Below are 115,343 nucleotides of genomic sequence, written 5' to 3'. Positions count from 1 at the left end.
CTGGGAGGCATCAACTCCCTGTGGCCTTTATTCGGTATTGCCAACCAAATGCTGGCAGGTGTCGCCCTCATCATGTGCTCTGTCGTACTTGTGAAGATGAAACGCGAACGCTATGTATGGGTACCGTTGATACCTTCGGTATTGGTTCTGTTCGTAACCTGTTATGCCGGTTTGCAAAAATTGTTCCACAGCGATCCGAGAATCAGCTTCTTGGCACATGCTGCAAAATTTAATGATGCGGCTGCACGCGGAGAAATCTTGGCTCCGGCAAAAGATTTGGAGCAAATGGGACGTATTGTATTCAACGACTACGTTAACTCCAGCCTAACCGTACTGTTCCTCTCAATTGTGGTTATCGTTGCCGTATACGGCTTGCGCGTTGCACTGAAAGCCCGTAAAGTTGCATGGCCGACTGCAAAAGAAGTTCCGGCAGTTTACCGTAACGAGGTTCAACAGAATGAGTCATAAAATCCTGCATCGCATCAAACGCGTATGGAAAACGGCACGCTTAACCGCCAATCTGATGGTGGGCGTGCCCGATTATGAAAATTACGTTGCACGCCAACGTAAACATAATCCGAATGCTCCGGTGATGACGAAGTTGCAGTTTCAGGATTACTGTAGCAAACGCCGCAGTGGCAGCAATGGCGGACGCTGCTGTTAGATGCTTATCCTGAAAAAAGCCCTCTGCATTTTTTGCAGAGGGCTTTTTTCAGACGGCCTCAAACGCTTTCGCAATAATCCGCCGGTATTTCGATCAAGCATTTTCAACCCAGCTTTTCCTTTTGATCGCAACAACCGTAATATCCGATTATTTGCGAACTTTGCCAAATTTTCATTAGCAGTATATTTCCGCATTGTGCCACCCCGCTTACTTAGTGATAGATAATTTTTGTATCTGCAATTAAGCTGAATTGCACGTTTTCAGCAATTCGACAGATTTACCAATCGGCTGCCAGCACCACAGCACGGCTGACTTCGCTCACATTTCAAACTAAATTAATTTATAATTCAGAATATTACAAATTTATTAATTTTCTTCCCCAAATAACCATTGACACATTTTCAAACAACGCTATAATGTACGCTTCTTCCCCGATAGCTCAGTCGGTAGAGCGACGGACTGTTAATCCGCAGGTCCCTGGTTCGAGCCCAGGTCGGGGAGCCAAATTCAAAAGCCTGAACAAATTGTTCAGGCTTTTTTCTATAAACTAAAATCAAATATCTCTTCTATCGTCATTACTTCCTGCCGCTGCTTTCAAAATCAGAAAGATTCAACCTCAGGATAAAGTGAATTGCCATCAGCTCCAAAGCAAAGGCTTCCTTTAGCTGAAATACGAAAACTTCGGCATGCTGCATTCCTTTCCAACTTGCCTCCGTTTCATCAGTTATGCAATCTGCAATGTAAATATCTCTAAATTTTGATAACCATTTATGCCGCTATACAATACGTTAATCTCCTACCGGTACCTTAATCCCCCAAGGCCGTCTGAAAACAATCTCCGAATAAAATTGAACTTTTCAGACGGCCTCCCAGCCTATGGATAATATGCTTATGCCCACTCCGTCGCGATGGCTGCCGATGCTGTTGGCGATTGCCATTTTCATGCAAATGCTTGATGCCACGATACTGAATACCGCCCTGCCTAAAATGGCGGTTGATCTGAATGAATCGCCGTTAAACATGCAGTCTGCGATTATTGCTTATGTACTGACATTGGCTTTGCTGATTCCATTGAGCGGCTATTTGGTTGACCGGTTCGGCACGCGCAATGTGTTTGTGGCGGCGATAGGTTTGTTTATGACTGGTTCGCTGCTCTGTGCCGCCGCCCCCAATCTGACCATGTTGGTTATTGCCCGCATTGTGCAAGGATTAGGAGGTTCGATGCTGGCCCCTGTGCCCCGCCTTACTTTGATGAAGGTGTACGACAAATCACAGCTTTTAAATGCGATTAACTATGCAGTTATGCCCGCCCTCATCGGACCGGTAATCGGGCCGCTGGTCGGCGGTTATTTGGTAGAATATGCAAGCTGGCATTGGATTTTCCTGCTCAACCTGCCCATCGGTGCATTGGGTATTTGGATAGCTATGAAAATCATGCCGAACATCAAAGGCGAAAGAGGCCGTTTCGATATGCTCGGCTTTCTGCTGTTTTCCGTGGCAGTCTGCTTTTTGAGTTTGTCGGTAGAATTGGTTACGCATCCCAATGCTTTATTGTTTTCCACTTTAACGGCCATCATCGGCATAGCGGCTTTGTGGCTATACCGCGAGCATGCCAAACGTGATGAAGATCCGCTGTATGCCGCACATTTATTTCAGGTGCGTACGTTCCGGCTCGGCCTTATCGGAAACCTAGCCAGCCGCTTAGGTATCAGCTCCATACCGTTTCTGCTGCCGCTCCTTTTTCAGGTGGCCTTCGGCTTTAGTGCCAGCTTGTCAGGTTGGCTGGTTGCCCTGGTTGCGTTGGCATCGCTGCTGGTCAAGCCGGTAATTAAACCGATCATGGCCCGTTTCGGCTACCGTAACGTATTGGTGGCCAACACCCGCATACTCGGTTTACTGATTATGGCGGTTGCTTTGCCGGTTGCAGAAACACCTTTGTGGCTATGGGTTGTATTGCTGCTGGCGGTGGGGGTGTGCAATTCCATCCAGTTTTCCGCCATGAATACCTTGACCATCGCCGATTTACGCCCTTATCAAACGGGTAGCGGCAACAGCCTAATGGCTGTCAACCAACAGCTTGCCATGAGCTTCGGTATTGCCTTAGGTGCATTGATGCTGCAATGGTGGAGCCAAAGCGGCATCATCGGGCAAAATCTGCATACCGCCTTCCGTTGCACCTTTATCGGCACCGGCATCATCACGCTGTTTTCCAGTCTGATATTTACCCGTTTGCACCACTCGGACGGCAGCAACCTGACAAGCGTCAAAAAAGAGTAAAATACATAACGTTTGCAACCTGTTTCAGAAGCCGTCTGAAACACCTTTTTAAACAGATGAAATTTACATTTACCTGCCTGATGATATCTGCTTTACTTTCCGGCTGCATGAGTTTGCCCACCTTGGAGAACCGTACCGTTACGCAATATCTCGACGTACCGCCTTCTCCGCGCCTGAAATCCGCCTTGAAGCCGACCCGAGGAAAAGATACCGGTATCGAAGCCGGCACTTCCGGCATCTATATTTTGGATGATGCCCACGATGCATTCGTTGCCCGTGCGACATTGATCGAATCGGCCGACCACACGCTCGATATCCAATACTACATTTGGCACAACGATGTTTCGGGCAAGCTGCTGTTCAATATGCTGCACCGCGCGGCCGAGCGCGGCGTGCGTGTGCGTCTGCTGCTCGACGACAACAACACCAACGGTTTGGACAACGTATTAACCGCACTCAACAGCCATCCGAACATCGAAATCCGCCTGTTCAATCCTTTCCTTTCCCGCAAATGGCGTGCGCTCGGCTATCTTACCGATTTTCCCCGCCTCAACCGCCGCATGCACAACAAATCGCTTACCGCCGACAACCATGCCACCATCGTGGGCGGCCGTAATATCGGCGACGAATATTTCAACATCAGCAACGACACCGTATTTGCCGATTTAGACATTCTTGCCACCGGCCATGTAGTTACCGAAGTTTCCGAAGATTTCGACCGCTATTGGGCAAGCAACTCTTCCTACCCGCTCGAACGTATCATCAAGCGTGCCGATGCTTCTGAAGGCTTCCGCGAGCTTGCCCACAGCGACAGCGACAAAAACAACATCCTTGTCGGCTACCACCGCGATCTGGAAAACTCCCGTCTGTTTGAAGCCATTAAAAACAACCAAATCGCATGGAGGCACGCCAAAACTAAATTGATTAGCGACGATCCTTCCAAAGGCCTCAACCGCGACCGCAGCAAACCGCTCATCAGCGAAAAATTGGATGAAGCCTTAGGTTCGCCCGAAAAAGAAATTTATCTGGTGTCGCCCTATTTCGTGCCGACCAAAGCCGGCAGCCGCGCCATTTCCGAGCTCATCAAACAAGGGGTCGGCGTTACCGTGCTGACCAATTCCCTTCAGGCAACCGACGTGGCGGCCGTGCATTCCGGCTACGCCAAATACCGCAAGCCACTACTGAAATCGGGCGTGGAACTTTACGAACTGAAACCCAGCTATGCCGTGCCGAAAAGCAAAGACCGCGGCCTCACCGGTAGCTCGGCCACCAGCCTGCATGCCAAAACTTTCATCATCGACCAACAACGCGTGTTTATCGGTTCGTTCAACCTCGACCCCCGCTCCGCCCGCCTGAACACCGAAATGGGCGTGGTCATCGAAAGCCCCGAATTGGCTCAAAACATGCAGCGTACACTGGTCAACACCACGCCTTCTTACGCCTATAAAGTAACCTTAAACCGACACAACAAACTGCAATGGCAAGACCCGGAAGACCGCCTTATCCACCCCAAAGAGCCGGAAGCGGGCTTCTGGAAACGGATAACGGTAAAAATACTGTCGATATTGCCGATTGAAGGGCTGCTTTAAACAGCGGATAAAAAGAGGCCGTCTGAAAACCAACTCGGGTGTTTTCAGACGGCCTCTTTATCGAATAGCTTATTTCAGCATATTCTTAATTACGCCCATCACGCTGCGTGAAATGGCACGGGTAACTTGCTTGTTGATCTGGTCGCCCACGCTATCGGCCAAATCATACGCCACGCCTTGATTGGCTTTTTTGCGGCTGCCGAACAAACCGCCCAAGAAGCCGCCGACTACGCCGTCTTTCTGCGGCTGTGCGGCGGCTGCTTTCTCCGCTTTGGCCTGCTCTTTCGCCGCTGCTTCGGCCTGCTTCGCTTCAGCTTGCTGCTGCTCCAATTCCGCCAATGCTTCGTAGGCCGAGTAGTTGTCGACCATATCTTTGTAGTGGCGGTAGAGAATATCTTTTTGGAACTTCCCGTCGCGTTCGGCGGCGGCCAGTGGGGTCAGGTTGGATTGCGGCGGCAACACCAATGCACGCTCCACCGGCATCGGCATGCCTTTTTCATCCAAGAACGACACCAGCGCCTCGCCTACGCCGAGTTCGGCAATCGCTTCCACCACGTTTACATTCGGATTGGTGCGGAAAGTTTCGGCGGCGGCTTTCACGGCTTTTTGGTCGCGCGGCGTGAACGCCCGCAAAGCGTGCTGCACGCGGTTGCCGAGCTGCCCCAAAATCGTGTCGGGCAGGTCGAGCGGGTTTTGGGTAACGAAATACACGCCCACGCCTTTCGAGCGAATCAGGCGCACCACTTGTTCGATTTGCTCCACCAGCGCGGCGGGGGCGTTGTCGAACAGCAAATGCGCTTCGTCAAAAAACATCACGAATTTCGGCTTGTCCAAATCGCCCACTTCGGGCAGGGTTTCAAACAATTCGGCCAACATCCACAGCAGAAACGCGCTATACATGCGCGGCGAACGCATCAATTTTTCGGAATTCAGAATATTGATCACGCCTTTGCTGCCTTCGGTCTGCATCCAGTCTTCCAGATTCAACGCAGGTTCCCCGAACAGGTTTGCCGCTCCTTCGTTTTCGAGCGTCAGCAATTGCCGCTGCACCGCGCCGACGCTGGCCGGCGATACGTTGCCGTATTGGCTGCGGTATTCGGCGGCATGGTCTGCAACGTGTTTGAGCATACCACGCAAGTCTTTCAAATCAATCAGATGCCAACCGTTATCGTCGGCCACGCGGAACACCAGATTGAGCAAACCTTCCTGCGTGTCATTCAGGTTCATCAGCCGCGCCAGCAGCATTGGCCCCATCTCGGAAATGGTTACGCGCACGGGCACGCCGGTTTCGCCGAACACATCCCAAAAGCGCACGGGAAAACCTTGCAGCCAGCCGCTGCCCAAACCGAATTCGGCAATGCGCTCGGCCACTTTGCCGCTGTCGCTGCCCGCGTTCACGATGCCCGACAAATCGCCTTTCACATCGGCCAAAAACACGGGAATGCCCGCTTCGCTGAAGGCTTCGGCCATACGGCGCAGGGTAACGGTTTTACCCGTGCCGGTCGCGCCGGCAATCAGGCCATGGCGGTTAGCCATTTTGCCTTGTATTTCCAACGTGTTGCCGTCTGAACGGGCGATGGGGAACGTAGTCATTTCAGCTTCCTTGAGCGTCGGGTTTCAGATGTGGTATTGTCTTATGATTTCTGGCAGCTTGCAAATCACAAAAATTACAAGAGGCCGTCTGAAAATGTTTCAGACGGCCTCTTGTAATTTACCTATACTACATTTCTCCGTAGTTAGGCCCGCTTGCCCCTTCGGGGCAAATCCAGATGATATTCTGGGTCGGGTCTTTGATGTCGCAGGTTTTGCAATGCACGCAGTTTTGGGCGTTGATTTGCAGTTGCGGTTTGCCGCCCTCTTCCACGATTTCATACACGCCGGCCGGGCAATAGCGGGTTTCGGGGCTGGCGTATTCCTGCACATTCACATCAAGCATGGTTTGCGGATTTTTCAGCGTGAGGTGCGACGGTTGATTTTCTTCATGGCTGATGTTGGCCAAAAACACGCTGCTCAGGCGGTCGAATGTTAATACATTATCGGGTTTCGGATAATCGATCGGGCGGCAAGCCGCGGCTTTTTTCAGCGAACCGTGGTCGGTGCCGTGGTGTTTGATCGTCCACGGCGTTCTACCTTTGAATACATATTGTTCCAAACCGGTATAAGCCATGGCGGGGAACAAGCCCCATTTGAACGACGGGCGGATATTGCGTGCGGCGTGAAGCTCGCGGTATGCCCAGCTTTGTTTGAACAAATCTTCGTAAGCAACGGCTTCTTTGCCGTGTTCAAACGATTCGACCTCTTCTAAATTTTCCAAAATCGGAAACACAGCCTCGGCGGCCAGCATCGCCGATTTAATGGCGGTGTGGATGCCTTTGATACGCGGCACGTTCAAGAAGCCTGCCGCATCGCCTACCAGCACGCCGCCTTTAAACGAGAGCTTGGGCAGGCTTTGCAGACCGCCCTCGCTGAGCGCACGCGCGCCATAAGCGATGCGGCGGCCGCCTTCAAAAGTTTTGCGGATTTCGGGGTGGGTTTTGAAACGTTGGAATTCTTCAAACGGCGAAAGATAGGGGTTTTGATAATCCAAACCGACCACGAAGCCGACGGCCACCTGATTATTGTCGAGATGGTAGATAAACGAGCCGCCGTAGGTTTTGCTATCCAGCGGCCAACCCGTGCTGTGCACCACCAAACCGGGTTGGCAGCGGCCTTCGGGCACTTCCCAGATTTCTTTGATGCCGATGCCGTAGGTTTGCGGCTGGCAATCGCGGTCGAGTGCGTATTTTTGAATAAGTTGTCGGGTGAGCGAGCCGCGGCAGCCTTCGGCGAAAATGGTTTGCTGCGCCCACAATTCCATGCCGGGCTGGAAATTGTCGGTCGGTTCGCCGTCTTTGCCCACACCCATATTGCCGGTGGCGATGCCTTTTACCGAGCCGTCGTGATGATACAGCACTTCCGATGCGGCAAAGCCCGGGTAAATCTCAACACCGAGATTTTCCGCCTGCTCCGCCAGCCAGCGGCACAACGCGCCGAGGCTGATGATATAGTTGCCGTGGTTGTCGAAATTAGGGGTAACAGGCAGCTTGACGGCTTTGTTTTTGGTAAGAAACAGCACTTGGTCGGCGGTAACGCTGCGGGTAAGCGGCGCGCCCAACTCTTTCCAATCGGGCAGCAGTTCAGTTAACGCAACCGGATCAATAACCGCACCCGATAAAATATGCGCCCCTACTTCCGAACCTTTTTCCACCACGCAGATGCTGATTTCACGCCCCGACTGTTCCGCCATCTGCTTGAGCCGTATGGCGGCAGACAAACCTGCGGGGCCCGCGCCGACAATCACAACATCGTATTGCATGCTGTCGCGTTCTATGGTTTCGGTCATGGTTGGTGTTCCTGTGCTGTTTTGTTTAACGGCCGTCCGGTTGGAAATGTGTTTTCAGACGGCCTGTATATTCGGCTTGCAATCAAACGTGTAATTATACAACACCGCAAATCTGCGAAGAAAGCATACTGCCATTGTATTGAGCGAGATTAAAAAAAGCCGGAACCTTATCCGGCATCGCGGTAAGGTTTCCAGCCGTTTGAAAACACTTTTGCTTTAAGAAAACGCCGCTGCACCTTTGTTTGCCAACGCATCAGCACGTTCGTTTTCGGTATACCCCGCATGGCCTTTCACCCAAGCCCATGTTACGTCATGTTTCCTTACCAGCGTATCCAGTTCGCGCCATAAGTCTTCATTTTTAACCGGCTGTTTCGACGCGGTTTTCCAGCCGTTTTTCTTCCAGCCGTGTATCCAGCTTTCCATACCGTTTTTCACATATTGCGAATCAGTACAGATTTGCACGCTGCAACGGCGTTTCAAAACTTTCAACCCTTCGATAACGGCAGTCAGTTCCATGCGGTTGTTGGTGGTTTCGGCCTCGCCGCCGAACAATTCTTTTTCGTGCGTGCCGTAGCGCATCAGCACGCCCCAGCCACCTGCGCCGGGATTGCCTTTGCACGCACCGTCGGTGTATAAGTAAACGGTTTTTTCCATATCAATCTGCTTGATTCGTCACGGGCGCATCATATCACAGGCCGTCTGAAAAACCTTTTCAGACGGCCTCCCTGCCGGTTTAAACACCTTCGCCGCCCTTCACCCGGCGTTTCTCCGCTATAATCCTTCCCTTCAACAGCACACCCCACACCATATGAACGCCCGCAAAACCTATCTGCTCGGCATCGCCTTTTTTACGCTTTTATTCATGGCTTTAGTATTGCTCGGAAGTTGGCTGCTTTCTATCGGAAGCAAACAGTTTGCCGTCGCCGGCTTTTTATTCGCCTTTGCCGCCGTGTTCGGCCAGATTGCCTGTCTCGCCCTCTATATCCGCCAAGTGGCACGGAATAAAGCCGTTCAAGCTGCGCGCATGCAGGCAGAACAACAGGAAAACAAACATGTTTAAGCAAATCGTTTTGGCCAGCGGCAATGCCGGCAAACTCAAAGAATTCACCCGTTGGTTTGCAAGCCGCCATATCGAAGTGCTGCCGCAATCTGCACTCAATGTACCCGAATGCCCCGAACCGCACGTTACCTTTATCGAAAACGCCATCGCCAAAGCCCGCCATGCCAGCAAACACAGCGGCAAACCGGCATTGGCCGACGACAGCGGCATCTGTGCGCCCGCTCTGGGCGGCGCACCCGGCATTTATTCGGCACGCTTTGCCGGCGAAAACCCGAAATCCGATGCCGCCAACAATGCCAAACTATCCGCCGAACTCGCCGGCAAAGCCGATCAAAGCTGTTATTACGTTTGCGTGCTGGTTTTGGTGCGCCATGAAAACGATCCGCAGCCGATTATCGCCGAAGGCATCTGGCGCGGCGTTTGGCAGCAGCAGGCGGCGGGGGAAAACGGCTTCGGCTACGACCCGCATTTTTACCTGCCTGAATTAGGCTGCACCGCCGCCGAACTTGACCCCGATACCAAAAACCGCATCAGCCACCGCGGGTTGGCATTAGTTGAATTGAAAAAGAAAATCGATTTGCTGTATCCGCAATAAAACCCGCACAGGCCGTCTGAAAACCATCGTACAGCCGATAAACTTATTTTTGATACCAAGCGGCAAGCCGCTGCCAGTGTAAAGAACACGGAACCGATTCCGGCCGCTTGCGGCGGTCTGCAACATCATTCTCTTCGAGCCAAAGCACCGCAGCAGAAGCAAAGTTTATTTGCCGCAAACTTTCAGACGGCCTCTCCTTAACCCTTTCGCTCTCCTTTTGAGGCCGTCTGAAAACGCCTACCGCCTTATATCCGACCATGACCGAACTCAGCTTCACCCGCGCAGGCCACCTTACCGCCCTGCCCCCCTTATCGCTCTACATCCACATCCCGTGGTGCGTGCGCAAGTGTCCGTATTGCGACTTCAACTCGCATCAAGCCAAAAGCGATTTGGCCGAACAAACCTATATTGATGCGCTGCTGGCCGACCTGCAAACCGAGCTGCCCAATGTGTGGGGGCGGCCCGTCGAAACGGTTTTTATCGGCGGCGGCACCCCCAGCCTGTTTCAGGCGGCCTCGATAGACCGTCTGCTCGGCGGCATCCGCTCGCTTGTCAGGCTGCAACCGCAAGCCGAAATCACGCTCGAAGCTAACCCCGGCACGTTTGAAAAAGAAAAATTTCAGGGGTTTAAAGACGCAGGCATCACGCGGCTTTCTATCGGTGTACAGAGTTTCAACGATGCCGCACTCACCGCATTGGGGCGCATCCACAACCGCAGCGAAGCCCTGAATGCCATCGAAACCGCTCTCGGCCTGTTCGACAAAGTCAACGTCGATATCATGTATGCACTGCCGAACCAAACCGTTCAGACGGCCTTATCCGACATCCAAACCGCCATCGCCACCGGCGCAAGCCACATCAGTGCCTACCATTTGACGATGGAACCGAACACACCCTTCGGCCACACACCGCCCAAAGGCCTGCCGCAAGACGAAGCGGCGCAAGATATCGAAGATGCCGTTCACGCCGAGCTTTTAAGCGCAGGTTTCGAGCATTACGAAACATCCGCCTTCGCCCGCCCCGGGCAACAATGCCGCCATAACCTCAATTATTGGCAGTTCGGCGACTACATCGGCATCGGCGCGGGCGCGCACGGCAAAATTTCCTACCCCACCCATATCGAGCGCACCACCCGCAAACGCCACCCCAACGGTTATCTCGCCGCCATGCACGGCAACCCGGCCGATGCCATCGAACGCAAAACCGTGGCCGCCGAAGATTTGCCGTTTGAATTCATGATGAACGCCCTGCGCCTCACCGACGGCGTGCCTGCTGCGTGGCTGCAAGAGCGCACCGGCATCTCGCCCGCACACATCGCCGCACAAATCCGCACCGCGCAGCAGCAAGGTCTGCTGGATACCGACCCGCAATTTTTCAGGCCGACCGAACTGGGGCGGCGGTTTCTCAACGACTTGCTGCAATGTTTTTTATGAGGCTTACAATAAGCCCAAATAAAACATATGGATAAAAACCGTCAGGCCGTCTGAAAAACAAGTTGTTCTTTTCAGACGGCCTTTTTGTTTTGACATTCATTTTCCCAAGCATTATCCTGCCAGCCGTTTATTCAATCTTTCCGATTTTCCACATGAGCACTCCCTCTCTGCGCCGTGCCGTTTATGCCGGTAGCTTCGATCCGCCCACCAACGGCCATTTATGGATGATCAGCCGCGCACAGGCCATGTTCGACGAACTGATTATCGCCATCGGTGCCAATCCTGAAAAACGCAGCACCTACACCGCCGAAGAGCGCCGCGAAATGCTGGAAGCGATTACGCAGGAATTCCCCAACGTGAAAGTAACCATCTTCGGCAACCGCTTTTTGGTGGACTACGCTTACAGCATCGGTGCGCGTTTTGTGGTTCGGGGCATCCGCACCGCTTCCGACTACGAATACGAACGCTCGATGCGCTACATCAACAGCGATTTGCAGCCCGACATCACCACCGTTATCCTGATGCCGCCGCGCGAATTCGCCGAAGTGTCGTCCACTATGGTCAAAGGCATGGTCGGCCCCGAAGGATGGCGCGAGATGATTCGCCGCTACCTGCCCGAAGCGGTGTACCAAAAAATCCTGAAAGACCATGAAAACTCGGATTAACGCGCCCCGAAGTTAGAAAAAGGCCGTCTGAAAGCGAACCTTGTGAGCTTTCAGACGGCCTTTGCCTTTGTGATTTGATAAATCTACCTATCCGTACCTTCCGTGCAAATCGCTTCACGCGGCACGTTCCGCATATCCCAATGCGCCGCAACCCATGCCAGCAGCTCTTGCGGTTTGTCCACTTCCGGCGCATCGGGCAGATTCAGGTATGCCGTTACCTGTCGCAGCAGCCGTTCCCGCGCGTTTAAGTCCAATGCCGGAGCCAGCGTCTGTTTCGACCATTTCTGCCCTTGCGCATTAACCAGCAACGGCAGGTGTGCATAGTGCGGCGCGGCATAGTCCAAGCAACGTTGAAGCCAAATCTGGCGCGGCGCGGACACCAGCAAATCCTGCCCGCGCACGATATGCGTGATGCCCTGATCGGCATCATCCGCTACCACCGCAAGCTGATACGCCCAAAAACCGTCCGCCCGAAGCAGCACAAAATCGCCGATGTCGCGGGCGAGATTCTGCTCATAATGCCCGACGATTTCGTCGTCGAAGCCCACCACTTCGTCGGGCACGCGCAGCCTCCATGCCGGCGTTTTGGCCGAATCGTTTTCAGACGGCCTGTAATCGGGCTTGCCGCACTTGCCGTTATACACGAAACCGTCCGCCCCCAACTGCGCCGCCGCCTGCCAGTCTTTACGGCTGCAATAGCAGGGATACACCAGCCCTTTGTCTTTCAGACGGCCTAAAGCGTCTTCATAAAGAGCATAACGGCGGCTTTGATATACCACTTCGCCGTCCCACTCAAAACCGAATGCTTCGAGCGTACGCAAAATATCGTCCGCCGCCCCCACCATTTCACGCGGCGGGTCGAGGTCTTCCATCCGCACCAGCCATCTGCCGCCGTGCGCTTTGGCATCGGCGTAAGAAGCCACGGCGGTAAGCAGCGAACCGATATGCAGCAAACCGGTGGGACTGGGCGCGAAACGTCCGGTGTACATCATTTTTGAACTCATCACCTTGCGGATAAAAAACAAAACCGCATGAAACGACTGCTTCATGCGGTTGGGTATTTTGGTGGGTCCGGTGGGGTTCGAACCCACGACCAAGGGATTATGAGTCCCCTGCTCTAACCCCTGAGCTACAGACCCGGGTTATGAAAGGCAGCTATTGTACCACATTTTACCGCTGAAACAAGGCCGTCTGAAAACATCTTTTCAGACGGCCTCTGCGCTTACAACCCCAGCTCGCTCCACATCGCATCCACTTTCGCCACGGTGGCTTTGTCACGCTCAATCACGCGCCCCCATTCGCGGTCGGTTTCGCCCGGCCATTTGTTGGTGGCATCCAAGCCCATTTTGCCGCCCAAGCCTGAAACGGGGCTGGCAAAGTCGAGATAATCGATCGGCGTGTTTTCCACCAACACCGTATCGCGCACGGGATCCATGCGGGTGGTGATCGCCCAAATCACTTCTTTCCAGTCGCGGCAGTCCACATCGTCGTCCACCACCACAATGAATTTGGTGTACATAAACTGGCGCAGAAAGCTCCAGCAGCCCATCATCACCCGCTTGGCATGCCCCGCATATTGCTTTTTGATGCTGACCACGGCCATGCGGTACGAACAGCCTTCGGGCGGCAGATAGAAATCGACGATTTCGGGAAACTGCTTTTGCAACAGCGGCACGAACACTTCGTTCAATGCCACGCCCAACACGGCAGGTTCGTCGGGCGGTTTGCCGGTATAAGTGCTGTGGTAAATCGGATTTTCGCGCATGGTGATGCGTTCCACCGTAAACACGGGGAACCAATCCTGCTCGTTGTAATAGCCGGTGTGGTCGCCGTAAGGCCCTTCCAGCGCGGTTTCATCGGGGTGGATAACGCCTTCGAGCACAATTTCGGCACGCGCAGGCACTTGCAAATCATTGCCGATACATTTCACCAATTCGGTACGCGAACCGCGCAGCAAACCGGCAAACTGATATTCGCTCAAGGTATCCGGCACCGGCGTTACCGCGCCTAAAATGGTGGCCGGATCACACCCCAGTACCACCGCCACCGGATACGGCACGCCGGGGTGGGCTTTTTTGTGCGCCTGAAAATCCAACGCGCCGCCGCGGTGTGCCAGCCAGCGCATAATCAGCTTGTTTTTGCCGATAAGCTGTTGGCGGTAAATGCCTAAATTCTGGCGTTTTTTATGCGGGCCGCGGGTAACGGTAAGCCCCCATGTTACCAACGGTGCAACGTCTTCCGGCCAACAATGCTGAATCGGCAGCTTGCTTAAATCGACATCGTCGCCTTCAATCACGATTTCTTGGCACGGAGCTTTTTTCACCACATTCGGTGCCATGCTCCAAATATCTTTCAGCAGTGGCAGTTTGGAAAACGCGTCTTTAATGCCTTTGGGCGGCTCCGGTTCTTTCAGATAAGCCAGCGTTTTGCCGATTTCGCGCAATTGCGACACATCCGCCGCACCCATGCCCATCGCCACCCGTTCGGGTGTGCCGAACAGATTGGCCAGCACGGGAAAATCATAACGCGAAGCGTCTTGCCGCACCGGATTTTCAAACAACAGCGCCGGCCCGCCGGCACGCAACACGCGGTCGGCAATTTCGGTCATTTCCAAATGGGGAGAAACCGGCAAACCGATGCGCTTGAGTTTGTTTTCCTGCTCAAGCTTTTGGATAAAATCACGCAGATCGTTGTATTTCATCAGATTACTTTCGAGGCCGTCTGAAAAGCTGTTTTCAGACGGCCTGTTGATAAGAAACAGATAAGAACAGCGGATTATAGCAGAAGGCCGCTTCATGATTCAGGAGGCCGTCTGAAATACTCTTGCAACCGTTCCTCCGCTATAATCACGTTTTTACCTTACGAACGGAAACCCCATGTTCGCCGAAGCCGCCAAACAACTTTCCACCGTGCGCGACCTTTTGCGCTTTGCCGTCAGCCGCTTTAACGATGCCGGGCTGCATTTCGGCCACGGCAGCGACAATGCCCACGACGAAGCCGCCTACCTGATTCTGCATACCCTCAATCTGCCGCTCGACATTCTCGACCCGTATCTCGATGCCAAATTACTGCAAAGCGAAATCGTAGAAGTGTTGGAATTAATCGAACGGCGCGTTACCGACCGCGTACCGGTTGCCTACCTCACCAATCAGGCTTGGCAGGGCGATTTCGACTTTTATGTCGACGAGCGCGTGATTGTGCCGCGTTCGTTTATTTACGAGCTGCTGGGAGAACCGCTGCAACCGTGGATAGAACACGAAGAACTGGTTCACCGCGCTTTGGATTTATGCACCGGTAGCGGCTGTTTGGCGGTTCAGATGGCACACCACTACCCTGCCGCCGAAATCGATGCCGTCGATTTAAGTTTGGACGCATTAGAAGTAGCCGCCATCAACGTTGAAAACTACGGCCTGCAAGACCGCATCAACCTGATACACACCGATTTGTTCGAAGGCTTGGAAGGCACATACGATTTAATCGTTTCCAACCCGCCCTATGTGGATGCCGAATCGGTTGACGAACTGCCGCCCGAATATTTGCACGAGCCGGAGCTCGCCCTCGGCAGCGGTTCGGACGGCCTCGATGCCACCCGCGAAATCATCTTGCAGGCAGCGAAGTTCCTCAACCCCAAAGGCGTGCTGCTGGTGGAAATCGGCCATAACCGCGACGTGCTCGAAGCCGCCTACCCCGAACTCCCTTTCACTTGGCTGGAGACCAGCGGCGGCGACGGCTTCGTATTCCTGCTGACACGCGAACAATTGCTGGGCGAAGAATAACCCTGCCACTCCATACCAAAAGGCCGTCTGAAAACTTTTCAGACGGCCTCAAATATTTCAACTACCTATTTCCAAACCAGCAACGCATGATTGCGTTTGCCGCGGCGGATAATCGTGTATTTGCCGAAGCGTTTGTATTCGTCGGTAATCAGGTAAGCATCATCGGGTTTTTCGGCGGCGTGTTCGGGGTTGTTGAACACGGCTGTTTCACCGTTGAGCAAAACCGCTTTGTTCTTCACAAACTCGCGCGCTTCTTTGTTTGACTTAGCCAAACCCGCAGTAATCAAGGCTTCCACCACGTTCAGACGGCCTGATACTTCAAACGCGGGCAAGCCGTCTAAAGCGAGCTGTGCGTAGTCGCTTTCGGTCAGGCTGCTTTCGTCGCCGGAAAACAGACTGGCAGAAATGCGTTGCGCCGCTTCCAAAGCCGCTTCACCGTGAATCAAGCGGGTCATTTCTTCCGCTAAAATACGCTGTGCTTCCGGTTTTACGCCGCTGGCTTTGTCTTTCGTTTCGATGGCATCAATTTCTTCAACCGATAAAAACGTGAAGTATTTCAGGAATTTATACACATCCGCATCGGCTACTTTCAACCAAAATTGGTAAAACTGGTAAGGCGAAGTTTTTTGCGCATCCAACCATACCGCACCGCCTTCGGTTTTGCCGAATTTCGTGCCGTCCGATTTGGTTACCAGCGGCAAAGTCAGGCCGTAAACGGTGGCTTTGTTTAAACGACGGCACAAGTCGATACCGCCGGTGATGTTGCCCCATTGGTCGGAACCGCCGATTTGCAACACCGTGCCGTAACGTTTGTTCAATTCGGCAAAGTCATAACCTTGCAGCAGCGCGTAAGCAAATTCGGTAAACGAAATGCCCACGTCGTCGCGCTCGATACGCTGCTTCACCGATTCTTTGTTCAACATCGCATTCACAGAAAAATGCTTGCCGATGTCGCGTAGGAAATCCAAGCAGTTCATGCCGCCGAACCAATCGTAGTTGTTCGCCATAATCGCGGCATTTTCGCCCTCAAAACTCAAAAACGGTTTGAGCTGGTTGCGGATTTTCTCCACCCAGCCCGCCACGGTTTCCGCCGTATTCAAGCTGCGCTCAACCGCCTTAAAGCTCGGATCGCCGATCATGCCTGTCGCACCGCCCACCAAAGCCACCGGCGTATGCCCGGCCTGTTGGAAACGGCGTAAAGCCAGCACCGGCAGCAAATGGCCGATATGCAGGCTGTCGGCGGTGGGGTCGAAACCGCAATATAAAGCGATTTTTTGTTCGTTTAATAAAGCGTCTAAGGCTTCAGCATCAGTGGTTTGCACGATTAAGCCGCGCGATCGGAGGTCTTGGATAATTGATTTCATTATAGTTCCACTGTTAATAGAATTAGGATTCAGCATGGATATGACAAAGAGAATTTATTCTTCTCTTTCATGAGTAATTTCATTGTTGATTTCTGAAGTTTCTATATTATTTAAGGATCTACTTCGGTTATTTTTATAACTTTTCTCTACATTTTGCTTGGTAACTTTCGTCTTTTCTTTTAAAAATTTTTGTAGAATTTCTTCCCAAGGAGTATTGTGAGGATCATCATCCACCAATCTAATTGGAGACTCTTCTAACCTAGTAAGAGCGGCGTTAAATAATCTTTGTGCGGTTTCATTATCAAACTGTGATGCTTCTCTACTATACCCTTCATATGCTGTTGCAGCAGCAGCTTTAAAACTGTAATCTTGTTGCAGTTTAAAACGTTGTTTGATTTGTTTAGTGGCAATCCACGCAAACCAAACTGGCCCACTAATTAAGAGAAAAGTAACACTAGCTTGTATCCATAATAATGACCATTTAATTTCATATTTATTGTCTTTTAATAACAGGGAAAGATCACTTGCTCTCCATACTGCTATTATGAGAATAAGTAATAATGCAAGAGCTAGAAATGCGGTCCACCATCTAATTGAATTCTTTAAATTTATCTCTTGTTCTGTAAATGATTTAGCTAACGCAACTGATGTAGAGCCTTTTAAAGCCAAATCAGCTCTTTGAATTAAGTCTTGAGCATCAATTTTAAGTTTTTCAATTTCAGAAATATATGTTTCACTTTGCAAGAAAAGATTTTTGGTATCAGTGGAAGCTTTTTCCGCCTCTTGTGAAAAAGTTTTTATAATATTTTGAGCTTCTTTTAACTCATCTAAAACGATTGGTAATTTTTCAGCGGAGTCTCTTGCATCACGTATTACATCAATCTTATTCTTAAGATCTTCATAATCAGGAGTAATTTTTTCAATTTGAGCATTAATTGACTTTAATCGAGTTTTAATAGAACGAGGGACGAGACTTTGGTTCTCATCTAATGAGCACCAACCAAATAAGTTAGATAATTCAAAATCTATTGAAGAAAGTGTAGCTAAGTATATATAAATAGCATGCGTATAACCATCATGGTAACTAGAAGTGAACATATTTGGTAATATATCTTCAATACAATGGTTCAGACTAGTTAAAATATTTTCTAAAGCCCCATTACATTGCTCATCTAATACTCGTGTGTCCGCACAGTTTATTTTTCGCTTTAAAACTCTTGGTATGTTGGACAACATTCCGACTGTAATTATAGGAAGGCTTTGTGAATAATTATCATCGATCCATTGTTCAACATCAGTCTCAGATATATATTTTTCAATCTCAGTTAACTTCTCAATTATAGAATTAATTAACTCATTCATTTTTTATATTGATTTATATTGAACTTATAATTTCAAATTAATGACTTAATTTCAGGCGATCTCTTAATAAAAATAAGATAAAAGATTGCCTGAAATTTATTTTTACGTATTAAATATTCTTACACATTAAACAAGAAATTAATCACATCGCCGTCTTGCACCACATATTCCTTACCTTCGGCACGCATTTTGCCGGCTTCTTTGGCTTTGGCTTCTCCGCCTAAGGTAACGAAATCGTCGTAAGCAATCACTTGGGCGCGGATGAAGCCGCGTTCGAAATCGGTGTGGATCACACCGGCGGCTTGCGGGGCGGTGTCGCCTTTGTGGATAGTCCAAGCGCGGACTTCTTTTACGCCGGCGGTGAAGTAGGTTTGCAGGCCGAGCAGGTCGTAGCCGGCGCGGATCAGGCGGTTGAGGCCGGGTTCTTCCAAGCCCATTTCGGCGAGGAATTCGGCTTTTTCTTCGTCTTCGAGTTCGGCAATTTCGCTTTCCAATGCGGCGCACACGGCAACTACGGGCGCGTTTTCTTTGGCGGCCAATTCTTTCAGGCGGTCTAAGTGCGGGTTGTTTTCAAAACCGTCTTCCGCGACGTTGCCCACATACATGGCGGGTTTGGCGGTGAGCAGAAACAGGGGGCGCAGCATGGCGAGTTCTTCGGCATCGAGGCCGAACGAGCGCACGGGTTTGCCTTCGTTGAGATGGGGCAGCAGTTTTTCGCACAAGGCAACGAGTTTTTGCGCGTCTTTATCGCCTGATTTGGCGCGTTTGCCTTCGCGGGTAATGGCTTTTTCTACGCTGGCAAGGTCAGCCAATGCCAGCTCGGTGCCGATAGTTTCGATGTCGGCAATCGGATCGACTTTGCCGGAAACATGTACGATATTGTCGTCGTCGAAGCAGCGCACGACGTTCACAATGGCATCGGTTTCGCGGATGTTGGCGAGAAACTGGTTGCCCAAGCCTTCGCCTTTGCTCGCGCCTGCTACCAAGCCTGCGATGTCGACAAACTCGACAATGGCGGGCTGCATTTTTTGCGGGTTAACGATTTTAGCCAACTCGGCCATGCGCGAATCGGGCACTTCGACGATGCCGACGTTGGGCTCAATCGTGCAGAAAGGGTAGTTGGCCGCTTCGATACCGGATTGGGTTAAGGCGTTGAACAAGGTGGATTTGCCGACGTTGGGCAGGCCGACGATGCCGCATTTTAAGCTCATGTTTGTTCCTGAAATTCAGTAAAAATTAACGTGAAATTGTAGCATATTTCAGACGGCCTTTGGCTTACGGAAGGCCGTCTGAAAAAGCAAAGCCAAACACGCTCGCAAAGACAATAAACCGGTAATCACTCGCCGTTGTCGGGTATAATGTGCGCCTGAAAATAAGTTTACTTTGATTTATGCAAGCCGACTTTTCCCGTCCTGCTCTCGCCATTGATACCAGCACATCGTTTCTGTCGCTGGCATTGCGTGTAGGAGACAAAACCGTTAGCCGCCATGCAGAGGCAGGCAATAAGCAGTCCGATTTAATTCTCCCTCAAGTTACTGAATTATTTGATGAATGTAATATCCGATCGGCAGATTTAGGAATAATCGTCTATGCGCAAGGGCCTGGAGCATTTACCGGCCTTCGCATAGGCATAGGCGTAGCCCAAGGTTTGGCTGCGCCGTTTGCCACACCGCTTGTCGGCATACCCTGCTTAGATGCGGTAGCCTACCAATTGCCTGATTTACCATGCGTGCTGGCGGCAACGGATGCACGCATGGGTGAAGTGTTCTACACTTGGTTGGACACTAAAAACCACCGGCATCTAAGCGATTATTCAGTTGGAAAAGCTGTTGAAATCACACCGCCTGAATATGCCGAAAACCCGATAGGCATCGGCAATGCCTTTGCTCTGGTTGATAAACCGCCATTCGAAGGCACGGAAAAAATGCCCACAGCCGTGGATTATCTCAATCTGGCACTAACAGGCCATTACCCTGCCACTGATGCCGCACATGCCGAATTGCTGTATGTTCGCAATAAAATTGCCTTAACTGCTAAAGAGCAGGCAGAACGGAAGGCAACTTCATGTTAATACGCCCGGCTACTTCCCAAGACTGCTTCCATTTGGCAGAATTGGATGCGCAATGCAATCCATCACCATGGTCTGCCAATCAGTTTCAGACGGCCTTAAATAATCGTTTCAATACTGTTTTGGTGATCGAACAAGATAAAAAACTGAGTGCCTTCGCTGTATGGCAAACCATTTGTGGAGAATCAGAATTACACCTGATTGCTACTGCTCCTGAATACCGACGAATCGGTTTGGCTTCCCATTTGTTGTCTATCTGGTTCCAATCAGTCTTAGAACATAAAGTAGAGCGCTTATTTTTAGAAGCGAGGGAAAGCAATATTGCCGCTCAATCGCTTTACCGAAAACTCGGTTTTAGCGAATATGGTCGCCGGAAATTATATTACACCTTGTCTGAAAATATGCGCGAAGATGCTGTTTTAATGGAGAAATTATGTTAAGCAGCCGCTATCTGCACCTGCATGAAGCACTTGGCCTCGGCCCGATGTGGCTGAGACAAGGTGCAAAAGTGCTGCCTGCCGTTTCCAGTCAACAACTTACTGAGAATACCGAACAGCCATCAGTTTTCCCGCAAAAGCCTGCTATACAAGCACCATCTTCTGCTGCGAAACCAAATCAGGCACGTTTAGCCGCCATCACCGCCGCTAAAGTATCTGTAAGCAATTCCCAAATAACTTCAGACGGTTATCCCGTATCAGATAGGCCGTCTGAAAAAATTACTCCTCAATCAAAAAGCATAGCCGCTTTACCTCCTAAAAATGAGATTACCCCATCAACACGATCATTAATCGATAAAATCCAACCTGCAACGGTTATGATTATTAGTGTTTGTCCCTCTTTAGAAGACAATATATCAGGACAATTTTTCAGCGGAGACGCAGGAACTCTACTGGACAATATGCTTATTACAATCGGCTTAAACCCAACAGATACTCATAAAACCTGTTGGATAAAAGAGGCCACCTTTGATTACAACCCACCTATTGAATACATTCGAACTGAACTTCCTCAAATTCACGCAGAACTTTCAGCCTCACAAGCAAAAGCCGTTGTGTTTTTAGGACAATTTTTTGAACAATCCGAGCCAGCCCATATCATTACTGAGTTATGCCTTGAACTTCCTTATTTCAGCATTCCTCACCCTGCCCGCTTATTGCGTCAGCCACAATTGAAAGCACAAGCTTGGATAGAGTTAAAAAAATTATGGCAAGTACTTCAAAATTAAATCCACGAATAAACAAACTGTCGCCCTCCCGCGACAACACCCACGTCCCTCCCCTCCAAGTAAAAACCCCCGATACTTCTCAGTATCAGGGGTTAGCAATGAGTGTCTGGCAGTGACCTACTTTCACATGGGTATCCACACTATCATCGGCGCTGAGTCGTTTCACGGTCCTGTTCGGGATGGGAAGGCGTGGGACCAACTCGCTATGGCCGCCAGACGTAAACTGTACAAATCGGGAAAGCCGTCAGGGAAATGCATCCCTTCTCTTTATTCTTCAATCAACGGTGATGGGTATCGTCTTCAAGACTGATATAAGCTTTATTTTCGAAGCCTCAACACCCACTACGGTGCAAAAGTCCTTCAAATGATAGAGTCAAGCCTCACGAGCAATTAGTATCGGTTAGCTTCACGCATTGCTGCGCTTCCACACCCGACCTATCAACGTCCTGGTCTCGAACGACTCTTTAGTGCGGTTAAACCGCAAGGGAAGTCTCATCTTCAGGCGAGTTTCGCGCTTAGATGCTTTCAGCGCTTATCTCTTCCGAACTTAGCTACCCGGCGATGCGACTGGCGTCACAACCGGTACACCAGAGGTTCGTCCACTCCGGTCCTCTCGTACTAGGAGCAGCCCCCGTCAAACTTCCAACGCCCACTGCAGATAGGGACCAAACTGTCTCACGACGTTTTAAACCCAGCTCACGTACCACTTTAAATGGCGAACAGCCATACCCTTGGGACCGACTACAGCCCCAGGATGTGATGAGCCGACATCGAGGTGCCAAACTCCGCCGTCGATATGAACTCTTGGGCGGAATCAGCCTGTTATCCCCGGAGTACCTTTTATCCGTTGAGCGATGGCCCTTCCATACAGAACCACCGGATCACTATGTCCTGCTTTCGCACCTGCTCGACTTGTCGGTCTCGCAGTTAAGCTACCTTTTGCCATTGCACTATCAGTCCGATTTCCGACCGGACCTAGGTAACCTTCGAACTCCTCCGTTACTCTTTGGGAGGAGACCGCCCCAGTCAAACTGCCTACCATGCACGGTCCCCGATCCGGATCACGGACCTGGGTTAGAACCTCAAAGCCACCAGGGTGGTATTTCAAGGACGGCTCCACAGAAACTGGCGTCTCTGCTTCTAAGCCTCCCACCTATCCTACACAAGTGACTTCAAAGTCCAATGCAAAGCTACAGTAAAGGTTCACGGGGTCTTTCCGTCTAGCAGCGGGGAGATTGCATCTTCACAACCATTTCAACTTCGCTGAGTCTCGGGAGGAGACAGTGTGGCCATCGTTACGCCATTCGTGCGGGTCGGAACTTACCCGACAAGGAATTTCGCTACCTTAGGACCGTTATAGTTACGGCCGCCGTTTACTGGGGCTTCGATCCAATGCTCTCACATCTTCAATTAACCTTCCAGCACCGGGCAGGCGTCACACCCTATACGTCCACTTTCGTGTTAGCAGAGTGCTGTGTTTTTAATAAACAGTCGCAGCCACCGATTCTCTGCGACCCTCCAATGCTTACAGAGCAAGTCTTTCACATCGAAGGGCATACCTTCTCCCGAAGTTACGGTATCAATTTGCCGAGTTCCTTCTCCCGAGTTCTCTCAAGCGCCTTAGAATTCTCATCCTGCCCACCTGTGTCGGTTTGCGGTACGGTTCTGATTTAGCTGAAGCTTAGTGGCTTTTCCTGGAAGCGTGGTATCTGTCACTTCTTGTCCGTAGACAATCGTTATCACTTCTCGGTGTATAAACATCCGGATTTGCCTAAATGTTCCACCTACCGGCTTGAACGACCTATTCCAACAGGCCGCTGACATAACCTTCTCCGTCCCCACATCGCACTAAATCAAAGTACGGGAATATTAACCCGTTTCCCATCGACTACGCATTTCTGCCTCGCCTTAGGGGCCGACTCACCCTACGCCGATGAACGTTGCGTAGGAAACCTTGGGCTTTCGGCGAGCGGGCTTTTCACCCGCTTTATCGCTACTCATGTCAACATTCGCACTTCTGATACCTCCAGCAACCTTCTCAAGTCACCTTCATCGGCCTACAGAACGCTCCCCTACCATGCACTAGGTGCATCCGCAGCTTCGGTTATAGATTTGAGCCCCGTTACATCTTCCGCGCAGGACGACTCGACCAGTGAGCTATTACGCTTTCTTTAAATGATGGCTGCTTCTAAGCCAACATCCTGGCTGTCTGGGCCTTCCCACTTCGTTTACCACTTAATCTATCATTTGGGACCTTAGCTGGCGGTCTGGGTTGTTTCCCTTTCGACAACGGACGTTAGCACCCGCTGTCTGTCTCCCATGATTGCACTTTCCGGTATTCTTAGTTTGCCATGGGTTGGTAAGTCGCAATGACCCCCTAGCCATAACAGTGCTTTACCCCCGGAAGTGATACATGAGGCACTACCTAAATAGTTTTCGGGGAGAACCAGCTATCTCCGAGTTTGTTTAGCCTTTCACCCCTATCCACAGCTCATCCCCGCATTTTGCAACATGCGTGGGTTCGGACCTCCAGTACCTGTTACGGCACCTTCATCCTGGCCATGGATAGATCACTCGGTTTCGGGTCTACACCCAGCAACTCATCGCCCTATTAAGACTCGGTTTCCCTACGCCTCCCCTATCCGGTTAAGCTCGCTACTGAATGTAAGTCGTTGACCCATTATACAAAAGGTACGCAGTCACCTAATTAATAGGCTCCCACTGTTTGTATGCATCAGGTTTCAGGTTCTATTTCACTCCCCTCCCGGGGTTCTTTTCGCCTTTCCCTCACGGTACTGGTTCACTATCGGTCGATGATGAGTATTTAGCCTTGGAGGATGGTCCCCCCATATTCAGACAGGATTCCACGTGTCCCGCCCTACTTGTCGTATACCTAGTACCACTGATGAAATTTCGAATACGGGGCTATCACCCACTATGGCCAAGCTTCCCAGCTTGTTCTCCTATCTCAACAGCTATCATATACAGGCTCCTCCACGTTCGCTCGCCACTACTTGCGGAATCTCGGTTGATTTCTTTTCCTCCGGATACTTAGATGGTTCAGTTCTCCGGGTTCGCTTCGCTTATCCTATGTATTCAGATAAGGATACCGTACAAAATACGGTGGGTTTCCCCATTCGGACATCACCGGATCATAGCTTTATTGCCAGCTCCCCGATGCTTTTCGCAGGCTTACACGTCCTTCGTCGCCTATCATCGCCAAGGCATCCACCTGATGCACTTATTCACTTGACTCTATCATTTGAAGTACCTTTTTGACTTCGTTGCTACAGTGTTGACTACCTTCGCAACTTAAAGGCCTCTACTTTGATAAAACTTACTGCTTGTTGTGTACCGAACTGTGCCTTTTGTCTTTCACAGCCCGGTCGATACAATCATCACCCAAATACTGCGGCTTACCTGTTACGGCAAGCCGACATTGTCTTTGTTTGTTGATTTCGGCTTTCCAATTTGTTAAAGATCGATGCGCTTCTTAAAAAAAGGAATAAGTAAACTTTTCCTTCTCTAACCTACACAAATTAAAATATTCTTTACTTCATCTTTATCTATTCAGATGCCAAACATCTAAAGACTAAAGACAAACAAAAATACTTTGATTTGCAAAGTATTTGGTGGAGGCAAACGGGATCGAACCGATGACCCCCTGCTTGCAAAGCAGGTGCTCTACCAACTGAGCTATGCCCCCCAATCTCTTGGTGGGTCTGGGAGGACTTGAACCTCCGACCCCACGCTTATCAAGCGTGTGCTCTAACCAGCTGAGCTACAAACCCAGATTACTCCAACTTCGTCGGGATTCTCCCAACCAGTCTTGCATCTTTAATACACAGTTTACCGATAAGTGTGAATGCGACCAAACCTCTTTTTTCTCTAGAAAGGAGGTGATCCAGCCGCAGGTTCCCCTACGGCTACCTTGTTACGACTTCACCCCAGTCATGAAGCATACCGTGGTAAGCGGGCTCCTTACGGTTACCCTACCTACTTCTGGTATCCCCCACTCCCATGGTGTGACGGGCGGTGTGTACAAGACCCGGGAACGTATTCACCGCAGTATGCTGACCTGCGATTACTAGCGATTCCGACTTCATGCACTCGAGTTGCAGAGTGCAATCCGGACTACGATCGGTTTTCTGGGATTGGCTCCACCTCGCGGCTTGGCTACCCTCTGTACCGACCATTGTATGACGTGTGAAGCCCTGGTCATAAGGGCCATGAGGACTTGACGTCATCCCCACCTTCCTCCGGCTTGTCACCGGCAGTCTCATTAGAGTGCCCAACTTAATGATGGCAACTAATGACAAGGGTTGCGCTCGTTGCGGGACTTAACCCAACATCTCACGACACGAGCTGACGACAGCCATGCAGCACCTGTGTTACGGCTCCCGAAGGCACTCCTCCGTCTCTGGAGGATTCCGTACATGTCAAGACCAGGTAAGGTTCTTCGCGTTGCATCGAATTAATCCACATCATCCACCGCTTGTGCGGGTCCCCGTCAATTCCTTTGAGTTTTAATCTTGCGACCGTACTCCCCAGGCGGTCAATTTCACGCGTTAGCTACGCTACTAAGGCATCAAGTACCCCAACAGCTAATTGACATCGTTTAGGGCGTGGACTACCAGGGTATCTAATCCTGTTTGCTACCCACGCTTTCGGGCATGAACGTCAGTATTATCCCAGGGGGCTGCCTTCGCCATCGGTATTCCTCCACATCTCTACGCATTTCACTGCTACACGTGGAATTCTACCCCCCTCTGACATACTCTAGTCACCCAGTTTCAAACGCAGTTCCCAGGTTGAGCCCGGGGATTTCACATCTGACTTAAGTAACCGTCTGCGCCCGCTTTACGCCCAGTAATTCCGATTAACGCTCGCACCCTACGTATTACCGCGGCTGCTGGCACGTAGTTAGCCGGTGCTTATTCTTCAGGTACCGTCATCACCCAAGGGTATTAACCTCAAGCTTTTCTTCCCTGACAAAAGTCCTTTACAACCCGAAGGCCTTCTTCAGACACGCGGCATGGCTGGATCAGGGTTCCCCCCATTGTCCAAAATTCCCCACTGCTGCCTCCCGTAGGAGTCTGGGCCGTGTCTCAGTCCCAGTGTGGCGGATCATCCTCTCAGACCCGCTACTGATCGTCGCCTTGGTAGGCCTTTACCCCACCAACTAGCTAATCAGACATCGGCCGCTCAAATAGCGCAAGGCCCGAAGGTCCCCTGCTTTCCTCCTCAGAGAATATGCGGTATTAGCCATCCTTTCGGACAGTTATCCCCCACTACTCGGTACGTTCCGATGTATTACTCACCCGTTCGCCACTCGCCACCAAAAGAGCAAGCTCTTCCGTGCTGCCGTTCGACTTGCATGTGTAAAGCATGCCGCCAGCGTTCAATCTGAGCCAGGATCAAACTCTTATGTTCAATCTCTAACTTTAACTTCTGGTCTGCTTCAAAGAAACCGACAAAGATATTTATCTTGTCTGTTTTTGTCGCAGTGTGAGGCCCAATCGCACTCACACTTATCGGTAATCTGTTCTGTTAAAGAGCGTCCCGAACATCATCACAACCAATACTGCCTAACGCAAAATCTGTTATAATGAATATTCGCTTTCAAACACCGCCGAAGCAGCGAAGAACCGAACTATACCCGCCCTCCCCCAATAACGTCAACTCTCTGGTGAAAAAATTTTAAATAAAAATTACTATATACATGTTTTTATTTAAAATTTAATTACACTTCGTTTGCTGTATTTACTGCTTTTCAGCTCCTGCTATTATTCTCAATTATTCTTTCAATTAAATTTACCACTCTCTGCTCAAATATATTTACCAACAATCCGCGCATATTGTTTGATATGATGCGGTTTAATTTTTTTACAGTAATCTTAATATTATGTCTGTTTATACCAGTATTTCTAATGATGAACTGCATCAGTTTCTAATGGAATACGACTTAGGCAATTTTGTTTCTCTACAAGGCATTGCACAAGGAATTACCAATAGTAACTACTTTTTAACTACAACCGCAGGGCGTTTTGTTTTAACTGTTTTTGAAGTATTGAAACAAGAAGAACTGGCTTTCTTTTTACTGCTGAAACAACACTTAAGCGACAACGGTGTAGCCTGCCCCTCCCCCGTTTCCCGCAAAGACGGCCGCTTTGATTCAACACTGGCAGGGAAGCCTGCATGTATCGTAACCCGCTTGAAAGGTTCTGACACCAGCTGGCCGACTGAAAACCAATGTTTCCATACAGGGGGGATGCTGGCCAAAATGCATCTGGCTGGACAAAGTTTCCCTCTGCAAATGGACAATCCCCGTTATAGTAAATGGTGGCATGAGGCTTACGTTAAGCTATTGCCGTTACTTGATAAAGATGATGCTATTCTACTGGAAAATGAAATTGCTTATCTGGATAATAATCCTGATGATCATTTGCCTTCCGGTATCATACATGCTGATTTATTTAAAGATAATGTGTTATTGGACGGAGACCAAGTAGCCGGCTTTATCGATTTTTATTATGCTTGCAACGGTAACTTTATGTATGACTTAGCTATTGCTGTCAACGATTGGGCTAGAACTGCTGATAATAAATTGGATCCAATTTTGGAAAAATCATTTATCGCAGGCTATGAAAGTGTGCGCCCTTTGAGTAATGATGAAAAAGACTACTATCCAATTGCCCAACGTGCGGGTTGCATACGTTTTTGGGTATCTCGTCTATTGGATTTTCACTTTCCTCAAAAAGGTGAAATAACCTTTATTAAAGACCCAAATACATTCCGCAATTTACTTTTAAGTTTGCGCTGAAGAAGCAGGCTGGTAAAAGCAGCACAAAGGCCGTCTGAAAACATTTCAGACGGCCTTTGTGCTGACTTGAACCATACTCAGCCTTTAACAAACAATTACAAGCTATCAAAATTTAAGGAGATTCGGTTAACATTAATTAAAATAACCGTTTCCATACCAGAAAGCTTCTACAGATAGCAGGGATTTTCCCAGTAAAAAACCACTTCTGTGAAAGTCTGTATGAAAGCAATGAAGTCAAAACGATTAGATATGGTACACACCTGCCTTTTGCTCTGAGATTAACTATCGAAATATTCAGACGGCCTTCAAAATCAATGAAGGCCGTCTGAATATTTAGCGGCGTGCCAAAATAGCATTATTGAGATAGGTTTTGACACCATTCGCAATGGCTTGCGCACTTTTTTGGCGGAACGATGAGCTGGCAAGCAACCGTTCCTCAGTAGGATTCGATAAGAAGGCGGTTTCAACCAAAATCGACGGAATATCAGGTGCTTTTAAAACAGCAAAATTGGCCTGATCAACACGGCCTTTATGCAATTTATTCAGCTTACCCAGCTCATTCAATACATGGCCGCCTAACACCATACTGTCTTTAATAGTGGCGGTTTGGGTCATGTCAAGGATGGCATTATCCACCGTACGGTTACCGACTTTCTGTACTCCGCCAATTGAATCGGCACTATTCTGAGTTTGAGCCAAAAATTTGGCTGCCGCACTGGTAGCTCCGCGTGTACTCAACGCATATACACCTGTACCGCGTGCAGTAGGGTTGGTAAAAGAGTCTGCATGAATAGAAATGAACAAATCGGCCTTGAGCGAACGGGCCTTGGCAACGCGCACACCCAGAGGGATGAATACGTCTTCATTACGGGTCATATAAGTTTTATAGCCCATTGCATCAAGGCGTTTTTTGGCCTCACGTGCGATAGACAATACTACGTCTTTTTCGCGTATCCCCCGAGGGCTGATAGCACCGGGGTCTTCCCCGCCATGACCGGGGTCCAGCACAATAATCGGGCGGCGGTCTTGACGGCGCGGCGATGAAGGAAGCGGAGTATCGTCGATAATAGTCGGTTTGCGCTCACGCACAGGAGGAGTAGAACTGCTGCCAGTACCATCGCTGCGGATTTTGCCTTTGGAGTAGTCGTTCAGCAATGCCATCAGAGGGTCATCCGATTCGGCAGCCAACGCCGTGGCAGCCGAAGGGTAAAGATCCATAACCAAACGGTGTCGGAAATTAGCCACAGGAGCAAGAGTGAAAACTTGCGGATTGGCAGATTGCTTTAAATCGATAACCACGCGCACAGTGGTAGAAGTATTCTGACCGACACGAATGGCACGTATATAAGGGTCATTGCGCTGAACTTTCCCCGTCATACTTTGCAAAACGCTATTAAGCGTAGCACCTTCAATATCCACCACCAACCGTGAGGGATTTTCAAGTGCAAAATGTTTGTATTTCAGGGCTTGGGAGGATTCCAACGTGATACGGGTATAGGCATTGGCGGGCCAGATACGTACGGCAACGAATTGGGGGAAGGCAGCAACTTTAGCGAGCACGCTGATGGGCGTCAAAGTGAATAACAAACCTGCTGCACGGCGGACAATTTGGCGACGTGTTAATTTAACCATGTTTCTAAACTTTTTCTGCCCCTGTCTGTATGGGCGGTAAGAGTACACATACGGCCTGATTCGGCATTTTCGAGTTTAACGGTAAGGTCAGCCGGCGGCACAAAAGTTCCGCCTTGTTGGGGCCATTCGATCAAACATAGGCAGTTGCCGGCAAAAAGATCATCCAAACCGGCATCTTCCCATTCTTCAGGCGTAGCAAAACGATAGAGGTCAAAATGATGCAGTAAGGTAAATTTGGGCAACGGATAAGATTCGACGATAGTATAAGTCGGGCTCTTTACGGCACCTTTATAACCCATACCTTGCAATAATCCGCGAGTAAACGTCGTTTTCCCTGCTCCTAAATCACCTTGCAGATAAATTACCAAAGGTGCCATGATAGTACCTGCCCAACTACTGCCTAATCGCAGGGTAGTCTCTTCGTCGGGCAAAAAACGTGTTAGCTGGGTATTTTGGGTCATATACAGCCCCTTAGAATGATAATCAAATTTGAATTATGCGGCAATTATCTTGCTTTGCAAACCTTATCTGCTGATAAATCGCATGAAATTTGATACATGCTATAACTTAGCTTTACCGAAACACCGTCGTTGCAGAACTCAAATCCAAATCTTTGCTCTTAAGTGCGAATTAAGTCAAAGATACAACGAATACAGGCATCTCTAGGCCGTCTGAAACGGTGTACAATATCGGTTTTCTTCGAATATATGCCGTCTGAAATCTTTTCAGGCGGCCTCAATTTCAAAATGACTATGAACGACACCAAACAGCGCCCCATCGGGGTTTTTGACTCCGGCGTAGGCGGCTTGACTAATGTACGCGCCCTAATGGAACGCCTGCCGATGGAAAACATTGTTTATTTCGGCGACACCGCCCGCGTACCGTATGGTGTAAAATCCCGTGCAACCATTGAGACTTTCACCTCTCAAATTGTTGATTTTATGCTACAAAATGATGTTAAAGCGCTGATAATTGCCTGCAATACCATCGCGGCGGTAGCCGGCCATAAAGTGCGGACAATAGCGGGCAACATGCCGGTACTTGATGTGATTACCGCCGGTGCCGAAGCCGCATTACAAACCACACGAAACGGCCATATCGGCATTATTGCTACCAGCACTACGGTTAACAGCAATGCTTATGCCCGTGCCATCCACAGCCGCAACCCTAATGCTCGGGTACAGTCGCAAGCCTGCCCTTTGTTGGTACCCTTGGTGGAAGAAGGTTGGCTTGACCATGAAGTAACCCGCTTGACTGCCCGTGAATATCTCAAACCGCTGCTGGCCGATGATATTGATACGTTGGTCTTAGGATGTACGCATTACCCGTTGCTAAAACCTTTATTCCGCGAAGAGGCTCCAGGCGTGGCATTGGTGGATTCCGCAATCACAACCGCAGAGGCCACGGCGAACGCTTTGGCCGAAGCCGATTTGTTGAATACCGACAATGCCTCTGCCGATTATCGCTTTTATGTGAGCGATATTCCTTTGCGATTCCGCACCATCGGCGAGCGTTTTCTGGGCCGCAGTATGGAACAGATTGAAATGTTGTCTCTGGGCTAACAACATTTGTTCTTTCGTTTTTTTATCGAACAAATAAATTGGATCTACCGGATATAGAACCTTAAAGCTGCTTGTGGTGTTTGAAAAGCAAGACCGTAAGCAGTTTCAAAATCCCATAAATATGCTATAAAATTTTTAAGGTTTTCTTTTCAAATTTTTTAGATGACTTTCAGACGGTCAAAAGAAAGCTGCCCGTTATTGATTAACGGGCAGCCGTTCGGTCTTGGCTCATTTGTTTTTCGCTTCGGCTTTGGCTTCTTTTTTCAAAGAGGCATATAAATCCGGCTGGCGGCTTTTCAGCAGCGAAGCAATCGCGAGGTCGTCGCGGTTTACCTTTGCCAAGTCAATTTTCTCGATATGTACCAAACGGAGCAATTCGCGTACCGGCTTGGGCATGTTGCGGCCTGACTCGTAACGTGAACCACCTGATTGGGTAACACCGATACGGCTCCAAAAGTCCATTTGGTTTAAACCGAGTTTTTTGCGGATATCGCGGATATTTTCGATTTTCTCGAACGACTTCATGAAATTCCCTTCTCTGTTTTAAAGCTCAATCTGGCAAATCACTTATCCGAACATAATATTACTCCGAAATAATACCCACAGTGAGAATATTATGAACAAATAAGCATAATCGCTTAGACAGCAGAATCAGGATAAGTTTTATTTTATTTTCCATCAAGCGGTCAATTATTCCGATAAACGTAACATCCTATTTATATAATCATTAAAAAACAATCAGTTATTTTTTAAAGCAAAGATTCTAGTTGAAAAATTTTTACATAAAAAAACGTAACAAAATCAGGGTTTACCTGTTTCAGGGCTAATTGTAAGAATTTCATAGCCTGTTTCGGTAACCAAAACTTCATGTTCCCATTGGGCAGATAAAGAGCGATCTTTAGTAACTACCGTCCATCCATCAGCCAAAATACGCAGATGACGTTTACCTTGGTTGATCATGGGTTCTACTGTAAAAATCATACCCGGCTTCAATACTAACCCTTGTCCTTTTTTGCCATAATGCAACACTTGCGGCTCTTCATGGAAATCATGACCGATGCCGTGCCCACAGAATTCCTGTACTACCGAATAACCCGCATTTTCAGCAACCTGCTGACAGGCATAACCTACATCCCCCAAGGTTGCACCGGGCTTCACTGCTTCTATACCGGCCATCATGGAAGCATGGGTAACATCTATTAAGCGTTGTGCCTGCGGGCTGATTTGCCCTACTGCAAACATTCGGCTTGAATCACCGTGAAAACCGTCTTTCTTAATGGTAACGTCAATATTGATGATGTCACCGTTTTTCAACGGTTTGTCATCCGGAATACCGTGACAAATAACATGGTTGACGGAGGTGCAGCACGATTTGGGATAAGGAGGGTTGCCATAATGCAACGGAGCCGGATAGCCGCCTTGAACGTCGATATGATAATCGTGGATTAATTTGTCCAACTCATTGGTAGTAACACCGGGTTTAACGAATTGGCCGATATAATCCAATGCTTCGGCTGCCAAGCGGCCCAGCTCGCGCATTTTTTCGATTTCTTCGGGGGTTTTGATGATAACTGCCATAAATATCCTTCGATTCGTGTCGGTGCGTTCAGACGGCCTTTCGCATTTTTTCCGAAAGGCCGTCTGAAACGGTATAAAGAGTTAAGATGATTTAAGTCAAGATAGCGATGCAAAGCCGTTAAAACAAGTTGTCTATCACTTCTTTCGGTTTGGATTTTGATTTCGGCTGTGTGTTGTGCGAACGCTGCTCTTCCGTGGATTTTGGAAGTATCGGTGTTTCTGTATTTGCTGCGGCTTCAGCTGCCGAAGCCGCAGCTATCGTAAGATTAGTTTCACCGGTTTCATCTTCATTTTGAGAAGCCGCTTGAGCTTCCGAAGCAGCCACCTCCTCCGGCGCGGATGCTTGGGCAACTACGACCTGCTGCGATACCGCAGCTATAGTAGACGATGCACCGCGGGGAGACCATACTTCCACTGTATTTTCTACTTGTGGTGCCGGAGCGGAAACCGATGCCTCTGCGGGTTTTTTCATAGTTTGGAGAATACCTACAATCAAGCTGCCTACGGCGACAGCCGTCAATACAAATACCGCCATTAGCAAGTGCTTGGGTTTGAGGTTGAAACCTTTTTTGGCAGGCATATTGTTATCATCCATATGGTTTTGTCGAAATTCCTAAGGCCGTCTGAAAACGATACAAACTGTGTTTTCAGACGGCCCATTTGTACTTAGTTATTGTAGTTTTGGTAAAGGGTAACAACTTTTTTGACACCTGACGTGGTGCTGACACGCTCGGTAATGGCAGCTTGCTCCGCCGGAGAAAGAATCCCCATTACATAGGTTACGCCGTCATAAGTAACGATTTTCACACGGCTGGGAATCACACCCTGAACGCCCAGAAGGGTAGTTCGCACTTTGGAAGTGCTCCAAGTATCATCGGTAACATTGCCGAATGTACGCTGTTGAGTGCCTACATTGATGTAATTGTAAACTTCTTGTGCCGACTGCTCTGAACGGGCCACTTGTTCGACAAACGCTTTTTCTCCTTCAGTAGCCACATGGCCCAAAAGCAGGATATGGCGGTTATAGCTGACCACGGCCAATTTCGGCTCGAAACCTGTAGCTTTACTGTTTTGGCGAAGATAACTCAAAGCCGTATGTTTGATACGGACTTCCATTACATTATCATCAGCCTGTGCGCCTGCACTGCGACGGTCAATCGCGGCCGCCCCGCCTACAGCCGCACCACCCAAAATTGCGCCCACACAACCGCTTAATGTCGTAGCAAGAATACCGGCAGCAATCAGGGTTTTAGCGTATTGTTTGATGTTCATAAAACGTCCTTTCGATGTATGTTGCGGACGGCCGTTAGCATGGTAGAGGCCGTCTGAAAAGCGCGTATAAATACCGCGAACACATTATGTCATAAGTATTTTCAAGTATGCATACCGCTTGATTATTGGCTGATACCAGCAACTCAAAGGTTACATGCCTTCGAGCAACATGGAATCAATGCAATCGCACAATGCATGAATCAACAAAATATGGACTTCCTGAATACGGGCAGTACGTCGATGCGGCACATTCAATAAAATATCGCTGTCTTTCAGCAGAGCAGCGATTTTTCCACCGTCGCGACCGGTCAGTGCAATCACATGCATATCGCGTTCGTGAGCAGCATGAATGGCCTCGATAACATTGGCCGAATTGCCCGAAGTGGAAATACCGATCAATATATCGCCCGCTCGCCCCAACGCCCGCACCTGCTTGCTGAATACATGATCGAAACCGTAGTCGTTACCGATGGCGGTAAGTGCGGAAGTATCGGTGGTTAAAGCCACCGCAGCTAATTCCATGCGTTCTTTTTCAAACCGGCCGGTCATCTCTGCGGCAAAGTGTTGCGCATCGGCAGCCGAACCACCGTTACCACAAGCTAAAATTTTACCGTCGTTCATCAGGCATTGCAGCATCAGCTCGGCAGCTTGCGCGGTGGGTTCATTTAGAATATCGGCAGCTTGTTGTTTGGCTTCAATGCTTTGAGTGAAATGTGCAGCTACGCGCTCTTGTAAAGTTGTCATGTGAGGTTACCCTGTGATGTTCTGCACCCAATATGGGGCTTCTTTTCCCTGAATCAGCACAGCATCTAAACGGCAGGGAACGTGATTCAGACTGTTTTGTTGCAAATAATGTTCCGCACTTCTTTTCAGCTTTAAAAGTTTGGACGGCGTGATACCGTATACTGCGCCTCCGAAGCTGCCGTGCCGACGGTATTTTACTTCAACAAACAGAATCATGCTGCCATTTTTGACTATCAAATCAATTTCACCGTACGGACAATGCCAATTACGTGCCAGCAGTTTGCAGCCTTGTTTTTGCAGGAATACCAGTGCGGCATCTTCTCCTGCCGCACCGCTGCCGTGGTTTAAGCGCATATTATCTAACCCCGTTATAATGCCGTTTTAAATTTATCCATCCGCCGTTTTCAGACGGCCCGAATGATTTTTATGATGCAAAAACATTATCAAAAAGCCTGCGACAGTATCGCGGCGCAAACATTATACGTTGTAGCCACACCCATCGGCAATTTGGCCGACATTACCCTTCGTGCATTAGCCGTATTGCACCGTGCCGACATCATTTGTGCGGAAGACACCCGCGTAACCGCCCAATTACTGAGCGCATACGGCATACAGGCCAAGCTGGTGAGCGTACGCGAGCACAACGAGCAGCAAATGGCGGGCAAAATCATTGGTGCGCTTTCAGACGGCCTGATTGTCGCCCAAGTATCCGATGCCGGCACGCCCGCCGTATGCGATCCCGGTGCGAAACTCGCCGCCCGTGTGCGGGAAGCCGGATTCCGTGTGGTTCCCGTAGTCGGAGCCAGCGCAGTAATAGGAGCCTTAAGCGTGGCAGGCGTTACCGAACCCAACTTCTACTTCAATGGCTTCCTGCCGGCAAAAGCAGGCGAACGGCAAAAATTGCTGGCCTCATGGGCAGATGCCGATTTCCCAGTGGTAATGTTTGAAACGCCTCACCGCATTGAAGCCACACTTTTCGACATGGCTTCGCTCTTTCCTGAACGCCGGTTGATACTGGCACGGGAAATTTCCAAGACTTTCGAAACTTTTCTAACCGGTAGCGTTGTTGACATTCAGACGGCCTTAAAAAACGACAGCAACCAAAGCCGCGGCGAGATGGTTTTAGTGCTGCATCCAGCCATTCGCGAAAAACACAGCGAACTGCCCGATTCGGCACAAAAGGTAATGAAAGTGCTGGCGGCGGACCTGCCGACCAAACAAGCGGCGGATTTAGCGGCAAAGATTACCGGAGAAAGTAAAAAGGCTTTATATGACTTGGCGTTAACTTGGAAATAAGCAAAAGCATATTTCATGTTTTCAAACCGGCAGGCTGTCTGAAAACATTAAGCTGCATCCTAATTAAGCTGCACCCTAAAAGTTAAGCACTCTACCCTCAACTTAATAAGAGTGTGATTTGAAATTGGAAAGACCGGGCTCCGTAACTTACAGAGCTCGGTCTTTTATAACTGCTCGAATAATTCAACCGTATTCAAAATTTAAAAAGCCGGTTCAAAGATTCAAACGGCCTGTATTGGCATAAGCAATCGAATCGGCGCACCCTATTTTTAATGCAAAGTAAAATCCGCTTTTAAATCAAATCGGGGAATAGGCACACAAAAACGGTCGCCATAGCTGTCTTCAAACTCATAACTGCCTTCCATACAGCCCCACGGAGTGGCCAGATGTGCCCCGCTGCTGTAATGATAATGTTCACCCGGATACAGTACTGGCTGCTCACCAACCACGCCGACACCTGATACCTTTTCCACTTCCCCATGCGCATCGGTAATTTCCCAATGACGGTTCCGCAAAGTAACAACATCATCACTATGGTTATGAATGGTAATATCATAGCTGAACACGTAACGGTCTTTAGCAACATTACTTTGCTCTGCTAAAAAACACGGTTCTACAATAATTTCGATTTCTTCCATTACTCTTTCCCTATCGATTCAGACGGCCTATATCAATAACCCAATTATCTTCAAGACCGCCAGTGTAAACAAGGCAGCAATCACATCATCCAACATAATGCCCAAACCACCGTGCACACGCAAATCAAACCATTTAATCGGCCAAGGCTTCAATGCATCAAACAGCCTGAACAGAACAAAGGCCGCCAACCACCAGCCCCACTTGAAAGGCACAAAAGCCAACACAAACAGCATGGCGACAATCTCATCCCATACGATGCCGCCGTAATCCTGAATACCCAGCTCATGTTCGGTATAGCTGCAAATTCTCACACCCCATACAAACAATATTACACACAAAGCAGCCAACCACCAGCCGGAAATACCGGCCAGATACAATACAAACGCCATCGGCAAAGCAGGCAGCGTACCAAATGTACCCGGTGCTACCGGAGCCAGCCCGCAGCCAAAACCAAAACCGAGCATGCACAAAGGCCGCTGTTTCAGCCATGAAAAAGTTGGTTTAAAGTCAGCCAAAATGATCGAAACCTAAAGAATTTAAATGTAATTCTGAACTATCTGCCAAAGTCATTTTCAGACGGCCCGAACGATTAATTTTACCGATACGGCAAACAGGCGTATTACTTATTTTGCCGGCTTTCATTACCGCCTCACGTTGGCTTTCCGGTACAGTAAACACCAGTTCATAATCATCTCCACCCGCCAGCAGACAATCGTATAGTTGTTTTTCAGGCAATATCCCACGCAATTGCGGCAAGGTAGGCAGTTGCTCCACAAAAATTTCCGCCCCCATAGCCGAAGCCTTCAAAATATGCCCTAAATCTTGAGCCAGGCCATCTGAAATATCTTGCGCAGCGTGGGCAAACGGCAACAATAACTGCCCTAAAGCAACCCGAGGCTTCGGACGCAGGCGAGCTTGTTCACAAATTTCCAGTATATCGGAAGGCAATTTTAAAAGCTGCCAATGATGGTTTAACGCTGCTGCTGCCAACCCTACTTGCCCGGAAACCCATATATCGTCGCCGTCTCGTGCAGCATCACGCCGTAAAGCCTTTCCCTGAGGCAATTCACCGATGATCGTTATATTAAAAACCATATCGCCTTTGGTTGTATCCCCGCCAATCAGCGTAATGCCAAATCGCCGTGCCAGAGAAAACAAACTGGTACAGAAATCCTCCAACCAATTTTCCTGCAAATCAGGCAAGCCGGCACTTAATAATATCCAACGAGGTTTGGCTCCCATTGCTGCCATATCGGAAATATTAACGGCCAATACCTTGTATGCCAAGTCAGCGGGGTGGACATTTTCAAAAAAATGCCTATTTTTCAGAAACATATCACTACTGAAACATAAATCAAACCCTGCTCTGGGGCGGATAACAGCTGCATCATCGCCGATACCCAGCAACACTTCCGAATCAGATTGCTGCTTTTGTAAATAACGGCGGATAAAATCAAATTCAGTCATCAGAGGCCGTTTGGAAAAAGAGAGGCACACATTATATAGCGAAATCATCCAAATGACCTGAGAGAAGAGAATATCGCGCCATATTGCGTAGCCTATTATATTTTCACAACAACACCGGATTATCTAGTGTGTTATTTCAAACCTTATCTTGCTTACTAAAACCATGCTGATGCTGTATATATTGCCATTCGACTTCATCTCTAACCGTCGAAAAGTAATCTTAATGTCGAAAAAACAATAAAAACCCCGCTATCAAGCGGGGTTTTCAAATCCAAATAATCTGTTGATTAAGGACGGGTATAACCGTGAATTTGAGAAGCCGGACCTGGAATCCAACCTTCATCAACAGCAGGGCGCTCACCTTCAACATGACCAGGAGCAATTTGTTTGGTTACTAAAGTACGAATCTTAACATCTACACGACGATCAGGTTCGATACATGCGATCAGAGCTGCGCGTTTCTTAGCTTTAGAAACTTTTTTACCCAAATTGGCTACTTCAGCTTCACAAGTGGCAGTCATACGAGCTTGAGACTCACCCAAACCGGCAGCAGAAATCTTGTTAGAAGCAACACCTTGGCCAACCAAGTAGTTAGCTACAGTATTTGCGCGACGCTCAGACAAAGCTTGGTTGTATTCTTCTGAACCCATGAAGTCGGTATGACCTTCAACACGTACACCGTCTACATTAGTGTTGCTCAAACGTTGAGCCAAGGCATTCAGAGTTTCGGCACCTTCAGGACGCAGATTATCCTTATCGAAACCAAATAAAGTCTTAGCAGACAGAGAAACGGTTTCTTCAGCAAATTGAGGAGCAGTTTCCACCGCCACAGCATCACCACACTCAATACGGCCCTGAGTGGCTTTGTCGAAATAAGTATTTTTCCAGCACTCACCATAGTTGTTGCGAACAACTGTTTGTGACTTGCTGCTAACGGTGTAACCGTGTTTAGTATGCGGTTCGCTGGCCATTGCAGTGCCTGAAGCTACTAAGGCAACAAACAAGGCGCTTAATTTCAGCTGTTTGGTCATTTTATTCCCTCATCAAAGATTGTTATGCAACGGGCACCAAGAGCGCAACCGCCACAAATCACCAAATATACAGGCCACTATTGTAAAACGGCGGCAAGTAGGATATTTCAGGTTTGCACTATAAAGAAGCCAAGGGCAAACTGTCAATAGCACACTACCCGCACACAACGGATAAACGGCCCGCTTCCTAATTACGAATCATGCCGAAAAATCAATCCTGTGTCATTTATTTACAAGCAAAACCCACTTCCTATTACATGGTCGTTGTACAAAAGCAACAACAACTTTTTACAGCATTCAATGCTTTGTTAATACTTCACAAAGATAGTTCCTGAAAAAACAAATGTTTTCTTGGGGCAAATTTGCAAATAAGGCTTTTTTTTTCAATCTATGCTACATTTAAAAAAGACTTGTCGTACAGAATACACACCACTTCCCGTTCTTATCATATGAAATTACAACAACTACGCTACGCCCTTGAAGTATACCGCCAAAACCTAAATGTATCGGAAGCTGCCGAAGCGCTGTTTACTTCCCAACCGGGCATTTCAAAACAAATCCGGCTTTTGGAAGAAGAATTAGGTATACAGATATTTATCCGTAGCGGCAAACGTGTAGTTTCGGTTTCACAGCCTGGTAAAGCAGTATTGGAACTTGCTGAACGGATTCTACGCGATGTGCAGAATATCAAAAATATAGGTAGCGAATTTACCGGTCAAGACAGCGGTTCGCTTACTATTGCGACTACACACACACAAGCCCGCTATGCTTTGCCGAAAATTGTAGCGGAATTTGTGAAGCGCTATCCGAAAGTACAATTAAGTATTAAGGAAGGCAGCACACACACCATCGCACAAATGATCAGCAACGGAGACGCGGATTTTGCCATTGCTACCATCCCTCTGGATGACTATTCGGACTTACGCAAACTGCCTTGTTCCGAATGGACTCATGCGATTCTCGTCCCACATACCCATCCCCTACTAGATTGCCGGCATCCTTTGAGTATTAATGATTTAGCCGCCTATCCTTTAGTAACTTATGAATTTGCCTTGAACAGCAACAGTAATATTTTTCGCGCTTTTCAAAAAGCCCATTTGAAACTCCCTAAAATAGCGCTTTCGTCTGCGGATACCGATGTCTTGAAAACCTATGTGAGATTAGGGTTGGGTGTGGGACTGATGGCGAAACTGGCATACGACCCTCAAACTGATCATGATTTACAACTGATTGATGCGGCCCACTTATTTGGAACTTCTTCTACTTACATCGCCTTACGCTCCGATACATACCTCCGCGGTTATATTTATGATTTCATCAGCCTGTTTGCACCTCAGTTGACACGTGAACGGATCGATCAGATGCTTTACGCGCCTATTGAAGAAGATTTCTCTATCTAATTCGGTATTTCAAAAATTGAGGCCGTCTGAATTTCTTTCAGACGGCCTCAACATCTTTCAGCAACATTTAAACGGCATGCTCACAACCGGAAACCATTTTCTTCAATGCTTGCGGTTCAAGAATCTTGATATGTTTATGTTCTACCGAAATCAAGCCTTCATGGTGGAATTTGGACAACGTACGGCTAACTGTTTCCAGTTTCAAACCTAAATAACTTCCTATTTCTTCACGCGACATGCGCAAAATAAAATCATTGGCGGCAAACCCGCGCGAATAGAGACGGTTGGACAAATTCAACAAAAACGCCGCCAGCCTCTCTTCTGCACGCATATTTCCCAATAACAGCATTACTCCCTGATCACGCACGATTTCACGGCTCATTAAACGGAAAAAGTGGGTTTGCAGGCTGGGAATGTTCTGCCCCAATTGTTCCATATGTGAAAACGGCAGCTCGCACACTTCGCTGTCTTCCAAAGCGACCGCATCACAACTGTGCGTATGTGCACAAATACCGTCCATGCCGATCAGTTCTCCCGACATGAAAAATCCGGTTACTTGATCACGTCCGTCTTGACTGGCCACAGTAGTTTTGAAAAAACCGGTACGTATGGCAAACAGCGATGCAAACGGATCTCCCGCCCGGAACAAATACTCACCTTTTTTCAAGCGGCGGCTTTGGCGGATAACAGCGTCTAATTGCGCAAACTCTGTCGGCATCAAACCCACCGGCAGGCATAATTCACGTAATGAACAATTTGAACACAACGTTTTCATCTGATGTTGTGGTGTGTGTGCAGACATAAGATTAAGCACCTTTAATTATAATTAGCAACTTTTATACTTAGACCCTGCGTATTGAGTATTGACCAACATCAAGGCGGGATGATCGTAATATCGCTATTCTACCAAACTTACGGCAAATTTGCCTATTTCATTACAGAACAAACAAAACATCATGAAAATCATTACCATACAAAATGACACACAACCTGAATTTGACCGAAAACTGATTGCTTCCCTGCCCTCCAGCGGCCCCCGTTATACTTCGTATCCGACTGCCGATCGTTTTCATAACGGCTTCACCGAAGCCAATTATATTCATGCTTTGAAATTACGCAGGATGGGGGCACTCAATAAACCGCTCTCTCTTTACGTCCATATTCCTTTTTGTAACACTATTTGCTACTACTGCGGTTGCAACAAAATCATTACAAAAGACAAATTACGTGCTGACGCTTATATAGAATATCTCGACAAAGAAATGGCACTGCTCGCTCCTCATTTGAACAGCATCCACCAACTTGCCCAGATCCATTTCGGCGGCGGCACACCTACGTTTTTAAACGACAACCAAATCGAACGTGTCTTTGCCTTGATACGTCAACATTTTCAGTTGATTCCAAACGGCGAGTATTCGATTGAAATTGATCCTCGCAAGGTCAGCCGGGAAACCGTGCTGCATTTGGGTAAGCTGGGTTTCAACCGTATGAGTGTCGGAATACAAGACTTCGATCCTAAAGTACAGAAAGCAGTAAACCGTGTCCAAACTGTTGAAGAAACCCGCGAAGTGATCGATGCAGCAAGGGAAGCAGGGTTCAAATCCGTAAGTGTCGATTTGATTTACGGCCTACCCCATCAATCTTTGGAAAGTATCAAACCGACCATTGAAACCGTACTCTCACTCGATCCCGACCGCCTTGCGCTGTATCACTACGCCCATCTGCCGCATATTTTCAAACCTCAACGCCGCATTGATACGGCAACTGTTCCGGATAGCGAAGAAAAGCTCGATATTCTGCAATATGCGGTGCAAACCCTCACGGAACGCGGCTACGTATTCATCGGCATGGATCATTTTGCCAAACCGGACGATGAGCTTGCTCTGGCTCTGAAAGAAGGATGGTTGCAACGTAATTTCCAAGGCTATTCGACCTATGCCGACTGCGATTTGATTTCCATCGGCGTTTCCAGTATCGGTAAAATCGGCACAACTTACGTTCAGAACGAACGCGATATCGATGCTTATTACGCCGCCATCGATGCCGGGCATTTGCCGATAATGCGCGGCTACCAATTGAATCGTGACGACTTGCTGCGCCGCAATATTATTCAAGATTTGATGTGCCGTTTCTCATTGGATTTTCAAGTGTATGAAAGCGTATTCGGCATTCCGTTTGCTCGTTACTTCGAAACCGAATTGGCCGATTTGCAAAAACTGGCCGAACTTGGTCTGCTGCACCTAACTTCGAAAAGATTACGGGTAACTCCAAAAGGCCGCTTCCTTATCCGTAACATTGCAATGGTATTCGACTACCATCTGCGGCATAAAGAAACTACGGCGCAATATTCGAAAACCGTATAATGAAACAGCCCTCAGCAAGCAGGCCGTCTGAAAACAAAGCACTACTATTTTCAGACGGCCTCAGTATATTATGTGTAGGCGAAACACCTCCTGCTCGTTGAAAACATTTACCTTTTCAAGCACAATGCAACGGTTGTGACAGCCGGCTACGTAATATTGCCTTCACGTAAAAAAACCTCTCATTTATCAGCCTATAACCGCACATGGAACAACTTGAATTCTTCGCCATTCCCAGCCCCTGTATCGGCGTTTGCGAAGCCAACAGCAAAGGTTTTTGCAAGGGTTGTTTACGCAGCCGAGAAGAGCGGCTTTATTGGTTGAATATGACCGACACGCAAAAGCACCATGTTATGCACCTGATAAGAATGAGGCGGCACAAACTTGAAAAACTCGCTTGGGAGAAAAAACAACCAGTTATAGAGCTGCCGGACCAAATGGGATTCGAATTTGAGACGGAGCATGGTGAAGAATCCTGATAGTCCTCCGATACGAACTACCTTGTATACACAGGCCGTCTGAAATATTTTCAGACGGCCTGTTTGCTTATCCAATATTCCCTCGTAACGCAGAAATATATCGTAAACGGTATTGTCGCCACGGTTTCGGGCCATTTCGGATTTATTGGTAGATTAATCCGCCCTTGTCCGACATACCATATGCCGTCTGAAACTTATTCGTTGGAATACTTTGTTTTACGTTACAATGCAGCTTCTTTTAATAATGATTTTCAAAAACATGCTGTATCAATTATTGCGTGATATGTGGGACATATTACGTTTACGCTATAGATCTCCCGCCGAATATCTCTATACTCTGCCTGTATTATCGGCCGTATTGCTGCTTATCGGCCTAGTTAATGCTGCCGGAATGTCGCAACTGTTCGGCAAAAGCACGGCGGCAATCGTATTTTCCGTATTACTGAGTATTTTTAAATGGCTGCTGCTTAGCCGCGTGATGAGCGGAGTGCTCCACTATTACGGCTCCCCCAAACTGCCATTTTGGGGATTTGTGTTGGCAACGGAAGCACTGGTTATTCCTGCGCTGCTCGTGTTTTATATACCCGCTCTCGGTTCAATCGGTATTTTTTGGCAAGTATGGACTTTTTGGGTGCAGGCCATCGGTTTCATGAAGATGGGACGACAATCCGCTTGGAAAGTATTACTGGGTTATATTGTTTATCTGATTGCTTTGATGTTTTTCGGATCTTTATTGATATTCTTGTTCACTCAGATAGGTTGGATGGATTTACAGAATATTAATGAACAGGCTAACGCCATTTGGGGATCATCAACAAAGACTCCTTAAAAAATTAGAAATTGAGGTCAATCGACAACCATATCAAACTACTTTGGTCTTTTGATATATTATTTTTTCTTGTTGAAAAGCCGACATATTTTTATATGTCGGCTTTTCCGTTTTAAATTTTTTATTTCAAAAAATACAAGCTATTCCTATCATACATCTGATTAAATACTCTTTACAATTCAATTTGGTATTCTTGAATTTTATACATCAAAGCCCGTTTACTGATACCCAAAGCTTTAGCCGTACGTTCCCGATTACCATTATGTTTTTTCAAAGCCTCGCGAACCATGCTGCATTCATAATTTTTCATCGACTCCCGTAATGTCTTTTGGTTTACTCCCTCTTCATCCATAGGATCTGGCTCTGAAAAAAGGCGTTTACTTTCCCCCAATACAATCGGAGGCAAATCATCCGGATAAATAGACAGCCCCGTCGACATGATTACTGCATGTTCGATTGTGTTGGAAAGCTCGCGAACATTCCCCGGCCAAGTATAAGATTTTAAAACTTTTATTGTACTTTCATCCAATTCTAAAAAATTATGTTGGTGCTCGACACAAAATTTCTGCACAAAATGCCGGGCCAATAATGTGATATCTTCAGGTCTCTCACGTAGCGGCGGTAACACCAGCGGCATAACATTTAAACGATAAAATAAATCCAAACGAAATTTATTTTCTTCGACAAGCTCTGCCAAATTACGATTTGTCGCCGCAATAAGGCGAAAATCCGTTTTGATGGTTTTACTGCTTCCAATCGGCTCAAATTCTTTTTCTTGCAAAACACGCAGTAACTTCACCTGCAGATTAGTGGACATTTCACCTACTTCATCCAAAAACAAGGTTCCGTTGTGAGCCCTTTCAAATAATCCCTGCTGGCGGCTTTGCGCTCCCGTAAAAGCACCTTTTTCATGCCCGAACAAGGTGCTTTCAAGCAGGCTTTCCGGCAATGCACCACAATTGATTTTAATGAAAGGCCCTGCCGCCCGCTCACTGTAATGGTAAATTGCTTTTGCTACCAATTCCTTACCGGTTCCACTCTCCCCTGTAATTAAAACAGTTGCATTGGTCTGGGAAACTTTAGCAATCTGTCGGCACAACTCCATCATTACCGGACTACTGGTCAAGATTCTCTGGGGATTTCCTTCTTCGTCATAGAGTTCCAATTTATCAATAATAAAATTTTCCTCTTGAGACGACTTTTTATATTGCAGAGCTTTTGCAACCAGTGCTTGTATTTCATCTAAATCAAACGGCTTAATAATATAGTCAAATGCACCGGATTTAAGTGCCGTAACAGCTGTATCTACACCTGCATAAGCAGTCATCAAAATGACAGGAACATCCGGCCTTGCATTTTTCAAATGCTGCAATACCTGTAGGCCATCCATTTCTGGCATTCGGATATCCAACAAAACCAAATCAATAGTTTCATCAAATTTATCAACGGCCTCTTTACCGCCTTTTGCCAATTCTATTTGATGGCCACTCTCTTCCAATACGATGGAAAGTAATTTTCTGACATTCTCTTCGTCATCAGCTATCAATATCTTCATATATTATTTTCAAAATTTTTATTGTCAAAGAGAAGGAAGGCTAACCGTAGCAACGGCTCCTCTATTACTATTATTCTTAATCTGGATTGTCCCTTGGTGTGAAGTAACAATCTTTTCCACCATCGCCAACCCTAACCCTGTACCTGAAGGTTTTGTAGTAAAAAAAGGGGTAAACAGATGATCTTTGAGATCTTCATTAATACCACACCCTGTATCAATAATCTCGATATATTGGCAATGGCTGTCTTCAGAAAGGTATGTTTTAATCGTTATAGTACCCTCTCCCGAAATAGCTTGAATCGCATTAATAATTAAATTTAACAACATCTGTTTAATCATCGCTGCATCCAAATAAACCGGCGGTAACGAATCATCCAATATTAATTCAAAATGAATAACCGGAGAATATTTAGATGTATTTACCACAATCAAAGTGTCTTTAATCACCTGATTAAGAGAAGCAGGAGAAAAATAGTTTTTATGTGGTTTTGATAAATCCAATAACTGACGGATAACCTCATTGATTGAATCTACCTCTTTCAGAATAATATCAATATATTCTTTACGATGTTTTTCAGATATATCGTTTTTCTGTAAATACTGCACAAATCCCCGGATAGCAGTTAATGGATTGCGGATTTCATGTGCAACTCCGGCCATTAATTCGCCAATTGCTACTAATCTTTCAGTTTGCTGAATAATCCGTTGCATTTCTTGCTGTTCGGATAAATCCTTAAATACCAGCACTGCACCGATGATTTTTCCATTATGGTTTTTCAAATGACTGGTACTTAAACTGAGATGAAGAACTCTTCCTGAAACCGGAAAGTCCATTTCAATACCTAAATGATTTGTACCATTATGTAATGTATCTAAAAGGGGGCTTTGATAATTTTGATCATCAATAATCGAATGGTAAGGTTTACCAATAACATCACCGCGTTTATACCTAAAAATTTTTTCAGCTGCTGGGTTCAACATGGTAACCAGACCATTATTATCTACGGTAACAACACCATCTATGATGCTATCCAGAATCATTTCATTTGTTGATTTACTTTCATTAAGAGCTAGCGCAAGTTGGTTTATTCCTTCTACAATAGCATTCATTTCCCCTTTAATGTTTGGCAAAGGGATATGCAAATCTAAAGGAAGTTTCTTTAATCCTTGCCTGATGATATCTATATCAGTATTCATCCGATGAGAAAGCACCCATGCCAGAACGATACTGGAAATCAACCCAAGCGAACATATCAATACGATACGTTTCTCCAAGCCCATTGCTTGAAGACTGATATCCTCTGCTAATTCATTAGTCCAAATATATCCTTGTATTTTTTCGCTACGGATAATCGGCACCATAGCGTTCATAATATTACCGCGCACCTGAGGGCCTTGCCACACAAGCGGTTTTCCAGAAGACATAACCATTCGCCCAGGATGGTCATTTGAAATTTTGATTCCGACTTTATCCCCATATTTAATATGCGGGCCATACACAACTACCGCATCAAGTTCGCGATGGTAATACCCAGCGGCTATTTTGGGATTATTTTGTAAAATTTTTTCTAAATAAGGGGAAAGCTTATTATTTAATTGTTTGATTTGCTCATCTCGTGGCAATTTAGAATCAATTTGCTCGAAAGTTTCTCCCAATTCCAAATCCAATACATACGCAATGGTAAATAATTTTTGTTCTTTCTCTTGTAACAAGAGAGCAATACCTTCTCTTTCAACCAGATAGGCAATAGAAAAAATTGAAATACAAGTCAAGAATATGCTGAGGAACATAATTCTGATGCGTAATTTTTCCGGATATAGCTTCTCTCCAAAACGAAGCATCACCTCCTTTAAGTAGGATTTTTTGAAAGTCATTGCAGGTGCAAATCTCCATGTTTTTCATAAAACAGGCTTATACCTGATTCAAATCAGGTATAAGCCATTATTATGACAATAAAAAGTAGTTAAACACGTTCAATAATCATGGCAATACCTTGACCACCTCCGATACAGAGAGTCGCTAAACCAAGATTAACATCGCGTTCAATCATACCATATAACAAAGTCACTAAAATACGGGCACCGCTGGCACCTACAGGATGGCCTAAAGCAATGGCACCGCCATTCACATTAGTCTTATCTAAATCAAAGTTCAACTCACGCCCTACCCCGAGAAATTGAGCAGCAAAAGCTTCATTGGCTTCAATTAAATCGATATCTTGTAAAGTTAATCGGGCTTTTTCCAATGCTTTCCTAGTAGCAGGTACCGGGCCTAAACCCATCACAGAAGGATCAACTCCTGCACTAGCATAACTACGAATCCGGGCCAATGGTTTCAATCCCAATGCTTTGGCTTTACTTTCTTTCATAACGAGCAACGCTGCTGCTCCATCATTAATACCGGAAGCATTTCCAGCCGTTACCGTACCGTCTTTCTTAAAAGCAGGTTTTAGTTTAGCCAACCCTTCCGCAGTACAATCTAACTTTGGATATTCATCTTTTGAAACAATGAGCTCGCCTTTTCGAGTTTTCACCACCACGGGAGTAATTTCTTTTTCAAAGGCTCCATTCTGTAGAGCCTTCGCCGCCAATGTTTGTGAACGCAAAGCAAATTCATCTTGCTCTTGACGACTGATACCATATCGTTCAGCGATATTTTCTGCTGTTATTCCCATATGGTAATGGTTTATCGCACAAGTCAATCCATCTTCAATTAACGAATCACGAAGCTGTTGATTGCCCATACGGCATCCTAAGCGAACATTACTATCCAATAAGAAAGGAGCTTGACTCATATTTTCCATGCCGCCGGCTACAATAATTTCAGCATCACCATTGGCAATCGCCTGTGCAGCCAACACTACACTTTTCATGCCTGAACCACAGGCCTTATTAATAGTAAAAGAAGAAATATGCTCTTCAATACCTGCTTTTAACGCTGCTTGACGCGCAGGGTTCTGACCAATTCCAGCTTGCAGGATATTTCCCATAATTACTTCATCAACAGCAGTTTTATCCACCTCTGCTCTTTTCAAAACATCTTCAATTACTACCGCACCAAGATCTACCGCGCCAACGCCCGCAAATGATCCATTAAAACTTCCCAGAGGGGTTCTGGCTGCACTTACAATAACAATATTTTCCATTTTTCAAATCCTTATATAGATCACAAGAAATATAAACCAATCACAAAAATCGGAGCAGTAAAGATCAATGCTGTCATGCAATAACCCATCACATCACGCACACCCAAACCGGCGATACCGAGAGCAGGCAGTGCCCAGAAAGGTTGTGCCATATTCATCCACTGCTCACCGTAAGCAATAGCCATGGTTGATTTACCAAGATCTGCACCAAGTGCTTGAGCAGCAGGAATAACGAACGGACCTTGGATAACCCAGTGGCCACCACCAGAAGGGACAGCAAAGTTAATTAAAGCCGAACTGAAGAAAGTGAGTACCGGGAAAGTATCTTTAGTGGCAATGTTGATGAAAAATTCAGTAATCAACCCACCGAGACCGGAATGCTCCATCATCAGCTGAATACCGGCATAAAAAGGGAATTGAATGAGAATACCCGAAGTGCTTTTTGTCGCATTAACAATGGCACGCATATAAGCCATCGGAGTGCCGTGTAACAATATTCCTGTAATCAGAAAAATAAGGTTGACATTGTTAATGGTCAAATTGAAGCCGTTTTTGTAGAAATACATCCCCAAGTAGCTATATCCCAATGCACCGATAGCATAAGCAAGCAGGCGGCTTTCTTCCATACGCTCGGCTAAAGTAGCATCAGGGCCAAGCTGTTTGGTAAACACCGGATCAGGAGCCAACAATGCAGGGTCTATACTTCTTACTTCACCTTCTTTGGGCATCATCATGCGAGTGATGAAAGGCAAACACAGAACCAGCAAACCGATAATGAAGAGGTTGTAGCCGGAAAAGAGTGTGGAGGAAGCCGGAATAATGCCTTGCGGATTACTTTCCGTAATCATGAGATGGGCAACCGGATTACCGGGAGTGGCGGCCAGCAACGGCATAGAACCGGAAAAACCGCCTCCCCAAGTCATGAAACCTATATAGGCACAGGCAATCAGAAGAGCATAATCGGTACCCTTGATACGTCTTGCTACTTCTTTGGCAAACATCGCGCCTACTACCAGGCCAAACCCCCAATTGATGATGCTGGCAATCGCTCCCATGAAGGTAACGAGCATGACACCTTGTGCGGGTGTTTGTGCTATTGAAGCCGTACGCCCCAAAAACGACTTAACCAGCGGAGATGTGGCAAGGGCATTGCCCGTTACCACAATCAGTGCCATTTGCATACCGAAACCGAGTAGGTTCCAGAACCCATCACCCCACATATTGACGAGATCAACAGGGGTACTGTCAGTTAATCCCCAAGCACACAGAAAAGTGACAAAGGAGAGAAGGACGGCAAAGATCAGCGGGTCAGGCAAGTATTTGCTGACCAGTGTCGTCATCACGCGGGAGACTTTGCTGATCATGATTCCAATCCTTTCCGACTAATGCACATTTCTTTAAAATCATCGCAAACGACAAAGTCAGCGTCGGTATTGGCTTTAATAGTTTCGAGGTCTACGCCCGGTGCATGCTCGGTGAGAACCAACTTGCCATCGATGAATTTGAATACCGCCAACTCAGTAACAATAATGTGCACTTTTTTTCTTGCAGTAAGTGGCAGGGTGCATTGTTTGAGGATTTTTGAGCTACCGGATTTAGAACAGTGTTCCATGCCGATAATTACTTTGCGGGCACCGGTAACCAAGTCCATAGCACCTCCCATACCGGGCACCATCTTGCCGGGCACCATCCAGTTAGCCAAATTACCTTCCTGATCGACTTCCAATCCACCCAATACGCAGGCATCCACATGGCCGCCGCGGATCAGAGCAAAAGAAAATGCGCTGTCAAACGTACAACCGCCTTTCTTAATACCGCAAGGTTGGCCGCCGGCATTTACCATGTTTGGATTTGCGTTTTCTGGATCAAAAGCAGCTAACCCTAAGAAACCATTTTCGGACTGTAAAGTAATTTCCACATCATCCGGTAAGTAATTTACAACTTGCGTCGGCAGTCCGATACCCAAGTTCACTACATCACCGTTTTTCAATTCCATTGCAATTCTGCGGGCAATCAATTCTTTAGCATTCATAATTATCTCCTTATTCCGGATAAACAATGTAGTCAACAAGTGCAGCAGGAGTAACCACTTCATCTGGTGAAATTTCACCAACGCTTACAACTTCTTCTGCTTCGACGATTACTGTTTTCGCAGCCAATGCAACTAACGGGTTAAAATTCTGTGCGGCCAATTCATAAACGAGATTACCTTCCTCGTCGGCTTTTTTTGCTTGCACGATTGCCAAATCTGCTTTAAGCGGAAGTTCCAACAGATAATCGATTCCATTCACTTCAATCTTTTGTTTTCCTTCCTCCACAACAGTACCAATACCGGTTGGTGTTAAGAAACCACCCAAACCAGCCCCCCCCGTACGAATGCGTTCAGCCAGAGTTCCTTGCGGAACCAATTCCACTTCCATTTCCCCTGCAATCATTTTCTTACCTGTTTCAGGATTGGTGCCTATGTGGGACGCAATAACTTTTTTTACTCGGTTATTTGCAATCAATGGACCCACACCGGTATCAACCAAAGCTGTATCGTTACCAATTAATGTCAAATCTTTAACGCCTGAGTCCAAAATTGCTTGAACCAATTTGGCAGGAGTACCAATACCTATGAATCCGCCGAACATAATCGACATACCATCAGATAAGTGATTTTGTATTTCGGATATTTTGATTCTCTTTGTTGCCATAACAGACCTCCAAAACATTTAATTAAACAATTGCACAGCAAGTGCTGTTATTAAATTTTAAGCAATCCATATGCCAAAATAAAATTTATACAAAATATCAACACAACTTATTAATATTTATATATTTATTTTTCAAATTCAATAATGCCTTCAGCATTTTATTTATCGATGTCTATGCAAATTTTTGCACTTGGTATGCAAAATTTTTCTCCTTATTTTGCTTTAAAGAAGAAAAATTTTGCACAAATTGAAACGGAACCTTTGAAAATTTACTTTTCATTTTTGCGGATAAAATACAAAACCGTGATCTTCCAGTTCGAGAGTAAAATCAGAGATAAATCACATTTGAATATGACATTTACAAAGAAAATCTGCACTGTACATTTTAACTGGCAAGGCAGCATGAGTGATGTAATACGAAGCTATCGTTTTTTTACAGAATAGTTGCAATCCTGACAGGACTGAGTTTTGATATTACATACTGAAATTGGGTTGGGATCCACTTTGATTTGTTTTGACAGATACTTTTAGAATAGGCGTAAAATAATTTTACACATTTGAGATATTTTATTTTTCAACATATTATAATTTCAAATTGACGAATCCTCCCGTACAACCGGATGCAGGAAAAATATTAGAAAGCCGGGATGCCGCACACCAGCTTCTTACTTTGCACAAATATTGCACTTTAATTCAAAACTTCCTTGGTTACTCCCACATTTAATCGCTAATATTATCATTAATATTATTATCATTTACGCAAAAAAACATATGCAGCAACTGAATGGTTTCGCTAACCCGCCCATCAGCAATGTAATACAAGCGTTCCCGATGGCGTACTTCGCAATTGACCAACCCGGCTTCACGTAACAAAGCCAACTGGCTTGATGTTGCAGCTTGAGGTAACCCGGTCATTTCTGCCAGCTCGGTAACATTCCGGCGTTGATCCAACAAAGTGCAGAGCACTGCCAAACGGTTGGTGTTGGCAAGCAGTTTTAAGAAAGCAACAGCTTCATTACATTTGGCAAATAAATCTTCCATCATTCGTTCTTTTCACTTCAATTTCAAAAACATGTGCTGTATTGCATAAGTATTTCAGTAAATGGAGGGTATGGTTTTATCCCATCTGCGAATCGATTGTACAACGATTTAAGGGCTGTCGACTCGGAGTTTACAAACTGATACACCTCACCGGTAAATCAGTATGCTTCCGATATCAACAACCCTTTAATTACTCTGCTCTAAAAGAAAGAAATAAAACCTTTCTGAATTAGCAGATTAATAAACTCCCCTATTCCACGGCATAACGGCCAGCAATCTGGCCATACCGCAAAATCCGGTTATACCTGCCGCCAACAAACCGGTGCCAACAAAAGCACACAACAAGTAAAAAGCCGGGGAAACCAACCATCCAAGCACCGTCCCCAGCATAACCAGCGAACCGGCGGCAATCTGAACTTGGCGCATCAGCTCAATCGGTTGCGAAGTATTGATTTGCGTCGGCTGGCCGGCAGCTTTCCAGCCATCCAAACCTTTTTCCAGAATATAGGTCTCTTTGCCGTTTACCGTCTGCGCCAATAAATCGGCAGCTCCGTTGGTACGCATGCCCGATTCGCAGTGAAAAATCACACAATCCGCCTGCGTCGCGGCTTTCGGCAAGCCTTGCATTTGCAATTGGGCCAAAGGCTGCAATACTGCGCCTTCAATATGTTCGCGGCGATATTCGTCCGGCTGACGGATATCGACCAACAACGCTCCTCGGGTAACTTTGTTCGCGGCATCGGCTGCCGTGATAGTAGGAATAACCATAAATCTTTCTTTCTAATGCCGCAATTTTGCCGCACAAAACCGGTTTTGGCCGGTGCGGATTAAATGCTTCAAGCGGCACGTTTTCCTTTATTTTTTATTGAGCGGGCAAGTGTTAATGCCCAGCAAAGAATACAAAGCACAATAAGACATCAATCCGGTTGCAAGCAGGATTGCACCCAGCCAACCCCACCAGCCGATCACTCCGGTAGCGGCCATTATCATCAAAGCCGCTCCCGCTACGATACGCAATACTTTATCGATTCCGCCCACGTTGCGTTTCATAACGCCCTCCTTGCTTTTTAATCTAAAAATGATTTTATATATGAAAAATACAATATATGAAAAATAATATATAAAGTTTTGCAATGTGTCAAAGTGATTTTCAGACGGCCTTTTGAAAAACAACAGCCGAAGCGCGCTTCAAACACGCTTCGGCTGTTTCACACTGATTCATCAGCTTATCCGCCGATTTTCAGTTTACTCTTCATACGCGCTCATCGGCGGGCAGGAGCAGACCAAGTTGCGGTCGCCGTACACATCGTCGACGCGGTTGACGCTCGGCCAGAATTTGTTTTCACGCACATAGGGCAGCGGGAACACGGCTTCTTCGCGGGTGTAGGCGCGGCTCCATTCTCCGGCTACGTTAAACGCGGTGTGCGGGGCGTTTACCAGCGGGTTGTCGTCTTTCGGCCATACGCCGTTTTGTACTTTCAGCACTTCCTGTTTGATGGATTTCAGTGCGGCGATGAAGCGGTCGAGTTCGGCTTTGCTTTCGCTTTCGGTCGGCTCGATCATCAATGTGCCGGCCACGGGGAACGATACGGTGGGGGCGTGGAAGCCGTAGTCCATCAGGCGTTTGGCGATGTCGGTTTCGGTGATGCCGCTTTCGGCTTTGAGCGGACGCAAATCGACGATACATTCGTGGGCGACGCGGCCGTTTTTGCCGGTGTAGAGAATCGGGTAATCCGCGCTCAATTCTTTGGCGACATAGTTGGCGTTCAGCAATGCCCATTGGGTGGCCTGCTCCATGCCGGTTTTGCCCATCATGGTGATGTACATCCAAGTAATCGGCAGAATGCTGGCGGAGCCGTAAGGCGCGGCGGATACCGCGCTCATGCCGTCGGTTGCGCCTTCAACGGGCGATACGGCGTGGCTCGGAGCGAACGGCGCGAGATGCGCTTTCAAACCGATGGGGCCCATGCCGGGGCCGCCGCCGCCGTGCGGGATGCAGAAGGTTTTGTGCAGGTTCATGTGCAACACGTCTGCGCCCACTTCGGCAGGCTGCATGATGCCGATTTGGGCGTTCATGTTTGCGCCGTCCATATACACTTGGCCGCCGTGGTCGTGGATGATTTGGCAGATGTCGCGGATGCCTTCTTCGTACACGCCGTGGGTGGAGGGATAGGTAATCATCAGCGCGCCCAAGTTTTGCTGATGCTCGGCGGCTTTGGCTTTCAGGTCTTCGATATCGACGTTACCCTGCTCGTCGGTTTTCACCACCACCACTTTCATACCCAGCATTTGCGCGGTGGCAGGGTTGGTGCCGTGCGCGGATTGGGGAATCAGGCACACGTTGCGGTCGGGCTGGCCGTTGGCTTCGTGATAGCGGCGGATGGACAGCAACCCGGTGTATTCGCCTTGTGCGCCGGAGTTCGGCTGGATGGAAATTGCGTCAAATCCGGTGATGGCTTTGAGCTGGTCTTGCAAATCGGTGAGCATCTGCATGTAGCCCGCCACTTGGTCGCGCGGGGCGAAGGGGTGGATGCTGCTGAACTCGGGCCAAGTAATCGGCAGCATTTCGCTGGTGGCGTTCAGCTTCATGGTGCAGCTGCCGAGTGAAATCATACTGCGGTTCATCGCCAAGTCGCGTTCTTCCAGCTTTTTCAGATAACGCAGCATTTCGTGTTCGGTGTGGTAGCTGTTGAACACGGGGTGAGTCAAAATTTCATCGGTACGCAATAAGTTTTCAGGCAGGCTTGGTTTACCTCCCATAGCTTTTTCTGCATAGCTATTTGTTTCAATTTCCAACATAATCGCAAAACCTACGGCATTTTCTTGGCCATTGATGCGTAGAATTCCTTCATCTTCTACTTCGCCTGTATCAGGATCTTCATACTTACCATGCTCAACTTTGAAACCCTGTGATGTAATGAAATTGTATACATCATCTACGCGATTACCAAAATCTAAAGACATTGATAAAGATGGATCTGCTAATTGGTTAGCAATTTTACTTGTGAAAATTTCTATTAATGCGGCTAGTTCATTTGGTGTAGATTCTTCATGGAACGCCACGGCCAATACGTTGTCGTTCACTTGGCGCAGGTTGTAGCCCGCGTTTAAGGCGGCCTGATAAATCCCGTTGGCTTTCGCGCCGCAATCTACGGCTACGGTGTCGAAGAACACTTCATGCACCACTTTGAGGCCGTCTGAAACCACCGCATCGGCAAACGCAGCCGCCAGCGCGTGAATGCGGTTGGCAATGCGTTTCACCCCTTCGGGGCCGTGGTAAACGGCGTACATGCCCGCCAAGTTGGCCAGCAAGGCCTGTGCGGTACAGATGTTGGAAGTCGCCTTTTCGCGGCGGATGTGCTGCTCGCGGGTCGATAAGGCCATGCGCAGCGCGGGTTTGCCCGAAGCGTCTTTCGACACGCCGATGATGCGGCCGGGTGCCGAGCGTTTGAATTCGTCTTTAAACGCAAAATAAGCCGCGTGCGGGCCGCCGAAGCCCATCGGCACGCCGAAGCGCTGGGTGTTGCCCAATGCAATATCCGCGCCGAGTTCGGCGGGAGACTTCAACAACACCAGGCTCATCACGTCGGCTGCCACCGCCACAATCGTGCCTTTTTCTTTCAGACGGCCGATGATTTCCTGCAAATCCAGCACGTCGCCGTCTTTGCCGACGTATTGGAACAACGCACCGAAGAAATCACCTTCCGAGGCCGTCTGAAAATCGCCCACCACCAGCTCGAAGCCGAAGTATTTGGCGCGGGTTTGCATCACGTCCAAGGTTTGCGGATACACGCGCTCATCCACAAAGAAGCGGTTATTTTTCACTTTGCTCACGCGCTTGGCCATTGCCATCGCTTCGGCGGCGGCGGTGGCTTCGTCGAGCAGCGACGCGCCGGCGGTATCGAAGCCGGTTAAATCCAAACACACTTGTTGGAAATTGAGCAGCGCCTGCAAGCGGCCTTGTGCGATTTCAGCCTGATACGGCGTGTAGGCGGTGTACCAGCCGGGGTTTTCCAGCACGTTGCGCAGAATCACGTTCGGCAGGCGGGTCGGATAATAGCCCAGCCCGATGTAGCTTTTGTTCACTTTATTGCGCGCGGCAACCGCTTTGATTTTCGCCAGCGCGTCGGCTTCGGTGAGCGCCTCGGGCAGATTCAGCGCCCCGGGCATACGGATGCTTTGCGGCACGGTGTTGCCGATAAAACCCGCCATATCTTTTTCACCCAACGCCGAGAGCAGCGCGGCTTCGTCGTTAAAGCTGACGTGGCGGGAAGCGAATTCGTTGTTGTCAAACAATTCGTTAAAATTCATGGATTTTCCTTTGTATGCGTAAAAAAGCGGCCTGCGCGCGGCCTGCCGTTTGAAACGGGGATAATTTTAAACGCTTTTGCGGGTTTGATGGGGTTTTTCCAAGCAGAAATTTCTGTGGATAAATATTTTAAAATTTTTACTATTCCAAGCAAACGCAGGAAGAAATAAAAATATTCCACCAATCAAATATCATAACATAATGAATAATTTAAAATATATATTGACCTTATTTGTAAAATTGTAGACAATCTGCTTTTCCAAGAACACGCTCACAAAGTTAAGCTCAATCCCATTATTTTTTCAAGGAGATTTTTTTGGATAACAACACCTTATACCAGCAAGCTGTTGCTCACAGCATAAAACATGATTTCCATATAAAATTTTCTGCTGATCTTAATAATTTAAAATCTAATTCCTTTACACTCAGTCAAATAGAAATTGACAGCTTCTTACCGGACACCCCAACTGAAACAGGATTTGTTCATAATTCTGATATTCCGACTACCTCAATTTCCCTGCTTGCCTATTTGCATGCTTTAAACCTTTATCCTGTTGTTTACGAAGGTGAAAATGATGGCCAACTTATTCGCCATGTAGTGCCTCGAAAAGGTTTAGAGAAGCAAATCAGCTCTTACGGCTCAAATGAAACTTTTTACCCTCATGTAGATAACCCTGATTTACGACTTCGTAGTGAAAACCTCCAACAGTCGATTAAAACTCCTTCTCCAGATACATTAACCTTACTCTGCTTAAGGCAACACGAAGGAGTGGCAACCAGCATTTTATTATTAAACGATATACTGGCTTTCTTATCCAACGAAGAAAAACTGCTTTTGCAAGACCCTGTATTTTCAGTTAACAGACCTGCTTCTTTCAAAGGCAACTACTCTTCTAGTAACTTACCTTTACTGATTCAGGAGTCTGATAACTCATATATTTCAAGATTTGACTATCATAATTTATCTACTCAACACAGCCCCGAGCATATCTGTGCACTAGACAAGTTCAAACAGATTTCAACAGATAAATCTATTTGGAAATCTTTTTATCTCCAACCTGGACAGGCTGTTACATTTGACAATCAAAAAACACTACATACCAGAAATGGATTTCAGCCTCTTTTCAATGGCAAAGACCGATGGCTGCTACGCGTATTCGGTTTATACCAAAAGCCTTCCGATTGTTGTTTGGTTACGCCCAGCTGCAAACATCATCTTAAAACTTCATAACCCTGTATTATTTCACTTAATCATTTCATAAAGGATTTATATGGATTCTATTTTTGTTGACGGTAGCATTATTGCCGAATATTTTTACATAGGTTTAGGCCTGCTGGTGTTAGCTTCTTTAGTTGCAGGCTATATCGATGCCATCGCCGGAGGAGCCGGGTTGATCCTTATTCCCGCTTTCTTAATGGTAGGCCTACCCCCACAAGTAGCTCTGGCACAGGAAAAACTGGTCAGCACAATAGGTACGCTTGCTGCCATTAAAAATTTTATGAAAAGTAGCTCTATTGTATGGAAAATCATACCCGTAGGAATTGTCTCAGCATTAATTGGCGCATATATCGGCGCAAAAGTTATTTTGATGCTTCCTGCACATGTGATTAGTTACATTATTTTAGCTTTTCTGCCCATAGGTCTTTTCGCCACCCTGTTTAAAGGAAAGCTGCTTGCAAAAGCCGACAGCGGTGAATCTAACGAAATTAAAAAGTCTGCTTTTGCTGTTTTCATCACTTGTCTGATAGTAGGTTTTTATGACGGATTTTTCGGCCCTGGAACAGGAAGTATTTTTATCATTGCATTATTTATCATCAACAAATTAACCCTATTACAAGCATCTGCCACTTCGAAGATTTTCAATTTTGCTTCTAATATCGGTGCATTTGTGGCTTTTCTACTTGCGGGGAAAATGGCTTTTTTAATAGGCATCCCCATGATTCTTGCCAATTTAGTCGGCAATCATTTTGGCAGCTTGCATGCCATTAACAGTAATGGTGAAATTATCAAAAAAGTTTTAATTGTTACTGTCGGCTTGATCATGTGTACCATGATTTATAAAGCCGTTGCAGGATAAAAGCCTTAAGAGTTTTTATTAAAAACAGAGGCCGTCTGAATTTCAGACGGCCTCTGTTTTTAATACCACCATTTCCACTCCTGCGGGCGATACTTTCAAATAGCCGCCACTGCCGCCGTACCAATCGGGCAGCACATAGCGTTTTACCGTGCGGCCGTTGCAACTATGTTCATGTACCGCCGGCCGGTGGGTGTGGCCGTGGATAAGCGCTTCGGTTTGCGGGTAGTGGTTTAAGGCCGTCTGAACGCCTTGCTCGGTTACGTCGGAAACGGGCGTATGCCCCATCGCCTGCTTTTTCTGTTTGCTGGCGGCGCGGATTTTGGCGGCGATTTTGCGGCGGCGGCTTTGCGGCAGGGCAAGCAGCAGTTTTTGCAGCCACGGCCGGCGGATGATGCGGCGGAAGCGTTGGTAGGAAATATCGTCGGTACACATTTCGTCGCCGTGGGTAATCAGATAGGTTTTGCCGTAAAGTTCGACGGTTTGGTTTTCAGGCAGCAGCGTCATGCCTGCTTGGACGGCATAACGTTTTCCGAGCAGAAAATCGCGGTTGCCGCAGATAAAATATACCGGTGCGGTTCGGCCGAAGTCTTTTAAAGCCGAGGCCGTCTGAACAGCGGTGTCGCTTAATACGTCATCGCCCAGCCATACTTCAAACAAGTCGCCCAGTATGTAAAGCGCATCCGCGTTGCCCCGCCAGTTTTCCAGCGCTTGGAAAAACAAACGGTTCAATTCCGGCGTATCGTCGGACAAATGCAAATCAGCGATAAATACGGTTTTGGGCATCATGTTTTATTCGGATATTCAAAATTGCGGCATTCTTAGGGTTTAAATTCTCAAGGTAAATTGTGCAGTCTTTTTCAGACGGCCTCCTTCACTATTTTGGTTCTCTCCATGCCTTTGCCTGCAATCAGCAAAGCCAGCGCTTGCACGCCCAGCAGCACCCATACTACGCCGTGCCAGCCGCTTTGTCGGTATGCCAGCCCGCACAGCCACGCGCCGAAGGTGCCGCCGCCGTAGTAAGCCATGTAATACAGGCCCGAAGCCAGCGAGCGCCCTTCTTTTACGTTGACGGCGATATAGCTGATGGTGGCCGCCTGCGTAACGAACACACCCGACGACATCAGCACCAGAGCGACGACAATCCCCGCCAGCGGCTCAACCGACGCAGCCAGCACGCCGGTCATGGAAAACACCACCGCTGTCATAACCGTGCGTGCGCTGCCGAAGCGGTTAATCAGTTTGGCCGATAAAGGCGTAATCACCATACCGATTAAATACACGGTGAAAATATTGGCCAAGCTGCCGCTGTCGAGGCGGTAAGGTGCTTCGGCCAAATGCAGGTTGATGTAGGTAAAACAGCCGACCAGCGAACACAGCACACAAGCGCCGAGTGCACAGGCCGTCAACACATAACGGTTGTACAGATGGCCGCGCAGAGTGCTCAAGGCCGTCTGAAAATCGGGCTTCGGCACAAACCGTTTCGACTTCGGTAACTGCTTCCACACAAAAAACGCACCGGCCAAACTCAAGCCGGCCATCACGTAAAACGCTGCGCGCCAACCCATCATTTCACTGAGGTGTCCGAGCAAAAACCGCCCCGAAAAGCCGCCCAACACCGTACCCGCCACATACAGCGACATCAGCCGCGCCAATGCCGTGCCGATAAACTCCTCGCCGATGTAAGCAATCAGCACCACCGTAATCCCCGGCACGGCGATGCACTGCAAAAAGCGGTAAAACATCATCTGCTCGATGGTTTGCGACGTGGCCAGCAAAGCCGTCGGCACGCCGAGAAACAACAGCGAGCCGACAATAAAGATTTTGCGGCCGACCGCATCGGAAAGCATACCCATAAACGGCGACACCAACGCCACGCCGAGCACCGTCGCGCCCACCGCCAAACCCGCCTGCACTTCGGTTGCGTGCAAATCCCGTATCAACAGCGGCAAAACGGCCTGCACGGAATACACTTGGATAAATGCAAACACGCCAACCAGCATGACGGCAAGCATCAACAAAAGGTCGGGTTCGGCATAAGACGGAGCGTCGGTATTCATGAAATCTGCTTTAATCGGTTTAAGACGGCATTCCGGCCGATTCGGTTATCCTTCCGCCCATTTCGGTTTGTGCCGCAATACTTCCGCATAAACCGGACAATTTTCCACATGCGCCCCTTTGAGATAGCCCGTGCTCATCAAAAATTCGTTCACAATCTCGCCGCCGACAAATTTGAAATGCTTTTTAAACAGTTTCGTCCATTCCGGCAGGCTTCGCGGATGGTGGCGGTCGAGCCAGTTTTTAAAAGAACCGTATTCGCGCTGCAATGCCAAAATCCGCCCGGCGTTGTAAATGGCGGCATTGATTTTCAAACGGTTGCGGATAATGCCCGCATCGTTCAGCAAGCGTTCGCGGTCAGCCTCGGAATAGGCGGCAACGGCGGCGATATCGAAACCCGAATAGGCCGTCTGAAAAGCTTGCTGCTTTTTCAGCATCAGCGTCCAGCTCAAACCGGCCTGATTGATTTCCAACACCAGCCGCTCAAACAATGCTTTGTCGTCGTCGATGGGAAAACCGTAGGCATGGTCGTGATAGTATTTGTTCGGATTGTCCGTACCGTGCGGCAAGGCATTGGCGAAATCGCAATAACTCATTTTCAGACGGCCTCTTCATCTCTTCTTCTAACCGCAGCTAACTAGCGGCACAAGGCTACGATGGTTTCCGCCGCACGCACGCATTCTTCCACATCAGCCACCAGCGCAATCCGCACGTAGCCTTTGCCCGGATTGCCGCGTTCGGTATCGCGCGCCAGAAAACGCCCTGGCAGCACCTGAATCGCCGCTTCGCGCCATAATTTCCGTGCGAATGCCAAATCATCGCCGTCCGGCACTTTCAGCCAGATGTAAAACGAAGCATCCGGCATGCCGACATCGAATTTTTGCTGCAATATCGGCACCACTTTTTCAAACTTTTCCTGATACAGGCGGCGGTTGTCGTTAACGTGTTCTTCGTCGTTCCAAGCTGCGATGCTGGCACGCTGTATCGGCACGCCCATTGCACTGCCGTGGTAGGTGCGGTAAAGCAGAAAGGCTTTGAGCAATCCGGCATCTCCGGCCACGAAGCCGGAACGCAGGCCGGGCACGTTGGAGCGTTTGGAAAGGCTGGTAAACATCACCAAACCTTTGTTGCTGCGCCCCAGTTGTGCGGCGGCCTGCAAACCGCCGATGGGTTTGTCGTCGCCGAAATAAATTTCCGAATAGCATTCGTCGGAGGCAATCACAAAATCGTATTTGTCCTGCAAGGCAAAAAGCTCTTTCCAATCGTCAAGCTGCATCACACTGCCGCTGGGGTTATTGGGCGAACATACGAATACGAGCCGGGTCCGCTGCCAGATGTGTTCGGGCACTTGCGCCCAATCCAGCATGAAGTCGGGGGCATTGCAGTCGGCAAAGTAGATTTCGCCGCCGCCAAGCAACGCCGCACCTTCGTAAATCTGATAAAAAGGGTTGGGGCTGACTACCACAGGCTTGAGGCCGTCTGAAACGGGTTCCAACACCACTTGGGTAAAAGAAAACAGGGCTTCGCGGCTGCCGAGCACGGGCAGGATTTCGGTATCGGGGTTCAGCACCAAGCCGTTGTAGCGGCGTTTTGCCCAATCCGCACAGGCTTGGCGCAGTTCCGGTAATCCGGCGGAGAGCGGGTATTGTTCCAATTCGCCCAAAGAAGCGGTAAGCGCGTCGGTAATCACTTTTGGGGTGGTATGTTTCGGTTCGCCGATGTGCAACGGCACGGGTTTCATGCCTTGCGGCGGTTCGATACCCTGCATGGCTTCACGCAGGCGGGCAAAGGGATAAGGTTGAAGTCGGTTTAATAAGGGGTTCATGATTGGCACGGGGGAGCTGGTTCGGAGCGGGCTATCTTAACATTATTCAGTATGGTTTTGGGGAGGTAGTGCGGTGTTTTTCCTGCATAAAAACTGTTTTATGGGCAACACGGCCGGTTTGCCGCGAAAACGGTTTGCCGGTTGGGAAGGAAGACATCGGATTTTCCACACCGTTAAATAGAAGGAGTTTAGTATATGATTAAATTTTGCGAAAGAAATCAAGCTGCAAAAATATAATTCATATAAGAACAAATATTTTTCACAGAAAAATATCTTTTTTATGTTGATTTCAACGGTTTAAGCACATAACCTAGCAGCAGTTGAAAAATAAACAAGGCCGTTGGTTATGACTTCAAATCAAAAGAAACTCAGTTTTGAATTTTTCCCCACCCGCACGCCCGAAGGCCGTGCCAAACAGGTGGTAACACGCAAACAACTCAGCCAGTTCAATCCTGAATTTTTTTCCTGTACGTCCGGTGCGGGCGGTTCGACCAAACAAGGCACGATGCAGGCCATTCAGGATATCTTGAGCGAAGGAGCGCCTGCCGCGCCACATCTGCCGTGCGTGGGCATGCATCATGAAGAAATCGTTGATTTGTTGAACGAATATAAAAAAATCGGCGTTCGCCATATTGTCGCTTTACGCGGCGATATTCCGTCGGGTGTCGGCGTGGGCGGCGAAGGGCTGCGTTACGCCAACGAGCTGGTTTCTCTGATTAAAAACGAGTTCGGCGACGATTTCCATATCGAAGTGGCCGCCTACCCCGAATATCACCCGCAGGCACGCAGCGCGGAAGACGACATCAATAATTTTGTCCGCAAAGTCAAAGCGGGGGCGGATTCGGCGATCACGCAATATTTTTACAATGCCGACGCTTATTTCCGCTTTGTCGACGACGTAACCGGCCGCGGCGTGGATATCCCCATCGTGCCGGGCATCATGCCGATTGCCAGCTTTTCCAAACTGGCGCGCTTCTCCGATACTTGCGGAGCGGAAATTCCGCGCTGGCTGCGTTTGAAACTGCAATCTTATGCCGACGACACCGCCGCCATTAAAGCGTTGGCTTTGGACGTGGTTACGGAAATGTGCGAACGCCTGCTGCGCGAAGGTGCGCCCAGCCTGCATTTTTACACGTTGAACCAAGCGGGTTTGGTATCGACGATTTGCCAACGGTTAGGTTATTGATCGGATTGGGTTTGCAGCCAAGTTTGCGAACAGAAACGATTTAAAGGCCGTCTGAAACATTTTCAGACGGCCTTTGTCTTAAATACGGAATATGCGTTTCCAAACCGGTCGGCCTATCCGTCTTCACGATTACACCGTTTGCGGCGTTATTGCCTACTTTAACATTCATATTTTATACATCAAACCGGATAAAAACGCTGCTTCTTTTTCGATATAAAATTCCATATTTATTATTTAAAAATCAAATATATTTTAAAATTAAACATCATAGGCTCGGAATAATTTGAATGATTTACAGTCTGATTTAAATCAAATATCAGCGTATAAATGATTCATATAATAAACATGTTTGAGTATTGATTGGGAAAATCCATGTCCAGCCTGTTCGTAAATCGTGCGGAACGAGGTTTTCAGCGGTGGATGGCGGTGTTGCTGATGTTGCTTCCGCTTTTGATGTTCTGCCTGCCTGCGGCGCATGCCGAACGGTTGCCCGAATTTCTGGCCACAGTCAAACCGGCCGATATTTTTCCGAATGCCGACCGCTATGGCGAACCCGAAGGCAAACCTATGATTGCCCGCGTGTTTAAAGGGCAGGAGCAGCTCGGCTTGGTGTATATCACTTCCGACGTGGTCAACACCCGCGGTTATTCAAGCAAACCGATTGATACGATGGTGGCGCTGGCCAACGACGGCACGATAACCGGCACCAAACTGGTGGCGCACAACGAGCCGATTGTGCTTATCGGGATTCCGCAATCGAAAGTCGACAAGTTCATTCAAGATTATGTGGGGCTGAATTTCGTTAAATCGCCACCCAAAGCAGGCAGCATGCCGTCGGACATCATCAGCGGGGCAACGGTTACGCTAATGGTGATTAACGACAGCATACAGCGTTCAATCAGAACGGTGGCACACACTTACAAACTCGGTACACCGCAGGCAGCGGCAGGCAGCGGGCAAACCGAACCGGCTGCCGCGGCAGCATCGGCACCGCCCGCCTCCGCTGCCGTTCAGACGGCCTCCAACACCCGCCCGCGCCGCATGGTCAATGTCGACAAACAGGATATTTTGTCGTGGGACGAACTGCTTAATCAAAAGGCCGTCGCCCGCTTGCACATGACGGTGGACGATGCCAACAAAGCGTTTGAAACCGCCAGCAAGGCGGAAGCGGCCAAACACCCTGAAGCCGGCCCGGGCGGGGATACTTTTGTCGATCTGTACGTAGCGCTGGCTTCACAACCGTCGATCGGCAAAAGTCTGCTCGGCGAAGCAGGATGGAATGCCTTGCAAGGCCGTCTGAAACCCGGGCGGCAGGCGGTGGTGATTGCCGGCAGCGGGCGTTATTCGTGGAAAGGTTCGGGCTACGTGCGCGGCGGGATTTTCGACCGCATTGAAATTGTGCAGGGCGATACGAGCTTCCGCTTTACCGATTTGAACCACGAACGTTTGGTTGCGCTGGCGGCAAAAGGTGCGCCGCATTTCAAAGAAGTGTCGTTGTTTACCGTGCCGGAAGACGCAGCGTTCGACGGCGCCGAACCGTGGCGCGCACAGTTGGTGATCCAGCGCACCGTCGGAGTGAACGACAAGGCTTTCGTAACGGCGGATTTGGATTACGAACTGCCGCAGGGTTTTTATGCCGACAATCCCGATGCCCCACCGGTAGAAATTCCGCCTGAAGCCGCGCCGGAGCCTGTTCAGACGGCCTCTGCCGGCGGTGCGGCCGTTGAAGAGCAACCGCCGCAACTGTGGAAACAGATATGGACGGACAAGGCTTGGCAAATCGGTGTGGTTTCGTTTTCGCTGTTGGTGCTGGTATTGGTGTTTTTCTTCCAAGACACGTTGGCGCGATATCCGGTGTTTTACGACCGTTTCCGCCTGATTTACCTGATATTCAGCCTGTTTTTCATCGGTTGGTATCTGCAAGGGCAGCTTTCGGTGGTTAACGTGTTGACGTTTACCACTGCCCTGCGCACCGGCTTCAGTTGGGATTATTTCCTGGTGGATCCGATCGTATTCGTTTTATGGAGCGCATCGGCCGTTTCGCTGCTGTTTTGGAACCGCGGCGCGTTCTGCGGCTGGCTGTGCCCGTTCGGAGCCTTGCAGGAACTGACCAACCGCATGGCGAAGAAATTCGGTGTCAAACAGATCAGCGTGCCTTTCGGCGTACACACGCGCTTGGCGGCGTTGAAATACGTGATTTTCATGCTGCTGTTCGGCGTGTCGCTGTACGACTTGGGGCTGGCCGAAAGGCTTTCCGAAATCGAACCGTTTAAGACGGCCATCATTCTGAAATTCGTACGCGAATGGTGGTGGGTGCTGTTTGCCGTATCGCTGCTGGCGGCGGGCTTGTTTATCGAACGCTTCTTCTGCCGCTATCTGTGCCCGCTCGGGGCGGCGATGGCGGTGCCTGCGCGGTTGCGGATTTTCGATTGGCTGCGCCGTTACCACATGTGCGGCAACCCCTGTCAGCTATGCGCCAACGAATGCCCCGTGCAGGCGATTCATCCCGAGGGGGAAATCAACCCGAACGAATGTATCCAATGCCTGCATTGTCAGGTTTTGTACCACCACACCACCCGCTGCCCGCAAGTAGTGGCCGCCAATAAAAAGAAAGCCAAACAAGCGGCGGCCAAAGCGGAAGCGGCGGCACAGGTGCAAACCCAACCTCAAGAACAAGTGGTGCATTTCACGGAGAAGAGGCCGTCTGAAAAACAAACCGGCAAGGCCGTCTGAAAACGGCGGCATACCGATGGACAATCCGCTTTCGCTGCGGCCGCAATCCTTTTTCAACCCGTTACGGTAGGCCGTCTGAAAAGACGTGCAGCCGGAGTTTTATAAATGATAAACAAGGAGAGTTGTATGTCAGACGATAAAAAATTAAGCCGAACCGGTTTAAGCCGCCGTTCGTTTTTAGGCACGGCTGCCGTATCGGGGGTGGGATTGGCCGGTGCGGGGCTGTTGGGTTTAGGCGGCTGTTCCGGCCAAGGCGGTAACGGCGGCGCAGCCAGCGGCGCTTCAGGCACGGCGCATACCGGCGACGGCCAATCGGTTCACGTGGGGCCGGGCGAACTCGACCAATACTACGGCTTCAGCTCCGGCGGGCAGAGCGGCGAACTGCGCGTACTGGGCGTGCCTTCCATGCGCGAACTGATGCGTATCCCCGTGTTCAACATGTGCAGCGCCACCGGCTGGGGGCGTACCAACGAGAGCCGTAAAATCCTCAACGGCAACCTCACGCCCGCCACCCGCGAGTTTCTGCGTAAAAACAATATGCCCGTGATGCCCAACGGCGACCTGCACCACCCGCATATGTCGTTTACCGACCAAACTTACGACGGCCGCTATATCTATGTGAACGACAAAGCCAACAACCGCGTGGCGCGTATCCGCTGCGACGTGATGAAAACCGACAAAATTCTCGAAATCCCCAACGTATCGGGCGTGCACGGTTTGCGTCCGCAGCGCTATCCAAAAACGGGTTATGTGTTTGCCAACGGCGAACACATCGTGCCGATACCCAACAACGGCACCCTGCTCGACGATCCGAAGAAAAACTGGTGGGCGGTTTATACCGGCGTAGACGGCGAAACCATGGAAGTGGCTTGGCAGGTGATGGTAGACGGCAACTTGGACAACGGCGATGCCGACTATCAGGGCAAATATTCGTTTTCCACCTGCTACAACTCCGAAAAAGGCCTGAGCGTACAGGAGGCCTCGGCCAACGAGCAGGATTGGTGCGTGGTGTTCAATATCGCCGCCATCGAAGAAGGCATTAAAAAAGGCGATTACAAAGAAATCGGCGGCATGAAAGTGCTCGACGGCCGTGCCGAAGCGAAATCCCAATATACCCGCTATATTCCCATACCCAACTCGCCGCACGGCTGCAACGCCTCGCCCGACGGCAACTACATTATGCTCAACGGCAAGCTCTCGCCCACCGTCAGCGTGATCGACGTGCGCAAACTGGATGATCTGTTTGCAGGCAAAATCAAAGAGCGCGACGTGATAGTGGCCGAGCCGGAATTGGGCTTGGGCCCGCTGCATACCGCTTTCGACGGCCGCGGCAACGCCTACACCACTTTGTTTATCGACAGCCAGATGGTGAAATGGAACATCGACAAAGCCATCGAAGCCTATAAAAACAAAGATAAAAAAGGCGACTACATCATTCAGAAACTGGATGTGCACTACCAGCCCGGCCACAACCATACCACCATGGGCGAAACCAAAGAGGCCGACGGCAAATGGCTGGTGTCGCTGAACAAATTCTCGAAAGACCGTTTCTTGAACGTCGGCCCGCTGAAACCCGAAAACGACCAGCTTATCGACATTTCCGGCGACGAAATGAAATTGGTGCACGACGGCCCGAGCTTTGCCGAACCGCACGATATGCTGCTGGTGGCCGCTTCCAAAGTGAACCCGCTGAAAACATGGAACCGCGAAGACCCGTGGATGTGGGAAGACGCACTCAAACTGGCCGAAAAAGACGGCGTGAAGCTGGAAAATGCCGCCAAAGTCATCCGCGAAGGCAACAAAGTGCGCGTGTACATGACCGCCGTTGCTCCCGTATTCAGCGTGCCGCAGTTTGAAGTAAACGAAGGCGACGAAGTAACCGTGGTCGTTACCAATATGGAAACGATTGAAGACCTTACCCACGGCTTTACGCTGGAGGGCTACGGCATTGCGATGGAAATTTCGCCGCAGGCCACCTCTTCCGTAACGTTCACCGCCAATAAAGCGGGCGTTTTCTGGTATTACTGCCAATGGTTCTGCCATGCCCTGCACATGGAAATGTCGGGCCAGATGATTGTCAAACCCAAATAACGGCAAGAGGCCGTCTGAAACGAGCCGCCCGCCTGTTTCAGACGGCCTTTACAGCGAAACCGCTCGGCACAGGCCGTTTTGCTGTGAAAAACCGCCGCAAACCACGGCCGCCGCACTGAAACGCCAACCGCAAGAGGCCGTCTGAAAAACCGTAACCGATGATAAAGCCATGCACACTACCGCCTTTACTCCGCCTTTTCCCAAAACCGTTTTGCTGATAACGGCCTGCGGGCTGTTTCAGACGGCCTCTGCCGCCGTAGTGAACGTGGCCGCCGGTGCCGATTTGCAGCAGGTTATCAACAACGCACAGGCGGGAGACGTGCTGAAACTGGCTGCGGGCGGATACCGCGGCAAAATCGTGATCGACAAACCGCTGACGCTGGAAGGCCCGCAAGACCGGTCGGCCCGAATCAAAGGCGACCGCACGGGCCGCACCCTGTCGGTGCACTCTCCCGACGTTACCGTCCGCAACCTTACCGTTACCCATTCGGGTTTGAGCCTGCCCGCAATGGATGCCGGTATTTTTCTCGACAAATCCGCCGCCCGCGCCTTGGTCGAACACAACAATATTTTTGAAAACTCGGTCGGCGTGTACATCTGGGGGGCGAATGATGCCTTGGTGCGGGAAAACAAAATCGTCGGCGACACCGAATTGCGCCTGAACGAGCGTGGCAACGGCGTAACGGTGTGGAACGCGCCCGGGTCGAAAGTTGTCGGCAACGATATTTCCGAAGGCCGCGACGGTATCTATTCCAACGCCAGCACCAAAAACGAATTTAAAAACAACCGTTTCAGCAAACTCCGCTACGCCGTTCACTATATGTATACCAACGACAGCGAAGTCAGCGGCAATTTTTCAGACGGCAACAGCATAGGCTACGCCATCATGTTTTCCGAGCGGCTGAAAGTGAAAGACAACATCGCCGTCAACAGCCGCGACCAAGGCTTGATGCTCAATTACGCCAACCATTCCGAAATCAGCGGCAATGTGATCGACAAGGCCGACAAATGCGTGTTTATCTACAACGCCAACTACAACCAAATCAGCGGCAACCGTTTCGAGGGCTGCAAAATGGGCATCCACTTTACCGCTGCGGCGGAAGGCAACCGGTTTTACGGCAATTCGTTCGTCGACAACCAAAGCCAAGTGAAATATGTCGGCACCCGCCATATCGACTGGACGGATAACGGGCGCGGCAATTATTGGAGCGACAACAGCGCCTTCGATCTCGACGGCGACGGCATCGCCGACACCGCCTACCGCCCCAACGGCATCATCGACCAAATCGTCTGGCGCGCGCCCGTGGCAAGGCTGTTGATGAACAGCCCCGCGGTAAGCATCGTGAAATGGGCGCAATCGCAGTTCCCCGCCATTCTGCCCGGCGGCGTAACCGACAGCAGGCCGCTGATGACACCGCCGCAGAGTGAAACGTTAAAAAAATACGGCAACATCAAAAACAAGGCCGTCTGAAAAACCGACCGCACACAAGGAGATGCGATGAGCACGCCGCACGTTGTTTTAAACGCAGTGAGCAAACAATACGGCAACCGGTTTGCCGTCCAAAACATCGATTTAACCCTGCAAGCGGGTGAATGCGTCGGCTTGGCCGGACACAACGGCGCAGGCAAATCCACCGTAATCAAGCTGATACTCGGCCTGATTACGCCCGACGGAGGTTCGGTGATGCTGCTGGGGGAAAACGTTTCCGGCAAGCATGCCGCCGAAATCCGCCGCCAAATCGGCTATCTGCCCGAAACCGTTGCACTGCATCCGTCGCTTACCGGCAAAGAAACGATGGATTTCTACGCCAAGCTGAAAAAGCAGCCGTTAAGCCGGAATATCGAATTGCTGGAGCGCGTCGGCATCGCCCAAGCCGCCGGAAGACGCGTCGGCACTTATTCCAAAGGGATGCGGCAGCGGCTGGCGTTGGCGCAGGCTTTGCTCGGTATGCCGAAAGTATTGCTGTTCGACGAGCCCACCACCGGTCTCGACCCGGCATCAAGGCAGATGTTTTACGAAATCGTGCGCGAACTGAGCACCGGGGGCGCAACCGTGCTGCTCAGTACCCACGCCCTGAGCGAATTGAACGGCCATGCCGACCGCATCGTCGTGATGAAAAACGGCAGCAAAGTCGCCGACGGCAGCATGGGCGAGCTGCAACGCCAAAGCGGCCTGCCCGCCACCGTCAGCGTGCGCTTGAAACGGCCTGCCGCCCTGCCTGCCCGCTGGCGGTGTTCAGACGGCCTCAACTACACCGCGCAATGCGGCGTAGAAGAAAAAGCCGCCCTGCTGCTCGAATTGGGCGACATGGCCAACATCGGACAAATCGACATGCATACGCCCACTTTGGATGATATGTATGCCGAATTTTTAAAACGGGAAGACGTATAGGCCGTCTGAAAACAAACATCACGGCCCGCCGCCTGTTCAGACGGCCTGCCTCAATATCGGAAAACAAGGAAAACCATGAACCCTGTTTGGATTATTACCGGAAAAGAAGTCCGCGACAGCCTGCGCAACCGCTGGGTGCTGGCCGCCACCCTGCTCTTAGCCGCACTCGCGCTTTCGCTCGGCTTTCTCGGCAGCTCGCCCACCGGCTCGGTTAAAGCCGATCCGCTCACCATCACCGTGGTAAGTTTGTCCAGCCTGTCGATTTTTCTGATTCCGCTGATTGCCATGCTGCTGGCCTACGATGCCGTTATCGGCGAAATCGAACGCGGCACGATGGCTTTGCTGCTCAGCTATCCGGTATCGCGCTGGCAGATTTTAATCGGCAAATTCTGCGGCCACCTGATTATCCTCACGCTGGCCACCGCCGCCGGCTACGGTTTGGCCGGTATCGCGCTGCAACTGGCCTACGGCATGGCAAATGCCGCTTCATGGCAGCCGTTTCTGCTGCTGATTGCCGCCAGCATTCTGTTGGGTGCGTCTTTTCTCGCGATGGGTTATCTCATCAGCGCGAAAGTCAAAGAACGCGGCACGGCAGCGGGCATGGCCATCGGCGTATGGCTGTTTTTCGTAGTGATTTTCGACATGGCACTGCTCGGCATTTTGGTCGCCGACACCAAGCAGGCGATTACCGCACCGATGCTGGAAACGGTTTTGCTGTTCAACCCCGCCGACATCTACCGCCTGCTGAACCTTACCGGCTATGAAAACACTGCCATGTATGCGGGCATGGCCGGCTTGAGCGGGCAACTCGCCTTAAGCAAAGCCGTGCTGGTTGCCGCCCAGCTTTTGTGGATTGCCGTGCCGTTTACGTTGGCCGGATGGATTTTTAGGAACCGTCAAATATGAAAACCCTGCTCTATATCTTCGCCATTGCAGCCGCACTTGCCGCCTGCGGAACCGAACCGGAAACCGCCCCGCCTCCTCCGCAGCAGATTACCGAAGAATCCGTCGGCCATTATTGCACCATGCAGCTTTCGGAACATATCGGCCCTAAAGCGCAGATTTTCTTGAACGGGCAGCCGGAAAAACCGGTGTGGTTTTCCACCGTCAGGCAGATGTTCGGCTATACCAAGCTGCCCGAAGAGCCTAAAGGCATCGCCGCCATTTACGTTACCGACATGGGCCAAGTTACCGACTGGAACACGCCCAATGCCGACGATGCGTGGACGGATGCGAAGAAAGCCTTTTACGTGATTGAAAGCGGCTTTATCGGCGGCATGGGTGCGGAAGACGCGCTGCCTTTTGCCGACAAAGCGCAGGCTCAGAAATTTGCCGAAAAAAAAGGCGGCAGAGTGGTTACTTTCGACGAAATGCCCGAAGCCTATATTTTCAAGTAGAGAAATTGCAGAGGCCGTCTGAAAAGCCGCTTTCCTTGATAACGGAGCATGACCATGAATACCCGATTAACCCGCCGCCGTTTCATCGGCATTACCGCTGCCGTGGTCGGGCTGGCCTCGGTACCGTTTATCCGGCACGGCCGCAACGGTAACATTCCGCTTCAAACAGCAGAAGCCGTGCCCGAACCGACCGTTTGGCGGGGCATCGCGCTTGGGGCGGATGCGGAAATGCGCCTGTACCATCCCGACCGGCGCTTCGCCGAAACCCTGATCGGGAAAGCCGTAGCCGAAATCAAGCGGCTGGAAAAAATCTTCAGTCTCTACCGTGATGACAGCGCATTAAGCCTGCTCAACCAAACAGGCCGTCTGAACCGCCCGCCGGCTGATTTGCTCGCCTTATTGAGCCAAAGCCGCAACATGCATAGGCTGACGCAGGGCGCGTTCAATCCCGCCGTACAGCCCTTGTGGAACCTGTATGCCGAACACTTCGCCCTCCATCCGCACAGCCGAACCGCACCTGCTCAAACGGCCTTGCAAAAAACTTTGGCATTGGTGGATTTTGATGCCGTTTCGTTCGACAGCCGCTCCGTCTCTTTCGCCAAACCCGGCATGGCGCTGTCGTTCAACGGCATTGCACAAGGCTACATCACCGACCGCATTACCGATATGTTCCACCATGCCGGTTTGGAGCAGGCTTTGGTGGATTTGGGGGAAATCCGCGGCTTGGATCAAACCCGCAGCCGCACATGGCGGGCGGGCATACGCAATCCCGACGACGAAACCGCCGTGTTAATGAATGTGCCATTGCAAAATCAGGCTCTCGCCACTTCGGGCGGTTACGGCACTTATATGGATGAGGCAGGCAGGTTCACCCACCTGTTCGACCCGCATACCGGCAGCAGCACGCCGCGCTACCACAGCGTGAGCGTTACGGCCGAAACCGCTGCCGTTGCCGATGCGTTGTCCACCGCTTTCTCCGTGAGCAGCCGCAAAAACATTCAAGCTGCAGCCGAACAAACAACCGGTTTGGGGATATGGCTGGTGGAAAGAAAAGGAATGTTGGAGAAATTATAAGAAGTGGATTTCAGACGGCCTTCTGTAAACATCCAAAGCGATACAGCGGGCCGTCTGAAAACCGTTTAAAGGTTTTCAGACGGCCTTACCATTTGGCCGCACGTTGCAAGTCGTTTTGCGCCAAAGTATCGGCGTGTTCGCTGAGGCTTTGATATTTGCGGTCTTGCCTCAAACTGTCCGCCACGTAACTCAAATGCCCTTCGGCAGCCCGTGCTGCTTCGTGCGGCTGTTTGTTTTTAATTGCTTCATAGAGGGTGCGGTGCTGTTTGATAAGGGTGGGACATGGATCGTCGATTTGAGCCGTATGCATGATATGGCTGCGGGTGGAACGGTAAAGCATATTGAGCAGGCTGCCCGACAAATGGGTAAACAGGATATTGTGCGCGGCTTGGGCGATGGCTTGGTGGAAACTAAAGTCGGCTTCGGCCTGGTGTTCGCGGTTTTTATCCCGATATGCCTGCTCGAATTTTTCCAGCCAGAACTCAATGCGTTTCAAATCCGCTTCGATACGGCGTTCGGCCGCAAGTGCCGCCATACAGCCTTCAATATTACGGCAGAAGTCGAAAACATCCGCTTCCCAATCGGGATGGCTACCGAGCAGGTTTTGCCAATCGTGCAGAAAATCCTGCTGCGGCTTGGCGGAAACATAATACCCGTCGCCCTGCCGGGCTTCGAGCATATTGCGCGCCACCAACATTTTCAATGCCGCACGTACGGAAGGCCGGGACACGCCGAACTCTTCCGCCAATTTACGTTCGGGCGGGAGTTTGCTTCTGACAGGATACTCTCCCGATACGATGCGCTCTTCTAAAATACTGAGGATTTGTTCACTGAGTTTTTGCGGTTTAATCAAAATATTGGCATTCATTAAAAATATCTCAGGCCGTCTGAAAAAAGAAGTTTACTTTGGTATAAAGAGTTTACCAATTTCTCTTTAAACACGCATTATAAAACACTTAAAAAATTACATCACACTACTTTTTTGTACTTTTTACGAAAAAAACAAGCATTTTATTTTTTTGATTTTTTATTGATATTAAAAAATTTTACTATAAAAATCATATTATTAAATTTTTATACCACTAAAATCAGTAAAAAGGGCGCATTTTGTCTTTTCCAAGCCCTTGACCGTCAATGTAACTTTTCGTAAAGTAAAATGCGCTTGGAAAAATTGGTTATACCAATTTTCCAATTTGTTTTCCGATTTATACAATCCGGAAAACGGCAAAATTATCGAAACAATAACGACACTTCATATCGGAGAGGATTATGAGTATTCTCAACACGTTATTGGCATTGGCACCAATTATCACCGTATTTTTGCTATTGGTGGTATTCCGGTTGTCGGCCAAAATCTCAATGGCGGCAGCTTATGTGGTTACCGCGCTGCTGGCTGTATTTGTTTGGAAAGCATCTTTCAATGTGGTTGCCGCCGCCACGTTCAACGGTGTGGTGGTTGCGTTAACCATTCTTTATATCGTGTTCGGCGCGATTTTGATGTTAAACACGCTTAAAGAAAGCGGTGCGATTCATTCTATCCGCGAAGGGTTTATGGGCATCTCTCCCGACCGGCGCGTGCAGATGATCATTGTGGCATGGCTGTTCGGTTCATTGGTTGAAGGTTCCTCCGGCTTCGGCACGCCTTCTGCCGTCGGCGCACCGTTGCTGCTGGCCTTGGGTTTCCCGGCGATGGCTTCGGTGATGGCGATTCTGATTATCCAATCGGCTCCCGTATCGTTCGGAGCCGTCGGTACGCCTTTGTTGGTGGGTGTATGGTCGGGCATCAGCAATAAAGAAGACATTACAACCGCCGTTACCCCTCAAACCGTCGAACAATATCTGTTACAGATTACCGGCAACGTAGGTTTGCTGCATGCCTTGGTCGGCTTTTTGATTCCGCTGATTCTGTGCGGCATGCTGACCCGTTTCTACGGTGAAAAACGCTCGTTTGCCGAAGGTTTGAAAGCATGGAAATTCGCGCTGTTCGCCGGCATCGCCTTTACCGTGCCCTACTATCTGGTTGCCCGCTATATGGGGCCGGAATTCCCTTCTCTGGTGGGCGGTTTCTTCGGCTTGCTGCTGGTGGTGCCTGCGGCCAAGCGCGGCTGGTTTGTTCCTAAAGAAACCTTCGACTTCCCGCCGCGCGAGCGTTGGGAAAACAGTTGGGCAGGTTCAATCGACGGCAAACGCCATGACGACGACGATACGCCTTCTTTCTCGGTATTCCGTGCGTTTTCACCATACTTCATCGTTATCTTCCTGTTGATTCTAACCCGTGTGATTCCTGAATTGAAGGCGTTCCTCACCGGCGATCTGACTACCATCAAACTGGCCAATTTATTCGGTACGTCGATTACCAGCAAAGTACAGTTCGGTTACTCGCCCGGCACGATTCTGATTCTGGTGGCGATTATGTGTATCTTCATTTTTAAAATGGACATCAAACGCTTCCAACGCGGCTGGGGCGATGCCGGTAAAACTTTGATTGCTGCGGCACCGGCGTTGTTCTTGGCTGTACCTATGGTACAAGTGTTTATTAATTCGCAATCAGGAGATATGACCGCCGCGGATGCATTACCCGCTATGCCGATGGTGTTGGCTCAAAGTGCCGCCGCTTGGTTTAGCGGCATATGGCCGAATATTTCTCCGTGGATCGGCGCGCTCGGGGCATTTATCGCAGGTTCGAACACTATCAGTAACATGATGTTCTCTTACTTCCAATTCTCTACCGCGCAGCAAATCGGGCTGAATACCGATCTGTCTTCCGTGGTAGTGGCTTTACAGGCGATCGGCGGAGCCGCAGGCAATATGATTTCCGTGCATAATGTGGTGGCCGCCGCCGCAGTTGTGGGTTTATTGAACCGTGAAGGCGAGGTAATCCGTCAAACGTTGATTCCGATGTTTTACTATGTGTTGCAGGCCGGTTTGATAGGCCAGGCACTGATTACCGGAAACACCGGTTGGTGGATTGCCGCCGTAGCGTTGCCTTTGTTGTTTTTCACGGTAATGTCGCTGACCGGTAAAAAGCAGTAACGGCTCTTGTTACCGAGCTTGAAAAAAACGTCCGCCGGATTTCGATGAGCGGGCGTTTTTTTTGACTAACGAAACACCAACATGCTAATGTATTCATGTTATTAGCATTTAAATTAACATAAATTCTATTTAAAACATCAATTTTGGCATTATCTTGCGAAATTTTAGAAACTAAATAAAACGAGATTACTCTCACTACACAATGCAGCTTACCCTGCATCTGTTCGGCTTTAATGCCGGTTACGGCTGCCCTGTTTGTTGGGTATCCGTCAATCAATCGAAGAAAGGATTCGTTTCATGAAAAAAGTACTAATTGCTGCTGCTTTCGCTGGTTTGATGTTGTCTGCTTGCTCAAGCAGCAAAACTGAAAAAGCTCCCGAAGCTAATTTAACTGTTGAACAAGCTATGCAAGAGTGCCAACAAACCCTTGGCGGTACTCAAGACCGTGCCGCTTTCGACGCTTGCATGAAAGATAAAGGTTTTGAGCGTCCGGCAGCCGATGCCGGCGCTGCCGCTCCCGCGGTTCCCGCTCCTACCAAGTAATCCGATTGAGGAGAAAACGGCTGCTTTGCTCTGGCAGCCGTTTTGCATTTTACAGAGGCCGTCTGAACAACTGTTTTCAGACGGCCTCTGCTTCGAAGGCCGCAAAGTAACTCGGCTTCAGGCAACAATACGGTATTAAACTGCTTTATCCGTATAAAGCGGTACTTTGCAAAGCCCGCTCATTTCAGCAACATAAGCCTGTATCTTCGGCGGCAGTTGCAGGCCGCGCACGATGGTTAAATTACGCAGAATGGGAAACACCAAAATATCTTCCATTCCCCATTCGCCGTTTAAACCGTTAGATTCTTTTATCAACGGTTCGAGTTCGGCCAAATCTGTATATAGATTGTCGAGGTATTGTTGCGTGTTAGACAGGTTGGTTTCAAAATTACCGATATTCTGCTCTTTTTTGCGGACGAAATAATCAATCGACGCTTGCGTAGCAAACTCCGGCAGGCCGATAAGCACATCGCGCGGTTGGATCAGCTTATTGACGTATTCGCCCACTTTATCCAACCAAGCCTGTATTTCGGGGCGGATTTCTTCTTTCAGACGGCCCTCTCCGGCCATCCCGTCGACAAAACGCACAATATCCAAACTTTCCCCCATATACGAACCGTCGGGCTTTTGCAGAATCGGCACCTGTTTGGCACCTATCATGCCGATGGGCGTATCTTCGTCGTCGTTCAACAAAACCACTTCTTCAAACGGTATGCCGCGCAAACCGAAAATCATGCGCGCACGTATGCAGAAAGGGCAATGGTCGTAAGTATAGAGTTTCATCATAGCTCTCCGAATCATCGTTTCCAAATAAAGATATGACCGAACCTTAGCACCACAGGCCGTCTGAAACAACTTTTTCAGACGGCCTGCGGTATTTGCACAATACCGCAGGCCAACCGTGCCGGCGAACAAGCCGAACTACCGCTTGCCCGAACAGCCGATTCCCGCCATAATCAAACCGATGCAGGAGAGTGCTACACCGTACTACATCAACTGTACGGCAAGCCGCCGAAGGCGCAGACACCCTTAAATCGCTCAGGCAAAAGGACTGCATTTCATCACAATCATCTGGAGAGCGGCGCGGCTGCGCCCACCGAAGGGGAGAAGGCCGTCTGAAAACATTCGGGCGAACACACAGGCATTCGATTCAGACGGCCTGTTGCCGAAAATCTCAGGTTCAAGGACAGATAGGGGCGCGTGAAAAGCATCGCAGCCCTTAACCTATGGAGAACCAGAGCAATGACTACCCTCAAAACCACCCCGTTCAACCAAGCCCATAAAGACGCAGGCGGCAAACTTGTTGATTTTGCCGGCTGGGAGCTGCCCGTCAACTACGGCTCGCAAATCCAAGAACACGAAGCCGTGCGTACCGACGCAGGCATGTTCGACGTATCCCACATGCTCGTTTCCGACATCAAAGGTAGCCAAGCCAAACCATGGCTGCAAAAACTGCTCGCCAACGACGTAGCCAAACTTTCGTTCGTCGGCAAAGCCCTCTATTCCGCCATGCTCAACGACAACGGCGGCGTGATGGACGACCTTATCGTTTACCGCACCAACGAAGCCGAAACCCAATACCGCATCGTATCCAACGCCGCCACCCGCGAAAAAGACTTGGCACAATTTGCCAAAGTCGGCAAAGCGTTCGGTGTCGAAATCATCCCCCGCTACGACCTCGCCATGCTCGCCGTGCAAGGCCCCAAAGCCATTGAAAAACTGCTTGCCGTCAAACCCGAATGGGCCGAAACCGTGAACGCACTCAAGCCCTTCCAAGGCGCAGATTTAGGCAACGACTGGTTTGTCGCCCGCACCGGCTACACCGGCGAAGACGGCGTAGAAGTGATTCTGCCCGGCACCGAAGCCACCACCTTCTTCACCGCCCTGCGCGAAGCCGGCGTACAACCCTGCGGCCTCGGCGCACGCGACACCCTGCGCATGGAAGCCGGCATGAACCTCTACGGCCACGACATGAACGACGAAACCAGCCCCCTGCAAGCCGGCATGGGCTGGACGGTGGATTTGAAAGACGAAAACCGCGACTTTATCGGCAAAACCGCCCTCGTCGCCCTCAAAGAAAAAGGCGTGGATGTGAAACAAGTAGGCCTGCTGCTGGCCAAAGGCGGCGTATTGCGCGAAGGCATGGAAGTCGTTACCGAACAAGGCAAAGGCATCACCACCAGCGGCGTGTTTTCCCCCAGCCTGAAACAATCCATCGCCATCGCCCGCGTGCCCAAAACGTTTGAAGGCGACGCGGCCAAAGTGGTGATTCGCGGTAAGGAAGTGGATGTGCGCGTGTTGAAACTGCCGTTTGTTCGGAATGGGCAGAAGCAGTTTGATTGATTATTAAATTAAAACGTAATAAGTTTAGATTGTTTACTAATCAACTTATTACGTTTTTTACCTTGAATAATTTTAAAATTTTCTACATGAGTTTTTAGAGAGAGTAATTATGGCAGCAGCTCAAAAAGCAGATCCTATTTGGGGTAACAAACTTTATCAACAGCGGGCAAGAATAGCTTTGCCAATCTTAATTCGGCAGGCTGGGTCGCAAGAGCCTATTTTATATTCTAACTTGGCTTTGGAAATGGGAATGCCAAATCCAAGAAATTTAGATTATGTACTTGGTTGTATTGGAAAAACTATTGAATGTCTAAATGAAAAAAATGAACAGGAAATTCCACCAATACAATCTTTAGTAGTCAATAAGCATACAGGGTTGCCAGGAGGGGGGATTGGTGATTTTTTAATCAAAGATGAAGACTTTTCTAAACTGTCTTTAAAAAGGCGTAGAGACATTGTTCAGGCAGAACTGCAACGCATTTATATTTACCCTAAGTGGCATGAGCTTCTTGAAGCTTTAGGGCTTTCTGAGGCACAAAAAGATTTCAGCAAAATTATTTCAGAAGCAGCTAATTTCAGGGGAACTGGTGAAGGTGAGGAGCACAAAAAACTCAAAGAATACATAGCTAATAGACCTGAATTATTTGGAATAAATGCAAAAGTAGAAACACAAATTGAATACCGATTGCCATCTGGAGATTCTTTGGATGTTTCGTTTAGAAATAAATCAATTTGGGTTGCAGTAGAAGTGAAACCGAGTACAGCTGCTATTTCAGATATTACAAGAGGCATATTTCAATGTGTAAAGTATCGTGCTGTGCTTGATGCGGTATTGATTGCTGAAAATGAGCCCCAAAATTCCCGAGCAGTTCTTGCCTTAGGAGGGGATCTTCCTGAAGAGCTAATTCCTTTGGTTAACTTGTTGGGGGTTGAATTTATTCAGAATGTGAAGATAGAAGAAGAGTAGAAGTCAAAGTTGCAAGTAGTGTGTTCCACCTGCACGCACGCGTTGATCGGGAATGGTTGAGACCGCGTACGCGGCTTAGGCTGCACACCCTACACGGAGCAAGCAAGGGTCGTTTAACTGATACCAAACTTTCAGACGGCCTCCGAACCAAGAAGTCCGTCTGAAAAAGATAAAACGGCATTTTCAAACCGGCGAACCGTCATGCCGAACACAAGAGGATTCATTACTATGCGTAAGATATTATTTTTAGCTGCTGTTTTGTCGTCGCTGGCCTTAGCGGGCTGCGATGCGAAAGACGCTTGCTTGGATCAAGGCGGCAGCTATAATGAAACCACCAAGCAATGCGAGAAATAGTCAATCAACTTAACTTTTACTACGGCGTTGCTGCGCCTTGCCGTACTACCTGTACTGTCTGCGGCTTGCTGCCTTGTATTAAAAGTCAATTTAATTGACTATAACGGCAGTGTTAATTTTGAAACCTATGGAGAACAAACCATGAGCAATATCCCCGCTGAATTGAAATATGTGCCCAGCCACGAATGGCTGCGTTTGGAAGCCGACGGCAGCGTAACCGTGGGCATTACCCATCATGCGCAAGAGTTGTTGGGCGACATCGTATTTGTGGAACTGCCCGAAGTGGGTGCGAATCTGGCTGCGGAAGAGCAGGCCGGCGTGGTGGAATCGGTAAAAGCGGCTTCCGATGTGTACGCGCCGATTGCCGGCGAAATCTTGGCGGTGAACGATGCTTTGGTAGATGCGCCCGAAACGGCCAACAGCGAGCCTTACGGTGCAGGCTGGTTCTTCAAAATCAAACCGGCCAACGCTGCTGATTTGGACGGTTTGCTGACTGCGGAACAATACGCTGCGGAAATCGGCTAACCCATCATAGAAAAGAGGCCGTCTGAAAGCTTTGCTTTCAGACGGCCTCTTCCAATCGGGTTCGGTTAATCAAATATCGCCTTGCGCTTTGATTTTCTCTGCGCCGAATTCGAGCTTGCTCAAGGCCGAAAGATAGGCTTTGGCGGTAGCCACCAACACATCGGTGTCTGCACCCTGCCCGTTTACCACGCGCCCGCCGCGGGCCAACCGCACGGAAGTTTCGCCTTGACTTTCGGTGCCTTCGGTAACGGCGTTCACGGAATAAATCTGCAAGCTCGCGCCGCTGTTGGCTACGCTTTCAATCGCTTTGAAAATCGCATCCACGGGGCCGGAGCCGGTCGCACTGGCTCTGTGTTCGGTGCCGCTCACGCTGAATACCACTTCGGCAACGGGCTGCTCGCCGGTTTCGGTGGTGATTTTTTGCGATATGAATTTGTAATGGTCGTGCGAGAGATTAACCATTTCGTCCGACACCAGCGCATGCAGGTCTTCATCGAAAATCTCGCGTTTTTTGTCGGCCAATTCTTTAAAGCGGGCAAAAGCGGCATTCAATGCTTCTTCGCTGCCCAAATCGATGCCTAAATCCAATAGTTTGGTTTTGAACGCATTGCGGCCGGAAAGTTTGCCCAAGGTCAGGCGGTTGGCTGCCCAACCCACCGATTCGGCCGACATGATTTCGTAAGTTTCGCGATGTTTCAACACGCCGTCTTGGTGGATGCCCGATTCATGCGCAAAAGCATTTGCACCCACAATGGCCTTATTCGGCTGCACGGGATAGCCGGTAACGGTTGAAACCAATTTGGAAGTAGGCACGATCTGCGTTGTGTCGATACCGGTTTCCAAACCGAATACGTCATGGCGGGTTTTTAATGCCATCACCACTTCTTCCAAACTGGCATTGCCCGCGCGCTCGCCCAAACCGTTGATGGTGCATTCCACCTGCCGCGCGCCGCCCAATACGGCTGCCAAAGAGTTGGCCACTGCCAAACCCAAATCGTTATGGCAATGCGCCGACCACGTTACTTTGTCGCTGCCTTGCGTTTTGGCGATCAGTTCGCGGAAAAACACTTCGGTGCGATGCGGCACGGAATAACCGACGGTATCGGGAATATTAATCGTGGTCGCCCCCGCTTCAATTACGGCACCGCACACTTCAGCCAGAAAACCCACGTCGGAGCGCAGCGCATCTTCGCACGAGAACTCCACATCATCGGTATATTCTTTCGCCAGCTTCACTGCTTTTACGGCCGCTTCCAATACTTGCTTGGGCTTCATTTTCAGCTTGTGTTCCATATGCAGCGGACTGGTGGCGATAAAGGTGTGGATGCGGCGGTTGGCCGCCGGTTTCACCGCTTCGCCCGCAGCACGGATGTCGCGCTCGGTAGCACGCGCCAATGAGCACACTGTGGCGGTTGTCAAGGCTTTGGCAATGCTGTTTACCGCATCGAAATCACCGGGGCTGGCCGCGGCAAAGCCTGCTTCAATAACATCTACGCCCAGTTTCTCCAGCTGGCGGGCAATACGGATTTTTTCTTCTTTCGCCATGGCTGCACCAGGCGACTGCTCGCCGTCCCTCAAAGTGGTATCAAAAATAATCACGCGGTTGTTTTGCGGCATGGTCTGTTTCTCCAGAGATATTTGTTGTTGTAAAAAAGCGTTCAGATCCAACGGCCTGCCTTGTGCTTCGGCCAATGCCGTCAGTTTCTGCAATTGATTGAGCGGCAACGACCCGCGCGTACGCCATTTATAAATAGCCGCCGTACTCGCCGCATGTTCGGGATCGTGCTGTTTCAACGCCTCGGCAAGCGCATTAACGCCGCCGAAATAAGCGATTAAGCGGTCAATGTCTAATTGCATGATATACCTTTGTCTAATTTTATTTGGATAGTGATTCGCATGAACCTGATTATACGCAAATCAGACAAAACGGCAACAATTATTTAATTTCTTCAGTAAATCTTTAGAAGATTAAATTTTAATATACATTTTGTCTAAATTATTTTCAGACGGCCTCATGAAGATATAAATACGCCCCAGCATGCAGCGACGGAAAAAGCCATAAATATTTCATACCGATAGCAAAGCAGCAAACACGGCACCTATGAAACAATACTCAAATAACAATTTTGCAAAATCCCGTTTGATTTTTTTGACAAAAAACGTATAAAGCTGCTTACTCTAATTTCGGATTTCGCCAATTTGTTATCACGACAAAAAAGCTCCAATTGCCATACCATTTCCAACAAATATCTCTATGAGGCTCTCTCACGTCAATCATCACGTTGGCAATCAGACCAAAAAAATACAAATTAAAGCATTTAGTCGGGCGTACATAAAAATAAAGCACACCGAAAAGGTGTGCTTTATTTATTGCGACATGGATGAGAAATTAAATTTTTCCGCCTGATTGGTTCACCATGTAAGTAACGGCTGCTTTAACTTCGTCATCACTCAAACTCGAATTACCGCCTTTAGGAGGCATAACACCGCCTTGTTTGCCGGTAAAGCCTTCGATGGCATGCTTAAACAGAATTTCTTTGCCTTGCTTAATACGGGGAGCCCAGTCAGCATTGTTGGTAATTCTCGGAACATTAGGAATTAGCGAATTAGCATTGTGGCAAACCATACATACGCTCTCGAATATTTTTTTACCTTCTGCCTCGGATACCGCCGGGCTGCTTTCGGGTTTAGCTGTTTTTTTGGCAGCGGGTGCAGCTGCTGCCGCTCCGGCAGACGCTTCGAATTTACCGCCCGATTGGTTCACCATATAAATAACGGCTGCTTTAACTTCGTCATCACTCAAGCCCGGATTACCGCCTTTAGGAGGCATAACACCGCCTTCTTTACCGGTAAAGCCTTCAATGGCATGTTTAAACAGGATTTCTTTACCTTGCTTAATACGGGGAGCCCAATCGTCGTTGTTGGTAATTCTCGGAACATTAGGAATGGCTGAATTGGCATTATGACAAGCCATACATGCGCTCTCGAATACTTTTTGGCCGTCTGCCGCAGGTGCGGATACTGCCGGACTGCTTTCCGATCCATTGTCAGCAGCAGGTGCGGCCGCAGCTCCCCCTACGGCAGGTGCTTCGAATTTTCCGCCGGACTGGTTAACCATATGGGCAATGGCGCGTTTCAATTCGTCGTCGGTCAAATCGGCAGCCCCACCTTTGGCCGGCATGGCATTAAAGCCGTTCAATGCGTTGTTGAACATTGCCTCGAAACCTTGGGCAATACGGGGAGCCCAATCGCTGTTATTGGTAATTCTGGGTGCGTTAGGTACGTTGCTGTCGGCTGCATGGCACTGGATACATATTTTTTCAAAGATTTTGTCGCCCGCGCGCTGCCCAACGGCAACACCGTCACCTTGGGTAACTTTGCCTACTGGCGTGATTCGTGTTTCAATGGCAGATTGGGTGCTTTCTTCTACATCGCTGTAATAGCCGCTGGTTGCTAGCTTCACCAGAAAGAACAATACTGCAAGCAAGATAACGATGCCGCCCAAAAGGGTGGTTAGTGCAGAACCTTGGGCTTTATTGTTGTTCAGTTGATTCATGTGGTTGGCCTCGCCGTTTTTTGGTAGGTTGTGACGAAATTTTTAAGTTGTCATTTGTCTGGATTTGTTAATTTCAATTAACAAAATTTGCTGGATTATACTGAATTCACGGTGTCTTTCCAATCTTTCTGATTGGGCTTTTTCTAAAAAAGTTTGTCGGTTTTATTCATCGAGGCAACGGCCGTCTGAAAAGCCCTGCATTGTTTATACAGCCACTTTAGATATGTGTATACTGCAAATGTTTTTGCCAATTCTGCGATTTTACGCTAATCTTACATTTTTTCGCACCCATAGCTCAGTTGGAAGAGCGTCAGTTTCCGAAGCTGGAGGTCACAGGTTCGATCCCTGTTGGGTGCGCCATAAATTATTCTGATACGGCCGCATGCAGCTTTTTTTGATGAAGCGATAACAACATGCGGCATCGTTTTTTTAAGGCCGTCTGAAAATATATCTTCAGACGGCCTTAATCATATCGGAAAACTTTGTAGTTTACCGTAGTAAATTTTTATTTTCATAAAAATCAATAATTAAGTAATTTATGAATTTTTTATGTTAACAGATGAAAGTTTTTGTCTTGCCCGACATAGCGTGTTTAGGTTATCTTGCAATTTCTTCACTTCAAATAAACTATAAAGCGTCTGAATCCAATTGATTGGGCTGCTTGGTTGTCGTCGTTTTCCTGTGATGCGCGTACCCTAAACCGCTGCTTGCAGGAATTGCATTACAGGTGCTGTGGCGAGGCCGGTTGCCCCTATTGGTTTACACGCAGAAATAGAGGTTGACATGCAATTATCAGGAGCACAAATACTCGTGCAAAGTCTTAAGGCCGAAGGTGTGGAATACGTTTTCGGCTATCCGGGGGGCGCAGTTCTGGAAATTTATGACGCGCTTTTCCAATTCAATAAATTAAAACACATTTTGGTACGGCACGAGCAAGCAGCCGTACATGCTGCCGATGCCTATTCCCGTACCAGCGGTAAAGTGGGCGTGGCATTGGTCACATCCGGCCCAGGTGCAACCAATGCGATTACCGGCATCGCTACGGCGTATTCGGACTCCATTCCGATGGTTATCATTACCGGTCAGGTAGGTACGCCTGCTATCGGCACCGATGCCTTTCAGGAAGTCGATACCGTGGGCATCACCCGCCCCTGTGTGAAACACAATTTCCTTGTAACCAATGTCAACGAACTGGCATCTACCATTAAAAAAGCATTTCAAATTGCCGCCAGCGGCCGTCCCGGTCCCGTAGTGGTAGACGTTCCGAAAGATGTTACTCAGGCAATGGCAAAGTTCAGCTATCCGCAGGAGAATATCTTCATCCGTTCCTACCAACCGGTTACACAAGGCCATACCGGACAAATTAAAAAAGCCATACAGATACTGGCCTCTGCCAAACGTCCTTTGGTGTATTTCGGCGGCGGCGTGGTACTAGGCAATGCCCATCAAGAATTGGTTGATTTGGTGCGTTTAACAGGCATGCCATGCACAGGTACATTAATGGGCTTGGGAGCCTACCCCTCAAGCGACCGCCAATATCTCGGCATGCTGGGCATGCATGGCACTTACGAAGCCAACTTGGCTATGCAAAATGCCGACGTGGTATTGGCCGTCGGTGCCCGTTTTGACGACCGCGTTATTTCCGTGCCGTCCAAATTCCTCGATAAACCTAAAAAAATCATTCATGTAGATGTAGACCCTTCAAGCATTGCCAAGCGAGTAAAAGTGGATGTGCCGATTGTCGGCGATGTAAAAAACGTACTCTCAGAAATGATTTGCCTGTGGAAGAAACAGGAATTAATGCTGAATCAAACCACATTGGAAAAGTGGTGGGAAACTTTGGAAACTTGGCGCAGCAGAAATTGCCTGTGGTTTGAATGTGAAGACGAACTCATCAAACCGCAATACGTCGTTAAAAAACTTGCCGAAGTTACCAACAACTCGGCCATCATCACTTCAGACGTAGGTCAGCACCAAATGTTTGCCGCCCAATATTATCCGTTCGAGCGGCCGCGCCAATGGCTGAATTCAGGCGGCCTCGGCACAATGGGTGTGGGTTTGCCGTATGCGATGGGTGCCAAACTCGCCGCACCCGATCAAGATGTATTTTGTATTACCGGCGAGGGCTCAATTCAAATGAATATCCAAGAGCTTTCCACCTGTTTTCAATACAAACTGCCGATCAACATCGTTACCCTCAATAACGGCTATTTGGGCATGGTGCGGCAATGGCAGGAACTGTATTACAGCAACCGCGAATCGGAAACTTATTTTGATTCGCTGCCCGATTTTGTGAAATTGGCCGAAGCCTACGGGCATATCGGCATCCGTGTCGACAAAAAATCCGACGTGGAAGGCGTGTTACGTGAAGCCGTCAAACAAAAAGACCGTTTGGTATTTTTGGACTTCATTACTGACAAAAAGCAAAACGTATTCCCGATGGTGGGTAACGGCAAAGGTCTGGACGAAATGGTACTGCCGCCGCACATGCGCGAAACACCGATGGATTCCGACGTAAATGATGTCAAAGACCGTGATTACGATATAAGGAGCGTGCCATAATGCGACACATATTATCTATCCTGATGGAAAACGAATCAGGCGCAATGAGCCGCGTTGTCGGTCTCTTCTCCGCACGTGCTTATAATATCGACTCACTAGCGGTAGCCGCTACCGAAGACAAAACCCTTTCACGCATGACCATCGTTACCCATGGCGACGATACCGTATTGGAACAAATTACCAAGCAACTCAACAAACTGGTTGAAGTGGTAAAAGTAGTCGATTTGAACGAAAGCCGGTTTGTCGAACGTGAATTGATGCTGGTAAAAGTACGTGCAATCGGTAAAGACCGTGATGAGTTTCTACGCCTAACTGAAATTTACCGCGGCCATGTTGTTGACGTTACCGATAAAAGTTACACCATTGAAGTTACAGGTTCTTCCGACAAACTGGACTCCTTCTTGGAAACCGTAGGTAGGGCCCAAATTCTCGAAACCGTGCGCACCGGTGCGGCAGGCATCGGTCGGGGGGAACGTATACTGAAAATCTGATCGGACATTTCAGACGGCCTGCAACACATACAAAGCACAACAGGCCGTCTGAAAACAAATAGGAGCATGATTATGCAACCCGTAAAAATTGTCGCTGCCATTGTTATCAAACCGGAATATGGCCAAGAATTGTTCGACGTATTCCAACGATTGGTATCGGCTAGCCGGCAAGAAGCAGGCAATTTGCGCTATGACCTTCATCAAGATATTGAAAACCCGGATCGCGTGGTATTTTTCGAAATCTGGCGATCGCAAGCCGCAGTTGATGCACATGCTACCACCGTACATTTTCAAGACTTCCTCAAAGCCATCGAAGGCAAAACCGAAAGCTTAGAAATCATACAAATGCACGACATCTCCGATAATTCAATCCAATAAAACCCTTTAATTCAAAGATTTATTAGACAAAGGAAACAAATATGCAAGTTTTTTACGATAAAGATGCCGACCTATCCTTAATCAAAGGCAAAACCGTGGCCATCATCGGCTACGGCTCCCAAGGTCATGCTCACGCCGCTAACCTGAAAGATTCCGGTGTAAAAGTAGTCATTGGTTTGCGTCAGGGAGGATCATGGAAGAAAGCCGAAGCAGCCGGCCATGACGTACGCAGTGTTGCCGATGCCACCAAAGCTGCCGATGTGGTGATGATTCTACTGCCGGATGAAAACCAGCCGGTTGTGTATAAAAACGAAATCGAACCGAACTTAAAAGAAGGCGCAGTTTTGGCATTTGCCCACGGTTTCAACGTCCACTACAACCAAATCGTGCCGCGTGCCGATTTAGACGTGATTATGGTTGCTCCCAAAGGCCCCGGCCACACTGTGCGCAGCGAATATTTGAAAGGCGGCGGCGTGCCTACTCTGATTGCCGTTTATCAAAATCAATCCGGCAAAGCCCGCGATATTGCCCTGTCTTACGCGGCAGCCAACGGCGGCACCAAAGGCGGTGTAATTGAAACCAACTTCCGCGAAGAAACCGAAACCGACCTGTTCGGCGAGCAAGCCGTATTGTGCGGCGGTGCGGTAGAACTGGTGAAATGCGGTTTTGAAACATTGGTAGAAGCGGGCTATGCACCTGAAATGGCTTACTTCGAGTGCCTGCACGAATTAAAACTGATTGTGGATTTGATGTATGAAGGCGGTATCGCCAACATGAACTACTCAATTTCCAACAACGCCGAATACGGCGAATACGTTACCGGCCCCGAAGTGATTACACCCGCAACCAAAGAGGCCATGAAAAAAGCCTTGTACCGCATTCAGTCGGGCGAATATGCAAAAATGTTTATTCAGGAAGGTGCAACCAACTACGCCAGCATGACTGCCCGCCGCCGCTTGAATGCCGATCATCAAATCGAAAAAGTCGGCGCACAATTACGCAGTATGATGCCGTGGATTTCCAAAAACAAATTGGTTGATCTGGATAAAAACTGATCAGCAAGAAATCTCTGCTAAAAATAGCCGGATAATATTTACGGGGTTGCTTTATACAGCGCGATTTGTGCTGTTGTATTGCAATGTACCGTATATTTATCCGGTTTTTTATATCGGCCCGAACGTGTAAAGGTCGAACAAGCATAGAAAGAAATATACGAGGAGGATTTATGGGTGCTTTATCTGATCATGTTTTCAAATCGCTCAAAGAAATGGGCATTGATTATGATGTCGCACAACATCCGCCGGCCTTAACAACCGAAGAAGCCGACCGTTTCATAGAAGGCAAAGAAGGGGTCCGAACCAAGACTTTATTTTTAACCAATCGCAAGAAAACGGCCTTTTATTTAGTGGTTACAGATGATGCCAAGCGTTTGGATATGGAAAAGCTAACAGACTTGCTGCAAGAAAACAGACTGAGTTTTGGTTCGGCCGAACGGTTAAAGGAAAAAATGGGGCTGGAGCCGGGCGTGGTATCGCTATTCGGCCTGTTGAACAATAAAGATCATGACATTAACGTGTATCTCGACAAAGAAATACTGTCTCAAGAACGGATAACTTTTCATGGAAACGAAAACACCAATACCGTGTTTATCAAAATGGAAGACGTGTATCGATTCTTAAATCATCTTTCTTACGACTATCAAATCATCGATTTATAAAAAGAAGCCGTCTGAAACAGTGTTTTCAGACGGCCCCTACCTTTAAGCAGCTTCTGCCGATCAACCTGGCTAAACACAGGTACAGGCTATTCCTCTTCCAAATATTCTATATGGTAAATCAACCGTCTGTTGGATTGATAAACTTCCCCCTCTACCCGGGGATGAGTACCCAAGCCGGTGGAGTCGAGATTACCGTATTGACCTATCATCGGCAGAGTTTTTTTCAGTAATTCCTCACGCTCTGTTTCATCAAGATCTTCCACATCTTTAACGGGAGGGTTCTGACGAATTTTGGCTTCATACTGCCGCGCTGATGCAGCCACTTTTTCTGAACTGACAACCGGCGTTACCGAGCTGGCCACCCTTGAAGGACTACCACGGCCGGATTCTGAGGCGATCTGCTTGGCCTGATGCGACATTTTTTTAACGGAATAATGCCGTTCCGGACGGGCTGAAGACGGTGTAACTTTAAGTTCCTTGCCGAATTGGTTGGCAGCCTCTTGCTTACCGGACTGAACGGCTGCGGCAGCTGGCTGTTCATCTATGTGTGCACAAGCGGTCAGGGCGGCTACCGATAAACAGATGCCCAAACAACGGTGCTTTTGGGAATTGATAAAACCGAAAATCATCGAAAAATCCTTTCCTATGCCAATTTCAAGGACGGGTTAGGAAATTTGACTGCGGTAGCATTTTTTCTGCAATTGCAATTCCGGATAAGCCAAATCAGCCACCCACAAACTGGCGGCATCCAATAATACTTGCTGTGCACTTTGCACGCTTTCGATTTGTCCTGAAGAGAAAGAATACCCTATTCCGGGTTCCGTACCGGAAAGTTGCAAACTAAACTCTTTTCGGGTTGCGGAATATTTTAAATCAAAAGAAGTGGCATAAGCGATGGTATTGGTTGAAGGATCGGTTACATTCACGGCAAAACTGATGATTTTCGATGAATTACTAATCCCGTAATCCAAATTACCGTTCACGCGGGCTTTACTTTGCGAAGCATTCGCTCCTCGTCCTCTACTGAAAAAATCTTCATGATCATTGCGGGTAAAAGCACCTTCAATCGGTATCAGTTGCAAATAAGAAGCAGGAGGAAGCCCCGCATGAGTGCGGCCGAAATTCATCGAAGCCAAATTCCCTTGTTGATACGCTTTCAAATAATCGGTATTAACCAAACCAAATGCATTGATCCCTATCGGCCCATTAACCGCCTGAAAAATAATCGGTTCTTCCTTAACAATTTTTGCCAATGTCGAAGGAAACAATGCGTGAATGCGTGTTCTCAAATGAAACGCACCCGAATCGGCCAAAGGGCTGCTCAATGCTTGCGGCCGTACAGTGCCATCTGTAATACCGGAAATGATAAACAGCGATACCCGAGGGGTTTTAGGAGAAAACTCACTCAGTAATTTACCCGCACAATCCAAAGATTTATCCAATGAAGATTGTGTATAGTTTGGAGTAGCTCGAGTAGAAACAAAATCTATCGATTGCGAAGAACAACCGGTAGCCAGCAAAGCCAAACTGAACATTTTCAAAAAAGAAAGCTTCATAGTGCCTAATTTCCTATCAAGTCGCTTACCCAAACCGGTTAATGGCAGCCTTTAATATCCACTTTTCCAATGTAAGCTTTGCTTATAATTTTTATCTTATTTGCCTTATATCCGGGAACATTCGTAGTGTCCACATGGTTCGCATAAAAGGCACATCTGGGTTTGACAATATTATCTATGTAAAAAGATCTACCGGTAGAATCAGTAACATGATAGCCGTCAGTTTTGGTTTCTTGAGGCCGTACCCGAGCCGCATGAATCATCATAGCCGGAGTAGTCGGGCTTCTGGAGGTAGGAATTTTGGGCACCCCCGGATGTTCTGCCAAAGCAGGTAAAGAAATTCCGCCAATCAACAATGTGCATAGCAACCAACTTGATTTTTGAGTCATTTCATGCTCCCTTCTCTTTTTAGCAAACTAAAATGTACCAAGTCGGCAGACAGCTATAAATGCTGCTGCCGACTCAAATCAACTCATGCTAGTGTTTATTGCAGAGTGATTACGTTAACACCTTGAGTGTTGAAACCACCGCCTTTTACGTGCAGGCTTACACGATCAAAAAAGGCATCTTGCTCAACTTTGCTGTTTTTAGTAGCTGCATTTACCACGTTCGCACCTTGAACGGAGTAATTTGCATCTTGCAATTGCAGATTCAGAGTTTTACCCACTACCGCTTGTTCTACATTGTCAAGGCTTTTCCCACCGGCATCTAAAACGTTAATACCTTGGACGTTAAAAACACCTTCTCTAATAGTCAGATGCGCTTGGTCTTCAATCAATGCCGATTGTGCAAATGAACCTGCAGCAAAAGCAGAAGCACTCAGACCCAAACCGGCCAATACGACAACAGCAGAAACAAATTTATTTTTCATGATATATATTCCTTAATAGACAGTTTTCATAAGCAGACCATTCATGCCAAACGGTTTATTTTGCATGCTTTAAACGGTCAGTTACAAAGGAGATTGTAAGACTCCCGACATTTAAGAAACCAACTGAGCCATACCAAATCACAACAACACCTATAAAGTATCATTTAATTCAATGTGTTCAATTGATTTCTTGAGTGAATTATAGAACAGTCTAAAAAAATTTCTATAACATAAATAATATTAATTTTCGTTATCAATATATGATATAGGAATTTTATTATATGGAGTTTTATATTCATAAGGCATGAACATTCTTCATCACGCCTCATGCATATTGAGTTGTAGTTTAATAACTAAATATTACTATTTAAAGTATTTTTATAAGGAACTCTTTAAAAAGTATGAGAATTTAAACTAAATTTAACATTATTTAATTTTACTTTTCTATTTTAAGACAAAAAAATATAAAAAAAAGAAAATATAACCATTAAATTATATTAGAGTTGATGCTCTTAATTTAATTACTTTATGGTTACATAATTTATTTTCCCATATTATGCTATTTCATCTGTTTGCAGCATTTTTATTACCTGTAAATCATTGTATATAAGAAATAATCATCTTTACCAAAATAAAAAATCATCTGTTATATTATTTCTTGGCACTAAAATCATTAATATATTTACATATAATTATTATTGCCATATTAATTATAAAGAAAGCCGTACAAGATTTTCTAACTTGCACGGCCCTGTATAGCCATCAATATAATGAATTCAAGAAAAACCGAAAAATCTTTTCATCAGCATATACGAAATAAAAAATTTACAAGACCACTAACCACCATATTTCCGTGTTACCTACATACTTAATATATAATGTGCCTCCACTTGCTCACTATAGCGTAACTCTTTGAAAGAACTTATAACATTTTCAATGCTCACAATCCATTCATTCCCAGCCATTTTTCCAAATCTTCCGCACTGATACCCCCTTTATTCTCAAAATCAAGTTTGTTGATTTGACGGCGTTTCCCATATTTAGCCAAAACAGGCGTGCCTGTTAAGTTATATTGCTGTTTGAATTCAGCCCAAGCAGGCTTGTCTTGATTTAACCGATGAACGTTGACAAAGTAGATTTTGTCTTGCAGTTTGCGGTCGCGGATATAATGTTTGAGCAACGGTTCGAATGCATTGCAATCCCCGCAACTTGGCCGCCCTATATAGGCATAAAACGTTTCTCCTTTGGCTACTTTAGCTTTGAAATTCTCAACAGTCAGGCTGTTCAGTTCGAAATAGATATCGGAATAAGTACTTTCCAACCTTTTCGTGTTTTCTGCGGAAAGTTTGACAGCAGTTTGCGCCTCGGCAAGCTGGTCGTGCAGAGTTTGGGTTTCATTGGCGGTGCTACCACAGGCAGCAAGCAATAAGGCAGATAAAATAAGGACGAAAGTTTTAAGTTTCATCGTCAGGCTCCTGTTGTTTGAAAGGCGGTCGGTTGTTTGAAACGGTTGGAATAAAAGATACTGTTTGATGTTGCTTTCAAATGATAAGGCCTTCTAAAATATACGCTTTTTCAGACGGCCTTTATCGTTTAATCAGATAAAAGTTGATTTAGCCCAACAATACACTTGCCTACCAATATTTTCAGACGGCCTATTCTTAGGCGGTTATCAACCATTCACTGATAACTGCTTTAATACTATTGTATCTGACCATATCGGCATCGCAGCCAACCTGCTTCCCCATAATCAAAAATTATTGGTCGGCTATTGCTCCACCGTCATCGGCTTCAAACGATATAAATAAGTCGTTTCCTTGCTGCGAGCAAAAGCCAACGGGTCATTAACATCAACAGCCTTGCTATGGGTAGGCTTGGTTTTCAGCACCTCCACCACCTCCAGAGAGGCCGTCTGAAAGCATTGTTCGAGAAAATCGGCAGCACGCAAATGCAGATGTTCGGCCAAATCCGACATTACCAACCATACTTCGCCATTTTCATGCAAATGTTCGCAAACGCCGTTTAAAAAGCCTTTCAGCATGGTGTTGTCGGGATCATAAAGGGCAGACTCAATGGCGGAAGTCGGCTTTGCCGGCAGCCACGGAGGGTTGCAAACAATCAAATCGGCACGACCCACGGGGAATAAATCGGCAGCTTCAATACAAACTTGCCGGTCAAACCCAAGCCGTTGCAGATTAGCTTGCACACAGACAATGGCACGCGAATTGGTATCGGTTGCGGTAATATCAGCAATACCGCGCTTGGCAAGCAACATGGCAATAATTCCGCTGCCGGTGCCGATATCGAAAGCCGTTTTACAATCCGGCGGCAACGGAGCCTGAGAGATTAAATCGAGATATTCTCCCCGTAACGGAGAAAATACACCGAAAGGCACATGAACAGTATTTTCCAAAGCAGGAATATAAACACCTTTTTTATGCCACTCGTGGGCACCGATAAAGCCGAGCAACTGATTCAACGGCAGCAAAAACGGCTGGTTGTTTTCTTCACCGTACACATCAAGCAACGCGGAATAAACATCGGGAGCCCGCGGCAGATTCAAGGTAAAACCTACGCCGATTTCCACCGCAAGCATGTTCAGAACACGGCTTTGCTGCGCTTGTTGCATGCGATAGATATGAAAGGCCGTCTGAATATCGGCTGCTTTATTGGAAGCAGGCCTACGCACACGTTTTTTCATGGCGGCCAAAACTTGCTTGGCGTTGTGAAAATCGCCGTTCCATACACTGGCAATGTGCGCGTGGGCATTTTTAAGTATCTCGGCCGCACCGGTTTCATTCAGATAAACGGCTTGTTTTGGAGGCTTTTGCGAGCTTTCGTTACGCCATTCGATTCGGGCGGCGCTGTCTGTAGGTATCAGATGACGCATAGTCGGTAGAAAGTATTAAAGTGGCAGCAGTTTACTATATTTATTTCTGAAAAGGTTTCAGACGGCCTTTTCTTCCTCACTCAAACCGAAACACTGCGCCATACAGCCTGCAAATTTAATCCCTCTGTATCTATCTAAAAACCTCAAATGATTTATCGACATAGCACCCTCCTTATTATTTGGACTTAACGCATATTTTGCTATCAGGTTCGGAGGCCGTATTCCTCAAACAAACACCGCAATCAATTTCCAACTTGTCAATCCCATCCGATTTCCCTATAATACGCGCCTTATTCGGAATGTAGCGCAGCCCGGTAGCGCACTTCGTTCGGGACGAAGGGGTCGGAGGTTCGAATCCTCTCATTCCGACCAAATATTTCAGGCAGCTTGGCTCAAACAAGCTGCCTGATTCTATTTCCAGCAAATGCCGTCTGAAAACCTTTTTGAAACAATAACCATAAAACATGCAGTCCTGTTGATTTACCGTTAGGAAAATCTTAAAAATTACCTTACAATACCTCTTCTCCTGCGAAACAACCATTCATTTAAAGTAAAGACCACGCTATGCGATATGCCAAAATTCTCGGAACAGGTAGCTATTTACCCGCAAACCGCGTCAGCAATGATGACTTAGCCAAAAAAGTGGACACATCGGACGAGTGGATTACTACCCGCACCGGCATTAAGTTCCGCCACATTGCAGACGATGGCGAGAAAACCAGCGACCTGGGCGCAGAAGCCGCCCGCCGTGCATTGGCAGACGCAGGCATCGGTGCGGAAGAAATCGACTTGATTATTGTGGCCACCTCCACACCGGATATGCAGTTCCCTTCCACCGCTACCATTATTCAAAGAAAACTCGGCATCGCAGGCACAAGCTGCCCCGCATTCGACGTACAAGCGGTGTGCGCAGGGTTTATGTATGCATTGTCAACGGCCAACGCCTATATTAAAAGCGGCATGGCTGAAAAAGTGCTGGTTATCGGTGCGGAAATTTTCAGCCGCATTTTGGATTGGAACGACCGCACCACTTGCGTTCTATTCGGTGACGGCGCAGGAGCAGCAGTACTCGGTGCAGCCGGCGAACCGGGTATTATCCACAGCAAATTACAAGCCAACGGCGATTATATCGATCTTCTAAACACACCCGGTCAAATTGCCAACGGACAGATTTGCGGTACGCCGTTTCTAAAAATGGACGGCCCCGGCGTATTCAAATTTGCCGTTAAAATGCTGGCAAAAGTAGCCGACGATGTTATTACCGAAGCCGGCTACACCGCCGAACAAATTGATTGGATTGTGCCGCATCAAGCCAACAAACGCATTATTGAAAGCACGGCCAAACATCTCGGCCTGAGCATGGATAAAGTCATACTGACCGTTCAAGAACACGGCAACACATCCGCCGCATCCATTCCTTTAGCCTTGGATAACGGTATTAAAAGCGGGCAGATCAAACGCGGACAGCACCTGCTGTTGGAAGGTATCGGCGGTGGTTTTGCGTGGGGGGCAGTATTATTAAAATACTGACCGTTTACATAGGAGCACTCAGGAGTACTTCTTTAAGACGGCTACACGGAAACCGAGGAATATACTCCTGATTGAAATAAATAATTTTAAAGATAAAAATGAATAAACAAACACATTACGGCACGGTAACCCACTGGTTCAGGGAACTTCAACGCGGATCCATTCTATCCGACGATCACGGCGGACAGCGTATCTATATAGACGCACGTTCGCTGAGTTTGGATTATCTGCTTCCTGCCAGCGGCGACCGGATCAGCTTCGATCTTTTCTACGACGAAAAAAACCGCCTGTGTGCAAAATCCGTCGCATTGCTGCCTCCTCTAGTGGAAAACGAACGAACCGAAGTATCTCTGGCCGAATGGGATTTTCAACAAAACGGCGGTTACGGCATCCACAACATTCAGAAAACCACTCCGATATTTATACTCGGGCAGTTTCTAAATGATCAAACCCGTGTTCCCGAAGAAGGGGAAACTCTGGAAGGCCGGCTCGTCAAGCACAGCAACGGCCAATGGTTGATGACCGAAATCGACATTATTGAAAAAGAACCTGCAAGCCTGGAAGTACCCCCCGAAATCATGCTACCGCCGGAAACACTTCCTACCGTTGCTTCTCCATCGGAAACCCAACCGGAACACCCGATCAAACCTGCTTACAGTGCAGCCAAACCCTTGCCTCACAACAAAGTGCTGAGTGGGCATATTGTCAGTTGGGACGATGAAAAGGGTTACGGCTTCATCCACGCCGACGAACGCGGCCAAGCCGTTTTCTTCCATATTTCCGCCTTCCATTACTCTACCCACCGCCCTCAAGTGGGCCAGCCGGTCAGCTTTTATTGCAACCGGCCCATAGGCGGCGAACCGCAAAAAGCGATTAAAGTGGTTTTAAGAGGGCATGAAGCATCCTTATTCTCCGACCGCCCCTACGATTCCCACGGCTTTAATTTAAATATGAAAAAATTGTTGTGCTTCGGTGCTCCCGGCACGGCCTATCTGCTGGCGGTTGCCTTCTTTTCCGTTAAACTGGCCATTGTTTATCTATTGGCCAGCATCGCAGCATTTTGGCTTTACCGTAACGACAAACAAACTGCCGTTACCCAATCCCAAAAACCGGACAGCGGCTATATCGGCCGTATACCGGAACAAAAACTGCACCAAATCGGCTTAATCGGCGGCTGGCCGGGAGCTTTGCTGGCCCGCGCCTTATTCAACCATAAAACCCGTAAAACTTCTTTTATCCGCATATTTTGGGTGGTGGCCGTCTTAAATATTGCCATCACCTACGCCATACTGATACATTACACCGATAATCCGATTGCTTCATTTTTGAAAAATTAAAGGAATATCATGTCTTTTGCATTCTTCTTTCCCGGCCAAGGCTCGCAAAGTCTCGGCATGATGAACGGCTTTGCAGGCAATGCTACCGTGAAAGCCACATTTGACGAAGCATCTGCTGCCCTCGGCCAAGATTTATGGGCGATGATAAACGGAGAAGATACCGCTCCCATTAATGAAACCGTCAATACCCAACCTTTGATGCTGGCTGCTGGCGTTGCCGCTTACCGTGCCTATTTGGAAGCCGGCGGCAAAACACCCTCTGTGGTTGCGGGCCACAGCTTGGGCGAATACACCGCGCTGGTTGCAGCGGGTGCGTTGGAGTTCGCCGATGCCGTCAAACTCGTCCGCCTGCGTGCCGAGTTGATGCAAAATGCCGTACCGCAAGGAGAAGGTGCAATGGCAGCGATTTTAGGCTTGGATGATGATGTCGTACGCCAAGTCTGTACCGATGCTGCACAAGGCGAAGTAGTAGAAGCGGTTAATTTCAACTCTCCCGGGCAAGTGGTCATCGCCGGCGGCATTGCCGCTGTGGAACGTGCCATGAATCTGGCAAAAGAACAAGGAGCCAAACGCGCCCTGCCCCTTCCCGTGTCGGTGCCGTCGCATTGCAGCCTGATGAAACCTGCTGCTGAAAAATTGGCCGAAGCACTGAAAAACGTAACTGTCAAACAACCGCAAATCCGCGTAATCCATAATGCAGACGTTGCCGCTTACGACAATGCCGACCAAATCAAAGATGCATTGGTCCGCCAACTCTACAGCCCTGTGCGTTGGACAGAAACAGTCAACGCCTTGGTTTCAGACGGCATTACCCAATCTGCCGAATGCGGGCCCGGCAAGGTATTGGCCGGATTGGCCAAACGCATCAACAAAGAGGCATCATGTACAGCCTTAACCGATGCTGCGCAGGTTGAAGCGTTTATCGCCGCACACAACAATTGATCGGTTAAACTTTCAGACGGCCTCTCCCTAACAGAGGCCGTCTGAAAATTATATCTGTAATCGAAAAAACAACTGCCGTCCATGATTGCCGTCTTTTTCAAACAACATTTCTACGTACCCACATGCTTTTTCAGACGGCCTCATAAACAATCCTCCCGGTCAATGTCGACCATGTCAGAAACAGCACACTTTTCCGTCTATCATAGACAATTAGATAAACTGCTCCAATTATGGTATAAGGCCGTCTGAAACTAACTGAAAAAAGGAAATACTAATGAGTTCACAAGATTTAAGCGGCAAAGTCGCTTTAGTTACCGGTGCATCACGCGGTATCGGTGCGGCCATCGCCGACACTTTAGCCGCCGCAGGAGCAAAAGTGATTGGTACGGCCACTTCTGAAAACGGCGCAAACGCCATCAGCGAACGCTTGGCAAAATGGAACGGTAAAGGCCGTGCTTTAAATGCAACCGAAGAAGGCAGCATTGAAACCCTGATTGCAGAAATCGAAAAAGAATTCGGCAAACTGGATATTCTGGTGAACAATGCCGGCATTACCCGCGACAACTTGTTGATGCGCATGAAAGAAGAAGAGTGGGATGAAATCATGCAAGTCAATTTGAAATCCGTATTCCGTGCCAGTAAAGCCGTTTTACGCGGCATGATGAAACAGCGCAGCGGCCGCGTGATCAATATCACTTCCGTGGTAGGTGCCATGGGCAACGCCGGCCAAACCAACTACGCCGCAGCCAAAGCCGGCTTAATCGGTTTCTCCAAATCTATGGCCCGTGAAGTCGGCAGCCGCGGCATCACGGTAAACTGTGTCGCTCCCGGCTTTATCGATACCGACATGACCCGCGCCCTGCCCGAAGAACAGCGTGCAATGTTTACAGCCCAAACCTCACTGGGCCGTTTTGGTGAAGCACAGGATATCGCCGATGCGGTATTGTTCTTGGCCAGCGACCAAGCCAAATACATCACCGGGCAAACCCTGCATGTAAACGGCGGTATGCTGATGCCTTAACCATGTCGAAATAGGCAAGAGGCCGTCTGAAAAATTTTCAGGCGGCCTCTTGTTTCAGACAAATCAATTTTAAGATAAAACCCGTTATAATTTGGGTTTGACCTGATTACAAACTAAAATTTCCCTTCCCTGCCCTCTAACTGACACTGGCTCACCATGCACACCATTTCCCTCGCTCCTATCGTTATCGTGCTACTGGTTGCGGTTATTGCCGTTATAATCTGCCGCAAATTCAACATTCCTTCCATGCTCGGCTATTTATTATCAGGTTTTCTGGCTGGCCCCAGCGTACTCCATCTGATTCCGAAAAGCGAGGCGACCGACTATTTGGGTGAAATCGGTATTGTATTCCTGATGTTCAGCATCGGTTTGGAATTCTCCCTACCCAAACTCAAAGCCATGAGACGCTTGGTGTTCGGTTTGGGCGGCATGCAAGTTGTGATCACCATCTTGGCAGTTATCGGTATTTTATTGGCAAGCGGCACTAAATTTAACTGGGCTTTTGCCGTTGCCGGCGCGTTGACCATGTCTTCCACCGCCATTGTCAGCCGTATTCTTTCCGAAAAAACCGAATTGGGCCAATCTCACGGCCAAATGGCAATGGGCGTATTGTTGATGCAAGACATCGCCGTGGTTCCGCTCATGATTCTTTTGCCTGCTCTTGCCGGCGGCAACAGCGGCAACCTGTGGCTGGAACTGGGTTTGGCCGCCTTAAAAATGATAGCAACCCTCGGCGTATTGTTCTTTGTCGGCAGCCGCATTATGACCCCGTGGTTCCGCATGGTTGCCAAACGCAAATCATCCGAACTCTTCATGATTAACGTATTGCTCGTTACTTTGGGTGTGGCCTACCTGACCGAACTAGAAGGTCTTTCGTTGGCTCTCGGTGCATTTGTGGCAGGCATGCTGCTTTCGGAAACAGAATACCGCTTCCAAGTGGAAGACGATATCCGTCCGTTTCGCGATATCCTGCTCGGTTTTTTCTTTATCACCGTCGGCATGAAACTGGATATTCAAGCCTTGGTTGACGGCTGGCAGCTTGTATTCATATTACTCGGCATTTTGATTGCCCTCAAAGCGTTAATTATCTTTCTGATTGCCTACCGTATGCGCTATACCGTCGGCGACAGTATGAAAACCGCTTTCTATCTGGCACAAGGCGGGGAATTTGGTTTTGTTATGCTGGCGGTTTCTAGCAAAATCGATATGGTTTCCACTGAATTGGAGCAAGCAGCCACCGCCGCCATCTTGCTTTCCATGATTATTGCACCGTTTATTTTGAATGGCAGCGACAAGCTCGTGAATAAATTGGTGAAATCGAATTGGGACATGAAAGCCGTCGACCTGCAAAACATGTTAATCGCCACCATGAGCAAATCCGACCATGTGTTGATTATCGGCTATGGACGCGGCGGACAAACTATAGGCCGTATTCTCGCCCAAGACAACATCCCCTATTACGCGCTTGATTTGGATGCCGAGCGCGTACAAATTGCCCGAAGCGCGGGTGAGCCGGTTTCTTTCGGCGATGCCAAACGGCGCGAAGTACTCGAAGCCGCCGGTCTCAGCCGTGCAAAAATGGTCGTTATCACGCTCAACAACATGCTCGAAACCCAACATGTACTCGATAATATTATGAGGCTTCACCCCACCATGCCCGTGCACGTACGTGCCGTTAGCGACGATTACCTGCAAGTTTTCACCCACATGGGAGCGGAAGAAGCAGTATCCGACACCAAAGAAACCAGCCTCGCACTCGCCTCATATGCGATGTTGGGTGCAGGATTATCGTATCAACATGTTCATCAAACCATCATGAACATCCGCCGCAGCCGCTATGCCATACTGGAAGATTTGTTTGTCGGCAGTGATGACGAATCCGGTTTCTACGACGAAAGCAACAGCATCAGCCGTTATGCATTTACCCTTACCGACGAAGCCTATGCCATCGGTAAAAACACGAACGAGCTTCCACTCAAGCATCTCAATATAAAACTGTTGTTTGTGCGCCGCCATACTCACCGTATTGAAGAATTTGATGAAAACTTCTGCTTGGAAGCAAACGATATTCTGGTTGTAGCAGGGAAAAAAGATAAAATAATTTCCTTTGAAAACTGGTCATTACAAGGAAACCAATAAAACCTTAAAAAAAACCGCTTGCATCAATTATCAAGTTTTGGTTTAATTACGTTCTTACAGCGACACGGGTGATTAGCTCAGTTGGTAGAGCGTCTGCCTTACAAGCAGAATGTCGGCGGTTCGACTCCGTCATCACCCACCAAGTTTCTTGTGCGGAGTGGTAGTTCAGTTGGTTAGAATACCGGCCTGTCACGCCGGGGGTCGCGGGTTCGAGCCCCGTCCACTCCGCCAACTCAAATAAAAAAGCACCAATAATTTCGGTGCTTTTTTTACTTCAAATGCCTGCTTCTATCTTAAATAAAACGTCCGTCCTTATAGATATAAATGGAAGCCGTTTGAAAACAATAAAAGCCCAAACAACCATAAGCTCAGGCTTTTATTACTATTTTTGATGATATTCCTTTCTATACTATTCCAATACCACCTCTACGCGGCGGGCCTCGACCTTATTACCGCTGCCTTTTGCATTCTCAGGTTTACGCAATTCAATCTGAGATTCAGGTACACCTAAAGCCAAAAGCGCATCGCGCACAGAAAAAGCACGCTGCTTAGACAACTCTTCATTTTTCGCTTTATTACCGGTTGAATCATGAAAACCCGATACAATCGCTTTCTTGCCCTCACGCACACCGGCCAGCACATCTTTCAAAGCATCATCCGCACCTTGTGCCAAATCTGCTTTACCGGTTGCAAAATAAAACTTCACGATACCATTCTCAACAATCACTTTGGCATCGCTATCAACCTTATTTCGCATTTCGGATTCGGCAGCCAATACCACTTCGGCCGGACTGCTTGCCTCAACTTCCGCAAAAGCTGCTGCCGTTTGTTCAGCCGAAGGTTCTACCATTTCAACTGATGCTGCCTGGTCAGATTCCACTTTTACTACTTCAGTTTCACCACCAACAGGCTTTGCCTCTGGATCCCATGCAGCAAAAAACAATACGCCCACAGTAGCCAAAGCAGCAGCCGTACCGGCTACCCATAGTCCCAAACGTTGCTCTTTATTTTCGTTATCCGACATCCTAAATTCTCTCCTATCTAAGTAAACAAATCATATTAAACAACATTTAAAATCTTTTTCATTATACCCAACTTAACAGCAGATACAACAGACAAGCCCTATTCAACTACCTGACAAAACAGTAGAATAACGCACTTAATTTCTGCTAACGATACCAACAAATTTACCATGCTTACCTTCCAACAAATTATCTTTAAATTACAGAATTTCTGGGCCGAACGCGGCTGCACCATCATCCAACCTTTCGACATGGAAGTCGGCGCCGGCACCAGCCATCCCGCCACCTGTCTGCGCGCACTCGGCCCCGAGCCGTGGTATGCCGCTTATGTCCAACCCAGCCGCCGCCCCAAAGACGGCCGCTACGGCGACAACCCCAACCGCCTGCAACACTACTACCAATTTCAGGTGGCCTTAAAACCCGCCCCTGCCGACATTCAAGAACAATACCTCGATTCGCTGCGCGAGCTGGGCATCGACCCGAAAGTACACGACATCCGTTTTGTAGAAGACGACTGGGAAAACCCCACCCTCGGCGCATGGGGCTTGGGCTGGGAAGTGTGGCTCAACGGCATGGAAGTCACCCAATTTACCTATTTCCAACAAGTCGGCGGCATCGACTGCACACCTGTTTTGGGCGAAATCACTTACGGCATCGAACGCCTCGCCATGTATCTGCAAGGCGTAGAAAACGTGTATGACTTGGTGTGGTCGAAAACCCCCGACGGCCAAACCGTTACCTACGGCGACGTGTACCACCAAAACGAAGTGGAACAATCCACCTACAACTTTGAATATTCCGATGCCGAATGGCTGTTGAAGCAATTTAACGACTACGAAGCCCAAGCCAAACGCCTGCTGGAAGTAGAAGACACTTCACTCGCCCTGCCCGCTTACGAACTGGTGCTCAAAGCCGGCCACACCTTCAACCTGCTCGACGCACGCGGCGCCATTTCCGTCACCGAACGCGCCACCTATATCGGCCGCATCCGCACCTTAAGCCGGATTGTGGCGCAGAAGTTTGTGGAGAGCCGGGAGAAGTTGGGATTTCCGTTGATTAGGGATAAAGCAGCTTAAAACAGGCTTTAAGACTATGAATAAAGTACCTTTTGATTTGAAACCAAATGACATTATTAAACGTTCAGAATTACATGATAAGTTTGGTGGAAGTCGCCAAAGTGGCATTTCTCCATCTTTAAAGTCTAATAGTGTTTTTATTTTCACCAACCCCGAACATGGTGAAGAGCATGGTTACTATGACAGCTGGGATAAAAATGGCCAAGTATTTCATTATTCAGGCGAAGGTCAAACTGGCGACCAAGAAATGAAACGTGGCAATAAAGCCATTTTTCAACACAAAAACGATAATCGTGCTTTATATGTTTTTCAGCACACTGAAAAAACTGGCTATGTTCGTTATATTGGTGAGTTTCAAATTGACGAGCTAAAACCTTATTCGGTCAAACAAGAACATAGCACCAACAATGGCCCCAAACGAAATGTGTTCATATTTCATTTAAACAAACTGAAATAATTTCAGACGGCCTAAAGCAAAAAATTAAAATTGAAAGCATTCCAAATGACCCAAACCCTGTTAATCGAACTCCTCACCGAAGAGCTCCCCCCCAAAGCCCTGAACAACTTGGGCAACAGCCTTGCCGCTTCCATTGTAGAAGGCTTGGAAAAAGCGCAATTAATCGAAGGTGCTGCCGAATACACCGCCTATGCCTCGCCCCGCCGCCTTGCCGTGCAGGTTAAAAACGTCAAAGCCGTTCAAGCCGACCAAGAGGTGATGAAAAAAGGCCCGGCGGTCGCCAATGCCATGAAAGACGGCACACCCACCAAAGCATTGGAAGGCTTTGCCCGCTCTTGCGGTGCCAATATTGCCGACTTAAAAATCGTTCACGACGGCAAGCAAGACGTTTACGCATACGAATTCACCCAACAAGGCAAAAGCCTGCCTGAATTGCTGGAAGACATTCTCGCCCAAGCCGTGAAAAAACTGCCGATTCCTAAAGTGATGCGTTGGGGCAGCAGCACGCACACCTTCGTGCGCCCGGTTCACGGTTTAATCGTGATGCACGGCGCAGATACCGTTGCCGCTTCCGTATTGGGATTGGAAAGCCAACGTCAAACTTCAGGGCACCGTTTCCTTTCAGACGGCCTGTTCGACATTACCCACGCCGACCGTTACGCCGAGCAAATGCGCGAACAGGGCAAAGTGATTGCATCGTTTGCCGAACGCAAAGCAGCCATTCAAGTAGCCTTAAACCAACAGGCAGGCCGTCTGAACGCCACGGTTGCCGCCGACGAAGCCTTGCTCGACGAAGTCACCGCGCTGGTGGAATGGCCGGTGGTATTGGAGGCCGGTTTTGAAGAACACTTCCTCGCCGTGCCGCAGGAATGCCTGATTCTTACCATGCAGCAAAACCAAAAATACTTCCCGCTGCTCGATCAAAACGGCAGGCTGATGAACCGCTTCCTGCTCGTTTCCAACCTGCAAACCGAAGACCCGAGCCACATCATTCACGGCAACGAACGCGTATTGCGCGCCCGCCTGTCTGATGCCGAATTTTTCTACAAACAAGACCAAAAAGCCTCGCTCGAAAGCCGTCTGCCCAAACTGGCCAACGTGGTTTACCACAACAAAATCGGTTCGCAAGCCGAACGTATCGAGCGTTTGCAAAGCCTGGCCGCACACATTGCCGCACAATTGGGAGCCGACAAAGCCACGGCAGAACGCGCAGCCCGCTTGGCCAAAGCCGACCTCGTTACCGAAATGGTCGGCGAATTTCCCGAACTGCAAGGCACCATGGGCAAATACTACGCCCAACTTGACGGCGAAAGCCCGGAAATTGCCGATGCCGTCGAACAACATTACCAACCCCGATTTGCCGGCGACAAGCTACCTGAAAGCCCGATTGCCACCGCCGTCGCCTTGGCCGACAAACTGGAAACCCTGGTCGGCATTTGGGGCATCGGCCTGATTCCTACCGGCGACAAAGACCCCTATGCCCTGCGCCGCTCCGCACTTGGCGTATTGCGTATGCTGATGGGTAACGATCTCGACATCAACGATCTGCTTCAGACGGCCTACAACAGCTTCCCGCAAGGCAAACTCGCCGACAACACCGTTGCCGAAGTTGCCGACTTCATGCAGGCACGTTTGGCCGTGTTGCTGCAAAACGATTACCCGCAAGACATCGTTGCAGCCGTATTGGCCAAAAAACCGAGCCGTTTAAACGACTTGGCTGCCAAGCTGCAAGCCGTAGCCGCGTTCAAACAACTGCCCGAAGCAGCCGCCCTTGCCGCCGCCAACAAGCGCGTACAAAACCTGTTGAAAAAAGCCGATGCCGAATTAGGCGCAGTAAACGAAAGCCTGCTGCAACAAAACGAAGAACAAGCCCTGTTTGCTGCTGCAAAAGATTTGCAGCCGAAAATCAAAGCCGCCTTGGCTGCCCAAGATTTTCAGACGGCCTTATCCGCTTTGGCTTCGGTGAAACCGCAAGTAGATGCCTTCTTCGACAATGTAATGGTAATGGCCGACGATGCCGCGGTAAAACAAAACCGCCTCAACCTTCTGAATAAATTGGCAGATTTGATGAATGCCGTAGCAGATATTGCTTTATTGGGAGAATAGCCCGATTCAGCCAGACAAACAGGCCGTCTGAAATCCATTTTTCAGACGGCCTGTTTGTCTATTAGTGTCTATATTTTTGATACAATACCGAATCTATATCATCTTGCGGCCTGCAGGCCGTCTGAAAACAAAGCTCGCCATGTACGACCATATCAGCTTCCATACCGCGGAAAACTATCCGACCGACCTGCCTAAAACCCATGCCGCCCACCATATCGGCTATTACTATGCATGGGCCGTTTCGCAAAATCTGCACAGCCCCGAAGCCGAAACATTGCCTCAGTTTGACAAGCTGCAAAACGGTACCGTTTCCGGTGCAGAATTCGTACTGAAGCAACTAAAAGGCGGTATCGATAAAACCTGCTTCAACGACTTAGGCAACCGCTTCACCCAGTATTACTACGACGATGAAGATGAAGGCTATGGGAACTTTATGACCGATTATTTTCAAACATTGGGCATCGAAAGTGAAAACGAATTCTATCGCACTCAAGATAATCGGCAAAATCAAAGCCTTCTGAATCAAACTTTTCAGACGGCCTTTGACAAATGGCTGGACAGCTTAAAACCGTAATCCCTCGACTCAAATCAAAGGGCATACTTACTATTACGAACTCGATAAAAACGGAAATAAAATGGCTATATTGGTTACAGGAGGAGCGGGCTTTATCGGTTCGCACACCGTTGTATCGCTCGGAGAAGCAGGATACGACATCGTGATCATCGATAATCTTTGCAATTCTTCCCCCAACATCCTTCCGCGCCTTGAACAAATGATTGGAAAGAATATCCCTTTTTATCACGGCGATATTCGCAACAGAGAACTACTGCAACAAATATTTGCCGCCCACTCTATTGAAGCAGTAATACATTTTGCAGGATTAAAAGCCGTAGGCGAAAGCGTAGAACAGCCTCTCAAATACTATAACAACAACGTTTACGGTAGTTTGGTACTCATCGAAGAAATGAGCAAAGCTGGCGTTTTTAACATCATTTTCAGCTCTTCCGCAACCGTTTACGGCACACCTCCTCGCATACCGGTTACCGAAGACATGCCGACTGGTTTAACCGCCAATCCATACGGCCAAACCAAGCATATAGTAGAAAATATCTTGAAAGATACTGCTGCTGCCGATACCCGTTGGAGTGCCATTATATTGCGCTACTTCAACCCAATCGGCGCACATGAAAGCGGCAGAATCGGCGAGAGCCCGCATGGAATCCCCAATAATCTTCTGCCCTATATCTGCCAAGTAGCTTCAGGGAAAATCGAACAACTCAAAGTATTCGGCAGCGATTACCCTACCCCCGACGGCACGGGAATCCGCGACTACATCCATGTTGTCGACTTGGCAGAGGGCCATCTGAAAGCCATGCAAGTCAAACAAAACCAACCCGGCCTTCATATTTACAATTTAGGCACAGGAAAAGGGCATTCAGTATTAGAAATAGTTAAAACTTTTGAAGAAACAACGGGTATAACCATCCCTTACACCCTATGCCCAAGACGGGACGGCGATATTGCCGAATATTATGCGGACACAAAAAAAGCCAATCTTGAATTAGAGTGGAGTGCCCAGCGGAGTTTGCAAACCATTATGCGGGATGCCTGGCTTTGGCAATGCAGCAATCCTCACGGATATGCCGATTAAGCATTCTTCTTTATTCACCTTTTTTGCCGACATGCTCTTCATAACAGCTTACTGCGCCATCGTTAAAATACATCTAAATATACCAAGAGAATCCGAGATTTCATTATGCTAACAAATTACGTTATCAGTATTAAAACTGCTATAGAACGCAGACGGCATCTTCAACAACAATTTACCCAACAAAATATTCCTTTTACTTTTTTCGATGCCTTAACTCCTTCTGAAACGTTAGATCAAGCCATCCGCCAGCACCTTCCCAATCTGGCACATGCCGATCATTTGACCTCTGGTGAAAAAGCGTGCTTCATGAGCCATGTTTTATTATGGCAAAAATGCATTGATGAAAATCTGCCATATATTGCCGTTTACGAAGATGATGTTTTGTTAGGAGAAAATGCCGCTTGTTTTTTGCGCGATGCAAGCTGGCTGGATAAGCGTTTTTCTTCAGAACATACTTTCATCGTGCGCCTTGAAACTTCTTTATTGCCTTCGGTGTATTATCCCTGCCCGGCAGTATTACCGTATGTAAACCGACATTTTTCCTTACTCGGAAGCACGCAGTGGGGGACTGCAGGATATATTATTTCGTTTAAAGCAGCACAATTACTCCTTCAAGTATTGCCCACCTTTACCGACGAAGAACTCAAGGCAATCGATATCTTGATGTTCGGCACACTCATACTCCGCCCCGATTTATTAATCTGCCAAATGGAACCGGCCTTGTGTATACAAGAAGACAAATATAATGAAAAAATCACTCTGCACAGCCAACTGGAACAAGACCGCAAAGAAAAACACATTGCCTTACATGCAGAACCTCCCGTTCCAGCACCGCCGAAAAAATCATGGAAACAGCGTTTAATTCATGCTTTAACAAAAATCGGCCGCGAACGTGAAAAATATCGGCAACGGATTATTGACGAATATATCGCTGAGTGCGGGGATATACTCAAGCAACATGAAGATAGCCGGAAAAAAATCGTCCCATTCCAATAAATAAAAGGCTTGCTCATTCCTTTTAAATAGATAGAAACTAAAAAATAATGCATTTATTCAAAAAATTGATCGTTTTACTTTGCGGACGTAAAAAGCCTTGTCGGAATTTCGACTTCAAAAACGTCTCTTCGATCCTTATCCGTCCTTTCGGCTATGCATTGGGAGACGCGATGATTCATCTTGCCTACGCCCGCCAATTAAAATCAATATATCCCCATGCCCGCCTCGGTGTGTTAGTAGGCCGAAACCGCGATATTTTCGCCCAAAGCCCTTTGTTTGACGAACTCGTTGACGATTCATTCGCGAGCTATTGGCGCAACCGTAAAAAATGGCAACTGATGTTGGATCTTTGTGAAACATTCAACACTCCGAATCTAATTGCCGACGCTGTTTTGGCTCCCGAAACTGTGATGATTTTTTCCAAACAAAACAAAAAACACTATAATTTGGACAATATCTCCAATTACGATTTCCGTTGCCCGTTTAATCCCAACAGCCACGTTATTGAACATTTATGCACATCCAAATTTGCTGAATATTTCGATATTTCGCAAGTAAAACCCGAATTATCGGTTTCACAAAGTGAAATCGATAAAATTATGGCTTTTTGGCAACCTGATACAGCCGCAAGCAAGAGTACGATTAAAATTTTAGTTGCTCCTCAAGGCAGTTTTAAAGCAGGCAAATATATTCCCGAAGAAGAACTTGCAGCCCTATTAAACCGATGCAACAAAGAATATCTGCAACATGTCCGATTTATCATGTGCCGTACCACTAACAGCGAAGCATATTTCAATCGGTTAAAAAGCCTGTGTAATTCGAATGTAGCCATTTCCTTGTCTCCTCCCACCCGCTTAGGGCAATATCTGGCGTTGGCAGCATCGGCAGACATCGTTATCGGCGTAGACAGTGGTACAGTCCACTTGGCATGTGCCCTAAAAAAACCTTTATTAAGTTTTTATGCTAACCACAACTTGCACTTATGGCACCCGCTCCCCCACGAAGGCGTACCCCATTTGATGGTTGTTGCGCCATCGGAAGATAAAAATTCTAAGGAAACTCGCAATTTCCCGTTGGAACAAGCTGCCGATTGGTTAAATACACAAATCAAAGCACACTTAGCCTAATAATACGATCATTTATTTTCCATAAGGCCGTCTGAAAACAACGGCTAAGGAATATTTAAGCATGAAACCAAAATTATCTAAGCAACTCGTTATCCGTTTGTTTGGGCAAAAGAAACCTTGCCCAGATTTTAATTTCAAACAGGTGGAATCGATTCTGATCCGCCCCTTGGGTGATGCGGTAGGCGATGCCGTAATCAATCTTGCCTATGCTCGGCAACTAAAAGATATGTATCCGAATTTAAAACTCGGCATATTGGTTACTGATAGGAACAAAGATATTTTTGCCCATTCCGATTTAATAGACGAACTCATCGAAAAAAAGCCTGCCAACTATTTGAAGCACCGTAAAAAATGGCAGTTGATGCTGGACTTTGAAGAGCAACTGGACAGCCGCAGCATTATCGCTGCGTCTGTATTGTCTCCCGATGCTGTCATGATTTTCAAAAAACGCGACCGCAAATATTACAGCATGCAAAACATCCGCAACTACGACTTCTACTGCCCTTACAATCCGGACAACCATGTATCCGAGCACTTATGCACTTCCAAATTTGCAGAATATTTCACAACTCCTCAACCACATTCATATCTGTCTATTCCCGAAGCAGAACAAAATCAGGTTGTTCCATATTGGCAGGAAAACGGTTCCCGCAAAGTCAGGATATATATTGCACCGCAAGGAAGTGTCAAATTCAAGCGTCTACCTGAAAACGAATTGGCTGAACTTTTAAACAAATGCGATAAATCGCTGTTGCCTAAAGTACAATTCGTAATGTGCAATTCAAAAAACAGCGAAGAGTATTTCGCCCGTTTGAAATCGCTATGCGATCACGATATCCCTTTGATTTTATCGCCCAAGACTTCATTACCCCAATATGTTGCCCTTACCGCTTCTTCAGATATTGTTATTGGTGTCGACAGCGGCACCGTTCATCTTGCCTGCGCACTAAGCAAACCTTTACTGAGCTTTTACACCAGCCATAATATCCACTCGTGGAGTCCTCTACATAATGAAGGCGTTCCTCATTTGATGGTGGTAGCGGAATCCGGTATGAGAAAGTCAGAAGATGAATTGGCAAGTTGGACGGCAAGAGAAAAATTTCCTCTGGATAACGCTACACAATGGCTGAATGCACAAATCAGCGAACAAATTGCTAAACATCCTGTTCAAACGTCCCAACCAACTACAACATAATATCAGGCCGTCTGAAAGACCCTTATGCCTCAAAATATCGCCATCAGCATCAACCGTTTCAACCGCGGCGGCGGCATGGAAAGCTACACCTTCGATATCGTCCGCGTGCTGGCCGCACAAAACATACCGGTGCGCGTTTACGCTTCGAGGTTCGACACTTCCCTGCCCGAATACGCGCAAATCGACGCGCAAACCGTCAACCAAAAGCGCATTCCCAAAAAACTGCGTCCGTTTTTCTTTTCGCACCAGTTGCAAAAAATGCGCCGAAGCGGTGAACGGCTGATCGCCTGCAATCCCAGCGACCACGCCGATATTTTCGTCTGCGGCGGCACGCATCTGGGCTATTTGCGCGGTATGCAGCAGCAAGCCACTCTGCTCGACAAACTCACCATCCGCCGCAACCGCACCAATTACCGCACCGCCAAATCCATCATGGCGCATTCCGCTTTAATGCAGCGCGAACTGATCGAACTCTACGGCGTGAACCCGAACAAAATCCGCGTAGTGTATCCGCCCGCCGACACCCAACGCTTCTTCCCCGTACCCGAAGAAACCACCAACCTCCGCCGCAAATACGGCTTTGGCGAAGACGAAACCGTGTTCCTCTTCCCCTCCACCGGCCACAAACGCAAAGGCTTGGAAATGCTGGCAAACTTTTTCGAGCACACCCGTTTGCCGGTAAAACTTGCCGTGGCCGGTTCGCCGCTGCCTCGCCCAATGAACAATGTGGTGGAACTCGGCTTCTGCAAAAACATGCCCGAACTTTACCGCGCCGCTGATTTCACCATCATGGCCTCGTTGTACGAACCTTTCGGCTTGGTGGGTGTAGAATCGGTGTTGAGCGGCACGCGCGTGGTGTTGGCCGACAACATGGCCTGCACGGAAGTGATGAACGACCGTGCCGGATTTTTCTTTTCGCGCACACGCCCCGAAACGCTGGCACAAGCCGTGGAACAAGCCGTCGCCCTCAAACAGAGCGGCACGCACAAACTGGCCGACCCGCAACAGGCATTAACTTACAACCCTTCTTTAGAACAGCACATTACCGAGCTTCAAGCCATGCTTGAGGCCGTCTGAAAAAGGTATCCGAACCATGAAACTGATTATTCTCGACCGCGACGGCGTGATTAACCACGACCGCGACGACTTCGTAAAATCCGTCGACGAATGGGTGCCCATCGAAGGCAGCATGGATGCCATCGCCTTCCTAACCGAAGCAGGCTACACCATCGCCGTGGCCACCAACCAATCCGGCATCGGCAGAAAATACTTTACCCTGCAAGACCTGACCGAAATGCACACCAAAATGCACCGCTTGGTACAACAGGCCGGCGGCAAAATCGACGGCATCTGGTTCTGCCCCCATCTTGCCGACGACAACTGCGACTGCCGCAAACCCAAGCCCGGCATGATTACCGACATCATCGAACGTTTCAACGCAGATGCCGCCGAAACTTGGCTGGTGGGCGACAGCCTGCGCGATTTGCAGGCGATTGACGCAGTCGGCGGCAAATCCGCGCTGGTGCTGACCGGCAAAGGCAAAAAAACGCTCGAAAACCAAGGCGACGACCTGCCCGAACGCACGCAAATTTTCGACAACCTGCTGGCTTTTTCGCAATACCTGATGCAGGAAAGCGCACGCCAGCAGGCGGCAGAACATCAGGCCGTCTGAAAACCCGTTAAAGAAAGCTCCCGATGCTCTATATCCGCAACCTGATTTACTGGCTGGTATTGGTATTGATTACCCCGCCGATGTTCACCGTTATCATTCCCGCCGCCCTGATTCCCAAAGGTGCCAACCACGTCGGCCGCGCTTGGGCGCTGATTTTGGTGTGGATGCTCAAGCACATCATCGGCCTCAAATACCGCGTGGTCGGAGCAGAAAACATCCCCGACCGCCCCTCGATTATTTGCAGCAAGCACCAATCGGGCTGGGAAACGCTCGCTTTTCAAGAAATCTTTCCCCTGCACGTTTTCGTGGCCAAAAAAGAACTGTTCAAACTGCCCTTCTTCGGCTGGGGGTTGAAACTTGCCAAAACCATCGGCATCGACCGCAGCAACCGCACCCAAGCCAACCGCCAGCTGATGGAGCAAGGCTTGGCGCGTAAAAAAGAAGGCTTTTGGATTACCATTTTCCCCGAAGGCACACGCCTGCCGCCCGGCACGCGCGGCAAATACAAGCTCGGCGCCGCACGCATGGCGAAAATGTTCGAGATGGATTTGGTGCCCGTTGCCCTCAACAGCGGCGAATTTTGGCCGCGCAATTCGTTTTTGAAATACCCGGGCGAAATCACCATAATCATCGGCACACCCGTTGCCCACAGCAGCGGCACACCCGAAGAGTTGATGGCTCAATGCGAAAACTGGATTGAATGCCAACAGGAAAAAATCGACGGCGCCGGGCCGTTTGCCGCCAAAAAGGCCGTCTGAACATTTCAGACGGCCTCCACACCCAACAACATCATACCAACCCATGAACAGCGACACTTATTCCGCCCTCATCTTCGCCCTGCTGGTTACCCTGATCGGTGGAGCTTATTTCAACCGCAGTCTGCGCGATGCAGGCGTGTCGGCGAACGCCCGCACCTCCCTGCTCGCCGTCGGAGCCGCCGTGATTACCGGCTGCGTGCTGTATTATCTCGGCCTGATTTGACCATGCAGCTTGCCCATACCCTTTCAGACGGCCTCGACATCACGCTCCATCTGAAACGTAGCGCCAAGAAAAACATCATCCTGCGCCCGCTGTCAGCAGCCGCTATCCGCATCAACATTCCGCCTTTTCTGAGCGAACGGCAACTGCGTCTGTG

Annotated in this window: 104 protein-coding genes, 8 tRNA genes, 3 rRNA genes, 2 pseudogenes and 1 riboswitch (2 of these 118 cut by a window edge); of the genes and pseudogenes, 63 read left to right on the top strand and 54 right to left on the bottom strand. The window is 48.4% G+C overall.

The features are described 5' to 3' along the window. The 5 genes from EL216_RS10005 to EL216_RS09985 all read left to right on the top strand — a co-directional run. Positions 1-468, top strand: the end of a protein-coding gene (locus EL216_RS10005; RefSeq protein WP_085390174.1) for a carbon starvation CstA family protein. It extends 1,605 nt beyond the left edge of the window; the window shows 468 of its 2,073 coding nt (coding positions 1,606-2,073); its start codon lies beyond the left edge, outside the window; its stop codon occupies positions 466-468. Next, positions 458-664 (top strand): YbdD/YjiX family protein, encoded by a 207-nt coding sequence (locus EL216_RS10000; RefSeq protein WP_085390173.1) that lies wholly within the window; start codon positions 458-460, stop codon positions 662-664. The genes EL216_RS10005 and EL216_RS10000 overlap by 11 nt, the downstream gene beginning before the upstream one ends. A gap of 428 nt (positions 665-1,092) precedes the next feature. Then, positions 1,093-1,168, top strand: a tRNA-Asn gene (locus EL216_RS09995). A gap of 372 nt (positions 1,169-1,540) precedes the next feature. Next, positions 1,541-2,941, top strand: coding sequence for a DHA2 family efflux MFS transporter permease subunit (locus EL216_RS09990; RefSeq protein ID WP_085390172.1), 1,401 nt, complete (start codon positions 1,541-1,543; stop codon positions 2,939-2,941). A gap of 56 nt (positions 2,942-2,997) precedes the next feature. Beyond that, entirely contained in the window at positions 2,998-4,530 is a 1,533-nt protein-coding gene (locus tag EL216_RS09985) for a phospholipase D family protein (protein ID WP_085390171.1), read from the top strand. Between the two features lie 69 nt (positions 4,531-4,599). Here the strand turns inward: EL216_RS09985 and EL216_RS09980 are convergent, their stop codons facing one another. The 3 genes from EL216_RS09980 to rnhA form a co-directional block, all read right to left on the bottom strand. Beyond that, a complete protein-coding gene (locus EL216_RS09980; RefSeq protein ID WP_085390170.1) occupies positions 4,600-6,123 on the bottom strand; it encodes a helicase HerA-like domain-containing protein in 1,524 nt (507 codons plus the stop codon). Positions 6,124-6,250: 127 nt separating this feature from the next. Next, positions 6,251-7,912, bottom strand: a complete 1,662-nt coding sequence (locus tag EL216_RS09975; RefSeq protein WP_085390169.1) for an electron transfer flavoprotein-ubiquinone oxidoreductase — start codon at positions 7,910-7,912, stop codon at positions 6,251-6,253. Positions 7,913-8,128: 216 nt separating this feature from the next. Beyond that, on the bottom strand, positions 8,129-8,566 hold the full coding sequence (gene rnhA, locus EL216_RS09970; protein WP_085390168.1) for a ribonuclease HI: 438 nt from the start codon (positions 8,564-8,566) through the stop codon (positions 8,129-8,131). Between the two features lie 154 nt (positions 8,567-8,720). On the opposite strand from rnhA, the gene EL216_RS09965 reads away from it, so the two are divergent. From EL216_RS09965 to coaD, 4 genes are all read left to right on the top strand, one after another. Continuing rightward, positions 8,721-8,972 (top strand): NGO_0222 family membrane protein, encoded by a 252-nt coding sequence (locus EL216_RS09965; RefSeq protein ID WP_085390167.1) that lies wholly within the window; start codon positions 8,721-8,723, stop codon positions 8,970-8,972. After that, complete coding sequence (gene rdgB / locus EL216_RS09960; RefSeq protein ID WP_085390166.1) at positions 8,965-9,567, top strand: RdgB/HAM1 family non-canonical purine NTP pyrophosphatase; 603 nt, start codon at positions 8,965-8,967, stop codon at positions 9,565-9,567. Before EL216_RS09965 ends, rdgB begins: the two co-directional genes overlap by 8 nt. 257 nt (positions 9,568-9,824) lie before the next feature. Next, positions 9,825-11,000: a radical SAM family heme chaperone HemW gene (hemW, locus tag EL216_RS09955; RefSeq protein ID WP_085390164.1), complete on the top strand. Its 1,176-nt coding sequence runs from the start codon at positions 9,825-9,827 to the stop codon at positions 10,998-11,000. 152 nt (positions 11,001-11,152) lie between these two features. Beyond that, positions 11,153-11,665: a pantetheine-phosphate adenylyltransferase gene (gene coaD / locus EL216_RS09950; protein ID WP_085390163.1), complete on the top strand. Its 513-nt coding sequence runs from the start codon at positions 11,153-11,155 to the stop codon at positions 11,663-11,665. An 83-nt stretch (positions 11,666-11,748) separates the two neighbouring features. Here coaD and gluQRS read toward each other — a convergent pair whose 3' ends face one another. From gluQRS to ubiD, 3 genes are all read right to left on the bottom strand, one after another. Continuing rightward, a complete protein-coding gene (gene gluQRS, locus EL216_RS09945) occupies positions 11,749-12,714 on the bottom strand; it encodes a tRNA glutamyl-Q(34) synthetase GluQRS (RefSeq protein WP_085390162.1) in 966 nt (321 codons plus the stop codon). Between the two features lie 14 nt (positions 12,715-12,728). Next, positions 12,729-12,804 (bottom strand) — tRNA-Ile (locus tag EL216_RS09940). Between the two features lie 83 nt (positions 12,805-12,887). Further along, on the bottom strand, positions 12,888-14,366 hold the full coding sequence (ubiD, locus tag EL216_RS09935; RefSeq protein ID WP_085390344.1) for a 4-hydroxy-3-polyprenylbenzoate decarboxylase: 1,479 nt from the start codon (positions 14,364-14,366) through the stop codon (positions 12,888-12,890). Positions 14,367-14,541: 175 nt separating this feature from the next. Between ubiD and prmB the strand changes: the two genes are divergently transcribed. Then, entirely contained in the window at positions 14,542-15,441 is a 900-nt protein-coding gene (prmB, locus tag EL216_RS09930) for a 50S ribosomal protein L3 N(5)-glutamine methyltransferase (protein WP_085390161.1), read from the top strand. 65 nt (positions 15,442-15,506) lie between these two features. Here the strand turns inward: prmB and tyrS are convergent, their stop codons facing one another. The 3 genes from tyrS to ychF all read right to left on the bottom strand — a co-directional run bounded on the left by tyrS (position 15,507) and on the right by ychF (position 19,378). Continuing rightward, on the bottom strand, positions 15,507-16,805 hold the full coding sequence (gene tyrS, locus EL216_RS09925; RefSeq protein WP_085390160.1) for a tyrosine--tRNA ligase: 1,299 nt from the start codon (positions 16,803-16,805) through the stop codon (positions 15,507-15,509). 54 nt (positions 16,806-16,859) lie between these two features. Then, complete coding sequence (locus tag EL216_RS09920) at positions 16,860-18,167, bottom strand: hypothetical protein (protein ID WP_085390159.1); 1,308 nt, start codon at positions 18,165-18,167, stop codon at positions 16,860-16,862. Positions 18,168-18,286: 119 nt separating this feature from the next. Then, complete coding sequence (gene ychF, locus EL216_RS09915; RefSeq protein WP_085390158.1) at positions 18,287-19,378, bottom strand: redox-regulated ATPase YchF; 1,092 nt, start codon at positions 19,376-19,378, stop codon at positions 18,287-18,289. A gap of 179 nt (positions 19,379-19,557) precedes the next feature. Between ychF and tsaB the strand changes: the two genes are divergently transcribed. The 3 genes from tsaB to EL216_RS09900 are packed head-to-tail and all read left to right on the top strand — an operon-like array spanning position 19,558 to position 21,460. Next, complete coding sequence (gene tsaB / locus EL216_RS09910) at positions 19,558-20,238, top strand: tRNA (adenosine(37)-N6)-threonylcarbamoyltransferase complex dimerization subunit type 1 TsaB (protein WP_085390157.1); 681 nt, start codon at positions 19,558-19,560, stop codon at positions 20,236-20,238. Next, on the top strand, positions 20,232-20,675 hold the full coding sequence (rimI, locus tag EL216_RS09905) for a ribosomal protein S18-alanine N-acetyltransferase (RefSeq protein ID WP_085390156.1): 444 nt from the start codon (positions 20,232-20,234) through the stop codon (positions 20,673-20,675). Before tsaB ends, rimI begins: the two co-directional genes overlap by 7 nt. After that, positions 20,669-21,460 (top strand): uracil-DNA glycosylase family protein, encoded by a 792-nt coding sequence (locus EL216_RS09900; RefSeq protein ID WP_085390155.1) that lies wholly within the window; start codon positions 20,669-20,671, stop codon positions 21,458-21,460. The genes rimI and EL216_RS09900 overlap by 7 nt, the downstream gene beginning before the upstream one ends. A gap of 104 nt (positions 21,461-21,564) precedes the next feature. Here EL216_RS09900 and rrf read toward each other — a convergent pair. From rrf to EL216_RS09875, 5 genes are all read right to left on the bottom strand, one after another. Beyond that, positions 21,565-21,677, bottom strand: a 5S ribosomal RNA gene (gene rrf / locus EL216_RS09895). Positions 21,678-21,829: 152 nt separating this feature from the next. Beyond that, positions 21,830-24,715: ribosomal RNA gene (locus tag EL216_RS09890) — 23S ribosomal RNA — on the bottom strand. Positions 24,716-25,090: 375 nt separating this feature from the next. Further along, positions 25,091-25,166: transfer RNA gene (locus EL216_RS09885), tRNA-Ala, on the bottom strand. 8 nt (positions 25,167-25,174) lie between these two features. After that, positions 25,175-25,251 (bottom strand) — tRNA-Ile (locus EL216_RS09880). Between the two features lie 101 nt (positions 25,252-25,352). After that, positions 25,353-26,893, bottom strand: a 16S ribosomal RNA gene (locus EL216_RS09875). The 16S, 23S and 5S rRNA genes sit together here with 2 tRNA genes alongside, the layout of an rRNA operon. 472 nt (positions 26,894-27,365) lie before the next feature. Here EL216_RS09875 and thrB point away from each other — a divergent pair. After that, positions 27,366-28,283: a homoserine kinase gene (thrB, locus tag EL216_RS09870; RefSeq protein ID WP_085390985.1), complete on the top strand. Its 918-nt coding sequence runs from the start codon at positions 27,366-27,368 to the stop codon at positions 28,281-28,283. A 333-nt stretch (positions 28,284-28,616) separates the two neighbouring features. Here thrB and EL216_RS09865 read toward each other — a convergent pair whose 3' ends face one another. Then, the gene (locus EL216_RS09865; protein ID WP_085390986.1) at positions 28,617-29,915 is read right to left on the bottom strand and encodes an N-acetylmuramoyl-L-alanine amidase; all 1,299 of its coding nucleotides are present in this window, start codon (positions 29,913-29,915) and stop codon (positions 28,617-28,619) included. Beyond that, entirely contained in the window at positions 29,903-30,376 is a 474-nt protein-coding gene (gene tsaE, locus EL216_RS09860; protein WP_085390987.1) for a tRNA (adenosine(37)-N6)-threonylcarbamoyltransferase complex ATPase subunit type 1 TsaE, read from the bottom strand. The genes EL216_RS09865 and tsaE overlap by 13 nt, the downstream gene beginning before the upstream one ends. A 291-nt stretch (positions 30,377-30,667) precedes the next feature. Here tsaE and murI point away from each other — a divergent pair, with 291 nt between their 5' ends. Continuing rightward, positions 30,668-31,477: a glutamate racemase gene (murI, locus tag EL216_RS09855; protein ID WP_085391039.1), complete on the top strand. Its 810-nt coding sequence runs from the start codon at positions 30,668-30,670 to the stop codon at positions 31,475-31,477. 228 nt (positions 31,478-31,705) lie between these two features. Here murI and EL216_RS09850 read toward each other — a convergent pair whose 3' ends face one another. The 6 genes from EL216_RS09850 to EL216_RS09825 form a co-directional block, all read right to left on the bottom strand. Continuing rightward, positions 31,706-32,002, bottom strand: a complete 297-nt coding sequence (locus EL216_RS09850) for a helix-turn-helix domain-containing protein (protein ID WP_054599660.1) — start codon at positions 32,000-32,002, stop codon at positions 31,706-31,708. 276 nt (positions 32,003-32,278) lie between these two features. Beyond that, entirely contained in the window at positions 32,279-33,055 is a 777-nt protein-coding gene (map, locus tag EL216_RS09845) for a type I methionyl aminopeptidase (RefSeq protein WP_085390988.1), read from the bottom strand. A gap of 118 nt (positions 33,056-33,173) precedes the next feature. Further along, a complete protein-coding gene (locus EL216_RS09840; RefSeq protein ID WP_126300870.1) occupies positions 33,174-33,635 on the bottom strand; it encodes a hypothetical protein in 462 nt (153 codons plus the stop codon). 86 nt (positions 33,636-33,721) lie between these two features. Continuing rightward, positions 33,722-34,327, bottom strand: coding sequence for a BON domain-containing protein (locus tag EL216_RS09835; protein ID WP_085390990.1), 606 nt, complete (start codon positions 34,325-34,327; stop codon positions 33,722-33,724). 150 nt (positions 34,328-34,477) lie between these two features. Further along, positions 34,478-35,071 carry a phosphoheptose isomerase gene (locus tag EL216_RS09830; RefSeq protein WP_085390991.1) on the bottom strand — a complete coding sequence of 198 codons (594 nt, stop codon included), beginning with the start codon at positions 35,069-35,071 and terminating at the stop codon, positions 34,478-34,480. Positions 35,072-35,077: 6 nt separating this feature from the next. Beyond that, positions 35,078-35,425 carry a YraN family protein gene (locus EL216_RS09825; RefSeq protein ID WP_085390992.1) on the bottom strand — a complete coding sequence of 116 codons (348 nt, stop codon included), beginning with the start codon at positions 35,423-35,425 and terminating at the stop codon, positions 35,078-35,080. A gap of 72 nt (positions 35,426-35,497) precedes the next feature. Between EL216_RS09825 and rsmI the strand changes: the two genes are divergently transcribed. Further along, positions 35,498-36,367 carry a 16S rRNA (cytidine(1402)-2'-O)-methyltransferase gene (gene rsmI, locus EL216_RS09820; protein ID WP_085391040.1) on the top strand — a complete coding sequence of 290 codons (870 nt, stop codon included), beginning with the start codon at positions 35,498-35,500 and terminating at the stop codon, positions 36,365-36,367. Positions 36,368-36,636: 269 nt separating this feature from the next. Here rsmI and apaG read toward each other — a convergent pair whose 3' ends face one another. From apaG to EL216_RS09800, 4 genes are all read right to left on the bottom strand, one after another. Continuing rightward, the gene (apaG, locus tag EL216_RS09815; RefSeq protein ID WP_085390993.1) at positions 36,637-37,005 is read right to left on the bottom strand and encodes a Co2+/Mg2+ efflux protein ApaG; all 369 of its coding nucleotides are present in this window, start codon (positions 37,003-37,005) and stop codon (positions 36,637-36,639) included. A 27-nt stretch (positions 37,006-37,032) separates the two neighbouring features. Further along, positions 37,033-37,521, bottom strand: coding sequence for a phosphatidylglycerophosphatase A family protein (locus EL216_RS09810; RefSeq protein ID WP_085390994.1), 489 nt, complete (start codon positions 37,519-37,521; stop codon positions 37,033-37,035). Continuing rightward, positions 37,514-38,473: a thiamine-phosphate kinase gene (gene thiL, locus EL216_RS09805; RefSeq protein WP_085390995.1), complete on the bottom strand. Its 960-nt coding sequence runs from the start codon at positions 38,471-38,473 to the stop codon at positions 37,514-37,516. Before thiL ends, EL216_RS09810 begins: the two co-directional genes overlap by 8 nt. A 287-nt stretch (positions 38,474-38,760) precedes the next feature. Continuing rightward, positions 38,761-39,504 (bottom strand): OmpA family protein, encoded by a 744-nt coding sequence (locus tag EL216_RS09800; protein WP_085390996.1) that lies wholly within the window; start codon positions 39,502-39,504, stop codon positions 38,761-38,763. 449 nt (positions 39,505-39,953) lie between these two features. Between EL216_RS09800 and EL216_RS09795 the strand changes: the two genes are divergently transcribed. Further along, the gene (locus EL216_RS09795) at positions 39,954-40,904 is read left to right on the top strand and encodes a CysB family HTH-type transcriptional regulator (RefSeq protein WP_085390997.1); all 951 of its coding nucleotides are present in this window, start codon (positions 39,954-39,956) and stop codon (positions 40,902-40,904) included. Positions 40,905-40,971: 67 nt separating this feature from the next. Here EL216_RS09795 and fnr read toward each other — a convergent pair whose 3' ends face one another. Continuing rightward, the gene (gene fnr, locus EL216_RS09790; RefSeq protein ID WP_085390998.1) at positions 40,972-41,706 is read right to left on the bottom strand and encodes a fumarate/nitrate reduction transcriptional regulator Fnr; all 735 of its coding nucleotides are present in this window, start codon (positions 41,704-41,706) and stop codon (positions 40,972-40,974) included. Positions 41,707-41,860: 154 nt separating this feature from the next. Between fnr and hemN the strand changes: the two genes are divergently transcribed. The 3 genes from hemN to EL216_RS09775 all read left to right on the top strand — a co-directional run bounded on the left by hemN (position 41,861) and on the right by EL216_RS09775 (position 44,572). After that, positions 41,861-43,267: an oxygen-independent coproporphyrinogen III oxidase gene (gene hemN, locus EL216_RS09785; RefSeq protein WP_085391041.1), complete on the top strand. Its 1,407-nt coding sequence runs from the start codon at positions 41,861-41,863 to the stop codon at positions 43,265-43,267. Between the two features lie 203 nt (positions 43,268-43,470). After that, positions 43,471-43,743: a DUF1289 domain-containing protein gene (locus EL216_RS09780; RefSeq protein WP_085390999.1), complete on the top strand. Its 273-nt coding sequence runs from the start codon at positions 43,471-43,473 to the stop codon at positions 43,741-43,743. A gap of 244 nt (positions 43,744-43,987) precedes the next feature. Continuing rightward, positions 43,988-44,572 carry a hypothetical protein gene (locus EL216_RS09775; protein ID WP_232005241.1) on the top strand — a complete coding sequence of 195 codons (585 nt, stop codon included), beginning with the start codon at positions 43,988-43,990 and terminating at the stop codon, positions 44,570-44,572. 172 nt (positions 44,573-44,744) lie between these two features. Here the strand turns inward: EL216_RS09775 and EL216_RS09770 are convergent, their stop codons facing one another. The 10 genes from EL216_RS09770 to gcvPB form a co-directional block, all read right to left on the bottom strand. After that, complete coding sequence (locus tag EL216_RS09770) at positions 44,745-46,127, bottom strand: sigma 54-interacting transcriptional regulator (RefSeq protein WP_085391000.1); 1,383 nt, start codon at positions 46,125-46,127, stop codon at positions 44,745-44,747. A 24-nt stretch (positions 46,128-46,151) separates the two neighbouring features. Next, positions 46,152-48,002 (bottom strand): two-component system sensor histidine kinase AtoS, encoded by a 1,851-nt coding sequence (gene atoS / locus EL216_RS09765; RefSeq protein ID WP_085391001.1) that lies wholly within the window; start codon positions 48,000-48,002, stop codon positions 46,152-46,154. Between the two features lie 89 nt (positions 48,003-48,091). Continuing rightward, positions 48,092-49,273 carry an acetyl-CoA C-acetyltransferase gene (locus EL216_RS09760; RefSeq protein ID WP_085391002.1) on the bottom strand — a complete coding sequence of 394 codons (1,182 nt, stop codon included), beginning with the start codon at positions 49,271-49,273 and terminating at the stop codon, positions 48,092-48,094. Between the two features lie 20 nt (positions 49,274-49,293). Further along, positions 49,294-50,637, bottom strand: a complete 1,344-nt coding sequence (locus tag EL216_RS09755; RefSeq protein ID WP_085391003.1) for a TIGR00366 family protein — start codon at positions 50,635-50,637, stop codon at positions 49,294-49,296. After that, positions 50,634-51,305: a 3-oxoacid CoA-transferase subunit B gene (locus EL216_RS09750; RefSeq protein ID WP_085391004.1), complete on the bottom strand. Its 672-nt coding sequence runs from the start codon at positions 51,303-51,305 to the stop codon at positions 50,634-50,636. The genes EL216_RS09755 and EL216_RS09750 overlap by 4 nt, the downstream gene beginning before the upstream one ends. Before the next feature lie 10 nt (positions 51,306-51,315). After that, entirely contained in the window at positions 51,316-51,969 is a 654-nt protein-coding gene (gene atoD, locus EL216_RS09745) for an acetate CoA-transferase subunit alpha (protein ID WP_085391043.1), read from the bottom strand. A 720-nt stretch (positions 51,970-52,689) separates the two neighbouring features. Further along, positions 52,690-53,013, bottom strand: coding sequence for an ArsR/SmtB family transcription factor (locus tag EL216_RS09740; protein WP_085391006.1), 324 nt, complete (start codon positions 53,011-53,013; stop codon positions 52,690-52,692). 234 nt (positions 53,014-53,247) lie between these two features. Next, positions 53,248-53,778, bottom strand: a complete 531-nt coding sequence (locus tag EL216_RS09735; protein ID WP_085391007.1) for a rhodanese family protein — start codon at positions 53,776-53,778, stop codon at positions 53,248-53,250. 87 nt (positions 53,779-53,865) lie between these two features. Further along, positions 53,866-54,060, bottom strand: a complete 195-nt coding sequence (locus tag EL216_RS09730) for a YgaP family membrane protein (RefSeq protein ID WP_085391008.1) — start codon at positions 54,058-54,060, stop codon at positions 53,866-53,868. Between the two features lie 195 nt (positions 54,061-54,255). After that, complete coding sequence (gcvPB, locus tag EL216_RS09725; RefSeq protein WP_085391009.1) at positions 54,256-57,321, bottom strand: aminomethyl-transferring glycine dehydrogenase subunit GcvPB; 3,066 nt, start codon at positions 57,319-57,321, stop codon at positions 54,256-54,258. Positions 57,322-57,635: 314 nt separating this feature from the next. Between gcvPB and EL216_RS09720 the strand changes: the two genes are divergently transcribed. Together EL216_RS09720 and EL216_RS09715 are read left to right on the top strand one after the other, a co-directional pair. Further along, positions 57,636-58,550, top strand: a complete 915-nt coding sequence (locus EL216_RS09720) for a TauD/TfdA family dioxygenase (protein ID WP_197720430.1) — start codon at positions 57,636-57,638, stop codon at positions 58,548-58,550. Between the two features lie 40 nt (positions 58,551-58,590). Then, entirely contained in the window at positions 58,591-59,397 is an 807-nt protein-coding gene (locus tag EL216_RS09715) for a TSUP family transporter (protein ID WP_085391011.1), read from the top strand. A 42-nt stretch (positions 59,398-59,439) separates the two neighbouring features. On the opposite strand, the gene EL216_RS09710 is transcribed toward EL216_RS09715, so the two are convergent. The 4 genes from EL216_RS09710 to dapC form a co-directional block, all read right to left on the bottom strand. Further along, the gene (locus EL216_RS09710; protein WP_197720458.1) at positions 59,440-60,180 is read right to left on the bottom strand and encodes a UDP-2,3-diacylglucosamine diphosphatase; all 741 of its coding nucleotides are present in this window, start codon (positions 60,178-60,180) and stop codon (positions 59,440-59,442) included. Between the two features lie 74 nt (positions 60,181-60,254). Next, complete coding sequence (locus EL216_RS09705) at positions 60,255-61,454, bottom strand: MFS transporter (protein ID WP_085391013.1); 1,200 nt, start codon at positions 61,452-61,454, stop codon at positions 60,255-60,257. Between the two features lie 45 nt (positions 61,455-61,499). Next, positions 61,500-62,048, bottom strand: coding sequence for a DNA-3-methyladenine glycosylase I (locus tag EL216_RS09700; protein WP_085391014.1), 549 nt, complete (start codon positions 62,046-62,048; stop codon positions 61,500-61,502). A gap of 41 nt (positions 62,049-62,089) precedes the next feature. Further along, positions 62,090-63,277 carry a succinyldiaminopimelate transaminase gene (dapC, locus tag EL216_RS09695; RefSeq protein ID WP_085391015.1) on the bottom strand — a complete coding sequence of 396 codons (1,188 nt, stop codon included), beginning with the start codon at positions 63,275-63,277 and terminating at the stop codon, positions 62,090-62,092. 346 nt (positions 63,278-63,623) lie between these two features. On the opposite strand from dapC, the gene metF reads away from it, so the two are divergent. From metF to nosZ, 3 genes are all read left to right on the top strand, one after another. Continuing rightward, on the top strand, positions 63,624-64,463 hold the full coding sequence (gene metF / locus EL216_RS09690) for a methylenetetrahydrofolate reductase [NAD(P)H] (protein WP_085391016.1): 840 nt from the start codon (positions 63,624-63,626) through the stop codon (positions 64,461-64,463). Between the two features lie 420 nt (positions 64,464-64,883). Beyond that, on the top strand, positions 64,884-67,196 hold the full coding sequence (locus tag EL216_RS09685; protein ID WP_197720457.1) for a NosR/NirI family protein: 2,313 nt from the start codon (positions 64,884-64,886) through the stop codon (positions 67,194-67,196). Between the two features lie 126 nt (positions 67,197-67,322). After that, complete coding sequence (gene nosZ, locus EL216_RS09680; protein WP_085391017.1) at positions 67,323-69,287, top strand: TAT-dependent nitrous-oxide reductase; 1,965 nt, start codon at positions 67,323-67,325, stop codon at positions 69,285-69,287. 48 nt (positions 69,288-69,335) lie between these two features. Here nosZ and EL216_RS11455 read toward each other — a convergent pair whose 3' ends face one another. Next, the gene (locus EL216_RS11455; protein ID WP_267894230.1) at positions 69,336-69,458 is read right to left on the bottom strand and encodes a hypothetical protein; all 123 of its coding nucleotides are present in this window, start codon (positions 69,456-69,458) and stop codon (positions 69,336-69,338) included. Here EL216_RS11455 and EL216_RS09675 point away from each other — a divergent pair. The 5 genes from EL216_RS09675 (at position 69,457) to EL216_RS09655 (ending at position 74,150) form a co-directional block, all read left to right on the top strand. After that, positions 69,457-70,758, top strand: a complete 1,302-nt coding sequence (locus EL216_RS09675) for a nitrous oxide reductase family maturation protein NosD (RefSeq protein WP_085391018.1) — start codon at positions 69,457-69,459, stop codon at positions 70,756-70,758. The genes EL216_RS11455 and EL216_RS09675 overlap by 2 nt on opposite strands. A gap of 27 nt (positions 70,759-70,785) precedes the next feature. After that, positions 70,786-71,679 carry an ABC transporter ATP-binding protein gene (locus EL216_RS09670; protein WP_085391019.1) on the top strand — a complete coding sequence of 298 codons (894 nt, stop codon included), beginning with the start codon at positions 70,786-70,788 and terminating at the stop codon, positions 71,677-71,679. 75 nt (positions 71,680-71,754) lie between these two features. Further along, positions 71,755-72,585, top strand: a complete 831-nt coding sequence (locus EL216_RS09665; RefSeq protein WP_085391020.1) for an ABC transporter permease — start codon at positions 71,755-71,757, stop codon at positions 72,583-72,585. After that, positions 72,582-73,076: a nitrous oxide reductase accessory protein NosL gene (locus EL216_RS09660; protein ID WP_085391021.1), complete on the top strand. Its 495-nt coding sequence runs from the start codon at positions 72,582-72,584 to the stop codon at positions 73,074-73,076. The genes EL216_RS09665 and EL216_RS09660 overlap by 4 nt, the downstream gene beginning before the upstream one ends. Positions 73,077-73,130: 54 nt before the next feature. Continuing rightward, positions 73,131-74,150: an FAD:protein FMN transferase gene (locus EL216_RS09655; protein WP_085391022.1), complete on the top strand. Its 1,020-nt coding sequence runs from the start codon at positions 73,131-73,133 to the stop codon at positions 74,148-74,150. Between the two features lie 85 nt (positions 74,151-74,235). On the opposite strand, the gene EL216_RS09650 is transcribed toward EL216_RS09655, so the two are convergent. Next, on the bottom strand, positions 74,236-75,018 hold the full coding sequence (locus EL216_RS09650) for a FadR/GntR family transcriptional regulator (RefSeq protein ID WP_085391023.1): 783 nt from the start codon (positions 75,016-75,018) through the stop codon (positions 74,236-74,238). Between the two features lie 401 nt (positions 75,019-75,419). Here EL216_RS09650 and EL216_RS09645 point away from each other — a divergent pair, with 401 nt between their 5' ends. Together EL216_RS09645 and EL216_RS09640 are read left to right on the top strand one after the other, a co-directional pair. After that, on the top strand, positions 75,420-77,183 hold the full coding sequence (locus tag EL216_RS09645; protein ID WP_085391024.1) for an L-lactate permease: 1,764 nt from the start codon (positions 75,420-75,422) through the stop codon (positions 77,181-77,183). Between the two features lie 297 nt (positions 77,184-77,480). After that, positions 77,481-77,726, top strand: coding sequence for a hypothetical protein (locus EL216_RS09640; protein ID WP_085391025.1), 246 nt, complete (start codon positions 77,481-77,483; stop codon positions 77,724-77,726). A 135-nt stretch (positions 77,727-77,861) separates the two neighbouring features. Here EL216_RS09640 and grxB read toward each other — a convergent pair whose 3' ends face one another. Further along, positions 77,862-78,509 carry a glutaredoxin 2 gene (gene grxB, locus EL216_RS09635; protein WP_085391026.1) on the bottom strand — a complete coding sequence of 216 codons (648 nt, stop codon included), beginning with the start codon at positions 78,507-78,509 and terminating at the stop codon, positions 77,862-77,864. A 174-nt stretch (positions 78,510-78,683) separates the two neighbouring features. Then, a riboswitch (glycine riboswitch) is annotated at positions 78,684-78,790 on the top strand. A 178-nt stretch (positions 78,791-78,968) separates the two neighbouring features. Between grxB and gcvT the strand changes: the two genes are divergently transcribed. The 4 genes from gcvT (at position 78,969) to gcvH (ending at position 81,915) form a co-directional block, all read left to right on the top strand. Beyond that, the gene (gcvT, locus tag EL216_RS09630; RefSeq protein ID WP_085391027.1) at positions 78,969-80,069 is read left to right on the top strand and encodes a glycine cleavage system aminomethyltransferase GcvT; all 1,101 of its coding nucleotides are present in this window, start codon (positions 78,969-78,971) and stop codon (positions 80,067-80,069) included. 109 nt (positions 80,070-80,178) lie between these two features. Further along, complete coding sequence (locus EL216_RS09625) at positions 80,179-81,036, top strand: hypothetical protein (RefSeq protein ID WP_064130704.1); 858 nt, start codon at positions 80,179-80,181, stop codon at positions 81,034-81,036. 228 nt (positions 81,037-81,264) lie between these two features. Next, positions 81,265-81,390 carry a hypothetical protein gene (locus EL216_RS11450; RefSeq protein ID WP_004285715.1) on the top strand — a complete coding sequence of 42 codons (126 nt, stop codon included), beginning with the start codon at positions 81,265-81,267 and terminating at the stop codon, positions 81,388-81,390. A gap of 141 nt (positions 81,391-81,531) precedes the next feature. Then, positions 81,532-81,915, top strand: coding sequence for a glycine cleavage system protein GcvH (gene gcvH / locus EL216_RS09620; protein ID WP_085391028.1), 384 nt, complete (start codon positions 81,532-81,534; stop codon positions 81,913-81,915). Positions 81,916-81,984: 69 nt separating this feature from the next. Here the strand turns inward: gcvH and EL216_RS09615 are convergent, their stop codons facing one another. From EL216_RS09615 to EL216_RS09610, 3 genes and pseudogenes are all read right to left on the bottom strand, one after another. After that, a complete protein-coding gene (locus tag EL216_RS09615; RefSeq protein WP_085391029.1) occupies positions 81,985-83,772 on the bottom strand; it encodes a 2-isopropylmalate synthase in 1,788 nt (595 codons plus the stop codon). A 532-nt stretch (positions 83,773-84,304) separates the two neighbouring features. Further along, positions 84,305-84,514 (bottom strand): annotated as a pseudogene (locus tag EL216_RS11525) (c-type cytochrome); the annotation flags it as partial. Positions 84,515-84,655: 141 nt separating this feature from the next. After that, a pseudogene (locus EL216_RS09610) lies at positions 84,656-85,471 on the bottom strand (c-type cytochrome); the annotation flags it as partial. A 284-nt stretch (positions 85,472-85,755) separates the two neighbouring features. On the opposite strand from EL216_RS09610, the gene EL216_RS09605 reads away from it, so the two are divergent. The 6 genes from EL216_RS09605 to EL216_RS09580 all read left to right on the top strand — a co-directional run bounded on the left by EL216_RS09605 (position 85,756) and on the right by EL216_RS09580 (position 90,619). Further along, positions 85,756-85,831, top strand: a tRNA-Arg gene (locus tag EL216_RS09605). Between the two features lie 423 nt (positions 85,832-86,254). Then, complete coding sequence (gene ilvB / locus EL216_RS09600; protein ID WP_085391031.1) at positions 86,255-88,033, top strand: biosynthetic-type acetolactate synthase large subunit; 1,779 nt, start codon at positions 86,255-86,257, stop codon at positions 88,031-88,033. After that, positions 88,033-88,524 carry an acetolactate synthase small subunit gene (gene ilvN, locus EL216_RS09595; RefSeq protein WP_085391032.1) on the top strand — a complete coding sequence of 164 codons (492 nt, stop codon included), beginning with the start codon at positions 88,033-88,035 and terminating at the stop codon, positions 88,522-88,524. The genes ilvB and ilvN overlap by 1 nt, the downstream gene beginning before the upstream one ends. 72 nt (positions 88,525-88,596) lie before the next feature. Beyond that, the gene (locus EL216_RS09590; RefSeq protein WP_085391046.1) at positions 88,597-88,902 is read left to right on the top strand and encodes a putative quinol monooxygenase; all 306 of its coding nucleotides are present in this window, start codon (positions 88,597-88,599) and stop codon (positions 88,900-88,902) included. Between the two features lie 41 nt (positions 88,903-88,943). Next, positions 88,944-89,957, top strand: coding sequence for a ketol-acid reductoisomerase (gene ilvC / locus EL216_RS09585; RefSeq protein WP_085391033.1), 1,014 nt, complete (start codon positions 88,944-88,946; stop codon positions 89,955-89,957). A 170-nt stretch (positions 89,958-90,127) separates the two neighbouring features. Continuing rightward, entirely contained in the window at positions 90,128-90,619 is a 492-nt protein-coding gene (locus EL216_RS09580; protein WP_085391034.1) for a prolyl-tRNA synthetase associated domain-containing protein, read from the top strand. An 86-nt stretch (positions 90,620-90,705) separates the two neighbouring features. Here the strand turns inward: EL216_RS09580 and EL216_RS09575 are convergent, their stop codons facing one another. From EL216_RS09575 to EL216_RS09550, 6 genes are all read right to left on the bottom strand, one after another. After that, positions 90,706-91,248 carry a hypothetical protein gene (locus tag EL216_RS09575; protein ID WP_085391035.1) on the bottom strand — a complete coding sequence of 181 codons (543 nt, stop codon included), beginning with the start codon at positions 91,246-91,248 and terminating at the stop codon, positions 90,706-90,708. Positions 91,249-91,284: 36 nt separating this feature from the next. After that, positions 91,285-92,175 carry a hypothetical protein gene (locus EL216_RS09570; RefSeq protein ID WP_085391036.1) on the bottom strand — a complete coding sequence of 297 codons (891 nt, stop codon included), beginning with the start codon at positions 92,173-92,175 and terminating at the stop codon, positions 91,285-91,287. A 38-nt stretch (positions 92,176-92,213) separates the two neighbouring features. Then, positions 92,214-92,564: a hypothetical protein gene (locus EL216_RS09565; protein WP_126300869.1), complete on the bottom strand. Its 351-nt coding sequence runs from the start codon at positions 92,562-92,564 to the stop codon at positions 92,214-92,216. A 95-nt stretch (positions 92,565-92,659) separates the two neighbouring features. Beyond that, positions 92,660-93,046: a hypothetical protein gene (locus tag EL216_RS09560; protein WP_085391038.1), complete on the bottom strand. Its 387-nt coding sequence runs from the start codon at positions 93,044-93,046 to the stop codon at positions 92,660-92,662. A gap of 940 nt (positions 93,047-93,986) precedes the next feature. Then, entirely contained in the window at positions 93,987-94,511 is a 525-nt protein-coding gene (locus EL216_RS09555; protein ID WP_085391047.1) for a thioredoxin family protein, read from the bottom strand. Positions 94,512-94,814: 303 nt separating this feature from the next. Continuing rightward, entirely contained in the window at positions 94,815-95,936 is a 1,122-nt protein-coding gene (locus tag EL216_RS09550; protein WP_085391048.1) for a methyltransferase, read from the bottom strand. 295 nt (positions 95,937-96,231) lie between these two features. Here EL216_RS09550 and EL216_RS09545 point away from each other — a divergent pair. From EL216_RS09545 to EL216_RS09510, 8 genes are all read left to right on the top strand, one after another. Continuing rightward, positions 96,232-96,308 (top strand) — tRNA-Pro (locus EL216_RS09545). A gap of 192 nt (positions 96,309-96,500) precedes the next feature. Beyond that, entirely contained in the window at positions 96,501-97,466 is a 966-nt protein-coding gene (locus EL216_RS09540) for a beta-ketoacyl-ACP synthase III (RefSeq protein ID WP_085391049.1), read from the top strand. 98 nt (positions 97,467-97,564) lie between these two features. Further along, positions 97,565-98,803, top strand: coding sequence for a DUF1294 domain-containing protein (locus EL216_RS09535; protein ID WP_085391050.1), 1,239 nt, complete (start codon positions 97,565-97,567; stop codon positions 98,801-98,803). Between the two features lie 9 nt (positions 98,804-98,812). Then, entirely contained in the window at positions 98,813-99,745 is a 933-nt protein-coding gene (gene fabD, locus EL216_RS09530) for an ACP S-malonyltransferase (RefSeq protein WP_085391051.1), read from the top strand. A 274-nt stretch (positions 99,746-100,019) separates the two neighbouring features. Continuing rightward, positions 100,020-100,766: a 3-oxoacyl-ACP reductase FabG gene (gene fabG / locus EL216_RS09525; protein ID WP_085391052.1), complete on the top strand. Its 747-nt coding sequence runs from the start codon at positions 100,020-100,022 to the stop codon at positions 100,764-100,766. A gap of 156 nt (positions 100,767-100,922) precedes the next feature. Continuing rightward, on the top strand, positions 100,923-102,905 hold the full coding sequence (locus EL216_RS09520) for a cation:proton antiporter (RefSeq protein ID WP_085391053.1): 1,983 nt from the start codon (positions 100,923-100,925) through the stop codon (positions 102,903-102,905). Positions 102,906-102,971: 66 nt separating this feature from the next. Continuing rightward, positions 102,972-103,047: transfer RNA gene (locus tag EL216_RS09515), tRNA-Val, on the top strand. Between the two features lie 12 nt (positions 103,048-103,059). Beyond that, positions 103,060-103,136 (top strand) — tRNA-Asp (locus tag EL216_RS09510). Between the two features lie 178 nt (positions 103,137-103,314). On the opposite strand, the gene EL216_RS09505 is transcribed toward EL216_RS09510, so the two are convergent. Then, on the bottom strand, positions 103,315-103,929 hold the full coding sequence (locus EL216_RS09505; protein WP_085391054.1) for an OmpA family protein: 615 nt from the start codon (positions 103,927-103,929) through the stop codon (positions 103,315-103,317). A gap of 168 nt (positions 103,930-104,097) precedes the next feature. Here EL216_RS09505 and glyQ point away from each other — a divergent pair, with 168 nt between their 5' ends. The 13 genes from glyQ to EL216_RS09440 all read left to right on the top strand — a co-directional run. Next, a complete protein-coding gene (glyQ, locus tag EL216_RS09500) occupies positions 104,098-105,003 on the top strand; it encodes a glycine--tRNA ligase subunit alpha (RefSeq protein WP_085358469.1) in 906 nt (301 codons plus the stop codon). A 16-nt stretch (positions 105,004-105,019) separates the two neighbouring features. Then, positions 105,020-105,460: a restriction endonuclease gene (locus EL216_RS09495; RefSeq protein ID WP_085358447.1), complete on the top strand. Its 441-nt coding sequence runs from the start codon at positions 105,020-105,022 to the stop codon at positions 105,458-105,460. Between the two features lie 45 nt (positions 105,461-105,505). Continuing rightward, positions 105,506-107,566, top strand: coding sequence for a glycine--tRNA ligase subunit beta (gene glyS, locus EL216_RS09490; RefSeq protein WP_085391055.1), 2,061 nt, complete (start codon positions 105,506-105,508; stop codon positions 107,564-107,566). A 139-nt stretch (positions 107,567-107,705) separates the two neighbouring features. Further along, positions 107,706-108,140: a DUF7832 domain-containing protein gene (locus tag EL216_RS09485; RefSeq protein ID WP_085391056.1), complete on the top strand. Its 435-nt coding sequence runs from the start codon at positions 107,706-107,708 to the stop codon at positions 108,138-108,140. Positions 108,141-108,201: 61 nt separating this feature from the next. After that, on the top strand, positions 108,202-109,218 hold the full coding sequence (gene galE, locus EL216_RS09480) for a UDP-glucose 4-epimerase GalE (protein ID WP_085391057.1): 1,017 nt from the start codon (positions 108,202-108,204) through the stop codon (positions 109,216-109,218). A 105-nt stretch (positions 109,219-109,323) separates the two neighbouring features. Further along, positions 109,324-110,214, top strand: coding sequence for a glycosyltransferase family 25 protein (locus tag EL216_RS09475; RefSeq protein ID WP_085391058.1), 891 nt, complete (start codon positions 109,324-109,326; stop codon positions 110,212-110,214). Between the two features lie 170 nt (positions 110,215-110,384). Then, a complete protein-coding gene (locus EL216_RS09470; protein ID WP_158087737.1) occupies positions 110,385-111,341 on the top strand; it encodes a glycosyltransferase family 9 protein in 957 nt (318 codons plus the stop codon). A 61-nt stretch (positions 111,342-111,402) separates the two neighbouring features. Further along, the gene (locus EL216_RS09465; protein ID WP_085391060.1) at positions 111,403-112,536 is read left to right on the top strand and encodes a glycosyltransferase family 9 protein; all 1,134 of its coding nucleotides are present in this window, start codon (positions 111,403-111,405) and stop codon (positions 112,534-112,536) included. Positions 112,537-112,560: 24 nt separating this feature from the next. Next, positions 112,561-113,613: a glycosyltransferase family 4 protein gene (locus EL216_RS09460; RefSeq protein WP_085391061.1), complete on the top strand. Its 1,053-nt coding sequence runs from the start codon at positions 112,561-112,563 to the stop codon at positions 113,611-113,613. A gap of 16 nt (positions 113,614-113,629) precedes the next feature. Further along, complete coding sequence (gmhB, locus tag EL216_RS09455; protein WP_085391062.1) at positions 113,630-114,208, top strand: D-glycero-beta-D-manno-heptose 1,7-bisphosphate 7-phosphatase; 579 nt, start codon at positions 113,630-113,632, stop codon at positions 114,206-114,208. Between the two features lie 23 nt (positions 114,209-114,231). Further along, on the top strand, positions 114,232-114,966 hold the full coding sequence (locus EL216_RS09450; RefSeq protein ID WP_085391063.1) for a lysophospholipid acyltransferase family protein: 735 nt from the start codon (positions 114,232-114,234) through the stop codon (positions 114,964-114,966). A gap of 43 nt (positions 114,967-115,009) precedes the next feature. Continuing rightward, the gene (locus EL216_RS09445) at positions 115,010-115,189 is read left to right on the top strand and encodes a hypothetical protein (protein ID WP_085391064.1); all 180 of its coding nucleotides are present in this window, start codon (positions 115,010-115,012) and stop codon (positions 115,187-115,189) included. Beyond that, on the top strand, positions 115,186-115,343 hold the 5' portion of the coding sequence (locus EL216_RS09440) for a M48 family metallopeptidase (RefSeq protein WP_085391065.1). 517 nt of this gene lie beyond the right edge of the window; 158 of the gene's 675 nt are visible here — the first part of the coding sequence; its start codon is at positions 115,186-115,188; its stop codon lies beyond the right edge, outside the window. Before EL216_RS09445 ends, EL216_RS09440 begins: the two co-directional genes overlap by 4 nt.

The sequence above is a fragment of the Neisseria animaloris genome (genome assembly GCF_900637855.1).
GTDB lineage: Bacteria > Pseudomonadota > Gammaproteobacteria > Burkholderiales > Neisseriaceae > Neisseria > Neisseria animaloris.
Note: the sequence above shows the minus strand (reverse complement) of the source record. Positions and strands in the feature narration are given on the sequence as shown.

Bases quoted from the DNA above. Each gene is read 5' to 3' on its own strand.
- EL216_RS10000 (WP_085390173.1), top strand. From the start codon at position 458: ATGAGTCATAAAATCCTGCATCGCATCAAACGCGTATGGAAAACGGCA.
- EL216_RS09990 (WP_085390172.1), top strand. From the start codon at position 1,541: ATGGATAATATGCTTATGCCCACTCCGTCGCGATGGCTGCCGATGCTG.
- EL216_RS09985 (WP_085390171.1), top strand. From the start codon at position 2,998: ATGAAATTTACATTTACCTGCCTGATGATATCTGCTTTACTTTCCGGC.
- EL216_RS09980 (WP_085390170.1), bottom strand. From the start codon at position 6,123: ATGACTACGTTCCCCATCGCCCGTTCAGACGGCAACACGTTGGAAATA.
- EL216_RS09975 (WP_085390169.1), bottom strand. From the start codon at position 7,912: ATGACCGAAACCATAGAACGCGACAGCATGCAATACGATGTTGTGATT.
- rnhA (WP_085390168.1), bottom strand. From the start codon at position 8,566: ATGGAAAAAACCGTTTACTTATACACCGACGGTGCGTGCAAAGGCAAT.
- EL216_RS09965 (WP_085390167.1), top strand. From the start codon at position 8,721: ATGAACGCCCGCAAAACCTATCTGCTCGGCATCGCCTTTTTTACGCTT.
- rdgB (WP_085390166.1), top strand. From the start codon at position 8,965: ATGTTTAAGCAAATCGTTTTGGCCAGCGGCAATGCCGGCAAACTCAAA.
- hemW (WP_085390164.1), top strand. From the start codon at position 9,825: ATGACCGAACTCAGCTTCACCCGCGCAGGCCACCTTACCGCCCTGCCC.
- coaD (WP_085390163.1), top strand. From the start codon at position 11,153: ATGAGCACTCCCTCTCTGCGCCGTGCCGTTTATGCCGGTAGCTTCGAT.
- gluQRS (WP_085390162.1), bottom strand. From the start codon at position 12,714: ATGAAGCAGTCGTTTCATGCGGTTTTGTTTTTTATCCGCAAGGTGATG.
- ubiD (WP_085390344.1), bottom strand. From the start codon at position 14,366: ATGAAATACAACGATCTGCGTGATTTTATCCAAAAGCTTGAGCAGGAA.
- prmB (WP_085390161.1), top strand. From the start codon at position 14,542: ATGTTCGCCGAAGCCGCCAAACAACTTTCCACCGTGCGCGACCTTTTG.
- tyrS (WP_085390160.1), bottom strand. From the start codon at position 16,805: ATGAAATCAATTATCCAAGACCTCCGATCGCGCGGCTTAATCGTGCAA.
- EL216_RS09920 (WP_085390159.1), bottom strand. From the start codon at position 18,167: ATGAATGAGTTAATTAATTCTATAATTGAGAAGTTAACTGAGATTGAA.
- ychF (WP_085390158.1), bottom strand. From the start codon at position 19,378: ATGAGCTTAAAATGCGGCATCGTCGGCCTGCCCAACGTCGGCAAATCC.
- tsaB (WP_085390157.1), top strand. From the start codon at position 19,558: ATGCAAGCCGACTTTTCCCGTCCTGCTCTCGCCATTGATACCAGCACA.
- rimI (WP_085390156.1), top strand. From the start codon at position 20,232: ATGTTAATACGCCCGGCTACTTCCCAAGACTGCTTCCATTTGGCAGAA.
- EL216_RS09900 (WP_085390155.1), top strand. From the start codon at position 20,669: ATGTTAAGCAGCCGCTATCTGCACCTGCATGAAGCACTTGGCCTCGGC.
- thrB (WP_085390985.1), top strand. From the start codon at position 27,366: ATGTCTGTTTATACCAGTATTTCTAATGATGAACTGCATCAGTTTCTA.
- EL216_RS09865 (WP_085390986.1), bottom strand. From the start codon at position 29,915: ATGGTTAAATTAACACGTCGCCAAATTGTCCGCCGTGCAGCAGGTTTG.
- tsaE (WP_085390987.1), bottom strand. From the start codon at position 30,376: ATGACCCAAAATACCCAGCTAACACGTTTTTTGCCCGACGAAGAGACT.
- murI (WP_085391039.1), top strand. From the start codon at position 30,668: ATGAACGACACCAAACAGCGCCCCATCGGGGTTTTTGACTCCGGCGTA.
- EL216_RS09850 (WP_054599660.1), bottom strand. From the start codon at position 32,002: ATGAAGTCGTTCGAGAAAATCGAAAATATCCGCGATATCCGCAAAAAA.
- map (WP_085390988.1), bottom strand. From the start codon at position 33,055: ATGGCAGTTATCATCAAAACCCCCGAAGAAATCGAAAAAATGCGCGAG.
- EL216_RS09840 (WP_126300870.1), bottom strand. From the start codon at position 33,635: ATGCCTGCCAAAAAAGGTTTCAACCTCAAACCCAAGCACTTGCTAATG.
- EL216_RS09835 (WP_085390990.1), bottom strand. From the start codon at position 34,327: ATGAACATCAAACAATACGCTAAAACCCTGATTGCTGCCGGTATTCTT.
- EL216_RS09830 (WP_085390991.1), bottom strand. From the start codon at position 35,071: ATGACAACTTTACAAGAGCGCGTAGCTGCACATTTCACTCAAAGCATT.
- EL216_RS09825 (WP_085390992.1), bottom strand. From the start codon at position 35,425: ATGCGCTTAAACCACGGCAGCGGTGCGGCAGGAGAAGATGCCGCACTG.
- rsmI (WP_085391040.1), top strand. From the start codon at position 35,498: ATGATGCAAAAACATTATCAAAAAGCCTGCGACAGTATCGCGGCGCAA.
- apaG (WP_085390993.1), bottom strand. From the start codon at position 37,005: ATGGAAGAAATCGAAATTATTGTAGAACCGTGTTTTTTAGCAGAGCAA.
- thiL (WP_085390995.1), bottom strand. From the start codon at position 38,473: ATGACTGAATTTGATTTTATCCGCCGTTATTTACAAAAGCAGCAATCT.
- EL216_RS09800 (WP_085390996.1), bottom strand. From the start codon at position 39,504: ATGACCAAACAGCTGAAATTAAGCGCCTTGTTTGTTGCCTTAGTAGCT.
- EL216_RS09795 (WP_085390997.1), top strand. From the start codon at position 39,954: ATGAAATTACAACAACTACGCTACGCCCTTGAAGTATACCGCCAAAAC.
- fnr (WP_085390998.1), bottom strand. From the start codon at position 41,706: ATGTCTGCACACACACCACAACATCAGATGAAAACGTTGTGTTCAAAT.
- hemN (WP_085391041.1), top strand. From the start codon at position 41,861: ATGAAAATCATTACCATACAAAATGACACACAACCTGAATTTGACCGA.
- EL216_RS09780 (WP_085390999.1), top strand. From the start codon at position 43,471: ATGGAACAACTTGAATTCTTCGCCATTCCCAGCCCCTGTATCGGCGTT.
- EL216_RS09775 (WP_232005241.1), top strand. From the start codon at position 43,988: ATGATTTTCAAAAACATGCTGTATCAATTATTGCGTGATATGTGGGAC.
- EL216_RS09770 (WP_085391000.1), bottom strand. From the start codon at position 46,127: ATGAAGATATTGATAGCTGATGACGAAGAGAATGTCAGAAAATTACTT.
- atoS (WP_085391001.1), bottom strand. From the start codon at position 48,002: ATGACTTTCAAAAAATCCTACTTAAAGGAGGTGATGCTTCGTTTTGGA.
- EL216_RS09760 (WP_085391002.1), bottom strand. From the start codon at position 49,273: ATGGAAAATATTGTTATTGTAAGTGCAGCCAGAACCCCTCTGGGAAGT.
- EL216_RS09755 (WP_085391003.1), bottom strand. From the start codon at position 50,637: ATGATCAGCAAAGTCTCCCGCGTGATGACGACACTGGTCAGCAAATAC.
- EL216_RS09750 (WP_085391004.1), bottom strand. From the start codon at position 51,305: ATGAATGCTAAAGAATTGATTGCCCGCAGAATTGCAATGGAATTGAAA.
- atoD (WP_085391043.1), bottom strand. From the start codon at position 51,969: ATGGCAACAAAGAGAATCAAAATATCCGAAATACAAAATCACTTATCT.
- EL216_RS09740 (WP_085391006.1), bottom strand. From the start codon at position 53,013: ATGATGGAAGATTTATTTGCCAAATGTAATGAAGCTGTTGCTTTCTTA.
- EL216_RS09735 (WP_085391007.1), bottom strand. From the start codon at position 53,778: ATGGTTATTCCTACTATCACGGCAGCCGATGCCGCGAACAAAGTTACC.
- EL216_RS09730 (WP_085391008.1), bottom strand. From the start codon at position 54,060: ATGAAACGCAACGTGGGCGGAATCGATAAAGTATTGCGTATCGTAGCG.
- gcvPB (WP_085391009.1), bottom strand. From the start codon at position 57,321: ATGAATTTTAACGAATTGTTTGACAACAACGAATTCGCTTCCCGCCAC.
- EL216_RS09715 (WP_085391011.1), top strand. From the start codon at position 58,591: ATGGATTCTATTTTTGTTGACGGTAGCATTATTGCCGAATATTTTTAC.
- EL216_RS09710 (WP_197720458.1), bottom strand. From the start codon at position 60,180: ATGCCCAAAACCGTATTTATCGCTGATTTGCATTTGTCCGACGATACG.
- EL216_RS09705 (WP_085391013.1), bottom strand. From the start codon at position 61,454: ATGAATACCGACGCTCCGTCTTATGCCGAACCCGACCTTTTGTTGATG.
- EL216_RS09700 (WP_085391014.1), bottom strand. From the start codon at position 62,048: ATGAGTTATTGCGATTTCGCCAATGCCTTGCCGCACGGTACGGACAAT.
- dapC (WP_085391015.1), bottom strand. From the start codon at position 63,277: ATGAACCCCTTATTAAACCGACTTCAACCTTATCCCTTTGCCCGCCTG.
- metF (WP_085391016.1), top strand. From the start codon at position 63,624: ATGACTTCAAATCAAAAGAAACTCAGTTTTGAATTTTTCCCCACCCGC.
- EL216_RS09685 (WP_197720457.1), top strand. From the start codon at position 64,884: ATGGCGGTGTTGCTGATGTTGCTTCCGCTTTTGATGTTCTGCCTGCCT.
- nosZ (WP_085391017.1), top strand. From the start codon at position 67,323: ATGTCAGACGATAAAAAATTAAGCCGAACCGGTTTAAGCCGCCGTTCG.
- EL216_RS09675 (WP_085391018.1), top strand. From the start codon at position 69,457: ATGCACACTACCGCCTTTACTCCGCCTTTTCCCAAAACCGTTTTGCTG.
- EL216_RS11455 (WP_267894230.1), bottom strand. From the start codon at position 69,458: ATGGCTTTATCATCGGTTACGGTTTTTCAGACGGCCTCTTGCGGTTGG.
- EL216_RS09670 (WP_085391019.1), top strand. From the start codon at position 70,786: ATGAGCACGCCGCACGTTGTTTTAAACGCAGTGAGCAAACAATACGGC.
- EL216_RS09665 (WP_085391020.1), top strand. From the start codon at position 71,755: ATGAACCCTGTTTGGATTATTACCGGAAAAGAAGTCCGCGACAGCCTG.
- EL216_RS09660 (WP_085391021.1), top strand. From the start codon at position 72,582: ATGAAAACCCTGCTCTATATCTTCGCCATTGCAGCCGCACTTGCCGCC.
- EL216_RS09655 (WP_085391022.1), top strand. From the start codon at position 73,131: ATGAATACCCGATTAACCCGCCGCCGTTTCATCGGCATTACCGCTGCC.
- EL216_RS09650 (WP_085391023.1), bottom strand. From the start codon at position 75,018: ATGAATGCCAATATTTTGATTAAACCGCAAAAACTCAGTGAACAAATC.
- EL216_RS09645 (WP_085391024.1), top strand. From the start codon at position 75,420: ATGAGTATTCTCAACACGTTATTGGCATTGGCACCAATTATCACCGTA.
- EL216_RS09640 (WP_085391025.1), top strand. From the start codon at position 77,481: ATGAAAAAAGTACTAATTGCTGCTGCTTTCGCTGGTTTGATGTTGTCT.
- grxB (WP_085391026.1), bottom strand. From the start codon at position 78,509: ATGAAACTCTATACTTACGACCATTGCCCTTTCTGCATACGTGCGCGC.
- gcvT (WP_085391027.1), top strand. From the start codon at position 78,969: ATGACTACCCTCAAAACCACCCCGTTCAACCAAGCCCATAAAGACGCA.
- EL216_RS09625 (WP_064130704.1), top strand. From the start codon at position 80,179: ATGGCAGCAGCTCAAAAAGCAGATCCTATTTGGGGTAACAAACTTTAT.
- EL216_RS11450 (WP_004285715.1), top strand. From the start codon at position 81,265: ATGCGTAAGATATTATTTTTAGCTGCTGTTTTGTCGTCGCTGGCCTTA.
- gcvH (WP_085391028.1), top strand. From the start codon at position 81,532: ATGAGCAATATCCCCGCTGAATTGAAATATGTGCCCAGCCACGAATGG.
- EL216_RS09615 (WP_085391029.1), bottom strand. From the start codon at position 83,772: ATGCAATTAGACATTGACCGCTTAATCGCTTATTTCGGCGGCGTTAAT.
- ilvB (WP_085391031.1), top strand. From the start codon at position 86,255: ATGCAATTATCAGGAGCACAAATACTCGTGCAAAGTCTTAAGGCCGAA.
- ilvN (WP_085391032.1), top strand. From the start codon at position 88,033: ATGCGACACATATTATCTATCCTGATGGAAAACGAATCAGGCGCAATG.
- EL216_RS09590 (WP_085391046.1), top strand. From the start codon at position 88,597: ATGCAACCCGTAAAAATTGTCGCTGCCATTGTTATCAAACCGGAATAT.
- ilvC (WP_085391033.1), top strand. From the start codon at position 88,944: ATGCAAGTTTTTTACGATAAAGATGCCGACCTATCCTTAATCAAAGGC.
- EL216_RS09580 (WP_085391034.1), top strand. From the start codon at position 90,128: ATGGGTGCTTTATCTGATCATGTTTTCAAATCGCTCAAAGAAATGGGC.
- EL216_RS09575 (WP_085391035.1), bottom strand. From the start codon at position 91,248: ATGATTTTCGGTTTTATCAATTCCCAAAAGCACCGTTGTTTGGGCATC.
- EL216_RS09570 (WP_085391036.1), bottom strand. From the start codon at position 92,175: ATGAAGCTTTCTTTTTTGAAAATGTTCAGTTTGGCTTTGCTGGCTACC.
- EL216_RS09565 (WP_126300869.1), bottom strand. From the start codon at position 92,564: ATGACTCAAAAATCAAGTTGGTTGCTATGCACATTGTTGATTGGCGGA.
- EL216_RS09560 (WP_085391038.1), bottom strand. From the start codon at position 93,046: ATGAAAAATAAATTTGTTTCTGCTGTTGTCGTATTGGCCGGTTTGGGT.
- EL216_RS09555 (WP_085391047.1), bottom strand. From the start codon at position 94,511: ATGAAACTTAAAACTTTCGTCCTTATTTTATCTGCCTTATTGCTTGCT.
- EL216_RS09550 (WP_085391048.1), bottom strand. From the start codon at position 95,936: ATGCGTCATCTGATACCTACAGACAGCGCCGCCCGAATCGAATGGCGT.
- EL216_RS09540 (WP_085391049.1), top strand. From the start codon at position 96,501: ATGCGATATGCCAAAATTCTCGGAACAGGTAGCTATTTACCCGCAAAC.
- EL216_RS09535 (WP_085391050.1), top strand. From the start codon at position 97,565: ATGAATAAACAAACACATTACGGCACGGTAACCCACTGGTTCAGGGAA.
- fabD (WP_085391051.1), top strand. From the start codon at position 98,813: ATGTCTTTTGCATTCTTCTTTCCCGGCCAAGGCTCGCAAAGTCTCGGC.
- fabG (WP_085391052.1), top strand. From the start codon at position 100,020: ATGAGTTCACAAGATTTAAGCGGCAAAGTCGCTTTAGTTACCGGTGCA.
- EL216_RS09520 (WP_085391053.1), top strand. From the start codon at position 100,923: ATGCACACCATTTCCCTCGCTCCTATCGTTATCGTGCTACTGGTTGCG.
- EL216_RS09505 (WP_085391054.1), bottom strand. From the start codon at position 103,929: ATGTCGGATAACGAAAATAAAGAGCAACGTTTGGGACTATGGGTAGCC.
- glyQ (WP_085358469.1), top strand. From the start codon at position 104,098: ATGCTTACCTTCCAACAAATTATCTTTAAATTACAGAATTTCTGGGCC.
- EL216_RS09495 (WP_085358447.1), top strand. From the start codon at position 105,020: ATGAATAAAGTACCTTTTGATTTGAAACCAAATGACATTATTAAACGT.
- glyS (WP_085391055.1), top strand. From the start codon at position 105,506: ATGACCCAAACCCTGTTAATCGAACTCCTCACCGAAGAGCTCCCCCCC.
- EL216_RS09485 (WP_085391056.1), top strand. From the start codon at position 107,706: ATGTACGACCATATCAGCTTCCATACCGCGGAAAACTATCCGACCGAC.
- galE (WP_085391057.1), top strand. From the start codon at position 108,202: ATGGCTATATTGGTTACAGGAGGAGCGGGCTTTATCGGTTCGCACACC.
- EL216_RS09475 (WP_085391058.1), top strand. From the start codon at position 109,324: ATGCTAACAAATTACGTTATCAGTATTAAAACTGCTATAGAACGCAGA.
- EL216_RS09470 (WP_158087737.1), top strand. From the start codon at position 110,385: ATGATTCATCTTGCCTACGCCCGCCAATTAAAATCAATATATCCCCAT.
- EL216_RS09465 (WP_085391060.1), top strand. From the start codon at position 111,403: ATGAAACCAAAATTATCTAAGCAACTCGTTATCCGTTTGTTTGGGCAA.
- EL216_RS09460 (WP_085391061.1), top strand. From the start codon at position 112,561: ATGCCTCAAAATATCGCCATCAGCATCAACCGTTTCAACCGCGGCGGC.
- gmhB (WP_085391062.1), top strand. From the start codon at position 113,630: ATGAAACTGATTATTCTCGACCGCGACGGCGTGATTAACCACGACCGC.
- EL216_RS09450 (WP_085391063.1), top strand. From the start codon at position 114,232: ATGCTCTATATCCGCAACCTGATTTACTGGCTGGTATTGGTATTGATT.
- EL216_RS09445 (WP_085391064.1), top strand. From the start codon at position 115,010: ATGAACAGCGACACTTATTCCGCCCTCATCTTCGCCCTGCTGGTTACC.